We start from the raw sequence: 100,418 nt of genomic DNA, 5'->3' as shown, positions 1-100,418 counted from the left end.
GATTTTCTGCACAAGCTATCCCGCAAGATAGTGAACGAAAACCAAGTTATTGCAGTAGAAAATCTCAATATCAAAGGCATGGTAAAGAATCATAATTTAGCTTCATCAATTAGTGATGTTGGTTGGGGTATGTTCTGTACCATGCTCAAGTACAAGTCCGAGAGCGAAGGAAAGCAATATGTCGAAATCGACAGATGGTTTCCTAGCTCTAAAACTTGTCATGTATGTCTAAATCGAGTTGAGAGTCTCACTCTTGATATTAGAACATGGACTTGTCAGCATTGCGGTACTCAGCATGACCGTGATGTAAATGCTTCAATCAATATTAGAAATGAAGCCTTGCGGACTTTGGCGTTAGGAACTAGCGCTTCTGCCTGGGGAGGGAATGTAAGTCGATCTGGTAAAACTTCGGTTTTGTTGGACGCTATTCCCGTTGAATCAGGAAGCCAGCGCTGTACTACTTAAGTGGTCAGCGTCTGGTAGTTCACCTTTACCCAAAGACGGATATAAGCCCCGAGATTCATCTTTGGAGTCAATTCTCTAATTTAAAATCTAAAATCTAAAATCGACTGACGGATACAAGCCCCCGACAGGAGTCGTGGAGAGCAAAAAAAATTAGATATTAGTTCAAGCCCCCAGATTCATCTGTGGAATCAATCTAAAATCTAAAATCTAAAATCTAAAATCGACTGACCGGACTCTGCAAGCTGTTGAGTTATTAACCATGCCCCCACATGAGTCAAGCGCCTTTCCCCATAATTTGCCCGATCCCAAGCTGCTGCGGGCAGTTGAGGTTGACGAAATGCTGACTAAGATTCAGCGTTCTCACGGTTTTTATTACAAAGTGATGAATATTGAGGTTTGGGCGCTGGTGGAAACCTTGGATGGTCTGTTTCCCGGCGCTTGGGGTCAGTTTATGACTAACCGCCAAGTTGCGGTAAAACAGTTTTTGGAGCGCGATCGTACTCCCAATTGGGCAGTTACTCCCAAGGATGCCGAGAAAGACGCAGAAACTATCGGCAGTGAAGAAGAATAGACCTCTTGCAAAAGTCCTTTTAATCCAATTTTGGAACGGGCAAGATGCCCGTTCCACAAGAAAAAAACTTTTTGTGGGATGGGCATCTTGCCCGTCCCAGCTATTGCAAGAGGTCTAATGAAAGAATAGGCAAGAGGGAAAAATTTTCCCACTCTCCCATTCTCCCTGGGACACTCTATCGAAACCAAGCAATTTATATGTCTAGCAGCTTACAGGTGAATTTTCGCGTCAACTCGGGGCAATCCCATGCTGTAGTTGACAGCGCGGCTGTTGAGGTTGTAGCTGATTTCGCCTTTTTGTAGGAGCGATCGCACCAAGTGTTCCAATTCCGAACCGATGCGGCGGAGGTTGTACTCGGTCAAATCTTCGCCCTCGTAAGCGTCTACGAGTTGGTCGAATTTGGCATATACCTGTTTGACTGATTCGTCGTTCCAGTTAAGTTCGCTATCTGGGTCAATGTCGATCGTCAAAAGGTCATTGCTGGGTACGAGTTCGTTATCTTCGAGGATGGCGGTGTATATGCGAATATGGCGGGTTGTGGACTTGAGCTGCATGAGTTCTTATGTGTAAAGATTTTTTGCTGAATTAATTGTAATGGGTCAAAGACCGTTGCAGGAGAGTAGGTCGGCTGTTGTGCGATCGATCGGGATATGTCACTCCCCCTCCGACTTCAAGGCAAAGACTTGGAATCGGTAGTTTTGAAACCTACTTAATTCAAGACTAAAAACGAAAGCTTTCGTAAAGTATAATAGTTCAGAATTGGCATAGGAGGACAAGGTGGAAGGCAAAAGATTTATTCACTCCCTGCAACTGCAAAACTTCCTATCCTATGGAAGTGAGGGGGAAAAAATTGAACTGCAACCCCTGAATGTATTGATCGGTACTAACGCATCCGGCAAATCTAACTTAATTGAAGCGATGGGAGTGTTGAAGGCAACACCTACCGACTTACTTGCTCCGATTCGTCAAGGAGGTGGCATCAGCGAGTTTCTGTGGAAAGGTGAAAAAGGTATTCCCACAGCAAAAATTGAGGCTATTTTAGATTACCCAGAACGCACGATGCCACTGCGCTATCAGATTAGTTTTACCGCAGTCGGTCAGAGACTTGAAGTAGTGGACGAAGCTATAGAAGATATGGAATCGGGCAATAGCTCTGAAAGCGGGCCATTTTTGTACTACCATTATAGCGATCGGGGTCGCCCTGTTATCAATGTTATAGAGGACAACGAGCAGCAAACAAGAAAGCTGCGGAATCTGCGGCGAGAAGATATCCTTCCAGATCAATCTATCTTATCTCAAAGAAAAGATCCAGAACTATATCCCGAACTATCATATCTGGGAAATAAATTTGCAGACATTGGTTTATATCGTAACTGGCAGACAGGGAGAGATTCAGTACCTAGAAAGGCTCAGCAAACTGACTTGCCAGAACATCCCCTCCTCGAAGATGGCGGCAACTTAGGACTGGTTTTAAACAACTTACAGTATCAATTAGGAAGCAGGCAGATTATTGAAAAATTACAACTGTTCTACGATGCAGCCGAAGAACTGAGTATCAAGATTTATGGCGGTACTGTCCAGATATTCATCCGCGAAACAGGATTAATTCAGCCAATTCCCGCAACTCGTTTATCAGACGGTACGCTGCGTTATTTATTCTTAATAGCTTTACTCCTAGATCCAACTCCCCCGCCACTTATTTGTATTGAAGAACCGGAGATTGGCTTGCATCCCGACATTTTGCCTGGGATTGCTGAAATGCTGATCGAAGCCTCACAGCGCACACAACTGATTGTGACAACTCATTCCGATGCTTTAGTGTCGGCTCTGAGTCCTGAGTCAGTGTTAATATGCGATCGAGATGATAGAGGAAGTCACCTGAACCGTCTCGATCCCGAACGACTGAAAAAATGGCTTGAGAATTACACTTTGGGAGACCTTTGGCGGAGGGGAGACATCGGGGGCAACCGATGGTAAAGGAGATTCGCATTTACATCGAAGGTGGTGGCGATGGCAAGAATACAAAGTCATTGCTCCGACAAGGATTTAGCAGTTTTTTCAAAGAACTTGTGCAGGTTGCCCGCAGCAATCAAATCAAGTGGAATATGATTGTTTGTGGTTCTCGGAATAATGCTTTCAGGGATTTTAAGAATGCTTTGGCAGATTACCCAAAAGCGTTTGTCATCCTTCTGGTTGACTCAGAAGCACCTGTTGTAAAGCAGTCGCCTTGGGAGCATTTGAAGTGGAGGGATAATTGGGATTCGCCTGCTGGGGTTGATGAGACTCATTGCTATCTCATGGTGCAAACGATGGAAGCTTGGTTCATGGCGGATATTGATACTTTAAAAAGATTTTACGGGCAGGGATTTAAAGAAAATGCGATTCCTAGAAAGAGCAATGTAGAGACGATTGAAAAGGATTTGTTAGAACGAAGTCTGAAAGCAGCTAGCTGCGACACAAAATCGAAAGGCGAATATCAAAAGATACAGCACGCTTCCAAGCTGTTAGAAAAGTTGGATGTTGGCAAGGTTCGCAAGGCTTCTTCAGAGTGCGATCGACTTTTTACAACTCTCACCGCACTCATGGAGGATTGAACCGATGAAAGTAGCGAAAGTCGCGAAGAAAGAGAGGAGGAAGGGGGGACTGGGGCGATCGTCAATTTCTCGGAATCCCGAAATCTTTTAGTTGTTGGGCCGTCCAATTTTTGTAATATTCAGTTTTCTCTAAAGCATCGGAAGCTGGCTTCAGCTTAGAATTTACTTGAACCGTGAAGCCCGGATACGGCATCCTCCTAGTATAAAGCCCGTCAATATTAAAATCTTCTTCAGGATGGACGTGAAAAGCCAGCAAGCCCAAGTCTGATATCTGACGATTCAGTTTGTCTATCAATTCTTTAGTTTCGGGCGCAGTAATTGCTGTTTTTTCGGGATTAATTACTACCATTATTTCAAATTCCGAATTGTAAAATTCATAAATTGATTTCATGATGGCAGAATCGCGATCGAACTCAGTCGGCGCTGAAAACGGCTCGATTTTGAATAAAATTTGATTGACCAAGCGTGCCTTTTTAATGAAGGGACAAATCGGTAAATCGCTGAAAACTGGATGCGGTAACTCGACAAACTCCGTCATCCATCTGAGGGTAGATTCTATAATTTCTTTGTCCGATTCATTCATGGAAAATCTATATATTTGAGCTTTCACACTCATCATACTTTATTTGTATGGAGGGCGATGCACACCATTGGTGTCAATTTAACGCTATTTCCCTTAGTCCGGCAGGGGTTTAAACCCCTGCCTCATAGCAAAAGTCCTCTGAAGAGGACTGAAGAACTCATTAGTCCTCTTCAGAGGACTTAAGCTATTAGCCAGGGAATTAATTCCCTGGCGGACTTTCGGTTAAATTGACACAAATACATTGTCCATCTTGCTGTTTAATAGACCTCTTGCAAAAATCCTTTTAATCAAATTCTGGAACGGGCAAGATGCCCATTCCACAAGAAAAAAAATTTTGTGGGATGGGCATCTTGCCCGTCCTAGTTATTTTTGCAAGAGGTCTAATATTTGCGATCGAATTTATTCGTGAGTTGTCCCGTCTGGCATAATTGCACCTGCGAGTTTTGCCTTTTCCAGATTTACCACCCCACTTAGATTCGCTCCCTTTAGGTTGGCTTTTTCTAGGTTTGTACCCGCCAAATTTGCCCCGCGCAAGTCTGCCGAAGTTAAGTCTGCTCCCCTAAAATTTCCACCACTAAGGTTAGCCCCACAGAAATTTACTTCAATTAATATTGCTCCGCTTAGATTACATTGAAGAGTTCCACCAACCAGACTAACTTTTGTCAGATTAGCACCGCGAAAATTTGTACTATGATCTGTACGTGCATTTTTCAGATTCGCTCCACTCAAGTCTGCCACAGTTAAGTTAGCATACAGTAAATTTGCCTGCATCAGGTTGGCTCCTATCAGGTTGGCCGCCGTGAAGTTGGCATTAGTCAGATTTGCTCCGCTTAAGTTGGTTTTATTTAAATTAGCTTGCAGGAGTTTTGCACTATGCAAATTGGCCTTAGTTAGATTTGCACCACTCAAGTTAGCTTCACTCAGGTCAACAGAACTCAAATCAAAACCAACTAGGTTTGCAGTTTGCAGTGAAGCATTAGGAGCAATTAAGTAAGCACCTGCTTTAACAGGGTCAAAGCCTCTGGGGAAGACAGTCTGTGCGTTGTAAATCGCTCCTTCAAGGTTTGCTCCTTCAAGGTTTGCCCTATCAAGGTTTGCACCGAATAGTTTTGTCTTATTTAAGTTGGTATTACTCAAATCAGCATTGATCAATCTCGATTGCCTCAAATTCAAGCCACTTAAGTTTGCTTTACTGAGGTTAGCTCTGCTGAAATTTACTCCCGAAGACAAATGAACACTGGTGAGATTTACCCCACTCAGATTAGCTTCAATTAGGTTCGCTTCCAAGAGATTTGCTGCACTTAAATTTGCATTGACAAATTTTGTTTTCCCTAAATTTGCTGAGCTTAGATTGGCTGTGTGAAGGTTTGCATGACATAAATTTGCCTCACTCAGGTTAGCACTAGATAAGTTTGTTTGAGAAAGTTCTGCACCGCTTAGATTAGCGCTACTAAGGTTGACCTTACCCAAGACTTTTCTGCTCAGATTGACTCGAGCTAAATTAACTCCGGTAAAATTTCGTTCTTTCTGATTATACCGTTCCAAAAAATCCTCAGCAGTGATAGCTGGTTCCAGATTTTCTAGTGCAGAATTATCTATTTTTGCCTCTTCCTCAGATTGCACAGTATCCGCATTTACAGGAGTAGCCACCGACTGTTCTACCGCTTCGCTAGATACTGGAATGGGTGTTTCCTCGATCGCCTCTTCCCGCAATAACCGATCGACCCGATCGCTAAACTGCCTCACAACCTCAGCATCATCAACCTTCTCACCAGCATTCGAGCTTTTATCAACCGCATTTTCAACATAATACTTATCTACAAAACTTTGCAGCCCGGCATTATATCCCTGTCCTACCGGCTGAAACCTCCATTCGCCATTCTTCTTATACAAACGTCCAAATTCTAAAGCCGTCTCTTGGGAAAAAATCTGATTTAAATTGTAGCGAACCAATTCGCTAAGAGTTTCTCGGTTGTAAAGCCTGATAAAAGCATTTGTAACTTGACTAAAACTTTTATTTTTTTCCTGTCCCTCGTGAATAGTCACAACAAACACAATTTCCTGAATCGCCGAATTGATTTTACTCAAATCCACATAAACCGTCTCATCATCTCCGTCAATTTGTCCATTCCTGCTGTCTCCCGAATGTCGCACCGCACCGTCCGGCGATGTCAGATTGTTGTAAAATACAAAATACTTTTCATCGGGAATGCGATCGTCTGCCGCTAACATAAAAACAGATGCGTCAATGTCGCAGTTTTGTGCTGTCTGGCTGACTTGCCACCCCAGGGCGATCGCAATTTTACTGAAATTAGGAGTTTCTTTAGAAAGATTGAACCTTTCACCCTTAGTTAATTCGATACTCATATGCGATAATTCCCTTACCTCAGAAATAGTCAAAACTCAAGCCAAGCGTCACAGGTGCGATCGACTTGTAGGGTGCGTCAGACGAAGTTCTTGAGAGACGATCGAGGATTTTGGTTCTGACGCACCTTACTAATAGTGCCAGCCGCATAAGTCCTAATTGTATTAATTATCTCATCTATGTTAACCCGATCGCAAATTGGATTTTATCTCGAAGACATCGAAACCCCAATTGGCAGAACCGTCAATTTAACTCTTACCGGACTCATTCTCCTATCTTCAACCAGCTTCATCGCCGAAACTTACCCGATTTCGGAAACTGTTAGAATTTATTTGCAAACTCTCGATACCGTTCTTTTAATCGTTTTTGCAGTTGAGTATTTATTGCGGCTGTGGTGTGCCGAAAATCGAGTTAAATTTATTTTTAGTTTTTTTTCAATAATTGATTTGCTGGCAATATTACCATTTTTGCTGGGATTTGTCAACGTTAGTTTCATCAGAATTTTTCGCTGGTTTAGAATTCTCCGACTCATCCGCTTTCTGGAATTGAAAATTTCTATTTTCCGCATCAGCAGCGAAGATGGGGTGATTTTTGCTCGGATATTGTTTACTTTGCTGGCAATAATCTTTGTTTATTCTGGTTTGATTTATCAAGTCGAACATCCGGCAAATTCCGAAAGTTTTGGAACTTTTTTGGATGCTGTTTATTTCTCGGTTGTCACGATGACGACTGTGGGATTTGGCGATGTTACTCCGATTTCGGAATCCGGCCGTTTTCTGACTATTTTGATGATTTTGACGGGAATTGCTCTGATTCCTTGGCAATTGGGGGATTTGATTAAACACTTAGTTAAAAGTGCTAATCAAGTAGAAGCTGTTTGTAAAGGTTGCGGTTGGTCTGTACACGATGCTAATGCTAGATTTTGTAAAATGTGCGGCACTCAGTTAGATAATGCTTGACTGTTGACTGTTGACTGTTGACTGTTACAGCAGTTTTCAGTTGATTGCAGTACAGATAACCGGTAGGGAGACGGCATTGCCGTGTCCTGTACTTCATAAATCAGCAATACACTGTAACTTCTTCCCTCTTCCCTCTTCCCTCTTCCTTCTTCCCTCTTCCTTCTTCCCTCTTCCTTCTTCCTTCTTCCTTCTTTCTTCTTCCTTCTTCCTTCTTCCTTCTTTAAGCTAAGGGTAACAAAATTTCAAATTCAGTGCCGCTGCCTAATTCCGATCGCATTCTGAATGCACCGCCGTGTTTGCCCGTCACAATTTGATAGCTAACTGCTAAACTGGTTTCTTTGAGGGCGCGTTTTTCAGTAGAGAATGATTCTATGATTTTTTTGTACTTGGTAGATGACATTCCTGGCCCGTTATCTGCTATGCGAATCGAAACCCAGCGAACGTGAAGTTTGTCCAAATCGGGTGCAGGTTCGGGACAGCAGACTTGAGTTGTGATTTCAATTTGAGGCTGGCGATCGGCGTCTCTGAGTCCTCCACCTTTGAACTCTTTTGCCAATTCTTGACCGACTGCTTCGTTAATTAATGTATGAATAGCATTGGTCAATATATTCATAAATACTTGGTTTAGCTGTCCTGCATAGCACGGCACTGGTGGCAGATAGCCGTAGTTTTTCACTACTTCGATTTCCCTGGTCAAACGACTTTTGAGCAGCAAAAGTATGCTGTCTATGTTGGCGTGCAAGTCGGTGGGTTTGGGATAAATATCGTCGATGTGGCAGAAGTTTTGCAAACTGCTTGCCAACTTGCTCAAACGTTCGGCTCCCGATTTGATGCTGGCAACAGTTCGGAGAAAATCGTTTTGCAAAAAGTCATAGTCGATCTCTTCCTTGAGCCGTGCTATTTCCGGCGGGGGATCGGTACAGTATGCGTCGTAAATGGAGAGCAATTCCATCAAGTTTTTGCTGTAGTCGCTGACGTAAGTTAAATTCCCCCAAATAAAGCCTACCGGATCTAAAATTTCGTGGGCTACTCCGTTGACTAAACGCCCTAAACTAGCCATTTTTTCGCTTTGAATCATTTGAGTTTGGGCTCTTTCGTAGCGGACTTGAGTTTCTATGCCGCGAATTTGCCAGTAGGCGATGTTTAGTGCGTTAGGGTCTAAGAGGCGGTAAGATTGGGAGTCTATTTGGACGACGATTGGTTCTGACTGCAATTCGGGCGATCGGCGCAGAGCTTGTGGAGCTGCTGTCAAAATGGTTGTACTCTCTGCGAGCAATAATATTTCGACGCGAGCGTAACTGTAGAGAACTTTCAGCGGCAGGTGCAAAAATAGCTCGGGGCCTTGGGGTTTCAGCAAATATTCCAGGAGTTGCCTGCGGGATATCATGCCAGCAAACTCTCCTGCTTCCAGCAAGACGACTCCCGGCACTAGGGGATGCTGTTCAAACATTTCGGCAACTGCCACAGCCAAGCAGCTCGATTTAACCTGAAAGTCATACAGGGGCAAATCCCAGAGGGTAGACTCTAGGGAAAGGTCTTGATGGCTGCCTTCGGAGAGTGAAGGGCCTCGTAGTTTGGAACTGAATTTATTTGCCACTGGAGCTTTTAGTTGCCGAAACGCTTGACAAGTGAAATGAGAACTTACTACTAAGCTAGCCTATGATTTCACCGCAGAAGCGAACCTGGATATTTTTTTTTGACTCGATCATGTTTTGCGAACTACTGGCAGGAGAATTTCAAATTCGGTATTCTTGCCTGGTTGCGATCGCAATGAAAGTTGGCCGCCGTGTTTTTCTGTGACGATTTGATGGCAGATAGCCAGCCCCATACCGGTGCCTTTGCCGGCAGGTTTAGTGGTAAAAAAGGTGTCAAATATCTGCGACTGATTTTCTGGGGGAATGCCGGGCCCGTTATCGGCAATCCAAATTGCTACCCGCTGGCCGTGTTCGGTTTCTATGACTTTAGTGGTAATTTCGATTTGGGGCCACCAGTCGTCCAGGCACTCGGTCTGTATTTCTCGATCGGCTGCGTACTCTGTCAGGGCGTCTAGAGCGTTAACTAACAAATTCAAAAACACCTGACTCAACTGACCGGAATAGCCGCTAACTAGCGGCAGTTTGCCGTAATTTTTTACCACTTCTATGCCATTTTTAAAGCGGTTTTTCAGAATTAACAGCGTCATATCCACGCATTCGTGAATGTCTGTCTCCACTGCCTTTGTCTCGTCCATGTGAGAGAAGTGATGCAGCCCGTTAACTATTTTTAGCAATTGCGAGGCTCCCAACTCCATCCCTTCTAAGGTGACTGGCAAATCTTCTTGTAAAAAATCAAATTCTATTTCTTCTTTGAGCGCATCAATTCGGGGACACGGTTCCGAATATTCTTCTTCATAAGCCGACATTAGCAGAAGCAAGTGTTCAAAATAGGACAGCAGAAAAGTCAAATTTCCCCAAATACAGTTCAGCGGATTTCTAATTTCGTGGGCTACTTCGGCTACAATCCTCCCCAAACTCGCCATTTTTTCTGTTTGGATGAGTTTGGCTTGGGTTTGTTTGTGGAGCAACTTATTTGTTATTTGGTGAATTCTGGCTTGAGCGACCATTAATTGGTGTACGTCTAACAGCTTGTAGGTCTGGGGTGCTACTTCCACTACCACGGGTTCGTAAACTAATTCGGCTGACCTGTAAAGCGATTCCTGGGCGGCTTCTACTATTAATTTACTGCCGGGAAGCACCAGCGGATCGTGCTTGGAAAACCTGTACAATACCTCTATCGGTCGCTTGAAAAACATTTCTATCCCGTAGCGACGGTTAACTTTTTCAAAAAATTGACGCCTGGATATTATGCCGACAAAATTACCCCGATCGCTCAAAATGACGCCGGGAAGCATGGAATGTCCTTCAAAAGCCTGGGCTACTTCTTTTGCCTGTTGAGTTAATTCAATTTGGCAGTTGTAGAGCGGCAGGTCTAGGAGCGTTGATTCTAAGGATAGATTCCAAGTACAACTCTCAGGTATATGCAACACAGATAACTCCGAGCTAGTCTCACGCACAGCAAACATAGATGAAACCCCTGTTAGATGTTGTATTAATAGACAACTTAAGTTGCTATTAATTGGTAACGGGTAATTGGTAGCGGGTAGTTGCTAATTTGTCAAATTACAACAGCACCCGATGGGAAAACCCGATCGCACTAGCATTGTCTGCTAAAGATTTTGTTTCTAAATCAATGTTAAACGCTCGAAGCTTTTGTGGAACTTACGGAGCACGCGCTGTAAACTTTTTACCATCATATACCCTGCGATCGCGTGTTTTCAGAAAATTTTTAACATTTCTCAGGAATTTTTGTTATTTATTATACCATTTTTTTTGGTGGTAGTAGGGAATTGGAGAACAGCTCGCGGGCTATCAGTGAATATACGGGAATCGTTCGAGGGTTCGAGGGCCCGGATTGGCGATCGTGGAAGTGACTTGAGGCCCCAACGCTCAAGACTGGAGCAGAGGCAAAAATCTACAGATTGTACAGCAGAAGGAAGTTCCGCAACGGATTCGCTTTCTGAGGATGTAACGGATGGAAGGTTTTAGTTATCTAGGACAGAAGGAATAAGCAATCGAACGCAAGGGTTTGTGCAATTAAGAACCTCCTAAACGTCGGGCGCGGTTGCTAGAGCACTAAAAAGAAATGCAACTTTAGGCAACTTCCCAACCTCGATGGTGGTCAGTTTTTTTGCAATCTGCAATCTCAAATCTGCAATCTCAAACCTCAAAGGTATTACGGTTCCACCTCCGGCCAGAGGCGTTCTAGCTGATACCGCCAAGCGGCGAGAGTCTGTTCGCGAGACTCTCGCCCGAGTTCCATTTCGCCCATCAATCCCTCTGCGTAGAAACGGTCTAAAGTCTGAAGGGTTGTTTCCACCGACTGGCCTTGCATCTTGGCAGCTTTGATGATTTGACGGATGCGGCTTTCTATCACACTCCCGAAAAAGTCGGACAAACCTCGCTCTTGCAAAGCAAGCAGTCTGGCGACGGCGGCCGAGAAATCTGCGGTGGCGAGTGTGGCGCAACTGTGCTGAAATACTCCCCACAAAACGTTTTGATGTATGGCGTAGCGAGTTTCGAGGGTAGTGTCAAAGTTAGCTTCTAGCAGTTTATCAGAAAACGGTTGAGCTTCCTGCGCATCGGCGATCGGCAGCAAAATCCGCAGCCAACTCCCGTCGTCTGAAAGGAGGACTAAGAGGCGAAATTTGGGGGTTTGTACTTGCCAAGAAGTAGGGGCGGGCGTCTCAACACTTTCGCCGAATAAGTCTTTAAGGGTATTGCTAATTTCTTCGGGAGTCATGGGAATTTTAGATTTGAGGTTTGAGGTTTGAGATTTGACATTGCAGAAAAAGCGAGTTGCTTTCAAAGTTTTTGATCTGTACCAGTATTGCTCAATCTAAAATCTAAAATCCACCATCTTAGGACTTATATTTGTGGATTTAAACTAGGACTTACGCTCCGAAACCCAGTTTCTACGACAATAAGAGGTTGGCCACCGAAAAATCTACGAATAAACCGGGTTTCTGAGGATTAGTGCGTCCGGGACTGTAAAATTTGGGTCGCACCGCGCACATTTCAATGCAGGGTGCGCACGGAGCACCTTACCTTATTGATATTTACCAATATCGGTCAATCTCAAATCTCAAATCTCAAATCTCAAATCTCAAATCTCAAATCTCAAATCTCAAATCTCAAATTGATTTAGGGGAGCCAGCGGGGGTGATAGCCGGCAAAGGGAAGTTCTTCTGGCTGTACTTTTGCCGGAGATCCGTCTGCGGGTATTTCTAATAAGGGTAGCACCCAGAGGCGGCTGGTGGCGATCGACTGTCCGCTGTCATTGCGGGGACTGTCTACTGTTGAGGGTGTTGTTGTTGTGACTGATTGGTCGAAAATTAATGCCAGCCCGTCGGGAGATAAACTGATTTGGGTATCTAATTGGTTGGGCAAAATCAGCAGCGGTTTGATGGTTCCTACCAAACGGATTCCCTCTTTTTTGAGGTCGATGGCGGCGATGAAAGGCTGTTCTTTGTAGCTTTCTGTTTTGAGGCGTTGGGCTAACAAACAGTAGAGACGCTGAACTTGGTTGTCTTGGTTTTTGCGGGGGTCGAAATAAACGGCGATAATGCTGCCGGGAATCCGCAATATTTCTTGTTCTGCACCTTGGTTGTCTAAGATGAAAAGCGATCGAGTAAAGTCGCTGTTGTATTTAACGTAGGCGGCGGCGGAGTTGTCGCGGGCCATGCCCAATACTTGTTCGTATTTTGGCAAAAATTCTACTGGGTCTGCTTCCGGTTTGAGGGGGACGATCGCTAATCCTTGTTTTTGAGATATTACCATCGATTTGCTGTCGGGGCGAATCATAAAATCTCCGCCTTGTTCATTTTCCAAGGGTCTGGGCGCCTGTTTTTCTTCCAAAATCCAAGGACTGAAATCGCCGGGATTGCGGCGGTTGACGCGCTGGACAATTATGATTTTTCCGTCGGCTGAGAGGTCGAATTTGAGGTTTTGGTAATCTTTGGAATCTAAGAGTTTGTCGATTCTACCTGCTGGCTGCGGAGGTCTGGTTTCCGATCCCGATTGGGGGTTGAGGCCGGTGGTGACTGTGAATAGTTCTTGATTTAGGGTGCCGCGAGTACGGGCGATGGATCGATCTGTGGCGGAGAATAAAATGCGATCGCTGTCGGGATACGGTTTAAAATCGGTGACAACTAAATCTTTGGGAGTGAGGGGTATGGGTTTTGAGTCGCTGCTGCTGAGATTGACTAGCATTAATCTGCTTTCTGTTTCGCCTTGAACGCCGATGTAAGCAAAAGCTCGATCGCGGCTGCGAAAGGAACTGCTAAACGGTTGAATTGGCGTTCCTTTATTTTGGCTGTTTTCTCCGAAATACTTGTCGGTTGCTCCGGCGAGTTTTACTGTGTAGGTAACGCCGTAGGGTGCTGGATCTTGGAGAGTGTAAGCCATGCGCCTTCCAGCCCAACTAAATTTACCGGGGAGGGGGGGTTCTAGCTTTAAGTTTTCCTCGACGGTGGAGTGGTTCATCGGCCGAAAGAAGGTGAGGATAAAGCCGGTATCTTCGGCGCCGATTTGTTTGTTTTCCCAGGTAAATTCTCGCACTCTGGGTGCTGTGCGATCGCCGCTCAGCAGCAGCAGTCCGATTAAGACGCTCAGCAGTAGCATGAGGAAGATCGCCGTGCGGTCGATCGGCTGTTTGAATGGCAGAATAGCGAAGCCTGAAGGATTAATTTTTTTGTTAAAAATACTCACAAATTTTTCTCTCCTATTTCTGCTTACAATTTACTGCCAAATTTTCCCTATTAAATTTTACAGTTTTGGGCCCCTTCCTAACACTCACAAAGCCATTTTTTTTACCAAAGTAAATGGCTACAACGAGTTATTTTCCGTAACAAACCTAGTTTTTGAAAGTTGTGGTGCCTCCAGGAATGAATGAAACTTAAGATATTAAGTAGGTGGGACACGGGGCACTTTCAATAGGTTTGTTTACTGAAACAGTTGATTGATGGGGATTAAATCAATCGGTGATATTTTATCGATCGGCAGACCCAAACCAAAAGCGACTCTACACCAAATTAGAGTGACCAGCACCCCTACAAACAGTGCTGTTAATTGCATATCCTGCCAAAAACAAGTTAGCCCTTCTCGCCACAAACCGTAGTTAGTTACTGCATAGGTAGGAAGGTCGCCGAGAGCTACAGCAATCACCGCACCTAAATTACCTTTTAAGTGATATCCCAGCGGTATACTTATACATAGATTCACAAAAGTCAGCAGATTGCCCATAGCTGCGTACTGAGACTTTCCTACGGCTAACAGACAAGAAGCCATCATATTGTGGAGAGTGGTGTGCCAGATACCTAAAGCCAAGATTGGCATCATCCAAGATGCCGCCACATACTCTTTCCTGTACAGTGCTAAAATTAACTGATCTCCGAAGCTCACAAAAATTGCTAAACCTACGGCTAACGGTATTAGAATTAGTTTGCGGTTCTTAAGTATCTTCGCGCGCAACTCCGGCCGCGGCAAGTCTGCCAGCAGAGAAATCGAGGGGAAAATTACCCTGCCGCTAATGGCGATGATGACTTGGCGCGGCATATCGCCCAGGGTAAAAGCGATGCCGTAAATGCCCAACATGGTTAAAGTAAATATTTTACCGAGGATGAGTCGATCGGCTTGAGAACACAGAAAAAATAAAATCGTAGACAAAAATATCCATTTGCCATAAGAAAATATTTCTTTAGCTGCTTCTTTATCCCAAGCAAAGCGGTTTGACTTGGCGGGAATCAAAAAATGGCTCCATACTAACTCCACTACCGCTCCAGTAAAACCGCCTGCGATGATGGCCGAGATGCTGCGATCGAAGCAAGCCCACACAATCATCACTGTAGTAGAAATTATCTGTGTGCCCAACTCAAAAAGCACTACTTCCTTAACGCTCATTTTGCGTTCTAGGGTGGATACGGAAGTCGATTTAAACCCTCCTATTAGGGTATTTATACTTATGGCTGGAATCAACCACATCAGACGGGGTTCTTCATAAAATTGAGCAACTGGCCAGGTTATTAGAATTAAACACAACCAAACAAACAAGCTGCGAATAACTTGCATTGTCCAAGCGGTGTTGAGAAATTGAGGATCGTCCCCGCGCTTGTTTTGAATGATACTTGGGCCCAGACCTATGTCTGTGAATAAGTTAATGCCTATGATGAAAACGTAGGCTAGACCCATTAGACCAAATAATTCAGGTAAAAGCAGGCGCGTCAGGATTAGGTTGCTACCAAATCGGATAATTTGACTGCTTCCATAACTGGCGATCGTCCAGATAGCACCTTTGATCGCTAATTTTTTTTCGGATGACATATACTGAGAATTTATTTCCTAATTACGAGTGTAGTTGCTGAATTTGGTATTGGCAACTCCTACGGGATGCTGCTGCCACTTTTATAGCTGACTGTACATTATCTTTATTTGTATACGGAGAACGGGTCTTCAGTGTCCATGTCGCCATAAATGTAAAATTTAATCTCATACTTACTCCATACCTAATAATCATAAGGGTTTTTTGGTTCGGGAATTGGTTGGAGGGAGGATGCTTGAATGATTAGTTTGCGCTTGCCTTGCAGTTCTTCTACGATCGTTTCTCCTTCTATTTCTAGCCAACTGTCTGGGGCAAAGGCGGTGCGGCTTTGACCGATCGGTAATTTTACCGGCAACCCGATCGGATAGGCGTCCGCCGCGCAGCAGGTAATGATAAAACGCCCGATCCACATATATTGTTCTGCTACGTTGGGGGGGTGAATTACAAATCCTTGAACTTTGATTTTTTGACCTCTGTATGTATCCGGTTCGGGATTGAAATTTAACAGCCGCACCCATTCGACGAGCGATCGCTTTTCGGGTTTTGTAGTATTGCGAAATTCTTGGGGTTGCAGTCTGGTGATTGGCAGGGATTCGGTGAGGCCTCGTTCTAATGCTGTCTGGCTGGTAAAAGTGCGCGGCGTTGTTATTAAACCTATTAATGCGACGCTCAACATTAAGGTGCTGCCGATACTGGGGGGAAACAAAGTAACGTGTTCAACTTCTGTGATTCTGAGAGATTTATTTGCTGCTGATGTCCGCGATTGCTTTGTGGTGCGATCGAGTTTTAAGAGATCCCAAATTTTCAACCCGCCAATAACCATTAAGCCGATTCCTCCCGCTACAGTCAAGCCAAAGTAATTGGGGTGAATGAGAATGCTTAATTTGCCGGTGCTCCAATATTTGAGGAGCAATATTCCCCACGCTAAGATAGCTAGGGCGTCCAGCCAAGGGCTAATTTTTTTAAGATTCATTTTTTAAGAGTTATTGGTCATCGGTCATCGGTCATCGGTCATCGGTCATCGGTCATCGGTCATGGGAATCTCTAGTTATTTTTCCGTCTCGGCTAATCGATCAACCTAGATACAAGTTGACAGCTAGAGTCATTAAAAAGGTTAACTGAGCTGCCAAAATCATTAAGTAAATTACGGCTCGACCTTTGAAAATAGATAACATCAAACCGATGCCTTTGAGGTCAATCATCGGGCCGAAAACGAGAAATGCTAACAGCGAACCGCTGGTAAATGTGGAAGCAAAAGACAGGGCAAAAAAGGCATCTACTGTAGAACAAATCGATACGACTGCGCCTAAGAGCAGCATGGCTAAAATCGAGGAAACCGGGCCTTGGCCGAGGTTGAGAATTAGGTCGCGGGGTACGCCAACTTGAATGATGGCTGCGATCGCACTTCCGATTACCAACACTCCTCCCAATTCGCGCAACTCCTGTACCATAGTATCTAAAAGCAGGCGAAGACGCTCTTTAGAAACAGGGTGAAACATCGAGGAACGTTTCGAGGTTTTTTCGGTTTTGCCTGTTGGTAATGGCTTCCAGTCGTCTTTTAGCAAAGATTCGATCGGCACCGCCCCCCCCGGCTGACCGAGCATAAATGTTCCCGACTGCAACAGCAGCGGAGTGTTGGGTTGGACGATCTCTTTTTCGGAAAACTCTGGTTTTGGTAGGGGAATCGCGCGGGCTACAGAAGGGTGTAGCAGAGGCCGCAAGTCTGTTTGGGCGCTGAACACCCAGCCGATAATTGTGGCTGTTACAAGAGAAAATACTACCCGCAAAACCACAATTTCTGGCTGATCGCGAAATGCCGTCCAAGTCGCCCAAATTACCACGGGGTTGATGGTGGGGGCCGCGAGCAAAAAGCCGATCGCGGCTGGTGCGGGCACTCCCTGCATCAGTAACCTGCGGGCTACGGGCACGTTACCGCACTCGCACACGGGAAACAAAAAGCCGATCGAACTGCCCATCAAAGCCGCCAGCAGCGGGTTTCGCGGGATGCGGGATACGAGTTTGCGTTCGTCTACAAAGCCCAGCAGCAAACCTGAGAATAAAACTCCCAGCAGCAGAAAAGGTATTGCCTCTACTAACAAGCTGAGAAAAAGGGTAAAAGCATTGTTTAACTGATTTGTCAGGGCGGGTTGCATCGATCACCTACTGGTAGATTGCTATTTAGTTACACGTCTTTGGTAGAACTCCCTGTAGATCATACCAAAGCATAGCACTAAGTTAAGAGCCAGTTAATTTTTTTTAGCTTTGTTTTGCTGAATTTTGCAGACATTCTAATTTAATCAATGCCGATCTATTGAATTATTTGAGCTGGTTAAAATTGTTTGAGTTTGACTGAAATTTTATTCATATCCCCCTCGTACAGCCAATCAATAATTGACTCTGCCAACCGTCGCAAATTTGATGGATTTTTCGGTTAAGAATAATTGATTGTAGAACAAACCCAAGGCAGATTTTGCCGATTGCGGGCGAGGCTAACTGTTTTATATAACGATCGCTATAAAATTGGTTTGTAGCGATGACTTTAGTTTTTACCAGAAAGAATTAATTTAAAGCCCCAACCCTTGTAGGGAGATATTAAAAGAAGACGATTCATTACTCCAATCCTCGGACTTCCAGGTAGAGGTCGCCCCGCAGTCAACTGTCAACTGTCAACTGTCAACTGTCAACTGTCAACTGAATACAAACCTATAGGGGACGCACTGGCAGGTGTGTCGCTGGCTGAGCGTTACGGGAGGTTGCGAGTACCGGATCGGGGAGATGGGATGAAATCGCCTCAAATGCCCTAGCTTGCGAGGCGTCCCGCCATCGCGATTGCAAGCTAAAACTCCGGGACGCGACCCCGCGAATTTCTGCTTTTAACTTGTCTGCTGACGGGCAGCATCGCGTCGGCGATCGGGCAATTACGATTTTCTATTATCAATTAATTATATTTGTCAGCATTATAATTTATTAACAAAAGGTTAAGACAAGAACTTAAGATTAATGAATAGTTAAATAGTCGAAACCAGCGTTAATATCGCTCAAGTCAGTATAAAATAAAGTCAGGTATAATTACCAGGGCGCATTTATCTCGGTGAGCCTCAATCTTTCCTAATACTTTAAGTGGTAAAATTTTTCTTGCTACAGTCAGTTTTTTGTGTAATTTAAAAGGCAGTTTGCCAGGGGGATGCTGGTCAAAGCACTCAGCAACTCACCTGCTGACCTTTGGTAGCTGAATGTCTGCTGGCAAATAGAACCCCAAAAAAGCGTACTGATGAATTTATGTTGAATACCTCCTGCGCCGAAAGACCAGTCCAACCCATCTCCGAGGCTGACCGAGGAGAACTTTGTTTAGACTCTACTCTCCAAGAATTGTCGCTTTACGATTTTCAGGTAGAAGCTACGGATTTGGGAATGCGAATTTCACAGATGTTAGAAGCTAATCCCCTGTTACCGGGAGTCATTGTGACCCATCGAGGTGAATTTGCCGGTATGATTTCCCGGCGGAGATTTTTAGAATTTATCAGCCGTCCTTTTGGGCGAGAATTATTTTTAAAGCGACCTGTGAGGGCTTTGTACCGCTTTGCCGAAACTGAAAGTTTAATTTTTCCCAGCAATACTTTAGTCGTCGATGCAGCGAGGAAGTCGCTGCTGCGATCGAGAGAACTGCTTTACGAGCCGATCGTAGTTCAAGTGTCACCTAACACTTATAGTTTGGTAGACGTGCACGAACTGTTAGTAGCCCAATCCAACATTCACGAACTAGCGACAAAACTGCTGAGGCAGCAAACTCAATCTCAACTAATTCAAACCGAAAAACTAGCCAGTTTGGGGCAGATGGTAGCTGGAGTCGCTCACGAAATTAGAAATCCCGTCACCTGCATCAGCGGAAATATCGGCTTTTTGTCCAACTACTCGAAAGACATCATGGAGTTGCTGTCTGCTTACGAAGAGATTGTCGGTGACAGCGAAAAAATTAACGGACTCAAAAAAAACATAGAGTTTGATTTTTTGCAAGAAGATTGGGTAGAAATTCTCAAAAGTATGAAAGTTTCGTCAGAGAGGCTGATCGCACTCGTCACCAGCCTGCACACCTTCTCTCACATGGACGAAACCCAGTTGAAAGAAGCTAACATCCACGAATGTATTGACAGTACGCTGCTGATTATGAAAAACCGTCTGAAGTACGGATTTAATGTAGTTAAAAACTATGGGAATTTGCCTTTGGTAAAGTGTTATTCTGGTCAGTTGAGCCAGGTATTTATGAATATAATCAGCAATGCGATCGACGCTTTGGAAGAGGTAAAAGGAGAAAAAAGTTTTGTACCTGCGATTACTATTGAAACTGAGGTAATAGACGGTTCTGACGGAGACTGCGTGAATTCGGAATTAATTCAAAATTATGTTTTGGGCGATCGACAAAATGCAAAAATGCTATCATCCGCCAGCCAAAACGGCGACTTCTGCCCAGAAGCAGCAGAAAAAAATCAAAATAACGCTTGGATAGCCATCAGAATTGCCGATAACGGGCCGGGAATTCCGCCAGAAATTCAACGGCGGATTTTTGAGACATTTTTCACCACTAAACCCGCCGGGAAAGGTACTGGTTTGGGGTTGGCAATTACCCATCAAATTGTGACGCAAAAGCATAAAGGCAAGTTAAATTTGCATTCTACACCCGGTACTGGTACGGAATTTGAAATTTTGTTGCCCTTGATTTGAAGCAATAAGTCATATCAAATCAGTTAGCATCGGAATTATTCCTATCTCTCTTCTCTTGATCTGCGTGAATCAGCGTCAATCCATTGTCATCTGCGGTTAATAAATTCTCTTTTTTTAACCGCAGATACAGGCAGATAAACACAGATTAACGCAGATGAATTAGAGCTATTCCGGTTGCAGCATGGTGATTATTGACTGTTGACTGTTGACTACTGACTAAGGACTAATGACTACTGACTCTTTTTAAGCTCTTAGCTGAACTGGCATTACCAAGAATGTAGCATTGACTCCGCCCAAAGGCTGGAAAATTACCGGGGCTAAAGCACCGTTTAATTGCAGTTGAATTTCGGGAGATTGAGCCGTTTTTAAGATATCAACTAAGTATTTCACGTTGAAAGCAATATCTATGCTGTCTCCTGAAATCTGTGCCGGCATTGACTCTTTGCCGGAGCCGACATCTTTAGCATCTACCGACAAAGTGATTTCCTGATTCTCCTCATCGATGCTGCATTTGAGAATATTATTTTTTTGGTCGGCAAAAACTGCAATTCTTTCTACTGCTGCTAAGAGCGATCGCCTTTCCAGTGTAATTTGCCGCTCAAAGGAGGGCGGAATCAACTGCCGGTATGCGGGATATTGCCCTTCCAAGGTGCGAGTTGTCAGCCGCTGGTCTGCCCATTCAAACACTACTTGACCGTGCTCGAAATGCAGCGTAACAGGTTCAGTCCACTGCCGCATTACCAGCATTCTTTCTACTTCCCGCAATGCTTTAGCGGGGACTGTCACCTCAAATTCTTCTTCGGTTTCTTCGCCTTCGGCTTTTTCATTTGGAGTTTGAACTACTGCCAATCTGTGACCGTCTGTAGCTGCAAATTCCAGGCAATCTGGCAATACTTTTAAATGCACGCCTGCAAGTACCTGTTTTGCCTCGTCGGGGCTTGTCGCAAATAAAGTTCCTTTGAGTCCTTCTATCAATGCTTCCGGCGGCAATTTGAGGATTGTTCCGGCTTCGATTGCGGGCAATTCTGGGAATTCTTCCGGGCCCATGCCTCTGACTTGGTAGCTGCCAGAACTGCAAGTGAGATATGCTACGGTATCCCCCGCTTCGTCTTCTAAAGTAATCTCTCCGTCTGGGAGTCTGGAAACAATATCGTTGAGTAATTTAGCGGGTATGGTAAAACTGCCGCCGCCAGTCACTTCTGCTGCGAAGCTGGTACGAATTCCCAAACTGAGATCGAAAGCTGTCAAGCTAACCCGCTGATTTTCCTCATCCGCTACTAAGAGCACGTTGGCGAGTACCGGATGTGTCGGGCGGGAGGGAACGGCCCGACTTACCAACGAGAGGTTGGCGTTGAGGTCACTTTGGGTGCAAACCAATTTCATGGGTGGAAGGTTAATTAACCGGATTTGAAACAGAAACAAATCGTATCACAGAAAGCTGATGACAGTTGGCAGTTGGCAGTTGTCAGTTGGCAGTTGGCTGTTGACAGTTGGCTGTTGGCAGTTGTCAGTTGGCAGTTGACGGTTGGCAGTTGGCTGTTGGCAGTTGGCAGTTGGCTGTTGGCAGTTGTCAGTTGGCAGTTGTCAGTTGAGAGTTTACCGAAGCAACAAGGAAGAGTTGACAGTTGGCGGAAGAGTTTTTTTTAATTGAATTATTTTTGTGCGCTCGACCTGTGGAAACTGTGGAAAAATAAAATAATTTCTTGCTGTACTTGAGTTTTAGCTCATAAATGCCTGTGGAAAACTTGTGGAAAAGCGGGAATTAGCCGATCGCCCATTTTGGTGCAAAAACTGTTTCGGGCGATCGAGTAAAGTTTTCTACACGATCGGGGCAAATTTTCCACAGGTTTTTCCACAGGGGATGTCAAACTAACGGCGGGCGCTTAAGTTTTGCGGCTGACAACGTTAATTCGATCGCTCAACTGACGCAAAGTTTGGGCCAAATTCGGGTCAGTGTTCCGCAACTGAGCAATTTTGTCACAACTGTAAAGCACTGTCGTGTGGTCTTTTCCGCCGAACACTTCGCCAACTTTCGGCAAACTCAAACCAGTATGCTGCCGAATTAAATACATCCCTATTTGACGTGCCAGACTAATTTCTCGCCTGCGGGAAATACCTTTCAAATCTTCAACAGAAACATCAAACGCCTCTGCCACAACTGCAATTACTGCATCGGGAGTCGCCTCTACGCTTTCAGTTTGCGGGTTCAAAACCGGGGCGATATTCTCCACGGTCATCGGCAAACCGGTAATTGAAAGATATGCTACGGCCCGAATCAAAGCTCCTTCCAATTCCCGAACGTTGGAAGTATAACTAGAAGCAATGTATTCAATCACATCTCGCGGCAGCCGCATATTTTCATACTCGGCTTTTTTCTGCAAAATTGCCATCCGAGTTTCCAAGTCTGGCAATTGAATATCGGCAATTAATCCCATCGAAAATCTGGAACACAAACGCTCTTGCAGGCGGGGGATTTGCTGCGGCGGGCGATCGGAAGCTAAAACTACTTGGTTTCCCGATTCGTGCAAAGTATTAAAAGTGTGGAAAAATTCTTCTTGAGTGTATTCTTTGCCTTCAATAAATTGGATATCATCTATTAATAAAACATCGGCTGCGCGATAATGATCGCGGAAAGTTTGCATACTGTCTTTGCGAATGGCGGCGATTAAATCGTTAGTGAATTTCTCAGTAGAAACGTAAAAAATCTTGGCGTTGGGGTCAATTTCCAAGCGGTAATGACCGATCGCCTGCATCAAATGAGTTTTGCCCAAACCGACGCCGCCGCACAAAAATAGGGGATTGAATTCTCGGCCCGGAGACTCGGCTACCGCGAGGGAAGCCGCGTGAGCCATGCGGTTATTGGAACCGACGACAAAGCGGGAAAATAGGTATTTTGGGTTTAAATTGGCGGGTTTGGGGGGGTGAAGCGGGTGGCTTTCGACATCGGCGATGGGGTACGGCCAAATCATGGCGGAGTCGCTGCTGCCGCCTGTTTCGTTTCCCCCGGCAATTGTCAAGTAAATGTCTACGGGATAGCCGAGAATTTCTTCGACTGCATCGGCAAGGATTTCTCTGTAATATTTTTGCAACCAATTGCGAGCAAAGGGGTTGGGGGCGCTGACGATCAAACAGTTATTTTCGAGTTGTTCGGCGCGGGCAGTTTTGATCCACGTCTCAAAACTAGGTCTGCTAAGTTGTACCTGGAGACGTTCAAGTATCTGATTCCACAGACTTTCGAGGGGAATGTCCACTGATCACCTCTGCCGATCGGCATTCAACTAAAACAGCAGGAGTCCCGCACTCTACCTGTACAAGGAGTGAGTGACGGGAGGAATGCGCGTGAGTAAAGAGATCCGCCCCCGAACAAAACTGACAATCTTTAGATATCGGAAAGTGAGGGGGCGGTCGATGAACGAACAAATATTGCTCTGCCACTCACCATCGTCGCTTTCACGAGATACAATAATATCAGAGTACGCGCGTGACAATGCCTCAAGTAATCACCGCCAAGTTGAAACTAAACCTGACCACCGAGCAAAAAGCCTTGGTGTCTCAGGCTGCCTTAGCTTACCGGGATGCCTTGAACTATACTTCACAAGTCGCTTTTGAAGCGGGTAAAACCAGTAATGGCGCTAAATTGCAGAAAGCTGTCTACAACGAATTGCGAGTTCGATTTGGGCTGGGAGCGCAAATGGCTTGCAATGTACCCAGACAAGTATCTGCTACCTATAAGATCCTTTGGTCTAAAGTGAAGCAATCTAACGATGCTATTGCCAAAGGCTACACAAAGAGGCGGTATAAAGGGCTGGATAAACCCCCTAAATATATCTCTCGAACCTGTACCCTAAACTATCAGCGCGACTACTCTTTTAAGACCAAGCAGCAAGTGAGCATTATCACGCTGCAAGGTAGAATAGTAGTGCCGTATGATGGCTATAGCAAGCATCTAGATTTAATTGCTAATGGTGCTAAAATTGGAGCTGCTAAAATTGTCTATCAGCGTTCTTCTAAAGTCTACTACTTAATGGCAAGCATTGAAGTAGAAGTACCTGAGAGCGAGCCAATAAAAATAACCAGAGTTTCTGGCGTTGATGTGGGTATGCGCTACTTGGCGGTGGAAACAGACTTACAAAACAAGTCTAAATTCTACTCAGGGAAAGAAGCTAGACATAAAGCTAACCGCTATCATAAAGCTAGACAGACTCTTCAGCGTAAAGGCACTGGTTCGGCAAAGCGAAGATTAATCGCTTTATCTGGAAGAGAAAGACGGTTTATCGCTGATGTGAACCACCAAATCAGCAAGAAAATTGCCAAGCCTAACAGCATGATTGGACTAGAGAACTTGACCGGAATACGAAATAGAACTAAATCTAAGTCCGGGAAAAAGGCTAGTAAAAAACAGCGCAGAGCTAACAGAAACAAGGCTAAATGGTCCTTTGCCGAATTGCACGGTTATATCGACTACAAGGCTAATATAAACGGCTCTGTGGCGACTAAAGTTCCAGCGCATTATACATCGAAGAGTTGTCCTAAATGCGGACACATCTCAGATGCTAATAGACCTAACAAAGCACTGTTATTTCACTGTGAATGCTGCGGTCATACGTTACACGCTGATTTGGTTGGTGCGCGAAATATTACGATGAGAACGCTGCTGGTTCGGCAAGACTGGATTAGCACGGGGAGCTTGTCAGCATCCCCTAATGTGTCGAACGTTGAAACCAAAGCTGAAATCCTATCTAGGTTCTCGGAATTGCGGTGGAGTTCAGATACAAGCCCCCATCATAGCGGTACTCCGCTTGATGGCGGGTAGTTGACGATATTAATTCTACAGTCTAGAGAATTCAGTCCTCAGATGCTAAAGTTTAAGGGAGTCTGCCGTAGCACGGGCGAGGGCGGGACGCCATCGCCCAAAAATTTTGCGGCTCAGCAGCCCAAACCAGGTATCGGGAAGCTGCTCGGCAAATATTTAGATTTGGCAGGAAAGCCTTAAAACGTCGCCATGAAGAGTTCTACTGGCAAATTTTGGAAGCAACCGGCAATTTACATATTGCTGCTGGTAACGGGAGCCGGGGCCGCCATGTTGGGCGATCGTCTGACGGTTTCTCAATTTCGTGCAAATTCTGGCGATTCTGGGCAAAGGGCACTGGAACCGAAATTGCAACTGCCTCCTAATACAAAGGATCGAGTTAGCAAAGTCTTGCCGCCTGCTTCTTTGTCGGGCGACGCGGCTAATGTGAATTTTATTGTGGCTGCGGTGGCAAAAGTTGGCCCGGCAGTGGTTCGGATCGATGCTTCGCGCCGGGTGAAACTGCGAAATGGAGGGCTGTCGCCGGAAGATTTTTTTGGCATAGAACCGAATTCGGGCGGCCGGGGCGGAGTCGAACGGGGCACTGGTTCGGGTTTTGTCATCGGTGCCGACGGCGTGATTCTCACTAACGCTCACGTTGTAGAGGGAGCCGATACGGTAAGTGTAACTCTCAAGGACGGCCGCAGCTTTCAGGGGCGGGTGTTGGGGGCGGATAAGGTGACGGATGTTGCTGTGGTGAAGATTGAGGCGAACGCTCTGCCTGTGGTGGCGATCGGCAATTCGGATAAGCTGTTGTCTGGGGAATGGGCGATCGCGATCGGCAATCCTTTGGGTTTGGACAATTCGGTAACAGCGGGGATTATTAGCGCTACGGGGCGATCGAGTACCGATGTGGGCGTACCCGACAAGCGGATCGGTTTTATTCAAACAGACGCTGCGATTAATCCGGGGAATTCCGGCGGCCCGCTGCTGAATGCTTCGGGCCAAGTTATTGGCATGAATACGGCGATTATTCAAGGTGCTCAAGGATTGGGGTTTGCGATTCCGATTCAGGCGGCCCAACAGGTGGCGAAGGAACTGATTTCGACAGGGAAAGTCGAACACGCTTATTTAGGCATTGAAATGGCGACGCTGAATCCAGAGGTTAAGGAGCAAATTAACAGCAACGCTAACAGCAGCCTGCGAGTTACAGTCGATCGGGGTGTGGCTATTGTGAGCGTTGTTCCTAATTCTCCCGCTGCGGCGGCAGGTTTGCGCGCTGGAGATGTGATTCAAAAGATTAATAATCAGCCGATTATTCAGTCGGAAGCTGTTCAGGATTTCGTGCAAAATGCTAAGGTTGGCGGTCTGTTGCAAATGGAAATTAACCGCAACGGGCAAATAGTTAATTTGAGTGTAAAACCGGGGAGTTTGCCGGTTCAAAAAGTTGGATAAGAAGGAAAGCACGACACGGATTTTGACACGGATACACGGATTAATTATTGAGTGAGTAAGTTGGATTTTGTTCCTCAACCCAACCGACAAAACTGTAACAACAAATAACCAATAACAGATAATCAATAACTATGGCCGAACTCTTACAAATTTCTCAATTAGGAAATCCTGTACTGCGCCGCCCGTCGCAAGTTGTCGAGAATATTAAGGACGATCGCATTCAACAGTTGATTGACAGCTTAATCTTTACAGTACAGCACGCAAACGGAGTGGGGATTGCCGCCCCTCAAGTGGCTCAGTCCGATCGCCTGTTCATCGTCGCATCCCGCCCCAACCTGCGGTATCCCCAAGCACCCAACATGGAACCCACAGCGATGATTAATCCCCGGATTGTGGCTGCATCAACAGAGACAGTCAAAGACTGGGAAGGCTGTTTGAGCATTCCGGGGATTCGGGGATTGGTGCCGAGAAGTAGGGCGATCGAGATAGAATACACCAGTAGAGACGGCAAACTCCACCGACAAGAACTAACAGACTTTGTGGCCCGGATTTTTCAACACGAACACGACCATTTAGATGGAATCGTGTTTTTAGACAGAGTGGAAAGCACCCACGAACTAATGACAGAGGACGAGTACCAGCAGCAATTTGTCAAGCTACTCTGATAATTGATATAATTGCGATCGGTAACTAAAAGTGATGTTGTGAATAGGAGGGCGAATGTCTATCAACTTGGAAAAAGGCGGGAGAATCAATCTCTCTAAAGAAGCACCGGGGCTGAAAAATGCTGGGATCGGTTTAGGATGGGATATCAACGCTACAGACACCGGCGGGGCGTTTGACTTAGATGCTTCCGTGTTTATGTTGGGGGCAAATGCAAAAATCCCCAGCGAAAAATACTTTGTTTTCTACAACAACAAGGAGTCGCCAGACACTTCTGTAATACATCTGGGAGATAGCAGAACTGGAGAAGGAGTTGGCGATGATGAAACCGTTACAGTCGATCTAACGAAAGTCGATCCGGCGGTGCAAGAAATTGTCTTTGTGGTAACAATCGACCAAGCAGAATCGAGAAGGCAAAACTTCGGTCAAGTGCGGAATGCTTTTATCAGGATTTACGATACCACTACTAACACCGAAGTCATGAAGTACGATTTGGATGAGGATTTTTCGAGGGAGACTGCGATCGAATTTGGCCGACTTTACAAGAAAGACGGCGAGTGGAGGTTCCAAGCCGTAGGAGAAGGCTACAATTCAGGCTTGCAGAGCTTTGTAGACAAGTATGCCGGATAAAAGGTCGAGATAAAAGATCGGACGGCGGTTGAAACCGCGTCTACAAAAACGAAGTCCGCCTCCGCGGACTGAAGAAAATAAGGTAATTTTAACCGCCCGTTCTTCAACCCGCGGAGGCGGGTTTTGTTTATATAGGCGCGGTTTCAACCGCCGTCTTATCTGAACCATATTGCACGATAAACTTTACAAAATCACAAAACAATGGCTATCAACTTGACAAAAGGACAATCAATTGTTCTCAGCAAAAGCGAATACGACTTATCCCGACTGACAATGGCTTTGGGCTGGGATGTTGCACAAGCGAAAAAAGGTCTTTTCGGCCGAAGCAGCGGTGCAAATTTTGACTTAGATTCCTACGCTTTGCTGCTGGGAGATAATGGCAAATTAAAGAACTACAAAGAGGATGTAATTTATTACTCTCATTTGGAGTCAAACGACAAAACAGTTGTTCACTCAGGCGACAATCTCACCGGGGCTGGAGACGGAGACGACGAACAAATATTGGTGAAATTGAACTCTTTGCCAGCACAATATCACAAAATAATTTTGGGAGTTAATATTTACAATGGGAAAGAGAGAAAACAGCATTTTGGCTTGGTAGAAAATGCTTTTGTGAGGGCTGTAGATGCCGCCGGGAAAGAAATAGCTCGCTATCGCTTGTCAAATGACCCATCGTATGAAGGAAAATTAAATATGTTGATGGGAGAAGTTTATCGAGAAGGCGGCGAGTGGAAGTTTAAGGCTTTGGGAAATCCTTTGGCTGAAGATATGAACGGTGTTGTCGGTTCGTTTATGCGGTGATATGAAGGATGTTTTTAAACCGCAGATAAACGCGGATAAACGCAGATGAAATTACATCTGCGTTTATCTGTGTTAATCCGCAGACATCCGCGGTTTAAAGAACTACTCCTATCAATCTTTAACCGGCCGCATTGTCGGGAACATGACGGCATCGCGGATGCTTTGAGTATTAGTTAAAAGCATCACCAATCTATCGACACCGATGCCCATTCCCGCACAGTTAGGCATTCCTAAAGATAGCGCTTGAATAAAGTCTTCATCCATTGGATGCGCTTCGTCGTCGCCGGCATTTTTCTGCGCCAACTGTTCCTCAAACCGCTTTCTTTGCTCTTTCGGATCGTTCAATTCTGAGAAGCCGTTCGAGTATTCTGTACCGTTGATAAATAGCTCGAAACGTTCTACAAATCCCGGCTTGCTGCGATGTCCTTTTGCTAAGGGGCTGACTTCGACGGGATAGTCGATGATGAATGTAGGTTGAATTAGTTTGGGAACAACTAATTTGTCAAAAACTGCATACAGCACATAGCCTAGACTCTGTTGTTCTAACTTAGACAAGTGCAATTCTAGTTTGCTTGCAGCGGCGATCGCACTTTCCAAGTCCAAACTGTCAAAATCCAGCCCAAACTCGTCTCTGACAGCTTCTACCATCGTTTTCACTTGCCAGTGTTTGCCGCTAAAACCGGGATATTTTTCGCTGTAGTCGTACTTGCGTTCTAAACTAATCGTTTCTCCCTGATTTTCTATTTCTTGGACATCCCCAAATACAGCCGCCGCTGCGAAACACATCACATCTTCGACAACTCCTAAAATGTCGAAAACATCTGCATAAGCTTGGTAAACTTCTAAAGAGGTAAACTCGGGATTGTGAGTGCTATCAATGCCCTCATTCCTAAAGGCTTTTCCTAGTTCAAAAACTCGCTCGAAACCGCCGCAAATTGCTCTTTTTAAGAATAATTCTGGAGCAACTCGCAAATACAAATCTACCTCCAAAGCATTGTGGTGGGTGATGAAGGGCTTAGCAGCAGCACCGCCGTAAATAGCTTGCAGCGTCGGGGTTTCGATTTCGTAAAAATTGGCTTGCCAGAGATAGGAACGGATGCTTTGGACGATGCGGCTGCGAAGCATAAAACGGTTTAGCGCATCTTGGTTGCTTGCCAAATCCATTTCGCGGTGGCGGCGGCAAACTTCGGGGTCGTTTATTCCGTAATAAGCATCGGGAAATTGAATGGTAGCTTTTGATAATAGCTTTAATTCCCTCACTAAAATAGAAAGTTCTCCCCTGGGGGTGCGGCAGCCGATACCTTCGACGCCGACAAAATCGCCGACATCGAGCAATTTTTTAATTTGTTCAAAGCTCAAACCGATTTCGCCTGTGACGATTGCTTTCTCGATTTTGAGTTGAATCTTGTCTGTGGCGTCTTTTAAATCGATGAAACCAATTTTGCCGCTGTCTCGCTTGGAAATAATGCGGCCGGCTAATCGCAGGGGAATTTCTTCGGGGTCGCTTTCTCCGTTTGCGAGTTCTTTTCCCGCCTGACTAAATAATTCGCGAACTTGTTTGGCTGTGTGCGATCGCGCGTAGGATTGGCTGGGATACGGTTCTATGCCTTGCGATCGCAGTTCGTCTACTTTTTGACTGCGGACTTCGGCTTCACTGAGAGTCATTAGTTATTGCCTGATTAAAATTACAAATATCTGACATCTTGCACTATTCTGGCGATCGTGCGATCGGGCGTTGCTGTGAGCAACCCCCCACAAGAAAATTCACTCTTCGCTTCACAGGCATCTTGCCTGTTCGTGACAAAGCTGCAAGATGTCAGAAACACCAAACTCTATCATAACTTGGCGGCTTTGAGAGGCAATTTGCCAAATAATACCATATATCAAAAAGCTTGATGCTACAAAAATGTTGGGTTTGTTTACGCTAGCCCTTGAAAAGAACAGGTGCGTCGCTATAAGATTGTCGCTCTTTCTTGAGGATTGTCAATGGCGACGCACCCTACAGCTAAAATCTGTCAACTGTCAACTGTCAACTGTCAACTGTCAAAGCGACCGAAACATTAAAAAATTAAGTTGTCTGTCGATCGCAACTGGTGAGATGATATGTAGTGCAGCCTCACGGCAGTTCCACAGAAACTGAACAGCAGAAACGCGAGCGATCGAACTCCGCTCATCGCACCTCTGTCAGAATCGACCACACACTCTCTCTCTTACATATAAAAACCAGAATTATGGCTGTTGCAACCCAATCACTCGAAGAACTCTGCATCAACTCTATCCGCTTTCTCGCCATCGATGCGGTAGAAAAAGCAAAATCAGGACACCCGGGACTGCCGATGGGCGCTGCCCCTATGGCCTTCGTGCTGTGGGATCGGTTCATGCGGTTCAACCCAAAAAACCCCAAGTGGTTCAACCGCGATCGTTTCGTCCTCTCCGCCGGCCACGGCTGTATGCTACAGTACGCCCTCCTGTACTTGACCGGCTACGATAGCGTCACCCTCGACGACATCAAGCAATTTCGCCAGTGGGAATCCAGAACCCCCGGACACCCCGAAAACTTCATGACTGAAGGCGTAGAAGTTACCACCGGCCCCCTGGGACAAGGAATTGCTAATGCCGTCGGTTTGGCAATGGCAGAAGCTCACCTCGCCGCTAAGTTTAACAAGCCCGACCACACCATTGTTGACCACTACACCTATGTCATCATGGGTGACGGCTGCCACATGGAAGGCGTTTCTGGCGAAGCTTGTTCTTTGGCCGGACACCTCGGACTCGGCAAATTAATTGCCCTGTACGATGACAATCACATTTCCATTGAAGGCGACACTAACTTGGCCTTTACTGAAGATGTTGGCAAGCGTTTTGAAGCTTACAACTGGCACGTCATTACAGTAGACAATACCGATCTCGACCACGATACTAGCCTGGCAGCAGTTGATAAAGCTATTGCAGAAGCGAAAAAAGTCACGGACAAACCGTCCATGATTAAAGTCCGCACAATTATTGGTTACGGTTCTCCCAACAAGCGCAATTCTTACAGTGCTCACGGTGCTGCTTTGGGTAGCGATGAAGTGAAAGCAACTCGCGATTTCTTGAAGTGGGAACACGCACCGTTTGAGATTCCTGATGATGCTTTGTCACACTTCCGCAAAGCAGTCGATCGCGGTGCTCAAGCTGAGCAAGAATGGCACAAAGCTTTTGATGCTTATAAAGCAGCATATCCGGCCGAAGCGGCAGAATACGAACGCACCGTTGCCGGCAAACTTCCTGAAGGTTGGGATAAAGTTTTGCCGACATACAAGCCGGAAGATAAGGCAGATTCGACTCGGAATCATTCTGGAAAATGTTTGAATGCTTTGGCAGGTGTGCTACCTGAATTGATCGGCGGTTCCGCTGACTTGGCATCTTCTAACATGACTTTGCTCAAGGGTGAAAAAGACTTCCAAAAAGGTCAATACGAAGGACGCAACCTGCGGTTTGGCGTGCGGGAACACGGCATGGGTGCGATCGCCAACGGTATGGTTTTGCACGGCGGTTTAATTCCTTACTGCGCAACGTTCTTGGTATTTGCTGACTATATGCGGGGCGCAATTCGCCTGTCTGCACTCTCGGAAGCTGGTGTCATTTATGTAATGACTCACGACTCCGTAGCTTTGGGCGAAGATGGCCCGACTCACCAACCCGTAGAAACCATCGCTTCTCTGCGCGTAATTCCCGATTTGTTGGTAATGCGCCCTGCGGATGGAAACGAAACATCCGGTTCTTACAAGGTGGCAATTGAAAGCCGCACGCGCCCAACTTTAATGGCTTTGTCGCGTCAAAACTTGCCTAATTTGGCCGGAAGCTCGATCGAAGGAACAGCCAAAGGCGCTTACATTTTGTCCGACGACGGCGACACTCCAGACATCATTTTAATCGGCACCGGCGGCGAAACTTACCTCTGCGTTGATGCCGCTGAAAAATTGCGCGCCGCAGGCAATAAAGTGCGGGTAGTTTCGATGCCTTGCTGGGAATTGTTCGACTTACAAGATGCAGCTTACCGCGAATCGGTACTGCCGAAATCGGTTACTAAGCGTTTGGCTGTTGAAGCGGCTGCTAGCTTCGGCTGGGGACGCTATTTGGGATCTGAAGGCGATAGCATCAGTATCGACAGATTCGGCGCTTCTGCACCGGGCCCCGTTGCTTTAGAAAAGTTTGGCTACACCGTTGATAATGTGGTAGCTAAGGCTCAGGCGCTGTTGGGCTAATAGCAGCAGCATAATTTTGTTTGGGGCGGGCTTCTGGCTCGCCCCATTTTTTATATAAGTAGATCGACTTAGCAATACCAATTTTAAAAAAGAATGCAACAGTATTCTTGTCCCCCCCCCTTTGCAAGAGGGGGCTAGGGGGTCGAAGAGTGTTGCACGATTTTAGAGAAATGGTATAAAACGTAAAACGCTCGCTGTTAGCTCCCCAACTTCTTTAAGAAGTCCGGGAGCGGAGTGTTCTGTCTATTTTAAAAATTTGAGATAAGTTAAGTTATGGGTTAGATATTAGATATTGCACTGCGGGTCAGAAACTCGGTTTCTCTAAGCTGTTACGCATTTAAACCACCGGGCGGGGCCTGTAGGGTGCGTCAGCTAGAACACCTATGCTTACAAGGGAAACGAGAAAGGGCTGACGCACCCTACAATACTATTTTAAATGCGTAACAGCTTAAGCTTCCACACGAATAGTTCAAAATTTCATCTTAAGAAACCGGGTTTCTCTAAGCTTCCACACGAATAGTGCAAGATTTCAGTTAGATCCGGTTTTATTCTCTTAATGACCTGTAAATCGCACCTTATGCTCTGGAATTTTTTAAATAACCTGTTATTCACCGGGAACTATATTCCTCACGGCCACTGTTACCTTTGGCAGCGAGAGCTTGTCGGACTCCACATAGCCTCAGACTCCCTGATTGCCCTCGCCTACTACTCAATACCCCTATCGCTGATTTATTTTGTCTCTCAACGAAAAGACTTGCCCTTTCGCAACATCTTTTGGCTGTTCGGAACCTTTATTTTCTCCTGCGGGACTACTCATGTCATGGAAGTTTGGACGCTTTGGCATCCTGTTTATTGGCTTTCTGGCAGTTTGAAACTTATTACCGCAGCGATTTCTGCTTACACCGCTTTCGCCTTAATTCCTTTAATTCCCGAAGCATTAGCTTTCCCCAGTCCCGCTCAATTAAGGACGATCAATCAAAAATTGCAAAAAGAAATCGCCGACCGACAAAAAATTGCGACAACTTTGTTAGAATTGACTGAACTGCAAAATGCGATTTTTAACAGCGCTAACTACACAATTATTTCCACCGATACCGATGGTAAAATTAAAACATTTAATCGGGCAGCCCAGCAACTTTTAGGCTATTCCGCAGAAGAAGTTGTGGGGAAAGTTATGCCAGCAATAATTCACGATCCTCTGGAGGTAAAGCAGAGAGCTGAAGTTCTTTCTCAACAATTGGGAGTAAAAATAGAGCCGGGACTTGAGGTTTTTGTTGCCTTAGCGCGGCAGGGAATAGTTGATGAGAATGAATGGACTTATATTCGCAAAGACGGTTCGCGGTTTCCGGTGATGCTGTCGATGACTGCCTTATATGACAGCGAGGGAAATATTAACGGTTATGCGGGCATTGGTCAGGATATTAGCGATCGCAAACAAGCTGAAAAAGAGCTGCGCGACCTCACCGCAGCCCTGCAAAATGCGGTGGAAGGCATTTCACGGCTAGATATTGAGGGACGCTACGTGAATGTTAACCGATCTTACGCTAATAAATGCGGTTACAAACCGGAAGAAATGCTCGGCAGGGAATGGTCGGTGACCGTACATCCTGACGATGTTGAGATGTTGAGATTAGCTTATTGGGAAATGCTAACTTCCGGCAAAGTAGAAGTTGACGCTAGAGGTGTGCGGAAAAATGGCTCGTTTTTTTACAAGCAAGTAACAATGGTAAAAGCTTGCGACGAACAAGGGACATTTAACGGACACCACTGTTTTATGAAAGATATCACCGAGCGCAAACTAACGGAAAGAGCGTTGCAGGAAAGTGAATTCAAGTACAGACAAATAGTTGAATTAGCAGAAGAAGGTATTTGGGTAATTGACACCAAGGCACGCACGACTTACGTGAACCACGCAATGGCGCGAATGCTCGGCTATACTGAATTAGAAATGTTCGGGGCATCGATGTTTGATTTCATGGACGAAGAAGCCAAACACTCAGCCAACGATCTTATGGCTCGCCGCCAGCAGGGCATTGCTGAAAAACACGATTTTAAACTCAAAAGTAAGGATGGTAAAGATGTTTGGACTTATATGTCTGCCAGTCCCGTCATGGATCGAACAGGTGATATGGTCTCCTGTTGTACCTTGGTTTACAATATTACAGATCGCAAAGAAGCAGAACAGCAAATGCTGCAACTTACTACTGATTTGAAGCGTTCCAATCAGGAATTAGAACAATTTGCTTATGTAGCTTCCCACGATTTACAAGAACCTCTCAGAGCCGTTACCAGTTACACTCAATTGCTGGCCCAGCGCTATCAAGGCCATTTGGATGCTAAAGCAGATAAATATATTAATCATATTGTTGAGGGTGCTGCCAGAATGCAACAGTTGGTTAACGATTTGTTGGCTTATTCGCGATTGGGAACTAGGGGGCAAGAATTTGAGATAGCTGACTGCAATGCTGTTGTCGAGCAAAGTTTGGAAAATTTGCAAATTGCGATCGCCGAAACCAAAGCTACCATCACTTACGAAGCCCTACCAACCGTGATGGCAGATGAATTTCAACTTATACAATTATTCCAAAACTTGATCGGCAATGCCGTCAAATTTTGCCGCCAAGAACTCCCATTAATTCATATTTCTGCTGCCAGGAACGAGAGCGAATGGCGGTTTAGCGTTCGCGACAATGGCATTGGCATCGATCCAGAGTATGCCGATCGCATTTTCATCATTTTTCAACGCCTGCACGGACGCCGCAAATATTCTGGCACAGGCATAGGTTTGGCAATTTGCAAGCGAATTGTGGAACGCCACAGCGGACGGATCTGGGTTGAGTCTCAGGAGGGAGAAGGAGCGACTTTTTACTTTACTATTCCTCTAATTAACATCTCAAGGATATAGCTGCCAATTTTTCTCTATAATAATTAAAAGGATGTGGCAGTTATGAACAATAAAAACACAGTTAACCCCATAGAAATTTTGTTGATAGAGGATTCTCCCAGCGACGCTGACTTGGCAATAGAGGCCCTCAGTCAGGGTAAAATTTTAAATAACTTGCATTTCGTGGAGGATGGAGTCGAAGCAATCAAGTTTTTGCGCAAAGAAAAACCCTATGTCAGTGTACCCCGTCCCAACTTAATTTTACTTGACCTAAATTTGCCCAAAAAAAGCGGTGTAGAAGTGTTGGCAGAAATTAAGACTGACTCAAATTTAAAAATAATTCCCGTAGTAATTCTCAGCAGTTCAGCAGCCCCAGAGGATATTTTCAATTCCTACTCGCTGCACGCCAACTGTTACATTACTAAGCCAGTAGACTTCGTACAATTTACGAAAGTAGTTAGGTTAATTGAAGAATTCTGGCTAGCGGCTGTCCAACTTCCTGTAGCTTAAGGGAAGGGGAAAGCAAAAAAGGTTTAGCAAAAGATTTGAAGAGTGAAAATGTTAAAATAAAAAATGTCAAAGCTATGTGGATTAAGATTCTGTTAGTGGAAGACAATCCGGCTGATGCTGATTTGCTGGCAGAGCTGCTAGAAGTATCTGCGGGCATAGAATGGGAACTGGTATCAGTTGAGTTCCTGCACGAAGCGATCGCACATCTGAGCAAACAGCCCTTTGATGTAGTTTTGCTCGACCTTTCTTTGCCGGATAGCCACGGTTTGGAAACCCTAACTCGCCTGCGAGAAGTTGCCCCAGATACGGCAATGGTTGTAATGACGGGCTTGGATGATGAGGATCTCGCATTTGAATCAGTTCGCTTGGGAGCTCAAGATTACATTGTTAAAGGTCACATTACTACTCAATTATTAGTGCGGACGATCCGTTACGCGATCGAACGCTCTCAAACATTTCAAATGCTGCGGGAAAGCGAGCGGCGTTTTCGGGCGATTTTTGACTCCTCGTTTCAGCTCACCAAACTGCTGACTCCCGAAGGAATCGTGCTGGAAGTGAACGAGACAGCGCTGGAATTTACCGGAATGCGATCGCAAAATATTATCGGCCACCCGATTTGGCAACAGCCGATTTGGCAACAGTCACCAAATGCTAAAGCACAATTAAAAGAAGGGATCGCCAAAGCTGCTACGGGCGAATTTTTTCGCAGCGAAATGGACTTGTTAGGAACAAACGGCCAAATTGTGACGGTCGATCTCTCACTGAAACCGGTCAAAAATGACACAGGACAAGTTTTGCTGCTGATTGCTGAAGCCCGCGACATTAGCGATCGCAAGCGAGCGGAAGCCGAAATTCTCAAAGCACTCGCACGAGAAAAGGAACTTTCAGAACTGCGAGCTAAATTTGTCACTATGGTTTCCCACGAATTTCGCACCCCATTGACAACCATCCAATTTTCCGCTGGATTGCTGCAAGATTACAGTTCTCAATGGTCAGAAGATAAAAAATCTCTTCATTTTGTGCGGATTCAATTAGCAATTAAACGCATGACAGAGTTATTAGAAGATATCCTCGTAATTGGGAAAATCGAAGCAAATACACTACAGTTTCAACCGATTTCCTTAAACCTAGAAAAATTCTGCCGTCAACTCGTAGAAGAACAGCAACTCAACGACAGCAACCAACACCCGATCGCCTTTAAACATGAAGGCGGCAACTGCGACGCTCAAATGGATGAAAAACTGCTGCGGCAAATGTTGGGAAACATCCTCTCCAATGCCCTCAAATATTCCCCCGCTGGCAGTACAGTTTCTTTGCACCTCAACTGTCAAAACAAAGAAGCTGTTTTCCAAGTTCAAGACCGGGGCATCGGAATTCCCCAAGCCGATATAGAGCGGATAATAGAAACTTTTTACCGAGCTACAAATGTCGGCACTATTTCTGGAACAGGTCTAGGTCTAGCAATTGTGAAAAGGGCTGTGGAACTTCACGGTGGCAAGCTCGCTATCGACAGTCAAGAAGGAAACGGCACCATTTTCACCATTACCTTACCTTTAATTTGCCCCAGCCAATAACAACTGAATTATCAACTATAAACCTCCGCCGATTAATGCTAAATTAAGTGCATAAAAAAAACAATTTGTCAAGTGTATGAACCAGAATTTTTCCCAGAAACTACTAACTAAAAGGAGCAATCACCGTGACCAAGATTTTGGTAATTGAAGATGAAGAATCGATTAGAGAAAATATTTTAGAGTTGCTGGAAGCCGAGAATTTTCAAGGAATTGGAGCGATTAACGGCCAAGTCGGCATCAAATTGGCGATCGCGCAAATCCCGGATTTAATTTTGTGCGACATGATGATGCCGGAAGTGGACGGTCACGGCGTCCTCAAAGCTTTGCGCTCCGAACCCCTAACTGCCACAATTCCATTTATTTTCCTCACAGCAAAAGCCGATAAAAATGATGTTCGCACGGGCATGGAACTGGGAGCAGACGATTACATTACTAAGCCTTGTACGCCGCAAGAACTGCTAAAAGCAATTGCTATTCGACTTGAAAAACAGAAAACAATTAGCAGGCAATCGCAAAAAATGCTAGACGAATTGCGCACCAATATTAGTATGTCGTTCCCCCACGAATTGCGGACTCCTTTGAATGCAATTCTGGGTTTTTCCGAGCTAATTTTGTCAGAATATCAGGTTTTAGAGGAATCAGACATCTTAGAGATGATCGGTCACATTAATACTTCCGGTCATCGCTTGTACCGGCTGATTCAGAACTTTTTGCTGTATGCAGAACTGGAGATAGCAGCCACAAATCCCGAACTGCTAAAGGAGATGCGCAACAGCGAATTTAGCGGCGTCAAATCTTTGCTGGCTGAAAAAGCGCGTCAGCAAGCGAAACAGGCGAATAGAACAGACGATTTACACTTAAATTTGCAAGATTCTTCGGTGGCTATGGATTCTATGAGACTCACAAAAATTGTTGAGGAACTGCTGGACAATGCCTTCAAATTTTCTTTAGAAGGAACGCCTGTTTTCTTAAGCAGTTTGGTGGAAAATCAGACTTTTATTCTGTCTGTCAAAGACCGAGGCCGCGGCATGACTGCCGATCGGATTGCACAGCTACAAGCTTACAGACAGTTCGATCGCCAACTTTACCAACAAGCAGGTTTGGGATTGGGGCTGGCGATCGTTCAACGCCTTGCAGAATTGCACGGAGGAGAATTTAAAATCGAAAGTTGGCCGCAGCAAGAAACAATTGTTTGCGTTTCCCTGCCTGTCTAAACAATAATTATGCAGGAGCGATCGCCCGTTTCAGACACCGCTGCATATAAATTTGAGCTACCTTATCACTAGGGTTGATTTGCAGGCACGCCGAAAATAATCTTGTAGCCTCCACAAACCTGTCACTATTGTACAATACCAAAGCTTGCTCAAAGATTGTCTTTGTCTCTAACTTTTTCTGCCGTAACTCTGGCGGATCGGCTGCAAAGACTTCATAAACTGTTACCATTCGCGATTTGCCTTTAACTGTGACGCGATCGATCAACCTAAAATCATAAATATCGTTCAACTGTATAAAAGTATTGTGAGTAATTAACATCGACACTCCATACTCTTTCGTCAAATTTTCCACGCGGGAAGCTAAATTTACCGCATCGCTAATCACCGTGCTGTCCATCCGACTTTGACCGCCAACCGTGCCTAACATCAAAGAACCCGTATTGATTCCAATGCCAATTTGCAGCGGCGGGCGATCGGGTCGATTGCGACTAATATTATACTCGTTAAGCTGTTCTAGCATAGCAATCCCCGCTTTCACAGCATCGTCCGCACTGCCATTAAACAGCGCCATAATCGCATCGCCAATGTATTTATCAATAAAACCAAAATTGTCACTAATTGCCGGTTCCATCCGCGACAAATAAGCATTAAGAAATTGAAAATTTTCTTCGGGATTCATCGTTTCAGAAAGAGAAGTGAAATCGCGGATATCTGAAAATAGCACCGACATTTCTTTCTGTACCTGATCGCCTAATTTTACTTCCAGAATACTTTCATATCCCAGAAAGTGGAGAAATTCGTGCGGCACAAACCGCCCGTAAGCATCTGTTAATTTTTCTTCCGCTGCTAAAGCTTTTTGTAACTCGTCTGTGAATTGGCGGCGCTCTGTTTCTACCTCTTGACGTTCTGTGATATCTTGAAAAGCTGCGATCGCGTAAACTATGTTTTTCCGTTCGTCGTAGATTGGAGTCGCCCAAACCTCGATCGGCACAATCCGATCCGACCCATGAATTTCTAGATCGTCCATACGCACAAATTCTCCCCGCAACGCCCGAACAATCGGTTGGCGATCGCTCGGATACAATTGATTAGTTCCAGCGTCGTAAAAATGATAAGTTTCAGGAAAATTGTCAGTACCCCCATCAGAAATTAAACCTTGGGCTAATATCCTTTCGCCCCAAGAATTCATGTAAAAAGGTTTACCCTTACCATCCACAACAAATATTCCCACCGGCATCGCTTCCAGGAATTGAGTCAATCGGCTTTCGCTTTCTGACAGGGCCTCATTTAACTTTTCTTCGGCTGTCAAAGCTTTTTCTAAATCATTAGTAAACCTGATTCGTTCCACTTCCACCTGTCTTTGCAAACTAATATCCTTAGCAAAACCCTGATAGTAAAGCACTTCACCGTTAACATCATAAACTGTGCGCGCATACTCAGAAATCCAGATAATGCTGCCATCTCGACAGTAAACCTGAGACTCAAACTCACACAGAGTACCGTGCTGTTTCATCAGCGCCACAAACTCTTGACGGCGGTTCGGTTCCACGTACAATTGATGCTGAATATCATTAATACTTTCTATCAATTCAGACGCGGAATCGTAGCCGTATATTTCCGCAAGAGCCGGATTCCCACTGATAAAATGTCCGTCCGGCGTCGTCTGAAAAATACCTTCAAGAGCATTTTCAAATATCCCGCGATACTTCTCTTCAGCTTGAATTAGTGCAGCTTCAGCTTCCTTGCGTTCAGTTATATCAGTAAAAGCAATAATCGCATAGGAAATGTCGCCTGTAGAATCATAAATTGGAGTAGCCCAACTCTCCACCGGAATAATCTTACTGCCCGTCCGAATTTCTACACCCTCAGTCCGCACGTTTTCGCCCCTGAGCGCCCGCATAATTGGCAATTCTTCCACAGGGCATCTCTCATTACTTCCGGCTTTATAGAATTGATAAATTGCTGCTTTCTGCTCCGAATTAATATGCGGCACAGTGCCTTTGCCAAATACCTCCCGCGCATTCTGATTAGCGTAAAAAGATTGCCCGTTTGCATCAAGTACACACACGCCCAATGGCATAGCTTCTAGATATTGCGTCAAGCGACTTTCGTTTTCATGGAGTTTGGCAATCAGCATCGCCTGCTTGCGGTTTAATTTTACCAACTCCTGATTCATTTCCTGAAGTTCTCTTTGTTTTTCAGCTAATTGTTTATCTTGAAAATATTTGTAGATTGCCTCAGTAACAGTTAATTTTAAGTCATCAGGTTGCCAAGGTTTAGGTATGTATCGGTACAATTTAGCATAGTTAATAGCATTGGCTACGGCCTCCAAATCAGCCTGCCCCGTCAGCATAATCTTGAGAGTATTTGGCGAGATGGCATGAACGCTTCTTAACAGCTCGTCTCCTTTCATATTAGGCATGATATGATCGGAAATAACCAAAGGAACTTCATACTGATCTCCTAAAAGTTCCGACAACAACTCTAAAGCTTCTTCGCCACTTTCCGCTGTTTCAATTAAATATTTATCTTCAAAAGCTTTTAGCAGGTCGATTTCCAGACTGTCGAGTATACTCGGCTCATCATCGACACAAATAATTACTGGTTTTTTCATAAAATTGCTAGACCAGACTTGATGGCTTCAATTAATTCTTGATTCTCCCAAGGTTTTTGTATGAAAGCATGAAGATTTGCTTTAGTTTTTGTTCGTTCGATTGCTTCTTGGTCTGCTTGTCCCGTCAGCATCACAGTCACAATTTGCGGATATTTTTGATGAATTTTAATCAGCAACTCATCTCCTTTCATTCCGGGCATCAACCAATCAGAGACAATCACTAGAATGTTAACATCAGCTTCACATAGCTCTTCAATAATCTCCAGTGCTTCGGCAGCACTTTCAGCAAATTCGCAAAGATATTTACCCTTAAATGCGTGTTGCAGTTCAATTTCCAGACTTTCCAACACCGCTACTTCATCGTCAACACACAAAATTGCTGGTTTAGACATCGCTAGTTTCCTTCTTTAATCTGGCAGGGTGAACGCCGATGGGCAACCACACCGTTTTCCAAATTCTACATTCCGCGCGAGTAGACTGCAAATTTTTAGCCCCAGACTTCAGTCTGGGGCGATGAAACCTACTCAGTTAAATTAATCGGCAAAGACACTGTAAATGCAGTTTTACCGGGGTTCGACTCCACATCAATTTTACCCTGATGTTTTGCAATTATTTTTTTGACAATATCCAATCCCAAGCCGCTACCTTCTCCCGCAGGTTTGGTAGTAAAAAACGGCTCAAAAATTTTAGGCAAAATCTCCGGTGGAATTCCCTTACCGCTGTCAGTGATTTTTACGATGATGCTGGTATCTTGCTGTAGGGCGTCAATTGTTAAAGTTCCTTGATTGTCCATCGCTTGTAAGGCATTGTGAATTAAATTTGTCCAAATTTGATTTAGTTCGTCGGGATAACACAGTACCGCAGGCAATTGAGCTTGATAGTTTCTGACGATTTCCACACCCTGCTTGATCAGGTTCTGATAAAGAGTTAATACAGTCTCAATCCCATCAGTAATATTCACCTGTATTTTTTTCCCATTTACATCGTAACGCGCATAACTTTTAAGGGCAAAAACGACTTTTGCAGCGCGTTCTGTAGCGGTAGCGATGGTTCGGGCGCTTCTGTGAATGCTGGCAAAATCGTAGGCGGTTTTTATAATATTTTCGCTGTCCGGGTCTTTGAGCAACGGCAATAATTCTTGCAGGTTTCCTTGCAATCCGATATTGACTAAAATGCTAGCAAGGCTGTCAGCATTGTCAATTCCTTCCGACTCTAGTTGCTGCTTGAGGTCTTTTTTAAATCCCCGTTTTTCTCGCGTAGATAAAGAGTAAGTTTGTTGGCTGGAACTGTACATCAAACTCAAGAAATCTTGCTGGCGTTCGGCTGATAGTTCTTTAAAAAAAACTGGCAAACTTTCGAGATTGTTATCCAAAAAGTTGGTAATGTTGCCAATAGACGATCGAATTGCTCCCAGTGGCGTATTAATTTCGTGAGCAATGCCCGCAATCAGTTGCCCTAATGCGGCCATTTTTTCCGATTGAACTAATTGATTCTGAGTAGCTTGCAGTTGGTCTAAAGTGACTGTCAGTTCATTGTTTTTCTGTTGGAGCTTTTTTTGCAACTGGCACATTGCTAAATGGGTTTCTACCCTAACTAGAACCTCTTCCACCTGAAAGGGCTTGGTAATATAATCAACCCCGCCCACAGCAAAGGCTTTGACTTTATCTAGTACGTCATTAATCGCGCTAATAAAAATTACCGGAATGTCGCGAGTGCGTTCATCAGCTTTGATTTTTTCGCAAACTTCATACCCGTTCATTTCGGGCATCATAATATCCAGCAAAATTAAATCGGGAGGCATACCTTTTGCCGCCGACAGCGCTAACTCCCCGCTAGGTACGGGGCGGACTTTATAGCCCTTGCCATTCAAAATTCCGGCTAGCAGCCGCAAATTAGCTGGGGTGTCGTCAACTACTAAAATATTACCGCGATCGGTGCTAGGAAGGTCGTTATTCATGTGAGCTTGTTTGAGAAATTAACTTTAAAATTTTGTCGTACTCGAAATTTTCTATACAAGTTGCGATCGCACTGGCTGTTACTGCATCATCTAATCGAATTTGCTCGATCGAGCTATCAATTAAATCCATATCTGCATTCAGTATCGCCAGCTTTAAATCAGCTACCAGTGAATCAGGCAATTTTACGAAATCAGTCGCACTCATTTCGCCCCGATCGCGCTCTTTGATGGCCGATAAATTAGCTTGACCGGGATCTTCATAAATATAGCGCACTCCGATATGTTTGTGCATAGCATCAAAAATATCGGCTTCCCGGAAAGGTTTGCGCATAAAAGCATCGCATCCCGCCGACAAAATAACTGCCCGTTCTTCCTCCAAAACGCTCGCAGTCAGCGCAATAATAGCAGTAGCTTGACCTTTAATAGTGCCTTTAATGTATTGCGTCGCTTCGTAGCCGTCCATCACGGGCATTCTCATGTCCATCCAAATTAAATGCGGTTCCCAACTGTCCCAAATCTCAATAGCTTCTTGACCGTTAGTAGCTTCTTTGAGTTCAAAACCCAGAGGATGGAGGATTTTAATCAACAGTTGGCGATTCAGCGGTTTATCGTCTACTATCAAAATTCGATATGGGTGTTGATTGGGTTCCAGAGCAATCACATTGCGGGTTGGTTTTTGGCTTTCAATATCAGCCGCATCGACCGCAATAACTTGAATATCAAACTTAAAATTAGTTCCTTTGCCAACAGCAGAACAGACGCTGATTTCGCCGCCCATTAATTCCACAAATTTGCGGCTGATTGGCAATCCCAAGCCTGTACCTTCTTGCGAATCTTTGCCGGTCTGGGTTTGCACGAAAGCTTCAAAAAGATTGTCTAATTCATCGGTAGCAATACCGGGTCCAGTATCTTCGACTTCAAAATGAAGGAAGAAGGAAGAGACAGAAGGTGAACCGTCATGTTTGGTTGCATAACTCGCGTTTTCTGAGTGACTTAATTCGGATTGTTTAAGATTATTACTTGCTGAATTTTCTGTATTCTTTGATTCTTCTGACAGCTCATTCTTTTCGCCTTCTGCCTGCTGATTTCCGCCTGAATAATGCTTGCTTACTCTGACCGAAACACCGCCCTCATTGGTGAATTTAAGAGCGTTATTGAGCAGATTGATCGAGATTTGCCGCAACTTTAACTCGTCAGTTTCTACGTATTGCGGCACGTCTGGACTGTGGTAAAAAACTAACTGCAAGTGCTTGTCATGTGCTTTGAGTTGAAACATATCTTCCAAGTCGTTGAGCAGGCGATAGAGGTCAAACTTTTTGGGATTGAGGGTGGTGCGCCCCGATTCAATTTTAGATAAATCGAGGACGTTATTAATCAGGGTGAGCAGGTGTTCTCCGCTGCTGCTAATTATGCTAATATTTTCTTGATGTTCTGGGGATAGGGTTTGGCTGCGAGTCATCAATTGGGAAAAGCCGAGAATTGCATTGAGAGGCGATCGCAATTCGTGGCTCATGTTAGCAAGAAAAGTGCTTTTAGCTTGATTCGCTACTTCCGCTTTGTCTTTAGCTACAGCCAATTCGGCAGTCCGTTCTTGCACTCGGTGTTCTAAAGTTTCAAAAGATTGTTGCAGTTGTTGAGCCATGCTGTTAAATGCTTTGGTTAATTCCCCCAATTCGTCGGATCGTTCGCTTTCTATTGTTGTGTCCCATTCACCTTTAGCAATATTTTTTGCTGCTATATTTAAGCGCAAAATAGGATTTGTTACCCACCGAGAAGTTTGAATGCCAATGGAGACAGCTACTACTAAAGCTGCGAAACACAGCCAAATTGTCGTGCGGGTATTGGCATCGATTTCTTCGGTAAAATCCGCTTCGGGAACAACTACTACAATCAGCCAGTCTAAGCCTTTGCCGTCTTGGAATGGCAGGACTTTTAAGAATTGTCGCTTGCCATTTATTTTAAAGTTTAATAACTCAGAATTTTTAATTTGATTTAATTTCTGAAAGTGTGAACTCAAAAATTTAGCTGTAGCTTGAGTCAAAGGGTTGTGGCTTTCTGCCACTTTAAACAATTGTTTTTCCTTGCCACGAATGCGAAATGGTTTTTCTGCCGTGGAAGTTGCTAACAAATTACCTTGGCGATCGATAATAAAGGCTTGTCCCGATTTTCCAATTTTTAGACTATTGAGAAATCTCCCTATATAGTCGAGACGCAAAGCAGCAATTAATACTCCTTCTAGCTGATTTTTATCGCTGTATACAGGTTGGATAGCGCTGATAATTAATGTCGGTTCTAGGAAGGAAACGTAAGCCGGACTCCAAGTGGGCTTGCCTGCTTTTACGGCAGCTTTGTAGGAAGAATGTTGCCTATTGTCAATATTCTTGATAACTGTTGCTATGGTAGTGCGATCGCCCGTATCATTAGTATTGTAGGAATAAAAATTTGCTCCAGTAGATTTCTCGATCGCATTCATCGTTCGGGAACCGTTAGACAGTTGTTCTCCGGATCGATAATCTCCGTTCTCGTTGCCAACGGCCGTAAAATTGATATAGGGATATAATTGTACTTGCCGCCAAAGATATTTTTCCCAAGCTGATAAATTTTCCATCTTTAACAAGCCGAGCTTGACAGCATCCAACTTGCTTTGATTGATTTTATGGGGAGTTGTTAGGTAAACTTGCAGGTTTTGCTCGACACGCAAACTCACCTCGCTCATTAACTGACTGGCAAGGTTATTAACTGCTTTTTGTCCGTTTCTAAAAGACAGATATCCTACGAGTCCCACGGCTCCCACTATTTGCAGTACAAATGGAACTATGAGAACAGTTCGCAGCGGTAATTTGTCTAAAATTTTAGAAACCATAGGATTTAGAGTTTTTGTGAACTTAAGCTATAATAGTTCTTTCAGAGATCGTCTTGTACCATTGAAGAATTGAAGAATTGAAGAATTGGGAATTACTGATGACTCTCGGGGTTTGGAGGTTGTCTACAGTTGTATTCTTTTTTTATAATAGGACTAAGGCAAAAAAATGGTTTTATCCGCTATCTATAGGGGTAAGGTGCGCCTCGGCTCACCCTACATTTAGATGTTTTGCGTAAGTCCTATTTTAAACTGGTCTTGTCTTAACAGCAGCGCCATCTACTGCCGATTAGCTAGAGGGCATTGAGGCGGGCTATTTTAGCCGTGGTAAATGCTCAATCCCGATCGAATGTGAACCTAATGTTTGTTAGATTAAAGTCTATAATTTTACCCATTGTCGTATTATTTTGACAATTTAGGTAAAATTTGTAGTCTCGGGCTTCGAGAATTGCGCGCAGGGCGATTAGAACCCCCACGTGCCAAGGGGTTTTGAGACTGCCGATCGAATTTGCGATCGTCCTTGCCATTTTCCGCAAGACGTGCTATACTGATTAAAGTTGAGGGCACGTAGCTCAGTGGATAGAGCATCAGGTTCCGGTCCTGAGGGTCGGGGGTTCAAATCCCTCCGTGCTCATTTAAGTTAAGGATTTGATCGATCGTTCGCGACGATCGTTTTTTATGCCTGTTTTGGCGATCGAACTCAGAACAAAGCTATGTAGGGTACGCGGTGCGCACCCTACATAGCTTTCTACACAACAGACGGCTGACTCTCAAATATCGTCATCGTTTTGACCTTGCACGCCCTGGAGAATCCGCGATAACTCACTCTTCTCATTAACTGTAATCCGAGTCGGAGAACCGCTGATAATCCGTTCGTAACCGCGGAACGAATCTTTAATTTGCGGCCCTCTTTCAGTAATCGTGTATTCCCGAATACCTTTGTCATGCCACGAACCGCGCATCTTAAACACATTAATTGCCCGTGACATTTCCCCTCGAATCTCTACATATTGAAGCATGATAATCGTGTCAGTAATCGTAGAAATATGGGAGTCCGTAATCGAATGAGAACCCATAAACTGGTCGCTTGTATTCGTGAAAAAGCCGGTTATTTCTTCCTGCTTCGCAAAACCTGTCACTCCGATCACAAATTGCCTGAAAGCATTATTGCTGACACCCCTAGCTAACGCCGACAGCGAGTCTATTGCAATTCGAGAAGGTTTGAACTCAGCAATTTCTGATTTAATAGTCTGCAAGTGGTCTTCCAAACCGGCAGATTCCGGGTAAGTACACAGCAGCTTCAGCATTCCTTTCTGTTCCATTTCCTCAAAATCAATGCCCCAAGAATAAGCATTGCGGAACAACTGAGCCCGCGACTCTTCATAGGCAAACAGCAGCGCCCGATTGCCGTTCATACAAGCATTCTGCAAGAACTTGCTCACCAACAGCGTTTTGCCGGTTCCCGTTGCACCCGTAGCCAAAATAATCGAGTCTTTGAAGAAACCGCCGCCGCACATCTCGTCGAGAGTTTTATCGCCCGAAGAAACCCGCACGTTGGAAGACTTTTGAGTTAATCGCATCGCCCCCAAGGGGAAAATATTAATTCCGTCATTAGTCATAGTAAAAGGGTATTCGCCCTTCATGTGAGTTGTACCCCGCAACTTCAAAATTTCCATTGTGCGGCGGCGGCGTTCCCCTTCCAAAACGTTGCGAACAATCACCACATTATCCGACACAAACTCTTCCACTCCAAACCGAGCCACCGGGCCGTATTCTTCCACCCGTTCTGTAGTCATAACTGTAGTTGCTCCGACTTGTTTGAGGCGCGCAACTAAGCGAAAAATTTCTCGGCGCACCACCGATGCAGCATCGTACTGCTGAAATACGGCCGTCACCGAATCTATAGAAACGCGCTTGGCTTTGTACTTGCGAATTGCGTACTGAATCCGCTCGATTAAGGCAGATAAATCAAAATTTCCCACGATATCCTGACCTTCTGGATCGGGGGAAGCGTCCAAAATAAATAGCTTGCCTTCATCGATCAACTGTGCCAAATCCCAACCGAAACTGCAAGCATTTTTAATAATATCTGTTGGAGATTCTTCAAAAGTTACGAGCACTCCAGGTTCGTCAAAATGGGTGATTCCGTTATAGATAAATTGTACGGCAAATAAAGTTTTTCCCGTTCCTGACGTGCCGCTGACTAGGGTAGTTCTGCCGATCGGCATTCCGCCGTGACTGATGTCATCGAAACCCTCAATCATCGTGCGAATTTTTTGAACTCCTGCGGTTACCAATCCTTCTCGTTTAACCGTTTGACTAATTTCATTCATATCGATTTTTGTCAACTCTCAGTATTCTTTAGTTGTCACTCATTAACCGCCGATCTTGACTCTTTGTACCCAGCTTTTAGTTTTGGCTCTTGCTCAATAACTAATGACTGCTGACTAATGAGTGTCACCTGATTATCTTATGAATTCAGGTCTTCTTCGCGAAGTTCTTCATAGAGCAAATCTAATCCTATCAGAACTTTCTCGCGATCGGACAAATCGCCAATAATTTTTCGCACCGGCGGTGGCAGGATTTTCGCCAGCGTCGGGGTTGCCAAAATTTTGTCCTCTTCTGCTAGCTGAGGATTTTTGAGAACGTCTATGACTTTCAGCGCGTAGACTCCTTGAAATTCTTGTTCTAGGATGTCTTTTAGGGTTTTCAAAGCTCGCACTGAGTTGGGAGTATTCCCCGCAACGTACAGCTTCAGAACGTAGGTTTTCTTGAGAGGACTCATGAACTTTTTTAAATGTTGAGTATTAGTTGCCAGATGTTAGTTGTAGTTGTTATTTGTCTTGAATCCGCTGTTCTTTCTTATTTTATAAGAATTTCAGCGCTCGCTCGGCCGTCCAGCCTTCTCCTTTCTTTTTTGTTAAATTCTACCTTCTACCTTATTCTTTCTTAAATTCGGCTGTGGATCATTCTACATTCTAACCTGAGATGCCTCTTTGGGAATCGATCGCCGGTACATCTCGCACATATGAGCGATCGCGTCAATCAGAGTCAAGCGGTAATCGAGCAATATTTCCTCGTTGCGCCCTTCTAATTGTAGCTGTTTAGCAAACTCGTCCATCAATTCCATGTGAATTTCTACAATTTGAGTCACTGGAACATCAGCAAAAAAAGCCAAATTTACAAATTCATCTATTTGATTGTTGACGGCAGCATCTTGAGAAAAATAATTCAAAACGATGTCGCGATAACTTGACTTGAGTTGCTCCAAAAACTTTTTTTTCTCGGATTCCGACAGATTTTTCAAAAAAATCTGGGAATTTCTTTTATAATACACACCTAAGTATCCTAGTCGCTCCCGTAATTTTTCCGCAAGCCGCCGCTGCTGTCGGCTGAGCAAACTTTGAGCAGTCAATTGGGCCGTCGCATCGACTGTTGCGGATTGGTAATTGACAGGAACCGGAGTTGAAAGTTTCAGAAATTGTGCGATCGCCCGATCGATACCTGCACCTATTTCGCTCGCTTGAGCGATTGGCAGTTGCACCTCAGCAGGGTGGTAAAAAAAAGCACAACTTTGCTCTTGACTCTTGTCGGCGGTACTGGCGGCAGCCTCAAAACCATCTGAATATGGTGCTTCGGGCCTTCCATCCTCCCCCGGCTGGGGCGAAAAAATCACTGCTGGCAAAAAGATCGATCGTTCTTGCAGCTTGCTCAGAAGCTCGCGCAGATCCCCATCTACCTCAAAAACAAAACAATCGACGTGGTAATTGTGCTTAAAGAACCCCAAAAACTCCACTGCCGACTTAATATGCGTTAAAGCATAGCGTTCGCCCCTCAAAAGCTCGATCGCAGAGGCTGCGATTTTCTCAGATCGGACATAAATACCGATCGACAGTTGAGGAAGCAAAGCTGTAGGTGAAACGCCGGCATTGCCCGAAAGTGCTGGATCGCTCAGAGTTGATATCTCCTTTACAAAACACTTAACATTTTAACAATCATCGCAACATTGACTGTAAGCAATCTTAACAGCAAAATGGGTAACAACTTTGTCACAGAGGGATAATTAAAGTCTACTCTTTAATTTTTGTGTCAAGCACCCAAAGCCCGATTTCTGCAATTAAGCTTAAGCCTTAAAATAAGCGATAGTCACTTCAACTCGGGTGCTGGCATCGAACTCACAGGTCTCGGTGGCGATCCCCGGTCTGATAGCGAACTGATATAAAACAAATAAGATACAGAAATCCGCAGCTACGTTGAGTATCAAAAATATTACTGCTATTGATAGCAGACTCTCAGGTTTGTCATGCCACTCACCAGCCCCAGTCTCAAGAATTTTATCGAGCCAGTGCCACTGTGCCAATCCACGGCGGCGCTAGAATCTCTGCGGTCAATTTTTCGCTCCTGTAACTGCGATCGAGTCGCAGTAGTCAACGAACAGCTACAGCCCCTGGGATTAGTTTACCTCCGCAGCCTTTGGGCTCCCACGGCCGATCGCACAAACGACTGGCAACAACCTTTGTCAGAAAGCCCGATCGCGATCGAACCAGTCAGGACATTACCTGCGGCTCTGAGCGTCAGCGAATTCTGGCAGTACCTGCAAACAGAGGCACTGAACAACCCAGCCCTGACAAACCGCCAAACCGCCGACGGCTCCTCAAACAGCCCGATCGCCCTGACAGATGCCAGCGGTAAATTTTTAGGAATACTAGACAGCCTGAGCTTGCTGCAATTCGCCGCACTCAACAGCAGCTCGATCGGCAGCCTCACAGAAGAGCCAACAGCAGTCAAAGAAATCGAATTAATGCCCGTTTCCGCAGCCATCGCCACCGCCCTAGACGCTCAAGTGCGCTTTCTAGAAGCAGGATTGAAACCCTCGGAAAGCCTGAACTCCCTAGTCCAACTCCTCGAAAAACTGCCCCTGCCCCTGAGATTGCAAACCCCCACCGCACAAATAGTCAGCCAAAACGCAGCGTGGCGGATTTTGCTGGGAGCAGGCCCCGAACCAGTTCCAGAACCAGCAGCAAATTTGGGCAAACACTCGCCCCACAAACCCAGCCATGTAACAGCCGAATACAAGAACGTGCAGGGAGAGGCTATCACCCAAGAGTGCATGAGCCTAGTAGGAGCAAGTAGGGGCGATCGCGATTCAACCGCACCCACCAGTTGCCCGTTGCCCCTGTACGCCGCCGCCTCCCCCTCAACCTTAACCGCTCCAGCTTGGTGCCCCACCGCAGGCAAACCAGATACCTACATTTGCGACTGCCCCGTACAAAAAGGCCAACAACGGATTTGGCAATTTGTCAAACAACCGCTCTCAGAGCAGCTAATTTTAGTAATGGGACAAGATGTCACCGAAGAACATTTAGTCGCGAAAGAACTAGCAGCAAAAAACGCAGACTTAATCCACCTAAACCGACTCAAAGACGAATTTTTATCCTGCATCAGCCACGAACTAAAAACCCCGCTCACGGCAGTCCTCGGTTTGTCCAGCCTCCTCAAAGATAAATTGATCGGAGAACTTAACGATCGCCAAACGCGCTACGCCAAACTAATCCATAAAAGCGGGCGGCATTTGATGACAATAGTTAACGACATTTTAGACTTGACCCGAATGGAAACCGGGCAGCTAGAACTAATTCCCGAATCGGTAGAAATAGCAGCCACCTGCAAAAGATCCTTTGAACAAGCCCAACAACTGCAACAGCAAGAAGAAAAATCCTCTCCTGGGCCGAGCACTCCGGGCGCCGTAGCAAACGCAGAACCCTCCGCCCAAATCGAATTTACACTCGAAATAGAACCAGGGTTGAGCTACTTAATTGCCGACGAACTGCGGCTGCGGCAAATGCTCGTCAACCTCCTTTCCAACGCTTTAAAATTCACCGAACTAGGCGGCAAAATTGGATTAAAAGTAAATGTTTGGGAAGGCTGGATCGCATTCACAGTTTGGGACACCGGCATTGGCATCCCCGCCGACAAACAGCACCTGATTTTTCAGAAATTCCAACAGCTAGAAAGCCCCCTCACCAGACGCTTTCAAGGAACCGGACTGGGACTGGTACTGACTCAACGCCTAGCTCGGCTTCACGGCGGAGACGTTTCGTTTATTTCCTCAGAAAATCAAGGCTCTCAATTTACCCTGCTGCTGCCCCCAAATCCTCCGGGAAACAGCTCTGAAGAATCCCCAGGAGGCACCCAGGCCGAGGAAGAATTATTAAAACCAAAATATCAGACTCCGATCGCCAATTCTCGCTCTCGTTTAGTATTAATAGTCGAAGCAGTTCCCAAATATATCGAAGATTTAACCAACGTCCTCTCGGGTTTGGGCTACCAAGTAATAGTCGCCCGTTCCGGCACCGAAGCGCTGGAAAAAGCCCGCAGGTTCAGTCCCGAAGCGATTTTCCTCAACCCGCTGCTGCCGCTGCTGTCCGGTTGGGACGTGCTGACGCTGCTCAAGAGCGATCCGGATACCCGATCGATTCCGGCGATCGTCACATCCACCAGAGGCGAAAAAGAACGGGCTTCTGTCAACAGAGCCGAAGGCTTTTTAAGCTTGCCGGTGGAAGAACCCGCTTTGCGGCGGCTGCTGGCAGACTCGATAGGTCACAGTAAAGCCAGTACCCCCAAAGTAAGGAGTTCTTTAACTGTGTTGTGGCTCAGCCCGCAAATTAGTTCCTCTCAAGGTTCCGCTTTACTGCTCAACCCCAACTACTGCCGGGTTTTAGAAGCAGACGACCTCGGCCAAGCAGAACTCGTTGCTAGAATTTGGCGGCCCGACGCGATCGTCTTGGACGGTACAAGTCAACTGCAAAACCCCTTAGCTTTTATCGAACAGTTAAGTCGGTCTCGAAATTTGGGTTCTCTCCCCTTGGTGACTTTAGATCCCGCAACTACGCAACTGGCAAATCAAGTCAAAGGATTGTCGGTATTTCCCTGTTTGGCAGCCGGCAGTCCCGACGGTACTGGGTTGGTGGCAAGTGCGTTGTGGCAAGTGATTCAAGTAGCTGCTGGCATGAGTTGGAAGCCCAGCATTTTATTGGCCGACATTTCAACTTTACCGGACTTGCACCGCACTGCTGGGGGGAACCCGACGGGAGAATTGGAAAATCGCGATCGATCGACGGAGGCCGAGATTCCCATTCCCAATGCCAAGTTTTCTACTCCCAACCTTCAAGCTTTGATTCAGTACATCCAAACCGCAGGATTTCGAGGGTCGATCGCTCCCTCCTGGACAGAAGTTTTGCAGCAGTTGCAATATCAAAGCGTTGACTTAGTTTTGCTGTGCTTGCGAGATGCCCCCTCTGAATCAACCGCTATGTTGCAAGCGCTATCCAACCTGCGGCAAATGGCAGTAAAACTGCCAATTTTAGTCTGGGATTATCGGTCTGCTGTAAATTCGGAATCCGAGGCGATCGACTTTTTGCTGCAAGAAGTATCTGCCAAAATTTTACCTTCTTCCTTATCGGCAGCACAATTGTTAGAGAAAATTCAACAGACTTTATTAACTCATTCAAGTTCCTAAAAATGAAGAAGTTACCAGGTTTGTAGTGAGGAATTAAATCGTTTCTCGACCCGTTAAAACAAACTATTATTTATGAGAAAAAACAGAATCTGGGAACTCTTTAACTGTCAACCGCGAAGCGTTATTTGTTAACTCAGTCAAGTTTATAATAACTCATAATTTTGCCTGTTTGTAGTGAGGCAATCATTCGTCTCTAAAACAGTGAAGAAAAACGGCTATCCTGAATGTAAACATAATTTGAGAAGTATTAGACCTCTTGCAAAAATAACTAGGACGGGCAAGATGCCCATCCCACAAAATTGTTTTTCTTGTGGAACGGGCATCTTGCCCGTTCCAGAATTTGATTAAAAGGATTTTTGCAAGAGGTCTATTTAAATGAAAACCGCGAAGCGTTGCGAGTCAAGAAGCAATATCAAAACTCAAAAATATGAGTTATTATAGGCGATCGAGAAACCCTTATATTTTTTTCTGGGGCTGTACAGTGCCTAATCGCATTCCTTTACTATCTCTAGTGCTCGCACTCGGTTTGTGGACAATGCCCGAGCCAGTTGTCGCACAGGCACTCTTGCCTTACACCCTGCAAATCGACTCGGCCCAACTCGAACAAACTGCCTTGAGCCTTGCAGAAGAAGCCGTCCAGCTAGCCAGACTCCAGCAGTACGAACTCGCCGTACCCAGAGCCGAACTCGCCACACAGCTAGCCCCCAAGAATGCTCAAACTTGGACTTTGTTAGGCAGCTTGTACCTTCAAGTCGAGCAGTTCGATAAAGGGATTGTAGCTTTGGGACAAGCTCAATCTCTGGCGCCAGAAAATTCCTCAATTAAATTTGCCTTGGGAGAAGCTCACTTTCGGCAGGCTCGCTACGACAAAGCAGTCGAATATTTGCAAGCAGGGTTGAAGTTAAAACCAGACACTCCAGGTGCATTATTTGATTTAGGCAATGCTTTTTATAAGCTCAAGCGGTTCGATCGGGCGATCGCCCAATACGAAAAAGCCTTTGCTTTAGAAAAAAACCTGTGGCCCGCTATCAACAATATCGGATTAGTCAAATACGAAATGGGAGATGTCGATGGCGCTATCAAACGCTGGGAACAGGCGATCGCGATCGACAACAAAGCAGCAGAAGCAATGCTAGCTCTAGCAGTAGCATTTTACACCAAAGGTGACAAAGAAAAAGGCTTAGCGATGGGAGAAGCAGCTCTGAAACTCGACAAACGCTATGCTACCGTAGAATATCTCAAAGAAAACCTCTGGGGCGATCGTCTGATTGCAGATACCCAAAAGTTGCTAGCAACTCCTGAAATGAAAGCAGCACTGGCTAAAATTCAAGACGCGCCACCCCCTCCCCAGACATCGCCCTAATTATTATCAGCCCAATTCAACTATGACACCCACCGATCGCCTCGCCCCTCTAAGTTGGACAGAATTAGAGGCACTCACAGACTTTGAAGTCGATCGCACCAACGGCCCCACCAACGCTCAATCCCGGTTGCGCCTATTCGGTAAAACCGAATCCGATGTGCGAGTCACCCTGTACCGCGATAACCATGCTTGGTGTCCCTACTGCCAAAAAATCTGGCTGTGGCTGGAAGAAAAAGAAATCCCCTACCGTATTGACAAAGTTACAATGTTCTGCTATGGGGAAAAGGAAAGCTGGTACAAGCGCAAAGTGCCATCGGGAATGCTACCGGCGATCGAACTAGACGGCCGCATCATCACCGAAAGCGATGACATCTTAATCGCCCTCGAACGAGTCTACGGCCCCTTGGGTTTGGGCATGGAAAACCCCGCAGTAATACCCCTGCAGCGGTTAGAGCGACTGCTATTTAGAGCCTGGTGCTCTTGGCTGTGCTACCCAGCAAGTTCAGCCAAAGTAGAACAGCACAACCGCGACCAATTTATCAGCGTCGTCGCCCAGGTAGAAAAGGCTCTGGCTAGCACTCCGGGGCCTTATTTCCTCGATGAATTTGGCACTGCGGATGTCATCTTTACGCCCTACGTCGAACGGATGAATGCCAGTCTTTACTACTACAAAGGCTACTCGATGCGCGAAGAAAACCCGCGCTTTGCTGACTGGTTTGCGGCGATGGAAACCCGCCCTACCTATCGCGGCACTCAGAGCGATTTTCACACCCACGTCCACGATTTACCACCTCAGATGGGCGGGTGTTATGAAAACGGCGAACCTCAGATGCTAGTCAATAAAGCCCGCGTGGATAATGGGCCTTGGGCTGGACTGCCGGATGTGATGTACCCAGAACCGGAAACATCCCGCGCTGAAGCACTTCACCGCGTCATTAAGCACCAGCGCAACATCGTTCGAGTCAATCCTGCTGATGACAACTTATTTGATGAGGCTTTGCGTTGTGCTTTAACTTTGATGATGACTGGCGAAGTTTGTACGCCGCCGGCTGGTTCTGATGGGGCTTTGCGGTATTTGCGCGATCGGGTGAATGTGCCGCGGGATATGTCGATCTACGCGGCCAAGCGGCTGAGGGAAGCGTTGGAGGAAACGGCGGCTTTGGTGGGTGATGGCCAAGGTTCTCCGATTCTGCTGAAGCATCGGCGAGATCAAGATCCGGCTAATTTTGTGTAGGATTCTGGGCATATCGGAATCAGACGGAATGGGCGTTGCTGCTGCTCTACTTCATCAGCTTGCTATCTGCTTGATCGAGGTGCTACCATTGGTAGTATTAAAAGTGGCATAAATAATATGAAAGTATCTATCTCTTTGCCAGATGAGCTAGTGCGTTACATTGACGATCGTGTAGAAAATCGCAGTCGGCTAGTTGAGCTTTTATTGCAAGCATGGCGTAAACAACAAGAACAGCAGGCAATGGTAGAAGCCTGTTTATTGCTCGATGAACTGAGTGATGAATTAACCGATGAGGATGAAGCATGGCAGCAAGCAGCGATTACCGACTGGGAAGCATCTGGCTCGTGAATTTCGATCCCTCAGTCGGTACAGAAATCCGCAAGACTCGACCAGCCGTAATTATTTCAGGAACTGCTTTTAATCAACGCAGTAAAGTCACAGTTCTGCCCATCACTTCTGCTGTTCCAAACGAGCATTTACGACCCATTGTTTTGCCAGTAATTCCTTCGACTCTCAATGGTCTGAATACCGACAGTTTTATCGTGTGCGTCGATCCGATGACGTTTGATAAACGCAGACTTGTGCGCTGTCTTGGGCAATTGGAGTTGCAACAAATACTAGAAATTCAACGGATTTTGGCTCGATATTTAGAACTAGAAGAGTAGGGCAATGCAAAAGCTGGGGCGTGACAAATATAGAATCAAGTGGCGCAGGATTTCTGGGTTGTTGAAAATTTTTCCTATATTGCCCCCTTTGGCATGGGTATAACCGGCATCTAAAACGGGAATTTTGAGTTTTTCTTCGGTGGCAATTGTGGCGGCCATGAGTTAATTTATCCTCATATTTGAAGTTTTAGAGTAGGAATTGTTGAAAAGGTTGGTAAGGTATGGAGGGACTATCTAAGCGTTAATTGTTCGTCATATTGCTTATACCAATATTCAACGATATGTAAAGATGCTGTTATTAGCATATCCCAATTATTATCCTCCATATTAATAGACTGAGTTGCTGGTCTAAAATGAACTATAGAATTCCGAATTTTATAAACAAAATCTCCACAATTACCTTCTTCTGTACCATCAAGCAATCTTTTAATTTCTCGCAATAACTTACGAGCTTCTTCCGGGGACTCGTCAATTAGTTTATTAACCGCATCTTTTTCTTTAGGTTTCCAACCCATGTACTTTTCAACATCAGCCGAAAACTTTAAGAGCGAATCTTCGATCTTCAATTCCTTGTGAAAAATTTCTAAATAGGATAGGGGAAACAGCATTTCTATACATCTATAAATATCGAGAAATGAATATTTCCAAGAAACAGAAACTAAACTAAATAATAAATTTTCATAAGGTATTTTTTTTGAGCCTTCAAAAAAAATATTTTCAAATTTATCAAATGTTTTACTAGAAAATTTCAAGGCAATTAATTGGCTATTTTTTAAAGCATAGAAGCCTGATATCCTTATTAAATCTATATCATTTTTTTCGATAAAAGGAGAATTTTCTGGAATTCGATAGACAGAAAATGGTTCAAAAACATTGCTTATTAAAGAATAATCTTCATATTTAATTATTGATTTTATAGGGTCATCATATAAAATATACTCGGCAATATCATAAGGATTTGCTTCATCGCTAAGAGGAATTTTAAGTTCAAATAGTAATGCTGTAACTATGCCCGCATTCAGTTCTACAAATTCAATAACTTCATCACTATCAATAGTTTGTTTACTCTGCCAACCGACGGCAACAAAGTATTTATGGCTATTAAATTCAAATGAGGCTGTTTGGAAATTGGGTAAAATTAACTGCTTGTTTATAATTTTGAGTTCTTGCAACCATTTTTTATCTTTAGTATTTGTCTTAATACATCGTTTATTACTAGAAACAGGCACAGCAACTTCACTTGTTTGGACAAATTCAGCTAATAGCTCAAATATATATTTGTTAGCGTCTATCATGCTTCTAGACATAAGTTTTTCAGTAAGCTCTCCAACACGGAGTCATATTGTCAACTTTAAAGTTTTCCTCGATTAAGATTTTAAAAGCTTGCAGAAAGAATTCTCTTTCATTAGACTTAGCTGGTTTTTTACCAATCAATTCATTTAAAGTTGGAAAATCTAGAAAATCTTTTATTTCGTTACTCTTTAGACTAGATATACGTTCTAACATTTTATCGGCATCATTTTTAATTTGATTCCATTTTTCATTCTGTTTTTCTGGGCTATAATTCGAGCCAGGTCTACCCAGTACAGACAAACCTATTGCTGTTACAAAACCAACACAAGCTGGTTGACTTTTTCTGAATAAATTACCGTCTTTAAAATATTCTTTTGAATTTTTATCTTTATATGTGGCTATAGCTCGATCAAATTTACCCAAATAATTTATTACTTCATAAAATATATTTGTGAAATTTGAATTGGCTGCTGATTCTATAAAGTCTTGTCGCATAAATTCATCTGCTAGCCTCTCCTGTAAGTCAATTTTTTCTTTTCTTGCCCCAAAAACCAAAAATAATTCTATAATGTTATCAGCCTGAAATTGTCCAGGTGATGAACTTCGCTTTGCGTCATTCATTTCCCAAATCTTGACGCAAGTAGATTGTTCATTTAATTCTTTAATAATTGACCTAAAAACGGTTTCAATCTGTCTCCTTATATTCCAAGGAACTTGACCAGTATTTAAAACTAACATCCGGTAGGTAAGACTATTTACTTGAGAGGCAATCCAATATTCTATACGAATTTTGTTGTTACTAATATCTGTCTTCTTTTGTGCTTCATGTAGAGCTGTAGTTCTTTGCATTCCGTCGATAATAGAAATGCTATCACTATCAATTCCTTCCATCAATTCTAAAAAGGAATCTCTGTTTTTTAATGTCTCCAGTTGGTCAAAAGTATCTTTCGGCACGATTACTCCTAAGACTATTGGTGGAATTAGTGCGCCTGCTTCTATATCTTGAACCATTCTCTCCCTAATCCGAATAGCTGTTGTTGTTTTTAATGTATCTCTTTGTCCTTCTAAGCCTCCTCTATTTTTAAATGTCCTACTTACCATGTTGAGATAATCTTCAACACTTAGCTGTACCATAAAAGAGTAGCAATTTACCTTTTCATCTTTTAAAATATCGATATCTCTTGTCATAAGAATTTCTTTTTTTATTTAAATACTTTTTATAAATTAGCCCCAGACAGCCTTAGATTTAATGCTATCTAACATTAGAGTAAAGCTTTTAGGCACCCTGCTCCTGCAAATATAATATTACCCCATAATCTACCAGAATTCGGCAGAGGCAAAAATGCTTAAGGGATGTAGCCCTTGTCCTGCCGTTTGGATTGCTTCTGGTATGATGGCGCTGACTGTATTCCCTGCCGGTGATGGAAAATTTTCCATTGGGCCATCAATTAGAGTGGGGCAAAGGATCGATGGTAGACTCAAACTTTAGATTTCAAACCCCCCACACCGACTGTTGGGTAATATAAACCGATCGCGCCATCCTACTCTCCAAGCCAAAATAGGTAACAAACCGTTTGAGATTGCCCGCAGCCATCCGGTACAGGTAATCCGCCACCTCAGCCCCCACCCGGACATTCACGCGATCGCTCTGCAAGTTCAGCACTGCCATCTGATCACAAGATAAATTGTTTGTCAACACTTCTGGTAAAGGGCGAGCAAAAGAGGAGGTTTCACCGATCGCACTACTCGATCGATTCATGAAAAAAGTTAGTCTTCAGATTTTATATTACTCCCAGTAATTTTCCCAATCATCCTTAAAAGCTTGCTGCAATCTCTGCATATACGCATCAGTCTTAATCTTCACCATCCACAGATTATTAGCATTTCGGCCTCCCTTGCACACAACACCTTCATCCACACCGTATTTCCCCTTGCGAAGATCGTCCATAAACTTGCCCGTCAGTTTGCCGCGATAAATCACTCGCGCAATATTTAATTTACCAAAATCCTGAATAAACCGATCGGGAACAACCATACCGCGATCGGTTTTAACATCAAAAAGCACCAATTGTTTGCGATGTCCTTTTTATGAATTCCCGCAAACGAGTTAGCACCAAAAAACTCTGTAAACACAGTAATTTAAGCGCTGTGATGCTATTAGTTATATCGAAATTTTGAAGAGGTAAAAAGTTAAGTTTTTAAGCTTAACTTTTTACTGACTGATATCTAAGCAACCTCTACGAACACACCGCTGCGAGCAAACTCCTCTTCTTCAGGACTAAAGACTGGAGCTCGATCAACAAGGTCAGGGTCAAAGTAATATGTCTCTTGTAGGAATTGTCCCGTGACGATCGCCTCCTCCAACTCCTTGATATAATCTTGGGCAACTAAGCAGGCCTCCTTGATGCCTTCCTCATCCCGCTTATCCAACAGCTTTTGCAATGTTGCTCTCACCCCTGTCAGTCGTGCCGCAGGCTTGAGCATACCGTAGAGGCGGTACATCCGATCGGTGGCAATGCTAATGTGTTTGAGGGCGTTGGCTCGTGCTAGCTCAGAGTCAATGCTCGGCCAATAACGAGTGGTATAAAATGCTTTCTCATCCTTGTGATACCACTCCTCCGATCGCGCAATTGATGAGGAGACAGTATTGTGCAGCTTCCAGAAGAATAAGCGCAGGGAATCGCCATCTACTACGGTGGAAAGCTTCGCCTCCATTGATACCTCAAAGTTATTCAGACGCGGGTCGCGCCCAAGCACGAGGTACTCCACAGGGTACATTTCCACCTCTTTATTCTGCACGACGTAGGCGTTGAGGTGGTGGCGGCAGTAAGGGCAGGGATACATAGTGGCAAACAGCTTGAAGAAATCCTTGAAGATGGCCACCAGAGTTTTTTGCTGTTTGGGGGTCTTCGTAGAGACGATTTCAGCCGTAGTGTGGAAGAAACGCCACACCGCAGGGCCAATATAGTAAGGGAAACTGACGCGCATTTGTGAATTCTTTATTTCACTGCGGCCCATATATATATCGATGAACGAGACATATTGCGAGAGTGCGCCAGACTCGCGCCCAAACTCCATGCGTTCGCGCCGTTTCTGTACCCCATTTAGGTAGTTGTGCGTCAAGCGCCATGCTTGTTGAAGCATCAGCTTCTGTTTTGGAGCGCATTTGGGAAAGCTTTCTGCAACATCCGTCCCATAGCGCCCAAATTCCCCTGACGTTTTAGTGGCTTCGTACCACTGGTTTAAAGCCGCTTCGTCAGGGACTGTGTTCAAGGAGATATCTGCTGCGGTACAGACGCTGAAGGCAGCCAGCAACTTCGGCATAAAGTCTTCATACCAATAGGCGACTGGCATCATCGCACCATCGATTTCCTCTGAAGCATCCGAGACGATGACGCGGTTCCACTTCTTCAGGTAGTCTTTGGGATCTCCCTCGGATTGGGCTGGTGGCGGTGCCATTTCCTCACTCAGTTCCATTTTCCGCAGTCGGTTGAGTTCGTTGATGGCAAGCACGCCCTCGGCGATGTCGCGCAAGTTGAGACTTTTCTTCTTGATGGTGATTGCAAACTCCACTCCCGCCGCAAACTTTTCCTTGGCGGAGGCAGACTTACCCCGCGCCTCCAACATGGCTTTTTGTTCGGCCAGCATTTCTGGAGTTTTTTCTATGGTTTTCCAGTTTTTGATGCGATTTTGTAGCCGGGCATATTCCTCTTCGATCGATTTAACTACTGCATCCAGTAGAGGGTTGCACGCCGACTCTACTACACCCAATCCTTTATAAAGCCCGATCGCACATCTGACAAATTGCACAAAATCAACGATTCTGTATGGCAAGTTTCTCACGCGCAGGTGAGTCTCGTGGTTGGCGGAAAAACTCTCGCGGAAGCTGCGGTAGGCTGCTCCCTGGATCAGACGAAACAAACCAATCTGCATCTGCAAGCGGGAGGTACCGCGCTTCTTCTCAGCTTGTGGGTGTTGCGCGAGTAGTTCTTTTAGGCGTGCTATTTCTGGATTGCTATCAGTGGGTGCTTCTTCTAGATTAGGTTCAATAGTGGCAGAAGCTGCCTCGTTGATAGCAGTTGCTGTACTTGCGATCGCAGCGGCTGTACTGTCTGAAATCTCGGTTGTCTGTGTACTGACAACCGGAACCGGCGAGTCTTGATATCCGGTTGCGATCTCTGACTCATCGGGTACAAGTTTGCAGAATTCCTTAAAGTCAATTGAGGCATCGCCGTCATGGTCTACCTCTTTGAGGATCTCATCGAGCTCTTGCTCTGTCAGCCCAAACTGACTCATCACACCCTGCATCTCGTTTTTAGTGATTTGACCGCTGCCATCCTCATCAAATACACTAAATGCCATTTTGAGACGACTCTGGCGATCGCCCTGCTGGGACACCATCAGCATTTTGAATTCCTCAAAATCGATACTGCCCGACAAGTCTACGTCCACTTCCTTGATCATGTCGCGCAGCTCGGTTTCGTTAGGACTCTGGCCTAGCGATCGCATCACTTGACCCAGTTCTTCTGATGAAATAGCACCGCTCCCGTCCGCGTCAAATACTTGGAACGCTTCCCATAACTTTGCCACATCTTCTTCAGTCATGGCTTTTTTTTCAAGCTCCACAGAGGTCATCACTAAATTTTCCCTGATTTTTTTATTGGTTGTCTATTGATTACGACCAATATACTTAATTCCTGATGACTTACGCAACGGTATTGTCAAATCGAAGGAAGTTGCCGATATTTCCCACTTTGGCTTGTGACCAAGAATTTCTTGATGGTACCCGCCACGTGATTTATCCGTGGAATCAATCCAAAATCTAAAATCTAAAATCCTCAAGCCCCCAAATTTATCCGTGGGGTCGCCTCCAAAATCTAAAATCTAAAATCTAAAATCGAATGACTGTCGATCTATCAGTTTGATATTACTCCCAGTAATTTTCCCAATCATCCTTAAAAGCTTGCTGCAATCTCTGCATATACGCATCAGTCTTAATCTTCACCATCCACAGATTATTAGCATTTCGGCCTCCCTTGCACACAACACCTTCATCCACACCGTATTTCCCCTTGCGAAGATCGTCCATAAACTTGCCCGTCAGTTTGCCGCGATAAATCACTCGCGCAATATTTAATTTACCAAAATCCTGAATAAACCGATCGGGAACAACCATACCGACCTCGGTTTTCACATCAAAAAGCACCAATTGTTTGCGATCGTCCTTTTGGTGCATTCCCGCAAACGAGCTAGCACCAAAAAACTCTGTAAACACAGTATTTTCAGCGCAGTGATACTGTTCGTTCTCTCGAAATATAGACTCTAACGGACTAGCAAAATCTCTCTTAAATATTTCCGGTGCTTCTTCTAAACCTGGATGTGCAGCATTAAATTCTGCAATTCCCATCTCATCCAAATCAAATCTACTGCGGCGCGTACCAAAAGCATACCAACCGAGTTCAAATTCCCAAACCCAATGCAAATTAGTGCCATCGTACTTCTCAAAAGCTATACATTGTTCGTTAGGGCAATTTTTACTATCGGGAATTTTGGGATAGGCAAGTTGCACTCGTGTCATATAGAGGAAGAAAGTTCGGCAACGGATTCTGTAACGGATGTAACGGATGTAACGGATGTAGCGGATTTCAGTTCGAGGGAAGAGGGAATAAGGAAGAAGGAAAGGGTTTCTAACAGTTTCCCCCCTTCCCCTTTTAGTTAAAAATCCCTCAGTTGAGCAGTTTGAACCGCAAGTTCTTTAATCTGGGCACCGCGGCGCACCTTCAGTTCCAGAATTTGACCGATTTTGCTGTTTTCCACCAAATTTTGCAACTGTTCGGGCTCAGTCACTCCCTCACCGTCAATTTGAACGATGACATCCCCCTTGCGAACCCCTGCTGTCTCAGCAGGCGTATTTGGCACAACTCGCATCACTAACACTCCCTTAACTTCCGGCACAATCAAAGGAGCATTGGGGTCAGAATTATTCTCTCTGGCCATTTCAGGAGTCAAAGCAATCATCTGAATCCCCAAAAACGGATGGCTGACTTGTTCTCCTTTGGCTAACTGCGCGTAGATGGCCTTGGCTTTGTCGATCGGAATCGCAAACCCAATACCCATTGCGTCGGCTCGAATCGCCGTGTTGATGCCAATCACTTCTCCTCTGCTGTTTAACAGCGGGCCGCCGGAATTGCCGGGATTGATGGCCGCGTCGGTTTGAATGAAATCGAGCCGCTTGTCGGGAATGCCGACGGCTGCTGAAGAGCGTTTCAGGGTGCTGATAATTCCCAAGGTGACGGTGTTGTCAAATCCCAGGGGGTTGCCCACGGCGATCGCCCAATCTCCCACTTTCACCGCGTCGGAATCTCCTAGGGTTGCCACGGGCAAGTTAACACCCTTGGTATTAATTTTGACAACAGCCAAATCTGTTACTTCGTCAGTACCTTGCACTTCTCCTGGAAATGTCCTGCCGTCGTTTAAGGTGACAGTCACTCGATCGGCTTTGTCAACTACGTGAGCGTTGGTTAAAACAATCCCGCTTTTGTCAATGATGAAGCCGGAACCTTGACCGCGCAAGCGTTCTTGTCTGGGGGTCATGCTGCGCAAATCTTCTCCCAAAAATCTGCGGAAGAATGGGTCTTCCATTAAGGGGTCGAGGTTGCGGCTGACAGTGCGCTCGGTATCAATGCGAACAACTGCCGGCCCGACTCGATCGACTGCCGCCGTCACAAAACTGCCCGTATCCGCCGGAAGTTCCGGACTCCGCAGCGCTAAGAGTTGCGGATTCGCGGGAGTGGCTGGGGAAGTCTGAGACTGTAAGTTGGGCGGATTTGTGCCATCAGCGGCGGCAGCGGGTGCAGGATTGATTGCTAACGCACTCAGGGCGATCGTCATTCCTAAAATTAGGGCGAACCAGCGATCGCGGGTGCGGGGTGCGGGGCGAAAAAACTTAAATAGTCCCATAGCGTCAATTTTTGTTAGTCTGGGTTAGTCTGGTAAAGGTGTGCGATCGTGCGGACTCAATAATTTTCCCCTATGAAGATCCTAAATATATTTTGACCCTTACAATACATGAGTCAGGAGCCAGCACCAACTCAACATATTCTCAATTCTAACTTTTTCTAACTTTTAAAATTTCCCTCGTAACCCCAATGATTCTATCTGATACTTCTACTGACAAATCCTTGCCCTCAAATTCCCACCACCATCACGACGATAAATCAGCCCACCCTCACCATCACGATGAAGAATCGATGCGGCGGCTGGTAAATCGCTTGTCTCGGATTGAGGGACACGTCCGCGGCATCAAAACTATGGTGCAGGAAAACCGTCCCTGTCCCGAAGTTCTCGTGCAAGTTGCTGCGGTTCGAGGAGCGCTCGATCGCGTGGCGAGAATCATTCTTGACGAACATTTAACTGAGTGTATTGCCAGAGCAGCTAAAGAAGGCAATATCGATACGGAAATCGAAGAGTTGAAAGCGGCTTTGGATCGGTTTTTGCCTTAGCCGCTGCCAATTTTTACAGAACAAAACCTGCAAGTTATGACTTATCTCGCATTTTTTAAGCATCTTTCACAGACGCGGGAAAAGCGTCAAATCTTCTCCCCCTCGTCCCCATTCCCGCAACACATAATTTATAGGCTCCGCAGCTTATGAGAGCGAGTTTGGTTAAAAAAGAATTAGTTAGGTTTGTAGTACGACGGAAGTCCTCAAAAGCTTCAAAGGCTGACTGCAAACAATTAGACGATCGGCGATCGATCGGACGCGGTATGAAAAGTCTAAACTTTCGTCAACTTGGCTTTTAGCTGGTATCTGACTGTTGCGTAAACGGCTTTATAGGAAGCCTCAATGCTGTGTTCCTGTTGCAACCACTCTTGAATTTCTCCATAGCTTTTAAAGCCTTTCAGGGGGTCGCTCAGGCGCATTGCCAAACTAGCGCGGGCCAGAGGAGGAATCGCCGGCTTGCGGCCGCCGCTGTGCTTTGTTTCCAGGAGTCCTTCGAGTCCGTCAGAGCGGTACTTTCTCAGCCACCGCTGCACTGTAATTCGGTTTACCCCGATCGTCATTGCCAATTCTTTAACTGTCTTAACGTGACAAATTTTGAACAGATAAAGTGCTTGAATTTTTTGAAAGCCGCTTGCCGTTTTTTGTTCGGTTAACAGGCTTTTTAGTTCGTCAATTGTCTCTGTGATGCTAAGTTTACATACTCCAGCCATACCAATTACCTCACGATTTGCGCTCTACAATAGCTTTGTTTGACAAGGGAGCAAAATTCGCTCCTATCCTAACTGCTCGCCTTTTGTTTGCCCTACAGCAATACAAAAGCGCTCTAAATTAAACTTTTTGTGTCCTGCACACACTCAGACGCTCAAAAGCCTTTTTTTACTGTGAGCAAGGGTTGCCACAAAGTATTTTGGTAAAAAAATCGGTTTCTGGGTCAGTTTTGTATTTGATGGAACAAACGTCATTGCTAATACTGATATCGGTTAACCGCTCGACTGCAATATTAGCTGCAATAGTTGGCTTTTAAGGAATACCATTTATTCTTTTTTGCTAAACAACATATATCATGGTTTTCCTGGTATTTATTGGTAGTTTTTGCGAAGGGATTAGCGATTTTCAGTCATTAGTTGCTAGCAGACCGGCTTGGTCTGTACACCAGCGATCGCACTTTTATACATACATACCCCTATTCCCAGAAGTGCATTTCTGGCTTTCGATGTGCGAGAAATCCTGAGACATCAGCACTCTCACCGGCCGGAGCGGGTCGCCCCGAGTGTCGCGCCGAGTGATGTTGCAACCGACTTTCGGATCTAAAAGCTAGTATCTGTAAAACTACTTGCTCGATCGCTAATTGAGTAAAACACACGGACAGTGGCATTGTCAATTTTCCAGCCTTACAGTAACACTATCTGCTATTTTTTCCCGCCCGTCGTGATCTAAACGGCGGTTTCTATGTGATACTACTAACATCCATTAGTGATCGTTGTCACACTAATACTCAGTAAACTCAACTATCCACAAAAAGTTATGGGTGCGATCGCACTTTCCACCCAGAATCCTTTGATTTAGCGAGGAAGTGCGAGCCATATTGTTGTTCAACATTTTAAATGTTAATTATAAAAAAAAATGCAGCTTTGTCCTTCACCCTCCCCAAACAATCTAATTTATTCTCAAACCTTGCAGATTGAGAGAAGTCTCGCGCTGGGTGTGAATCTTTCAGAATTTAAAATCTAAAATGGCAGAACATCCGGTGCAACCAGCTTACTGAGAGTATTCTTCATTTAAAAGGTGTAGAGAAGCCATAATGAACGTTGACGAACTGCTCAAGCTATACGCAATAGGAGAAAGAAATTTTAGCGGGCTCTACCTGCACGAGGTGTACCTCTACGAAGCAGAATTGATTGGAGCCAATCTGTATGAAGCCGACCTGATTGGAGCCAATCTCAGCAAAGCGAAACTCAACAGAGTCAACTTTGGCAAAGCCAATTTGTGCAAGATTAATTTGAGCAAAGCAGACTTAGGTGGAGCCGACCTCACAGAAGCACTTTTAGCTGAAGCTAACCTGAATCGAGCTGAGTTGATGGGAGCGAACCTCAGCAAAGCAGACTTGAGCGGAGCTTCCCTGATCCAAGCAACTTTAATTGGAGCCAACATATCTCGGGCAACACTCAGCCGTGCAGACTTGCACGGAGTAAATCTTTACGGAGTAAACTTGCGCAGGGCGGTGCTCACAGAATGCGATTTAATTGGGGCTAACCTGAGCAAAGTAGACCTCAGCGGAGCCGACTTAATGGGAGCGAGCCTGATTAGGGCAGATTTGACGGAAGCGATTTTAAGCGCGTCAGACTTAAGCGGCGCAAACCTGTTGGGAGCAAACCTTACAAAAGTCAACCTGAGCGGAGTTTATCTTAAGGGTACGACGATGCCCGACGGCACGATTCACGACTAATTTATTCGTTAATTTTTATGGTTGCCGAGAACCGCTGCTAAAGGGTAATGATTATTTCATTACCCTAATTTATTGGCAGCGAAATCTTTATTTGACACTCAGTTAAGGCGCAGAACTTCAATTTAGGGTGCTGATGCCACACAAAACTCCTACATAGGGCCAGTCCAAAGATTTGTTGGGTGAACTTGTGTTATGTTGATTTTCAATTGCTTCGATAAAAGCTATTTTAGATTTAATATTTTGGATTTGGGACGGTTAAGATGAAACTCAGAATCCTCGCTGCTGTAACGCTGCTGAGCGCGATCGCCCCGATCGCTCCTGCACCCGCCGAGAACATCCAACACACGCAACAATTACTAGCCACCCGACAGTGCCCCAACTGCGACCTCAGCAGTGCAGGTCTGGTTTTAGCGAATTTAACAGGAGCCAATCTCAAAGGTGCTGACTTGAGGCTGGCTAACCTCAGCAGAGCCAACCTGACGGGGGCTGACCTCAGCGGAGCCAACCTCAGCGGCACCAGTCTTTTTGGCGTCAACCTGACGGGGGCCAACCTCAGCGGAGCCAACCTCAGCGGTGCTGACTTGAGAAGTGCCTATCTGGGCGACGCGAATTTAACTGACGCCAATCTAACTAACGCGCAACTGCTCGGAGTTAGAGGAATGCCAACTAATATCGGCACCGCTGAAGACTTCTACCGGTTGGGAGTGCAGGAAGCTCAAGCGGGAAACTACAGAAACGCCATTGATTATTACAATCAAGCGCTGAATCTGAAATCGGATTTAGCAGCCGTTTATTTTGCGCGCAGTATGTCTCGCGCTGACTTGGGAGACTTCGCCGGTGCCGCTCAAGACGCTGCAAGAGCAAACCAACTCTTTGCCGCTCAAGGAAATCCCCAAGGTCAGGATTTGTCAAAGCAGTTAGCCGAAGCAATTGTGGCGCGCCAAAAGCCTACAGAAGCCCGCACTGCCAGCCGCGGCGACTTTATGAGTCTTCTAGGCTCGATCGGTTCTGTGCTGGTGAAGCTAATCTTGCCTTAAGACTTGTGAACGGCCTGCTCCAACGACTTTTCGTGTTTCGCCAACCCAAGCGATGCAGACCGTTTCATCAACCCATCTGGCTTTACTAAACCTCTAATCTCTGTAAGGCAGGTATACTTAGCCTAGTCTCGATATATGTGTCTAGGCTAGTTTCACTATTTAAGGACGGAATATGAATAGATTTGAAAATATATCAGTAAGGGGTTTTCGGCGTCTTCAAAATATTGAGCTTGAGATGAGAAATCTCATCGTTATGATTGGTGCAAACGGAGCAGGAAAAACTTCTTTTTTAGATGTTCTTTCAATACTAGCCGCTTCAGCAAGTGGAAATTTACAGAATTTATTGCAACTTAAAGGCGGCTTGAATGAAATTTTGACAAGAGGTAAAGTACAAGAACTTGAAATTGAAATTTCAATGCAAGTGCCAAAGGAACAACCTTTGAAGTACAGCTTAACATTGTCGCCCAAAGGTTTATCTTATGAAGTTAGAGACGAATATTTAACACAGCATAGAGATCCAAGCAAAACGGAACCATTCAAGTATATTGAATCACAAGGTTTGGATATTAAATATTCTCCAGAAGAAAGAAGAGGATTTGTGAGACCGAGTTGGGATCACAATCCTCTTGAAACATCCCTTTCTCAAGTTCCTAAAATGTATCGCGAACCAGAGAACCTGAGAAAGAGCCTTGCTTCTTGCACATATTATGGAGCACTCGATGTTTCAGAGAAAAGTCCCATTCGTCTACCTCAAGCAATGCGCCCTGCAAAGTTGCCTGGAGCAAGCGGTGAAAACCTCGTTTCCTGTCTTTATGACCTTCGGGAAACCGATCGAGACAGTTTTGAAATGCTGGAAAATATCATTTCTGCTGCCTTTCCAGATTTCGAGCGATTAAACTTTCCTCCGGTTGCCGCAGGAACTATGTCTATGACTTGGACAGATAGAAATTTTCCTCAGCCTTTCTATGTCCATGAGCTATCAGAGGGAACGCTGCGCTTCCTCTGGTTGGTTGCGCTGCTGCAAAGTCAAACTTTAACAACTATTACGTTGCTAGATGAACCAGAAGTTAGCCTACACCCTGAACTCTTAAGACACTTAGTTTATCTAATGAGAGAAGCTTCAAAACACACTCAACTGATAGTTGCAACACACTCTGATAGACTCATCAGATTTCTTAAGCCACATGAGGTTTTGGTCTGTGACTTGGAAGAAGGTGAGGCAAAAATGAGGTGGGGTGAGACTTTTAATCTGGATAAATGGTTAGAAGATTATAGTCTTGACCAGCTTTGGGCAATGAATATAATGGGTGGCCGCCCATGAAAATTGCTATTTTAGTTGAAGGAGCTACTGAAAGGGCATTTAAAAAGAAGCTTTGTGAGTTTCTGCAAAGTCATTTAGGGCAAAAAATGCCCAGACTACACTTTATAACACAAGATGGTCCAATTCCCAAGGAAAGAAAACTCAAGAAATTAGTTGAAACTCTCCTCGATAATAATGGCTATCATGCTGTAATTGCACTTACAGACGTTTATACCGGAAAGCCGGACTTTAAAGATGCCAATGATGCTAAAGAGAAAATGAGGATATGGGTAGATAACAACCCAAACTTCTATCCTCACACAGCATCACATGATTTTGAAGCATGGCTTCTTCCCTACTGGACCACTATCCAGAAGCTAGCGAAACACAACCTTTCTGCTCCTAGCGGTAGCGGTTCGCCTGAAACAGTGAATCATCAAAAGCCACCTTCCTATTGGATTAAGGAAATTTTTAGAACAGGAAAACGCGGAAAAGACTATAACAAAGTGATTGATGGAATGGCTATTTTGAAAAACAACGATTTGATGATTGCGATTAATGCTTGTCCAGAGCTAAAAGCTTTTGTGTATCGAATTATCTCTCTCTGCGAGGAAGATAAAATAATTTCTTGACGTAAAACGCGATCGCTGTTAAATACCCGGATTCTCAAAGAAGTCGGGTATCTGGGTGTGTTGTTTTTTTAGGTTGTTCTACTTAATTCAGCGGAATCTCGATCCAGAACTCTGTACCGTGACCGGGTACAGAAACACATTTCAGTACCCCTTGGTGTTTCTCAACTACAATTTGATAACTGATAGACAGTCCTAAACCCGTGCCCCGACCGACGGGTTTAGTAGTAAAAAACGGATTAAATATGTGAGAGATTAACTCTTTGGGGATGCCGTGACCGTTGTCGGCAATGCAAATTCCTACCGTTTTTTCATCGATTAATTCAGTGCGAATCCGAATGCAAGGGGATGGGAAATCAGGAATCAAACACTCGGTGGTTGCCTTTATATCTCCTGACTCGATAGGCAGTATTTGGGAGCTTAAATGTGTCGCGGCTGCACTTGCCCCGTTAAAAGGAATATTCATAACTCGCTCTTTTTTTCCCATTTCTAGGGCGTCAAGGGCATTGCCGATCAGATTCATAAATACCTGATTGAGCGAGCTGGCATAGCATTCTACTAAGGGCAAATTGCCGTATTCTTTCATGATTTCTACGGTGTTGCGATCGGATTTGGCTTTGATCCGGTGCTGCAAAATCAACAGGGTACTGTCGATGCCCTCGTGAATGTCAACGGCTTTTTTCTCGGCTCGATCGCTCCTGGAAAAATTGCGCAAAGATACAACTAATTGGCGGATGCGATCGACTCCGACTGTCATGGAACCCAAAATTTTCGGCAAATCTTCGGCAAGAAATTCGATGTCGATCGCTTCGGAGCACTCGCTAATTTCTGGCTTGGGATTGGGGTAGTGCTGGCGGTAGAGTTCCACCAAGCAGAGCAAATCTTTGGTGTATTCGCTGGCGTGGGACAGATTGCCGTAGATAAAGTTAACGGGGTTATTGATTTCGTGGGCGACTCCGGCCAGCAGTTGTCCGAGACTGGACATTTTTTCGGTTTGAATCAGTTGGGCTTGGGTATTGTGCAATTCTGTGAGGGTTTTAGCTAGCTGTTCGGCTTTTAATCGATCGGCAGTTGCTGCATTGAGACTTTCTTGATACAGTTCTGCTTGGTGAATGGCGATCGCAGCTTGATCCGCTAAATGTTGCACCAATTCCTGTTCTGCTGTTTGCCAAACTCTGGGCCCCGAACACTCATGGGCAATCAGCAACCCCCACAATTGGGAATCTTTGCCTCTCATGGGCACAATTAAACTTCCTCTCACCTGCAACTCTTCCAAAAATTCGCGGTGACAGGCTGTTAAATCCTCAGTATAAATATCATTAATTGCTCGCATCCGTCCGGCTCGATAAAAGCAGTCTGAGCCTTCGGGAAAGCATTCTTTTGGAGATGTGATACCTACAATTGACCGCCACTGACCGCAAACCGCTTCGACAACTACCTCGCCCTGTTTGTCTGCTGCAAATTGGTAGATTACCGTGCGATCGGTATCCAACAAAACTCTCACTTCCCGCACAATAGTTTGCAGTATGGTTTTTAAATCCAAGGTGCTGCGAATTTGGTCTCTAACTCGCGTCAATACTTGGGCAAAGTCCAAGGATTTTTGCAATTGGGCGGTGCGTTCTTGAACTTGGCGCTCCAAGTTGGCATTCAAAGCCTGCACTTCTTTATAAAGAACGTACTGCCCAATTGCCGCACAAAATTGGCTGCCTATAGCTAAAGCTTGCTCGATCTCCTCCCCTTCCCACTCTGGCGACTGACCTTTTTTGATTTCTCGCCAGAGTTCAAAGGATTGTCTGGGAAGGATTTGTGCAGCGCTGCTGTCAAAGCGCCCCGCCCACATTTTTTCGGTATCAATTTCATTGCGAAAAACGGTCAAACAGCCGACTACTTGTTGTTGGTAGTGGAGGGGAATTACCAGCAATCCCCGAATTTTAGTAGCTTGAAAAGCGGGAACTAAAACTCTAAATAGAGGTTCTTTGTATAAGTCTGTAATTATCCAAACTGGGAATGGGGAATTAGGAATTGAGAAATTGGGAAACTCTTCTTTATTTTTAAATCCTTTGGTTAGCCATTGCTGCCACAGGGGATGAGCTTCGATCGCCCTGACTTTTTCCCAGTCGGGAAGAGTCGGTTGCTCGCCTGCTTTGAACAGTTCAAAGGTAGGATCGCCCGGAGCAGTCCGATCGCCCGCGGCAATGGGAAATGCTCGATCGATCTTGGGAACCGATAACTTTTCACCCTTAATGTTCGGGGGGTTGAGATAGAGTCTGCCGCCGCTGCCGCCCAAAGCGGTGACGGTGGCTTCTAAACCCTGTTGCAGTTGAATGTTGGCGTGACCGTACAACAGGGCTGCTATGCGGCTCACGGTAGCTTCCCGAGCGGCTTGAGAGCGGGTCTGCTGGAGGAGGAGTGCATGGGCGATGGCGCTCGACAATTGATCTGTTACGAGCTGAACTACTTCTAAATCTGCTGGTGAAATATTGAGGGGGACACAGTGGTGAGACACTAAAAGTCCCCACAGTTCGATGTGAACTTTTTGATTGTTTCCTGGCTCGTATCGAGTCAGGCGCGTCGGGGCATCGCAGATATCTGTTTGGCTGTTTTGCGACGCGCTCCTGCGGTGCAAAATCGGCACGACTAAGGAAGATTGCACTCCCATTGCCATCAGGTAAGCTGTGTGGCAAGGATCGAGCGATCGGTAGTGCATCTGTTGATTTACTAAAGGTTGACCTGTGTCCGCAGCATCGAGGGGACTCAGGACGATCGTCCCGGAGTTAACATCTACTATTGTGCGCTGACGCATACTGATATACATCTCCCTGGCGGGGGGGGGAATGTCGTCTGCTGGAAAGTGCAGGCCTTTCAAGGAAGGGAGACGGTTGTTATTAATTGATTCGGCAACAACTTCTCCGCTGCTGTCGGCACTGAACCTGTAAATCATGATGCGGTCTGTTTTCAAAAAAGACCGCACTTCGGCTACCGTACTGGTTAAAATATCTTCTAATTCTAGAGATTGGCGGATGCGTTCAGTTATCCCCCGTACCAAAACTTCTCTGTCTAGTTTATGATGTAATTCTTGCGTATTTTCTGTGAATTGCATAAATCTCCTTTTGAAATAATACAATGATAATAAAAAGTTTTAATGTGCTGTCGGAGCGATCGGACTCAAGTGCATCAGCCTGAGTTTTTGATTCAACCGATCTGTACAATTAATCTGCTGCACGCTGGTTAGAGACTGCGGTGTATCGCCTCGGGCGCGCTGAGGAAGGAAAATCTGCGATCGCGCCGGTTTAGTCCTTGCCTTCAACAGGCATAGCGACTCAACCCAATCATAATTATTATTTTAATCCTCTTATAAATTTCTCGCAATCTTAAACTCTCACTCTCAGAATTATTTATTTTTAGGATAAGTTGACATTTGTTGGGATAACTTCATATAATGAGCATTAACAAAATAATTTTAGTTTTATTAGCTCCTCTGGCGCTGAAAAATTTCGCTGCGCACGCTCATCAAAATTTTACCCAAATGATTTTGGCCGGTTCGATCGCACCCGCAGCCCCAGTAGTAATCCGTTGGCGAATCCTCCACAATCACTCGATCCGCTGTGGCGAGGAGAATAGCTTGAATGTCTGTATGAACGAGAAACTTAGTTAAAACTGCTTCGCGCATAATGGGAATTTTCACCGTTTCCCAGTCAGCGCGCATCCGGTGGTTCGGATCGCGACCTAATTTGGCGGCTTCTTGAGGAGTTGCTACGGCTCGAATCGCCGCCACTAATCTTTCATCAGCGCTACCGACAAATTTTTGGGCTTGATAGTAATGTTCCACAGTCAACCAATCTTGACCGTGCAGGTAAATGTCGTGCAGTGAAAAATTAGAAAAGCAGCCGTAAGGCTTTTCTACTTTATAAAAATAAATTATCATATTTATTTTAGATTGTACAGGATTTACGCATAAGCTATGTATGTAAGGCGTGCATTGTGTACCTTACCGGTAGTATAAATAGGGTGTAATATCAAATCGCGTTACATCGGAATTATGAGCGCGATCGCGTCATCCACAGCGAACGGAGTGTAAGCTTTTGGGCATCTAAATTGTATTTTTGGGCTGGCTGCTAGAGTTCGCTCCACAGTAATTTGAGCAAACTTGACTTTAAAATTTAGATGCGCTTAGACTTAGTGCGAGCGAGGACACTTGCGCTACACTCCAAAAAATATTATTCGGATGCAAACCGAAATGATATAGTTCCGATTTTAATTAACGATTAAGAATTGAAAATAAGAAATTGGGATTTAAGATGATTTCTTCTTCCTTCGTTTTAAAACGGCATCAGCTTTGGAAGAGCGCGGTTAGCGATATGGGCATAACGCAGTTCACCGCACAAAATTTTGCTCGTCAACTTAGTAGTCATCGGCAATTTGACGCCCGCTCTGACTCGCAGCTTTTGTAAACTGATAGAATGCCCGAGCAAAACAACTGACCCAAACCATATCAGTTCCCCCTGAAGTGGCGATCGACCGACAATAATGCAATCAAATATGTTAGTAACTTGTCAGTTGTCAGTTGTCATGAGTTATTAGTTATTAGTTATTACGAGCAAGTCACAAATAACTAATAACTAATAACTAACTAGAGACTATTATACAGTCGTGATATCTTTCTCTTTCGCTGCCAGAACTTCTTCTATTTTGGCAACGTACTTGTCCGTCAGCTTTTGAATTTTATCTTGCAAGTCGCGGGATTCATCTTTAGAGATATCGCTGCTTTTTTCCTGCTTGCGAATCGAGTCAACGGCATCGCGGCGGATATTGCGAATTGCAACTTTACCTTCTTCGGCAAACTTCGCGGCCATTTTGACAAATTCTTGGCGTCTGTCGCTCGTCAGCGGCGGAATGTTCAAGCGAATAACTGAACCGTCGTTGTTGGGAACGAGTCCTACATCGGACAGGGAAATTGCTTTTTCGATCGAGCTTAGTGCTGTGCGATCGAACGGTTGAATGTTGATCGTAGTCGCATCCGGCGTGCCGATGTTGGCAAGGGATTTGATCGGAGTTGGAGCTCCGTAATAATCTACCATGACTCGATCGAGGAGAGAGGCGTTGGCCCGTCCCGTCCGAATAGTATTAAAAGACCGTTGAGTAGCCTCAACTGCCTTTTGCATATGATCTTCTGCGTCAGCTAACTTCACAAAAACCTCCGACAAGAGTTCCAATAGATTCTCCCATTACAGCTCGGTAGATGTTGCCCGACACCGAGAGGTCAAATACCATAATAGGAATATTATTTTCTTTGCAAAGGGCGATCGCGGTACTGTCCATCACCCGCAAGTCTTGATTTAAGACGTGGGCATAGGTGAGGGTTTGATACCTGCGCGCGTTGGGGTTGACGTGGGGGTCGGAATCGTACACCCCATCTACCTTAGTAGCTTTAAAAATCACCTCTGCATCAATTTCAGCCGCCCGCAAAGCGGCTGTAGTATCCGTAGTAAAAAAAGGATTGCCAGAACCGGCACCAAAAATCACTACTCGTTTTTTTTCGAGGTGGCGAATTGCCCGCCGCCGGATGTAGGGTTCAGCTACTTCTTGCATGGCGATCGCCGATTGCACCCTCGTTGGCACTCCTGCTTGTTCCAGGGCATCCTGCAAAGTGATGGCATTCATCACCGTAGCAATCATGCCCACATAATCAGCCGTTGCCCGATCCATCCCTGCCGAAGCAGCTTTCACCCCGCGAAAAATGTTGCCACCACCGACAACAATCGCGATTTGAATGCCTTGGGACACGACTTTGGCCACTTCCTGGGCGATCGACTGAACGACTACCGGATCGATGCCGTAGCCCAAGCTGCCCATCAGCGCTTCACCGCTGAGCTTCAGCAAAACTCGCTGATATACCATCCCCATGCCGCCACTATTTTTTTACTCTTTTTGCCTCCACCATAAGATAGCAGCACGGGTGCATTTTGAACATCAATTGCCCAGAACAAACATCCCGCTTGTGCTGCCAGAGAATTTGTTTGTTGCGGGGGCTGCTAGGTGAACAGGCAAGATGCCTGTTCCACAACTGGATTGATTTTTTCTCAGTCAATGCTAGGTGAACAGGCAAGATGCCTGTTCCACAAGCCGATTGATTTTTTGTGGGGAGTAGGGGTTGGGCACGCGAACCCGCCCCTAAAAGAATCAATCCTTGGGGACGAAATTAAGAGCAGCAGAATTCATGCAGTAACGCTGACCGGTCGGTTTGGGCCCATCGTTGAATACGTGGCCGAGATGAGCGTCGCAAACAGCGCACAGTACCTCGGTGCGGCGCATGAACAAGGTGTTATCCGACTCGCACTTGACATTTTCTTCGCTAACAGGAGCGTAGAAACTCGGCCAACCGGTACCGGAATCGAACTTTGTTTCTGATTTAAATAGCTCAGTCCCGCAGCAAATACACTTATAACTTCCGGGCTTTTTGTTGTCGTGATACTCGCCGCTAAAAGCTCTTTCCGTTCCCTTCTTTCGGGCGACTTTGAACTGTTCGGGCGTGAGTTGCTGTTGCCATTCGGCGTCGGTTTTCTTAACTTTTTCTGTCATGGTTTAATGTTGGGTTCAGATGGGTTTAACAAATAATTTGGTTAACCTTGTTTGGAGTTTATGACTAAGACCAAAGAAACCCGGTTTCTCCGCAAATAACGCTGGAAAATGAGACATCTAAAAAGAAACCGGGTTTCCGAAACAAGCCTGCTTAAGTCATAGAGTGGTTAACTCATGCTTCCATTAATATTAACCTAATTGGCTCGATATGAACATACCAGGGAAAAGGATTGTCCTTAATAGCCCTCCACTTTTCCTTGAAGACTTCGGCTTGCAAGTGATAATCTTGGAAATCATTGGGAGGCGAGTGCAATTTGAGATATAATGTCACCCGGTGCGGAGTTTCCACAGTTGAGGCGATCCAACAAGCAAAAGTATTTTCACGATCGCACCCGCTAACAAAACTGATTTGATGAGCCCGAATTCCCACAGAAACTAGAGATTTGGGAATTGGTTCGACGACAGTCAGAGTACAGCCCCAGTCGATCGCCTCCACTAGAGTTACGGAGATCGGCTTAGCGGCTGAGAAATTCTTGCAGCCAGTCAACTGGGCGACAGTGAAATTGCCAGGGCGATCGAAAATGTTCTCTTTGGTATCAAAGGCGATCGGCCTTCCCTCGGCCAATACCAACAGATTTTTGCACACCCGGTAAACTTCCTCTAAATTGTGGCTGACAAACAAAGTAATTCCCCGATAATTAGCCAGAGTCTGCATTAACTCCCGTTCCAGTTGACTCCGCAAATGAGTATCCAAAGCAGAAAACGGTTCGTCTAACAGCAGCAAATCGGGATTCGGGGCGATCGCCCTCGCCAAAGCCACCCGCTGCTGTTGGCCCCCCGAAAGTTCGTGCGGGTAGCGGTTTTCCAGTCCCGACATTTGCACCGAAATTAGCTGTTCTTTTACCCGAAATTTTTGCTCGCTTTCAGATAAATGCTGCAAGCCAAACGCAATATTTTGAGCAACACTCAGGTGAGGAAATAAAGCATAGTTTTGAAACAAAAAACCGATGCGGCGGTCTTTAGAAGCTACATTAATGCCCTGTGCTGAGTCAAATAAAACCTTACCGTTGACGGCAATTTTACCGCTGCTGGGAGTTTCCAAACCGGCGATGCAGCGCAGAGTCATGCTTTTGCCCGAACCCGACGCGCCCAAAATTCCCAGGACTTCCGGGCCGATATCGAAGCCGACATCCAAGGCAAAGCCGGAGAGAGGTTTAAAAATCTTTAAACAAAGTCCGCTTTCCAGTTGTTTAGTTGTGGACTTTGTAGTAGAATAAGAGGCACCTTTTGAAAAATTAGATTCCAGTTTTTGGCTCAAATTCGGTTTGGGCGATATCCTTTTTAAATCATTCCAAAAATTAACACCAGTGAGCATCGTCAAAGAAAGACTCAGAATAATCAAAACCCAAATAGCAGCTTGCCTCATATCCCCTGCTTCCACAGCAAAATAAATTGCCATCGGGATAGTTTGAGTTTGTCCGGGAATATTCCCCGCTAACATCAACGTCGCGCCGAATTCACCCAAAGCGCGAGCAAATGCCAGAATAGTTCCTGCTAAAATTCCCGGCCATGCTAGCGGCAGCATAATTCGCCAAAAAACTTGCCACTCCGAGGCTCCCAAAGTGCGAGCCGCGTTGAGAAGATTGGCATCAATTTGCTCAAAAGCTCCCAAAGCAGTTTTGTACATCAGGGGAAATGATACAACTGTGGCAGTAATGGCGGCGGCTTGCCAAGTGAAAATTATAGTTAACTCGAATTGTAGCAAAAATTGCCCGATCGCCCCATTTCTCCCAAACAGCAACAGCAGCAAAAATCCCACTACCGTCGGCGGCAAAACTAAGGGAGAAATGAAAATCCCTTCAATCAAAGCTTTACCTCTGATGCGAGTTGAAAGCATCCACCGGGCGGCGGCTATTCCCAGGAAAAAGGTAATAAAAGTCGCAATAGCCGAGGATTTTAGAGATATCCAGAGCGGAGAAATATCAAATTCCATCTATAAATACATCCGCGTTAATCAGCGCTTATCTGCTATCATCAGCGGTAAAAAATCCCTAATTAGTTAGTTATCGAACTATGCCAAATCCGTATTTCTGAAATACTATTTTAGCGCGATCGCCCGCCAAAAAGTCAACAAACGCTTTCGCAGCAGCCAGATTGCGGCTGTTTCTGATAACTGCCAGCGGATAAACAATGGGCGAGTGCAAATTTTCGGCAGCCGTTAGCCGCACAGTTACTTTGTCCGAAGCTTTGGCATCAGTCGTGTAAACTATACCAGCATCAACGTTACCGCTTTCGACGAATGTCAGCACTTGGCGGACGTTATTTCCCAGCACTAATTTTGGCTGTATTTGCCGCCACAATCCAAGCTTAGTTAGCATTTCTTGAGCATATTGTCCCACAGGTACGCTTTTCGGTTCGCCGATCGCAATTTTCTTGATTTTTGCATCCGTCAACTGTTTAAAATCGCTCAAGGCAACACCGTTTTTGGGAGTAATCAAAACCAGGCGATTTGTCAGCAAATTGCGCCGCGTCTCGTTAATTAACAGGTTAGATAGCTGCAAATTGTTCATTTGTTTTGTAGCGGCGCTGAAAAATACATCTACCGGGGCTCCCTGCTGAATCTGCTGTTCTAGAGCACCGGAAGCACCAAAATTATAAGTAATAGTAACATTGGGATTGCTGCTTTGATAAACAGTCTTGATTTCCCCTAAAGCTTGCGACAGACTGATAGCAGCCGATACAGTTAAAGACGTTCGCTGCTGCGCTGTTGTTGTGGAAACGCTTTGAAACAAGTTCCAACTAATCAGCAGTGTCAGCGCTACAGCGGCTGCGACGATAGAGTTGAAAATACGTTTTCTTTCCACAGGGCTATCTTCTAATTTGCCATAAGGCAATCTACACTATTTGTAGTAGTAAGGTGCGCCGCGCACACCTTACAAGTAGATGCTGTTTGTCCAGGATTATCATCTTCTATTGACATCCACCCCGACTATCAGGTACGGGGATTCCCAAACCTCACGATTTGAATTTCTGCTTCTTCGCAACTGCCTCCACCCTAAAAGAGATTTGGTCTTATGTTCGCTCCACAGACTAACCCCGCAAGTCCTGCGGTTTTTACGTGTCGAATACCAAACGGAATTCTTCGTATTTTTGATTCTAGGGATGTTTACCATTGCCCTATCCTCTTTTCCCGGTCTACCGATTTTGCTTCGCCGTCAGCACCAAGCTGAACTTCGCTCGTATAGGCTGTTTGATCCATCGTCTCGGGTGGGTCGTTGACCAATTATATTGTAACACAAAGCCGTCCTAAAAGGACGGGGTTTCTACCCAATTTTTTGATGACTGATGACTGCTGACTAATGACTACGATCGCCATTTGACGGAACAGCCGATCGCCTCTGTAGTTGAAGGCTCAACGGGTTGACTGTTGAGCAATTGGTCGATCGCACTCCGCAGATAAGAAACCTGCACCGCCGCCGGATCGTCAGCGTTGTCGTCAATTAAACCTTTATAGCGCAGTTTGCCGTCTTGGTCTAACAAAAAAACCTCCGGCGTTTTAGAAGCCCCAAAACTTTCAGCCACATCTTGAGCAACATCTCGGATGTACGGGAAGTTGAGTTGATTGTTGGCGGCAAAAATTTTCATGTTCTCAAAACTGTCGTCGGGATACTGGTTTGCATCATTAGCATTAATCCCGATTAAAGTAACATCTCGATCTTGAAACTCTGCTTGAAGTTCTTTCATACGATTGAGATACAACTGCACGTAAGGGCAATGATTGCACATAAATATCACCGCGATCGCCCGAAATTTTTCTAAATATCGAGCTAAATGGTGAACTTCTTCGTCCACTCCCGGCAGTTCAAAATCGGGAGCGTAGCCGTTAATGGGAGTACCCGTTGTATCGATTAGTAAACTCATGTTTTCAGGAGGTGAAGAGGAGTATTTGCCAGCATGAAAGATGAAACTGTCAGCACGAATAAAATTGGCTGTTGTTTGCCTTTAGCTTAATTCTAGCCTTACCAACAGCCTATTGTGATTCGTACTTCCCGATTTATTCCTCGTCTGGCTTTAGCCAACCTTGAGCCAGAGCTTGATATCCAATAAGTTTGTATGCTAATTTGGCGGCCGTAAATTCTGAGACTACAGAATCTACAATAGGTGCTAATTCCATAATGTCACACCCGATTACTTCGTAGGACTCGAAGATGCGGCGCAAAAATGCGGTGAGGGAATACCAATTTAACCCGCCCGGTTCGGGTGTGCCCACCCCTGGCATTAATGTTGGATCGATGCCGTCTAAGTCGATCGTCAAAAATACTCGCTTAGTTGTTATGCTGGCAATTGCCCGATCGGCCCAATCCGGTTGAGTAGCGATTTCGCGAGCTCGAATCACGTTTAGCTGTTTTGCTTTAATCAAGTCTGCTTCTTCTTTGCAGATAGCGCGAATCCCGATTTGCAGTGTCGGCAAGCCCATATCTACAATACGCCGCATCACGCAGGCGTGGTTGTGGATGGAACCTTCGTATTCGTGCCGCAAGTCGCCGTGGGCGTCAATTTGCACGACTGTGAAAGGTTCGTTTGGGTATGCTTGGCGATAACCTTCGACAACGCCCGCAGTGATGCTGTGTTCGCCTCCGAGGGAGATGACAAATTTATTTTCGGTAACTAGCTGGTGGACTGCGGCTTGGGTGACTCGCAGCATTTCTGAGGATGAAACCGGTTGCCTGTTGCGAGTGTCGGCGATCGGCTCTTTTGTATAAATTCCGACATCGTAGCAAACTTCGGAATCTAGTTCTTCGTCGTAGCACTCGAGTTGATGAGAAGCTTCTAGAAGTTTCGCCGGCCCGTTTTCGCACCCCCGGCGGTAAGTGGTGGTTGCCTCGTAGGGAATTGGTAAGATAACTACTTTGGCAGTGTCGTAGTCTGGTACAATTTCTGACCCCAGAAACGGTACGACAGCAGTGGAAACGATCGGTGGCATAAGGGAAATTTTAATAAGGCAAAGAAGTCAGCATCTTTAATCCTGACATAATATCGGCTCTAACTGCAAAGTAGTCATTAGTCAGCAGTCAGCAGCTAACAATGCCCCATGCCCTATGCCCCATGCCCCATGCCCAATCTAAAATCTAAAATCTAAAATCGCATGACATCTTCTACTCCCACTTCGTCAACACTTATTTCGCCCCAAACTTGGCTGTGGAAAGGCTTTCCGATTTGCTACCAAACTGCGGGTTCGCAGGGGCCTGCGGTGGTGTTTGTCCACGGTTTTGGCGCGTCTTGGGGCCACTGGCGCAAGAATTTGCCGGCGCTGGCTGCTGATTGCCGGTGTTACGCGATCGACCTCATCGGTTTTGGCGGTTCTGCTAAACCAGCGCCCAAACTTGAGATTGACTATACTTTTGAAACTTGGGGACAGCTAATTGCTGATTTTTGTCGGGAAGTTGCGGGCGGGCCGGCTTTTTTGGTGGGAAATTCGATCGGCTGCGTGGCAATTATGCAAGCGGCTGTTGATTTTCCCGATATTGCTTCTGGCGTAATTTTACTCAATTGTTCCCTGCGCTTGCTGCACGATCGCAAACGCGCCGAATTGCCTTGGTATCGCAGTTTTGGAGCGCCAATTGCACAAAAAGTTTTAAATGTCAAGTGGATAAGTCAATTATTTTTTAAACAATTAGCAACGCCAAAAACAGTAAAAAAAGTGCTTTTACAAGCATATCGCCGTCCTGAAGCTGTCAGCGACGAACTCGTAAATATGCTGCTGAAACCTGCCCAAGATAGCGGCGCAGTCGAAGTATTTGTGGCTTTTATCAGTTATTCTCAAGGCCCGCTACCGGAGGATTTGTTGCCGCGTTTGAGCTGTCCGGCTTTGATTTTGTGGGGTACGGATGACCCTTGGGAGCCGATCGCATTGGGCCGAGAATTGGCAAAGTTTCCGGCTGTGGAAAAGTTTATTCCTTTGGAGGGAGTGGGCCATTGTCCCCAAGATGAAGCGCCGGAATTGGTCAATCCTATTTTACTCGATTGGATTAAAGGGCGATCGGCGTTTGCAGAAAATTAGTGCTTTTGCTCCTTTCATCTGCGTTAATCTGCGTCAATCCCTTGTCATCTGCGGTTAACAAATTCTCTTTTTTTTACCGCAGATGATGGCAGATTAACACAGATTAACGCAGATGAATTAGATTGTTGGCTGTTGACTGGATTTGAGACCCGACGATGCTACCGGAATTGATATTACACGAATATGAAACTATCAGGAGTAAAGCTGCCTTGAATTACAGCAATTTGGTCAGATGTACCAGCCAAATTGATGGAGTTACCCACAATATTGTAGTTGGAAAGGCTGCCACGTAGCTGAATGCGATCGATTCCTTGTTGGAAATCCTGAATCAGTGCAACTCCTGTTCCCTGATAGTATGTGTTGGTGGCATCACCTAGCACAAAAACATCTCTCCCCCGACCCCCAATCAGCACGTCGGTTTCATTGCTTCCCGGTGCAGCACTTGATGGATTTACTCCTATCAGGGTATCATTGCCGCGCAAACCTGAGAGTGTATCGTTACCATCTCCTCCTACTAAAGAATTGTTTTCGATGTTTCCCGTAAGCACATCTACATTCGGAGTACCTGTGACGTTAACGAAATTCTCTACCGTAAAATTCAGAGTGCCGATACCGGGTAAATTGTTAACCGCCAAACTATTCTGCGACAAATCCACATTAATAGAAGCTGTGCCGCTACCTGTAGAAGCATCGATGGTATTACTCTGTCCTAAAGGAGCAATTATTTGTTCTATATTTTGCAGGGTATCTGTACCTGCTGCGCCTTTATCTACAATACCTTTCGCCTCAAGGCTAATGCTGCTGGTAAGGGAAAGATAGCTCATTGTATCCGTGCCTAATCCTCCAATTATGGTATCTGTGCCGCTACTACCGAGGATGAAGTTATCTAAACTATCTCCGGTAATATTGTCGTTTCCTGCTGTGGTACTAATACTGTTAGCTGGCGGAGGGGGTGGAGTTTGATTTTGGGGAGGTAGAGCAGAACTGGCAAGTTGTCCGGGCTGGTTTTGAGGAGGAACATTGCCCGGTGCTTGCTGGTTTTGGGGAGGAATATTGCCCGGTGCACCTTGGTTTTGAGGAGGATTTCCTTGTGCGTTGTTTGAATTATAAAATAGTGGTGGCATGATGTGATTCCCTCGATTATTTTTCTAGGTTTGAAGTAACTTTCAGGCTAAAGGAATGAATTCTCGATCGGCCTTTGAGTTAGTCTCTACAATCATTAAGGTGGTTGAAAATGACATTTATCCCTGTGCTGTTATTACAGTTTTGTAATGTAGAGAAATTAGGGTTTTTCCGAATTTGGGGGTAGGTTACGATCGCCCGGCGGGCGCGGTGGAATGCCCAAAGTTTTAATCAACTCTGCTTCTGTGACTCCCAACTTTTTCGCTGCACCGGGAATATCTAAACGAGGAGGGGGCGGTGGGCTGGGCGGGCGATTATTTTCAGTTGGTGGTTCCGGCGGTTTGGCGGGTAGCCCCAATGCTTCGATTAACTCCGCTTCGGTGACTCCTAATTGTTTGGCCGCAGCGGCAAAATCTATACGGGGCGGATGTCTGCGCTCTTGACTGGGTTCGGGCTGGCTCTGGGCTATTACAGTATTTGAACTGAGATGTTGCACCTCTGTCAGCAACAGGCAAGATGCCTGTTCCACAAAGAGTAAATTTTCTTGTGGAACGGGCATCTTGCCGGTTCTTGAGGGCAACAGGCAAGATGCCTGTTCCACAAAGAGTAAATTTTCTTGTGGAACGGGCATCTTGCCCGTTCTTGAAAATGGTGCAACATATGAGTTAGAACTAGCTGTAGTCCGATCGGGAAAAGTCAAGCTGCTAAATCCCAGCAGCAAGGCTGTAGCAGGTAATGCTAGCAGTGAAGCAATTTTCATCAGAGTTACGATCGCGAATCCAAAAATGTTTATAGCTACATCAAACTCCCCAAACATGACCGGGAACACTGCGGATAGATTACAGTTTTGTAATTTAGTTCAATCAATGATGACGGTATAATCACCACCGAAAAAGAAACTATGCCCAATGCCCAATGCCCAATGCCCAATGCCCAATGCCCAACTCGATCTAAATCTATGAATGTTCTATACGTTGAAGATGAAGAAAAAATCGCCAATTTTGTTTGTATCGGCTTGAAAGAACAAGGTTTTGTGGTGGATTATTGCGATAATGGCAATGATGGCTGCGATCGGGCGATGGATAATGAGTACGATGCGATCGTCCTCGATATTGTATTGCCGGGAAAAGATGGATTATCTATCCTCAAACATCTGCGAAAGGCTGGACGCAACGTACCTGTGATTTTATTAACTGCTCGCAATGAACTAGACGATCGCATTGAAGGATTGCATCTCGGTGCTGATGACTATTTGGCTAAACCGTTTTTTGTTGAGGAGTTAGTGGCTCGGATTTATGCTGTGATGCGGCGGGCTTCGGGCGGCGGGCAAAATATTCTGAGCGTTGGCCCAGTTAAGCTCGATCGCATTTTGCGAGAAGTTACTTGCGATCGCCATGCGGTAGAACTTACAACCCGCGAGTTTAATCTGTTGGAATATCTGATGCGATCGCCGGGTAGGGTACTCACCCGCACACAAATCCTCGAACATATCTGGGGTTATGATTTTAATCCGAATACGAATGTGGTAGATGTATGTATTCAACGCATTCGCAAGAAAATTGAACCGATCGGCGGTACAGGATGGGTTGAGAGCGTGCGGGGCGTTGGCTATCGGTTTCGCAAACCTGATTCCCCATCGTGAAACTGCAATCTTTTCGCTTTCGGATTACTCTATTATCTGCTGTTCTGGCAAGTGTTGCTCTGATTGGCTTTAGTATTGTTTCGTGGTGGTTGATTTACGATGCTAAGGTCAAACGTCTTGATGCTGAAATCAAGAATCAGTTAATCCAATCTACCCGCCCGCAATCGACGCAATGGGATGTTTATAGTGATTCTTTGCCCTCAGTTTTGGGCATGAATGATGGGGAAACTACCGCGGCTTTGCTGGTGACTGATAGAGATGGTAATTTGCTCTACCGATCGAGCAAGTGGCAAGATGGACTTGATGCTAATTCATTATGGCGATCGCTGCCCCAACCGCCTCCCGATCCTGCCAGAATACCTTTTCAATTAGAACCTCCCCCTCCACCAGATTCACTCTATCCACCACCTCCCAATCCACCAGATTCACTCTATCCACCACCTCCCCATCGGCTCGATTCATTTTCACCAATAGAAAGAAGACCCCCGCGCGATCGACCTCCTCAATTCGATCGACCCAATTTTCCTCGAGTTTTCAAAGCTAAACTAGCAACCCAGCGTACTAGGAAAGCCGTTTGGCGTGTGGGCGCGATTCATTCTCCTCAGACTCAAATAGCGATCGCTGTTAACTTACAAGCGATCGATCGGGAAATGGCATCGATTGGCAATATCTTTCTAATTTCTATTCCCGTAATGCTGTTATTCGTAGCAGGTGGAGCGTGGTTGATATCGCGGAGTATTCTGTATCCCATTGGGCGACTCACGATCGCAATTCGCAATGTCACCGTACAAGGACTCGATCGGCGCGTCCCTGACGGAGCAACGGATATAGAGTTTGTAGAATTAATTTTTGTGTTCAATCAGATGTTAGAACGTCTGGAGCGAAGTTTTAAACAAGCTTCTCGTTTTAGTGGAGATGCCGCCCACGAATTAAAGACTCCCCTGGCAATTTTGCAAGGTCAACTCGAACGGGCTTTGCATCAAGTTGAATCTGGTTCCCAGGTGCAGCAAACCCTGAGTAATTTATTGGATGAAGTGCGCCGTTTGAGTGAAATAACCCGTAAACTTCTCTTACTCTCTCACGCCGATGCCGGACGTATGGGTTTACATTTGGTTGAGGTGAATATGTCGGCTTTGCTATCGGAAATTGCCGAAGATATGGAACTGCTAGCACCGCATTTAGATGTGCAAATGGCAATTGCTCCTAATTTATATATTAAGGGAGATCGCGATTTGGTGGTGCAGGTTTTGCAAAATCTGGTTGGTAATGCGATTAAATATAATTTACCGAAGGGTTGGCTCAGGTTACAGGCTAACTGTCAGGGAAAAAGAGTAATTGTCAAAATTGTCAATAGCTCTCAAGATATTTCTTTGAGGGAGCGCGATCGTATTTTTGAGCGCTTCCATCGCGGCGACTCCAGACAGATCCAAAAAATCGAAGGATCGGGATTGGGGCTAAGTTTAGCAAGGGAAATTGCACGGGCCCACGGTGGCGATATCAAACTAGATGCTGCCATACTCGGTCAAACAGGGTTTATACTGAGTTTACCTGTGGGCGATCGAGATTAATGGAACTTGAAAATTTTTAAGCCGCAACAAAGCTCAAACTTGCGATTTTAGCCAGTTTACTGGCACGATAGACCACCTCAATTCGAGTAACTGACCGATTGCGTTTGGAACAAATCAAAACAATTGGGGACGCTTATATGGTAGCTGAATGAAGGAAGAGGCAATTTAGCTAAGCGATCGGGTTAACTTAGAATTGAGAATTTTTAGGAGTTGAAGTGGGAGCTATATTTCCGCGATCGCGCCATAGCAACAAGGGAATGCTTAACGTTCCTAAAATCATCACAACTCCCGTCAGTATCCAAACGAGCACGCGATTTGGGCGATAATCACCTCGCTCAATTTGCCAGAAAACTCGATTGTAACGCCATGCTGCTAAGGCAATCACCGCAATGCCAAAAACGACCAGACTTAGCCCTAAAGTTTCTGAGTTGAAGAAGGGAGGGGAGGAAACTTGTTGCTGAGTCACTGTAGCTTGAAATTGGCGCAGAAATAAACTGAACCGAGCGATCGCAAACCCAAAACCAATTAAAGCCAGTGAAGTTCGCAACCATGCCAGAAAGGTGCGTTCATTTGCCTGATGTTCCCGCTGTCGGTCTATTTTATCACCCTTGTTCATCAACCCTGCCTTTATAAAATATCTTAAGCTTTCCCTTGTTGATTATTGTTTGACTTGTGATTGGGGAGGGAAGTATCGGTATGGCGATCGTGATTCATCATTACCAAAAAATATAGTATCAGTAAATCGGCAAAAAAGCGATCGCCTCCATCTCATACCAACAGAAAATAATAGGACACAGCAATGCTGTGTCCCTACAAATACCCCAGTTATAATCCAGTTTAAAAAGACTTAGCCGCCCCGCCGGACTGAGCCTTTTTCTCCAACCAATCCTTGCCCAATCTGATTGTCACATCCGACTGCAAAGAACCGGTACTCTCAACCAGCACATCCCCAAAACCCAAAGACTGGCGAATGGCTCGAGCACTTTTAATATTGCCGTCTTGAGCTACAATCGTCGTTACGTCCAGCGGTTCGGGCCAATCCTTATAAACCTGAACATTCCGATAACCGGCTTGAGTCAGACTATTGACAAAATCTTCAACAGCCGATGGATCTCCGGTACTATCTTGAATCGCCACCTTCAGAAAAGTCGCATCAGCATTCTCAATTGTCCAACTATTCTGACCGAAGTCAAAATGTTCTGACACCATAGTTTCGATGGCATATTGGTCTGGCAACCAAAAACTAGCCTTGTAGTCCTTGGGATCGCTGAACTGGCCGGGAACCATCAACATTTGCACGTTAGCGCGATCGGTTTGAGTAGCAAAACCAGCCAAAGCCACTAATTCTTCTATACTCAAATTCGTGTCAATGTGAGACTGAATCACCGATAAAATCTTCGGCAAGCGAGACAGCAAACCTACATTAACTTCCTGTTCCACAAAAGCCCGCATCAACAATTGTTGCCGCTGCACTCGACCGATATCGCCCAAATCGTCGTGCCGGTAAAGCAAATATTGCACGATTTGTTCGCCGTTGAGCTTCTGCTTGCCAGCCTTTAAATTTATATATAAATGCTGGCTTTCATCGGTATACTTCATGTCTTTAGGGACATTAATAGTAATCCCACCAAGTGCATCTACCAAACTTTTGATGCCTTGAATATTGACTGTGACATAGCGGTCAATTCCCACGCCGCCCAAGAGTCCGCTAACTGACTTCGCTGACGAAGCCGGGCCGCCGTAGTAATTAGCTTCGTTGATTTTCACTTCACCCCTACCTTCAACATAGGTGCGGGTGTCTCGCGGAATGGAAAGCACGCTTAACTTTTTATTTTGAGGGTCAAACCTCACCAACAGCATGGTATCGGTTAACCCCTTGAAAGAGTTTTGCCAGACCTCGTATCCCAGCTCTTTATCGGGATGGCCGTCGAGGTCTGAACTCAGAACTTTAAGTCCTAAAACTAAAATATTCACTGGGCGAGTCAGCTCCGGCATTTTCATGCTGAGCTTTGCCATGTCGCCTTGAGAAAACACCGCCGCTTCTTCAGGGCTCAACTTCTGTTGCTGAAGCGGCGTTGTGGAAAGGGAGACGGCTAGCAGCGCTCCGGCTGTGGCTGAGAGCATGGCTACTCCAGCCAAACCAAAACCAAAACCCAGCCAGCGACCTCGATGGGGCTGGGAAGCTTTTTTGGTTGCAGGTTGAGCAGTTGATTGTTGGATAGGGTCTTGATTAGGAATTTTTTGAGCTGGCACTGGCTTCCTCACACACAACAAAAATAAAAAAAGATCGTGGCAATATGTAGTATCAAGCTGAAGACGCAATCAATCAATACGGTAAGGGTTCAAAAGAACCCTAAATTATGATAAATGTTTGCCAACCACTTGCTCGGCTACGCGGCTAATTCCGGGCAACCATAGCGGTTGACGCTTCCAGAGGCGAACCATCAGTCCCAGAGCAACGATGAAATAGCTGGTTGTCAGCAGGCTACTCATTAATAACATGGGAAGTGTCGGAGATTCCGCAGAAATCGCTCCAGCTTCTAAAAGAATATGTCCTAAAAGCCAGCTAAATGCAAGGGCAATTGCCAAGCGGCTGATGGCTTTGCGTTCGGGAGTGCCCTGACGGCGGTAAAGAGTCCACAGGGCGGGGAAAAAGCCGATGACTGGGATCATTAATACAAACAGACTTGCACGATCGAGTTCAGGATTTTCTAAGGGATCTGTATTTTTCATCATTCGCTACTCAAAATTTGCAGAAGGTCAGATTTTGCACAAAAGTTATTTGTTAGAGGGAAAATTAATATCCTAAACCAAAATTCCTTTCTTCAGGGCTGGTGCGATCGCCAAACTTGTCTGTCAGAGGCAAAATTTTTCGGCGATCCAGATTCCGCGATCGCCCGCGAGCAACTTTTATACCCGGAGAGCCGTATTTTGATAAACTGGATACAGCACCGCAGACAGGAGAACAGACTTAGCCATGACCAAATCTCAAAAACCGATCGTTATTTCTCCATCCATATTATCAGCCGATTTTAGCCGTCTCGGAGAAGAGATTCAGGCAGTCGATCGAGCTGGGGCTGACTGGATTCACGTAGATGTGATGGACGGTCGCTTTGTTCCTAATATTACTATCGGGCCGATGATTGTCGAAGCAATTCGTCCCGTTACTACCAAGATAATCGATGTCCACCTGATGATTGTGGAGCCGGAGAAGTACGTCGAGGACTTTGCTAAGGCTGGTGCTGACATTATTTCGGTTCACGCCGAACATAATGCTTCGCCTCATTTGCACCGCACCCTCGGTCAAATTCGGGAATTGGGCAAGCAGGCTGGTGTGGTTCTCAATCCTTCGACGCCGCTGGAGTTGATTGAGTACGTGCTGGAACTTTGCGATTTGGTGCTGATTATGAGCGTGAATCCGGGCTTTGGCGGTCAAAGTTTTATCCCGGCGGTGCTGCCGAAAATTCGCCAGTTGCGAAAAATGTGCGACGACAAGGGCCTCGATCCTTGGATTGAGGTAGATGGCGGTTTGAAGACGAACAATACTTGGCAGGTTCTGGAAGCGGGCGCAAATGCGATCGTCGCGGGTTCTGCCGTGTTTAAGGCGAAGGATTACGCAAGCGCGATCGAGGGTATCCGCCACAGCAAGCGCCCGACTCCAGAGTTAGCTGCGGTTTAATCAAAAATTCGATCGTGTCCGGTGAATTACCAATAATAAAAGTGGTTTGCAGTCAGGACGAAGAGTTTTTATTTAAAAATGGAAGAGCAAATTCTTCCATTTTTTTTGCGATCGCTCTGACTGCAAACCACACTGCAATCTCCGATCGGAGTGCGGGTTGATATCACTTGGTTGAACGAGTTAGACCCCACATTCCGCAGATGTGATTCATCTTACTGGTATTTTTGAGAAATTCCAGCCATCCAACTTTTTTAGTCTAATTTTTTAAACTTTAGTTTCTACTTTTTATGAAAATTAGTAGAAAATATCTCAAATTAAATCCCGGCTTTTTCCCTGACAATAACTTGCTCAATTTATCAGAAAATACACTCCAATAAATCCATAGGTTTTTCGACCAAGATAATAATTATCTTGGCTAAGGATGTATTTTTATCAACAAGTATCTCAATTTGAATACGTCAAATCCTCCCGATTAAATAATCAGATAATATTGACGACAGACTGTCCCTAAACAAGAGAGGATTTTTCGATGTTCTACCGTTAAATTGCTCACTTGCTTTTGTCCATTGACCCCGATCAAATGTACTGCCTGAAATACCTGAAATATCCAGCGCATAGTCGGTTTATTTGTTAATTTTTTTACCTGATTCTTGACCGAAATTCCTGATGATTCTAATTCTTGTCTTAGCTTTCTTTGTGCTAGGGTATAGACCAACAAACACAGTCCCATTATCATGGCAATTGCTTCTACTCTCTGAGGATTTTTTACGAAGACACTTGAAGTAAAAAACAACGGATCTTTCAGGAATCTAAATCCTCTTTCTGTAGATTGTTGCGCTTTGTATTCTTTGAGTACGTCGTCATTACTCAATTCATTTTTATCAATAACATTTGTTGCTAAAATAAATCTGCCTGCCCTAGTCTTTTCAGCTTCAATTACTTCTAATTTAGTCTCTAATTCACCTGTTACTCGATAATTGATTTGAGTGGGCATTGCCAATTTACTGGGTCTACCTAATTGCTCATATTCGGCTGTTTTTTGATATTGAATATTGTTAATTTTATGATATTTGAATGAATTTGATAATTTTTCTATTGCCATTTTAGCATCGGGTTCACAAGCAAAAGTTTGTTTGGATAGCTTGCCCAGAGCGGCTGATGCTTTTTCTTTTTGTTTTTCTACTTGCTTATTTACTTGTTTAATACTTGATTTTTTCCTCGCTTCACTTTCTACGATTAACCATCTTTGCTTTATTCCTCCATAATCACTTTCTTTCTCGACCATTTTATATCCTGATATTTCGCTCTTTGTCCATTGGTCGTCTTCGATATTTAAGATTTTTTCCTGAGCTGATTTTATACTTAAAGGAACTCTAGTTATCCATTTCATTTCTCTCATCGCGATGATATTATCTTTGGTATATAAGGCACTATCTGCTACATTTATACCTTCAAATGTCCAGGATTTTTTGAATTCTTTTAATCTTTCTACAAACACACTTTTGTCATCGATATTTCCCGAGTCTATTTTGAGATATAATGGTATGTCTCCATCTCCTGTGCAAATCATGTCAACAATAAATTGCTTCAGATCTGGTCGATGATCCCTCGAATATCCATGTTTGAGTTCTATGGCTTTCATCTCTGATTCAGGCTCGGATTCTGAATTTTTCACTTCTGGTTCAATCTTGACTGAATCGACTTCTTTTTCTGACGGCTTTGCGTATTCCCCATGTACATACATTGAAGTTCCGTCCAAATGTATGCTATTCATTTTTACTTGAAATTTTTCGGCGGCTTTTATGGCGATTGCTGTAAATAGTTGTGTTGTGCCTACTGCATAATATTTGTCTAATCCTCTGGCTAATCGGTCATCATTTAAATGTGATGGTAGTACTCCTTCTCCAATCAGATGTTCTGTTGCTTTCCCGACAAAAAACTGCTCAAATAAGTATAACGGGGCGCTCAAAAACCCTAATCCATTCAAAATCATGGCTTTCATTACTTGTCCAGGAGTTAGGCTCTCTTTTTCTTTGATGCCCACTTGTTGATTCACTATTTCTACCAGTTCCATTTCATCGATAATTCCGGCTATTATTCCTAAATGGTCTATATTGAGGACTTTAATTTCGTCTTGGGGCTGATTCATGATTTTTTACACCTTGGTTGCTGACTCTATTATCTAATTTTAGCAAAACTTGAAATTTTTGCTAGGTATTTATTTCAGGGTTTCATGCCTCCAAATTTAAAATTATTAAATTTGTCTGAATATCTGCGGAATGTGGGTTACATAATTCGGTTCCGGGTTCACGACAGAACAGGTTTAACCTGTAGTTATAGCTGTAGCGAACTGTAACTTGTTCAAACTTTCTTCAGGCACAAAATCCATTTGATAGCTGAGTGCCGCAGGAATCCCGAGCACGCAGCAAGGAAAATTATTGCCTAGTTCCCTAACCAGCGGGTGGTTGCCAGAATTGCAGCCCAAAAACAGTAAATTTGCTGATTCTAATTCAACCACATTTCTCAGTTCTGTAGCAACCCGCCCGATACGCAAATGAGCTTTGAATAAACCGCGCCATTCCTCAGCCAAACAGCGCGCTTCCCACAGCAACTTATCTGCTACCTCGTACTCATTATTTTGACCAAAAATTGCTTGGAAATACAGCGGATCGATCCAACTTTTTTCCTGGGATACTGATGGGATTTCGGTTGGAGGTAAAGCGAGCGCAGGCGCTGCACAATTAAGGGCGAATGTTTCCTCTAAATCCGACACTTTCTGGGCTGCCAAGGCATTTTTTACAGCCAATTTGCAAGTATCTTCGCCGTAACTTTTGGGCGCTTCCTCGATAACGTAGACGACTTGAACTGTGACTTCTTCAGTTGTTACTAAACGAGTTTGATGCGCCATCCAAAGGGTAATATCCAGAGCTATTTGACTTTGGGGAGAACTGTTGTAACCGACAATAAAATTGATTGTTTTTGACTCTTTTGGAGATTTTGATTTCTTAGAAATTGGTAATTTTGGCTCCGGCAGCAACACCATTTCTTCGGCTAAGTTTTGGTATCCCAATGCACTTTCAAAACGCGCTAACATTGTTTTGAGATTCACAGGCTTGACCTCTCTTAAGTGTATTGTTATGTCGATCCGTCGGGTGTTATTCGTCTTGGGTAAAGTAGCGATCGAGAAAATTCAAAGCATAGTTGCGGAGTTCGTAATACTCCTTCGATTCCCGCAACTCCTGGCGATCGCGCGGGTGCGCAAACGGCACTGACAAAATCTCTCCTATTGTCGCCGCCGGGCCGTTTGTCATCAGCACAATGCGATCGGACATATAGATAGCTTCATCCACATCGTGAGTAATCATCATTGCAGCTTGTCTGTGATTTTCCCAGATATCCAGCACCTGTTTCTGCAACTTGCCGCGAGTCAGAGCATCCAGCGCTCCAAACGGTTCGTCCATTAATAACATTTTCGGTCGAATCGCCAAAGCTCGCGCAATCCCAACTCGCTGTTTCATGCCTCCTGAAATTTCGTCTGGATATTTGTCGGCTGCTGCTGTTAAGTTTACCATTGCTAGGTGTTCGTTGACAAGACTAATCTTCTCGGAACGGCTAAGACTTCGCAAAACTTCATCAACTGCCAGCCGAATATTTTCCCGCACCGTCAGCCAAGGCAGCAATCCGTAGTGTTGAAATACCATCATGCGATCGGCTCCCGGTTTGCGGATTTCTTTTCCTTCCAGTGTCACCATTCCCGCACTTTGTTTTTCCAAACCTGCGACTATTTTTAGCAGCGTTGATTTGCCGCAACCAGAGTGACCGATTACGGAAATATATTCGTTTTCTCCAATACTTAAATTGATATTTTCCAGAACGCTAAATTCGCTGCCGTCAGCATTTTTATACGACTTGAACAAATTCTCTATTTCCAGAAAGAGACGATCGCTCTTGACGGAACTTTTGGTACTGGTAGAAGTAGAAGTGTATTGACTCATGGTATTCTCCTCAAAAGTAGTAAAGTGCTAATTGAATTTTCGGGCTATCCCCTAAATCCTAAAATTGGCCAGTCGGTTTCAACCGACTGTCTTCTATTAGCCAGGGAATTCATTCCCTGGCGGGACATTAGGAAAAGCGCAACATCTCAAACATTAAGACTGAAAAAAAGACTGAGGGCGGTTGGCTCGAATTTCAAAACTATTCAAATAACCCACCGGATCGCTCGGATCGAATGCCTTTTTATCAATGAAAGCTTCCGCAGGTTCCACTTTGTAATCTTCCTGGGGACAACCGATCGCCATTTCGGCAACAATCTGGCGGTAAAGGTCGGTTTTCCAAGCTTTTTTAGCTAATTCCTCAGCATTTTTTGGCACTTCTTTAATCTGTCCCCAGCGAGCGGCTTGAGTCATCAACCAAATACTCTGAGACTGCCACATAAATGTTGAATGATTTCCCGGTATTTGAGGCAAATTCTTAGGAATGTCATAGAAAATAGTTGCATCTTCCGATTGTACGGTGCGGTCTTTTCCGTCAAACCCTCCATAGTTGTAGTCGCCAACTATTGCCGGTCGCGTAAATTTGTCGATCGCCCCTTGTTTCGGTTTCGCCCCCGTAAACGATCGCTCAGTCAGCAGCGCCGATATTTCACTGCGATTTTCCGGGTTGCTGCAATACTGACAAGCTTCAACCATTGCCTTAACCAGCGAGTAATAAGTCTTCGGATTTTCGTCAATGAATGATTCCATTACTCCCAAAAGGCGATCGGGATGTCCCAGCCAAACTTCCTTGCCTTGCACGAAGGTAAAACCCACTCCCAAATTGCCTTGAATTGCCCGCGTATTCCAAGGTTCGGCCACCATGTAAGCCTGCATAGCGCCAATCCTGATATTAGTTACCATCTGCGGCGGCGGCACAATAATTACCCGAAATTCTTTCAACGGATCGACACCGGCAGCCGCGGATATGTAGCGGACAAAGTATTCGTAAATCGCAGAACTCAGAACCACTGCCCAAACCCTGTTTTCCGCTGGCTGACTGTCAAAAAAGGCTCGAAATTGTTTGCCAAATTCTTCCAAATTGCCGTTGTATTCGTGCCACGGGCGCAAACCGGAATCCCACATAGCTTTGTTCATCGTCATGGCGTTGCCGTGGCGGTGAATTGTCATTGCCGCGCACAGGGGTGCGTGCCGCGCTCCTTCGGCGCCAATTCGGGCGTTTGTGACGGCGCCGGATACGACTGGGGAGGCGTCGAGGCGGCCGAAGATTATGCCGTCGCGGGAGGTTGCCCAGCTTGCTTCGCGGTTGAGTTTGACGTTTAAACCGTATTTGCGGAAAAAGCCTTTTTTCCAGGCGATCGCAAATGGTGCACAATCGTTAACCGGCACGTATCCTACGGTTAAATTTGGTTTTTCTAAGGTTCCGGAATCGACGACCGGCTTTACGGCTGAGGCTTCTTCTGTGAGTCCTTTTGCCGATCGATCCGCGCTAATTGCACAACCAGATAAAGCCATTCCCGCCGCCGCCGCCGCTCCCATTCCTTGCAAAAACTCTCGGCGGTTCCATTCATTGGAAAACTTGTCACTCATACCATTTTAGATTTTAGATTGGCAATGACTAATAGACGAGCAATTGCATAAATCTTCGATCGATAGAGCAACCGCAGATTTAAGGCAGATAAACACAGATAAACGCAGATAATGTCAAGAGATGAGGATGACGGATGACTGATGACTGATGACTAATGACTCTGGATCGATCTATGCGTTACCAATTCCTGAACTTTGTCAACAGCAGCGTCGAGCAACAATCCAGTTATGCCAATTACAAACACCGCTAAAAATACCGAGCTCAGATTCAAACGGCTCCACTCATCCCACACAAAAAAGCCAATTCCCACACCGCCTGTCAGCATTTCCACCGCCACAATCACCAGCCAAGCAATCCCCAAACTAATCCGCAAACCTGTAAAAATGTATGGCAAACTCGCAGGCCAAATTATCTTGGTAATCCGCCTCCAGCGCGGCATTTCCAACACTCGCGCCACATCCAGATAATCCTGGGAAACGCTAGAAACTCCCAAAGCTGTGTTGATAATTGTCGGCCACAAAGACGTGATGAATATGACAAAAATTGCCGACGGCTCTGCTAAATTAAAAATCGATAGAGCTATGGGCAGCCAAGCTAGCGGCGACACCGGTTTGAAGATTTGAATCAGCGGATTGAGCGCCATCATTGCCGGTTTCGACATCCCGATCAGAAATCCCACGGGAATCGCAACTGCAGCACCCAGGAAAAATCCCACCAACACTCGGCGCAAACTCGCTAGCAGCAGCCAGCCAATGCCTAAATCTCCTGGCCCGCGCTGATAAAATGGATGGAATATGTAATCTAAATTAGCTATTAACGCCTGATACGGAGTGGGAATCAAATCGCTGTTGAAGCTGGCAACAATCCACCACAAGCCAATAATTCCCAAAAAACCCGCAGCAGGTAACAAAACAGCATCTCGGATGACAACGGGTTTTACACGCTTCCACGTTGCAACTCCTGCAAGTGCGATCGCAGATAAATTAAGCTGTATGAACATTTCAATCTCCTTCAGAGTCAGGGCAGGTACAATAATCTTGAACAATACCAACCTGAGACACTGACGAAGCCAAACTATCTTTTTCAGAAATTTGGCTTTTCAGTCTCTTCTCAATGCCTGCGAAGTTAGCTGACGGGCTAGGACTGAGAGATGTCCTTCTCCTTAGATTTCAAAATTCAAAATTACACTCAAATTTGGCAATTTATAACTTTGCTTTTTAATTCTGTAGAGATTCGCCCCGAAAATTGGTTCCTCCGCTCCAGCCACACGCTTGGTCTGATAGCGCGACGCTTGATTAGGCTTGACTTTTTAAGCCAATTTTACTTAAGCTAGCACGAGTGTTCAATTTTGTCAATAGGTCTTTAGAAGTAGCTATTGGTACTCGGCGAAGCTCAAAAGTTGAGAGAAAATTCAAAAAGTTAATTATTAAACTAACCTAGAGAGATAAAATGCGATCGCTGATTTGATTTATATATTAAGGGCCATGATAGATTTTAGCCAAGCTCTACAAGATAAAATTGACATAATAGTCCAAAACTGGATCGAAGCTGTTCGCGCCGACGAGCAAATCGAAACCGCCAAGCAACTCACCTACACTTCCGTGCGCGACAGCCTTCCCATTGTACTGGAAGCGATCGTAACTATGCTGTCCCAATCAGAAGAAAGCGACATTCGGACACTCATAGAAAAAAGTTTAGACCACGGGACTGTCAGAGCAAAACAAGGCTACGATGCCCAAGAAATTGCACGGGAATACCGCTTGCTGCGGCAGGTAATTTTCGATGCTTTAGAGCCAGAATTGCTAAAAGGCTCAGCCGCTGAAGTCAGCCGAGCTTACCGCTTAATTGACAGTGCCCTCGACGAAGTAATTGCTGACTGTTTCAAAACCTATACCCAGGCCAGATTCCAAGAACTACATGAGTTGCAAAACCAATTGCAACTTACAAATCAAGAGCTGACTCGCTTAGTTCGCGCCAGTCAAGATAATCTATCTCACTTAGCTCACGAATTGAAAACTCCACTCACTTCTATTATTGGTTACTCAGAATTGTTTTTGCGCCAAAGAAACAATTCTCAACTTAAAGATTCTGCTCCCAATTTGGCACATATTGATAAAGTCCTCAACAATGGCAGACGCTTACTTAGATTAATTAACGATACTCTCGAAATCTCGCGGTACGAGGCGGGACGCATAAAATTGCAGCTAACTGCGACAAATGTGCGATCGGCGATCGGCACTGTTGTCGAAATAATCGAGCCTTTGGCTAACGCCAAAAATTTAGATATCGCCGTTGAGTGCGATCCGGTTCTCGATCAAGTTATGACAGATTACTTGCGCTTGCAGCAAATTGTCACCAACTTGGTCAGCAACGCCATTCGCTACACCCAAGCTGGTACTATTACTATAAAAACCGAATTATTGTCAGACAAACATTGGAGTATCTGCATCACGGATACAGGAATTGGCATTGCTTCAGAAGACTGCGATCGGATTTTTATGCCATTTTTTCGGGCCGACAACTCCCTGGGTTCTTTGATGCCTGACAGTACCGGCTTAGGCCTAGCAATTGTCGCTCGATTAGTCAACCTCTTGCAAGGTAAAATCGAATTAGTTTCTGAAGTAGGAGTTGGCTCTTCCTTTACTGTAATTTTTCCCTTAGAATTGGATGGATTTTAGATGACTGTTGACTGTTGACTGTTAACTAATGCCCAATGCCCAATGCCCAATCCCCAATGCCCAATGCCCAATCCCCAATGCCCAATGCCCAATGCCCAATGCCCAATGCCCAATGCCCAATGCCCAATGCCCAATGCCCAATGCCCAATG

82 protein-coding genes, 1 tRNA gene and 1 riboswitch are annotated in these 100,418 nt (G+C 45.1%); of the genes, 33 read left to right on the top strand and 50 right to left on the bottom strand.

Translation table 11 applies throughout. The features are described from left to right. Together QUB70_RS04415 and QUB70_RS04410 are read left to right on the top strand one after the other, a co-directional pair. Positions 1 to 465, top strand: a 465-nt coding sequence (locus QUB70_RS04415; RefSeq protein ID WP_332978569.1) for an RNA-guided endonuclease InsQ/TnpB family protein, incomplete at its 5' end; no start/stop codon positions are given. Positions 466 to 724: 259 nt separating this feature from the next. Next, positions 725 to 1,036: a hypothetical protein gene (locus QUB70_RS04410; protein ID WP_332978568.1), complete on the top strand. Its 312-nt coding sequence runs from the start codon at positions 725 to 727 to the stop codon at positions 1,034 to 1,036. Between the two features lie 209 nt (positions 1,037 to 1,245). On the opposite strand, the gene QUB70_RS04405 is transcribed toward QUB70_RS04410, so the two are convergent. Further along, positions 1,246 to 1,590, bottom strand: coding sequence for an NAD(P)H-quinone oxidoreductase subunit M (locus QUB70_RS04405; protein WP_332978567.1), 345 nt, complete (start codon positions 1,588 to 1,590; stop codon positions 1,246 to 1,248). 223 nt (positions 1,591 to 1,813) lie between these two features. On the opposite strand from QUB70_RS04405, the gene QUB70_RS04400 reads away from it, so the two are divergent. Both QUB70_RS04400 and QUB70_RS04395 read left to right on the top strand, forming a co-directional pair. Next, positions 1,814 to 3,013 carry an AAA family ATPase gene (locus QUB70_RS04400; RefSeq protein WP_332978566.1) on the top strand — a complete coding sequence of 400 codons (1,200 nt, stop codon included), beginning with the start codon at positions 1,814 to 1,816 and terminating at the stop codon, positions 3,011 to 3,013. Beyond that, on the top strand, positions 3,007 to 3,630 hold the full coding sequence (locus QUB70_RS04395; protein ID WP_332978565.1) for a DUF4276 family protein: 624 nt from the start codon (positions 3,007 to 3,009) through the stop codon (positions 3,628 to 3,630). The genes QUB70_RS04400 and QUB70_RS04395 overlap by 7 nt, the downstream gene beginning before the upstream one ends. 61 nt (positions 3,631 to 3,691) lie before the next feature. Here the strand turns inward: QUB70_RS04395 and QUB70_RS04390 are convergent, their stop codons facing one another. Together QUB70_RS04390 and QUB70_RS04385 are read right to left on the bottom strand one after the other, a co-directional pair. Further along, positions 3,692 to 4,249: a hypothetical protein gene (locus tag QUB70_RS04390; protein ID WP_332978564.1), complete on the bottom strand. Its 558-nt coding sequence runs from the start codon at positions 4,247 to 4,249 to the stop codon at positions 3,692 to 3,694. 363 nt (positions 4,250 to 4,612) lie between these two features. Continuing rightward, positions 4,613 to 6,580 carry a pentapeptide repeat-containing protein gene (locus tag QUB70_RS04385; RefSeq protein ID WP_332978563.1) on the bottom strand — a complete coding sequence of 656 codons (1,968 nt, stop codon included), beginning with the start codon at positions 6,578 to 6,580 and terminating at the stop codon, positions 4,613 to 4,615. 177 nt (positions 6,581 to 6,757) lie between these two features. Here QUB70_RS04385 and QUB70_RS04380 point away from each other — a divergent pair, with 177 nt between their 5' ends. Continuing rightward, positions 6,758 to 7,537: an ion transporter gene (locus tag QUB70_RS04380; protein WP_332978562.1), complete on the top strand. Its 780-nt coding sequence runs from the start codon at positions 6,758 to 6,760 to the stop codon at positions 7,535 to 7,537. A 220-nt stretch (positions 7,538 to 7,757) separates the two neighbouring features. On the opposite strand, the gene QUB70_RS04375 is transcribed toward QUB70_RS04380, so the two are convergent. From QUB70_RS04375 to QUB70_RS04345, 7 genes are all read right to left on the bottom strand, one after another. Beyond that, complete coding sequence (locus QUB70_RS04375; protein ID WP_332978561.1) at positions 7,758 to 9,134, bottom strand: sensor histidine kinase; 1,377 nt, start codon at positions 9,132 to 9,134, stop codon at positions 7,758 to 7,760. 108 nt (positions 9,135 to 9,242) lie between these two features. Then, entirely contained in the window at positions 9,243 to 10,598 is a 1,356-nt protein-coding gene (locus QUB70_RS04370) for an ATP-binding protein (RefSeq protein WP_332978560.1), read from the bottom strand. 710 nt (positions 10,599 to 11,308) lie between these two features. After that, positions 11,309 to 11,941, bottom strand: a complete 633-nt coding sequence (locus QUB70_RS04365) for a hypothetical protein (protein ID WP_332978559.1) — start codon at positions 11,939 to 11,941, stop codon at positions 11,309 to 11,311. A gap of 335 nt (positions 11,942 to 12,276) precedes the next feature. Next, on the bottom strand, positions 12,277 to 13,842 hold the full coding sequence (locus QUB70_RS04360; protein WP_332978557.1) for a hypothetical protein: 1,566 nt from the start codon (positions 13,840 to 13,842) through the stop codon (positions 12,277 to 12,279). A gap of 234 nt (positions 13,843 to 14,076) precedes the next feature. After that, complete coding sequence (locus QUB70_RS04355) at positions 14,077 to 15,453, bottom strand: oligosaccharide flippase family protein (RefSeq protein ID WP_332978555.1); 1,377 nt, start codon at positions 15,451 to 15,453, stop codon at positions 14,077 to 14,079. Between the two features lie 182 nt (positions 15,454 to 15,635). Next, positions 15,636 to 16,424, bottom strand: coding sequence for a TIGR03943 family putative permease subunit (locus QUB70_RS04350; protein ID WP_332978554.1), 789 nt, complete (start codon positions 16,422 to 16,424; stop codon positions 15,636 to 15,638). 100 nt (positions 16,425 to 16,524) lie between these two features. Further along, positions 16,525 to 17,604 (bottom strand): permease, encoded by a 1,080-nt coding sequence (locus tag QUB70_RS04345; RefSeq protein ID WP_332978553.1) that lies wholly within the window; start codon positions 17,602 to 17,604, stop codon positions 16,525 to 16,527. 1,126 nt (positions 17,605 to 18,730) lie between these two features. On the opposite strand from QUB70_RS04345, the gene QUB70_RS04340 reads away from it, so the two are divergent. Beyond that, a complete protein-coding gene (locus QUB70_RS04340; RefSeq protein WP_332978552.1) occupies positions 18,731 to 20,170 on the top strand; it encodes a sensor histidine kinase in 1,440 nt (479 codons plus the stop codon). A 243-nt stretch (positions 20,171 to 20,413) separates the two neighbouring features. On the opposite strand, the gene dnaN is transcribed toward QUB70_RS04340, so the two are convergent. Further along, positions 20,414 to 21,553, bottom strand: coding sequence for a DNA polymerase III subunit beta (gene dnaN, locus QUB70_RS04335; RefSeq protein WP_332978551.1), 1,140 nt, complete (start codon positions 21,551 to 21,553; stop codon positions 20,414 to 20,416). Positions 21,554 to 21,577: 24 nt separating this feature from the next. Here dnaN and QUB70_RS04330 point away from each other — a divergent pair, with 24 nt between their 5' ends. Further along, on the top strand, positions 21,578 to 21,817 hold the full coding sequence (locus QUB70_RS04330) for a hypothetical protein (RefSeq protein WP_332978550.1): 240 nt from the start codon (positions 21,578 to 21,580) through the stop codon (positions 21,815 to 21,817). Between the two features lie 236 nt (positions 21,818 to 22,053). Here QUB70_RS04330 and dnaA read toward each other — a convergent pair whose 3' ends face one another. Then, positions 22,054 to 23,421, bottom strand: coding sequence for a chromosomal replication initiator protein DnaA (gene dnaA / locus QUB70_RS04325; RefSeq protein ID WP_332978549.1), 1,368 nt, complete (start codon positions 23,419 to 23,421; stop codon positions 22,054 to 22,056). Positions 23,422 to 23,657: 236 nt separating this feature from the next. Between dnaA and QUB70_RS04320 the strand changes: the two genes are divergently transcribed. The 5 genes from QUB70_RS04320 (at position 23,658) to QUB70_RS04300 (ending at position 28,508) form a co-directional block, all read left to right on the top strand. Next, on the top strand, positions 23,658 to 24,983 hold the full coding sequence (locus QUB70_RS04320; RefSeq protein ID WP_332978548.1) for an RNA-guided endonuclease InsQ/TnpB family protein: 1,326 nt from the start codon (positions 23,658 to 23,660) through the stop codon (positions 24,981 to 24,983). Positions 24,984 to 25,172: 189 nt separating this feature from the next. Then, complete coding sequence (locus QUB70_RS04315; RefSeq protein WP_332978547.1) at positions 25,173 to 26,414, top strand: HhoA/HhoB/HtrA family serine endopeptidase; 1,242 nt, start codon at positions 25,173 to 25,175, stop codon at positions 26,412 to 26,414. Positions 26,415 to 26,545: 131 nt separating this feature from the next. After that, on the top strand, positions 26,546 to 27,079 hold the full coding sequence (def, locus tag QUB70_RS04310) for a peptide deformylase (protein ID WP_332978546.1): 534 nt from the start codon (positions 26,546 to 26,548) through the stop codon (positions 27,077 to 27,079). Positions 27,080 to 27,134: 55 nt separating this feature from the next. Then, positions 27,135 to 27,707, top strand: a complete 573-nt coding sequence (locus QUB70_RS04305; protein WP_332978545.1) for a TerD family protein — start codon at positions 27,135 to 27,137, stop codon at positions 27,705 to 27,707. A gap of 201 nt (positions 27,708 to 27,908) precedes the next feature. After that, positions 27,909 to 28,508 carry a TerD family protein gene (locus tag QUB70_RS04300; RefSeq protein WP_332978544.1) on the top strand — a complete coding sequence of 200 codons (600 nt, stop codon included), beginning with the start codon at positions 27,909 to 27,911 and terminating at the stop codon, positions 28,506 to 28,508. A gap of 111 nt (positions 28,509 to 28,619) precedes the next feature. Here the strand turns inward: QUB70_RS04300 and lysS are convergent, their stop codons facing one another. Both lysS and QUB70_RS04290 read right to left on the bottom strand, forming a co-directional pair. Next, the gene (gene lysS / locus QUB70_RS04295; RefSeq protein WP_332978543.1) at positions 28,620 to 30,173 is read right to left on the bottom strand and encodes a lysine--tRNA ligase; all 1,554 of its coding nucleotides are present in this window, start codon (positions 30,171 to 30,173) and stop codon (positions 28,620 to 28,622) included. A 395-nt stretch (positions 30,174 to 30,568) separates the two neighbouring features. Next, on the bottom strand, positions 30,569 to 30,706 hold the full coding sequence (locus QUB70_RS04290; RefSeq protein ID WP_332978542.1) for a hypothetical protein: 138 nt from the start codon (positions 30,704 to 30,706) through the stop codon (positions 30,569 to 30,571). Between the two features lie 33 nt (positions 30,707 to 30,739). On the opposite strand from QUB70_RS04290, the gene tkt reads away from it, so the two are divergent. From tkt to QUB70_RS04265, 5 genes are all read left to right on the top strand, one after another. Beyond that, the gene (gene tkt, locus QUB70_RS04285) at positions 30,740 to 32,755 is read left to right on the top strand and encodes a transketolase (protein WP_332978541.1); all 2,016 of its coding nucleotides are present in this window, start codon (positions 30,740 to 30,742) and stop codon (positions 32,753 to 32,755) included. A 577-nt stretch (positions 32,756 to 33,332) separates the two neighbouring features. After that, positions 33,333 to 35,660, top strand: coding sequence for a PAS domain S-box protein (locus QUB70_RS04280; protein ID WP_332978539.1), 2,328 nt, complete (start codon positions 33,333 to 33,335; stop codon positions 35,658 to 35,660). Between the two features lie 42 nt (positions 35,661 to 35,702). Further along, a complete protein-coding gene (locus QUB70_RS04275) occupies positions 35,703 to 36,149 on the top strand; it encodes a response regulator (RefSeq protein ID WP_332978538.1) in 447 nt (148 codons plus the stop codon). 74 nt (positions 36,150 to 36,223) lie between these two features. Then, positions 36,224 to 37,723, top strand: a complete 1,500-nt coding sequence (locus tag QUB70_RS04270; protein WP_332978537.1) for a sensor histidine kinase — start codon at positions 36,224 to 36,226, stop codon at positions 37,721 to 37,723. 125 nt (positions 37,724 to 37,848) lie between these two features. After that, positions 37,849 to 38,937: a hybrid sensor histidine kinase/response regulator gene (locus QUB70_RS04265; protein ID WP_332978536.1), complete on the top strand. Its 1,089-nt coding sequence runs from the start codon at positions 37,849 to 37,851 to the stop codon at positions 38,935 to 38,937. Positions 38,938 to 38,944: 7 nt separating this feature from the next. On the opposite strand, the gene QUB70_RS04260 is transcribed toward QUB70_RS04265, so the two are convergent. The 4 genes from QUB70_RS04260 to QUB70_RS04245 form a co-directional block, all read right to left on the bottom strand. Beyond that, the gene (locus QUB70_RS04260) at positions 38,945 to 41,551 is read right to left on the bottom strand and encodes a PAS domain S-box protein (RefSeq protein ID WP_332978535.1); all 2,607 of its coding nucleotides are present in this window, start codon (positions 41,549 to 41,551) and stop codon (positions 38,945 to 38,947) included. Then, the gene (locus QUB70_RS04255; RefSeq protein ID WP_332978534.1) at positions 41,548 to 41,943 is read right to left on the bottom strand and encodes a response regulator; all 396 of its coding nucleotides are present in this window, start codon (positions 41,941 to 41,943) and stop codon (positions 41,548 to 41,550) included. Before QUB70_RS04255 ends, QUB70_RS04260 begins: the two co-directional genes overlap by 4 nt. Before the next feature lie 128 nt (positions 41,944 to 42,071). Next, positions 42,072 to 43,508 (bottom strand): hybrid sensor histidine kinase/response regulator, encoded by a 1,437-nt coding sequence (locus QUB70_RS04250; RefSeq protein WP_332978533.1) that lies wholly within the window; start codon positions 43,506 to 43,508, stop codon positions 42,072 to 42,074. Next, positions 43,501 to 46,371 carry a hybrid sensor histidine kinase/response regulator gene (locus tag QUB70_RS04245; RefSeq protein ID WP_332978531.1) on the bottom strand — a complete coding sequence of 957 codons (2,871 nt, stop codon included), beginning with the start codon at positions 46,369 to 46,371 and terminating at the stop codon, positions 43,501 to 43,503. Before QUB70_RS04245 ends, QUB70_RS04250 begins: the two co-directional genes overlap by 8 nt. Positions 46,372 to 46,929: 558 nt before the next feature. Between QUB70_RS04245 and QUB70_RS04240 the strand changes: the two genes are divergently transcribed. Beyond that, positions 46,930 to 47,002: transfer RNA gene (locus QUB70_RS04240), tRNA-Arg, on the top strand. A 136-nt stretch (positions 47,003 to 47,138) separates the two neighbouring features. Here QUB70_RS04240 and kaiC read toward each other — a convergent pair. From kaiC to QUB70_RS04225, 3 genes are all read right to left on the bottom strand, one after another. Beyond that, entirely contained in the window at positions 47,139 to 48,701 is a 1,563-nt protein-coding gene (kaiC, locus tag QUB70_RS04235) for a circadian clock protein KaiC (protein ID WP_332978530.1), read from the bottom strand. A 137-nt stretch (positions 48,702 to 48,838) separates the two neighbouring features. Continuing rightward, complete coding sequence (gene kaiB, locus QUB70_RS04230; protein ID WP_006632119.1) at positions 48,839 to 49,153, bottom strand: circadian clock protein KaiB; 315 nt, start codon at positions 49,151 to 49,153, stop codon at positions 48,839 to 48,841. A 186-nt stretch (positions 49,154 to 49,339) separates the two neighbouring features. Then, positions 49,340 to 50,275, bottom strand: a complete 936-nt coding sequence (locus QUB70_RS04225) for a circadian clock protein KaiA (protein WP_332978529.1) — start codon at positions 50,273 to 50,275, stop codon at positions 49,340 to 49,342. A 396-nt stretch (positions 50,276 to 50,671) separates the two neighbouring features. On the opposite strand from QUB70_RS04225, the gene QUB70_RS04220 reads away from it, so the two are divergent. From QUB70_RS04220 to QUB70_RS04200, 5 genes are all read left to right on the top strand, one after another. After that, the gene (locus tag QUB70_RS04220) at positions 50,672 to 53,887 is read left to right on the top strand and encodes an ATP-binding response regulator (protein WP_332978528.1); all 3,216 of its coding nucleotides are present in this window, start codon (positions 50,672 to 50,674) and stop codon (positions 53,885 to 53,887) included. Positions 53,888 to 54,368: 481 nt separating this feature from the next. Then, on the top strand, positions 54,369 to 55,250 hold the full coding sequence (locus QUB70_RS04215; RefSeq protein ID WP_442927707.1) for a tetratricopeptide repeat protein: 882 nt from the start codon (positions 54,369 to 54,371) through the stop codon (positions 55,248 to 55,250). Positions 55,251 to 55,272: 22 nt separating this feature from the next. After that, a complete protein-coding gene (locus QUB70_RS04210) occupies positions 55,273 to 56,484 on the top strand; it encodes a glutathione S-transferase family protein (RefSeq protein WP_332978526.1) in 1,212 nt (403 codons plus the stop codon). Positions 56,485 to 56,601: 117 nt separating this feature from the next. Next, a complete protein-coding gene (locus QUB70_RS04205; RefSeq protein WP_332978524.1) occupies positions 56,602 to 56,832 on the top strand; it encodes a hypothetical protein in 231 nt (76 codons plus the stop codon). After that, positions 56,787 to 57,149: a type II toxin-antitoxin system PemK/MazF family toxin gene (locus QUB70_RS04200; RefSeq protein WP_332978523.1), complete on the top strand. Its 363-nt coding sequence runs from the start codon at positions 56,787 to 56,789 to the stop codon at positions 57,147 to 57,149. The genes QUB70_RS04205 and QUB70_RS04200 overlap by 46 nt, the downstream gene beginning before the upstream one ends. Here the strand turns inward: QUB70_RS04200 and QUB70_RS04195 are convergent. The 8 genes from QUB70_RS04195 to QUB70_RS04160 all read right to left on the bottom strand — a co-directional run bounded on the left by QUB70_RS04195 (position 57,138) and on the right by QUB70_RS04160 (position 65,402). Then, positions 57,138 to 57,308: a hypothetical protein gene (locus QUB70_RS04195; protein WP_332978522.1), complete on the bottom strand. Its 171-nt coding sequence runs from the start codon at positions 57,306 to 57,308 to the stop codon at positions 57,138 to 57,140. The two genes, QUB70_RS04200 and QUB70_RS04195, sit on opposite strands and share 12 nt — an antisense overlap. 71 nt (positions 57,309 to 57,379) lie before the next feature. After that, positions 57,380 to 58,456, bottom strand: a complete 1,077-nt coding sequence (locus tag QUB70_RS04190; protein WP_332978521.1) for a hypothetical protein — start codon at positions 58,454 to 58,456, stop codon at positions 57,380 to 57,382. Positions 58,457 to 58,463: 7 nt separating this feature from the next. After that, positions 58,464 to 59,630, bottom strand: a complete 1,167-nt coding sequence (locus tag QUB70_RS04185; RefSeq protein ID WP_332978520.1) for a hypothetical protein — start codon at positions 59,628 to 59,630, stop codon at positions 58,464 to 58,466. 304 nt (positions 59,631 to 59,934) lie between these two features. Further along, positions 59,935 to 60,201: a hypothetical protein gene (locus tag QUB70_RS04180; RefSeq protein ID WP_332978518.1), complete on the bottom strand. Its 267-nt coding sequence runs from the start codon at positions 60,199 to 60,201 to the stop codon at positions 59,935 to 59,937. A gap of 27 nt (positions 60,202 to 60,228) precedes the next feature. Beyond that, complete coding sequence (locus QUB70_RS04175; RefSeq protein WP_332978516.1) at positions 60,229 to 60,507, bottom strand: hypothetical protein; 279 nt, start codon at positions 60,505 to 60,507, stop codon at positions 60,229 to 60,231. 161 nt (positions 60,508 to 60,668) lie between these two features. Beyond that, on the bottom strand, positions 60,669 to 63,047 hold the full coding sequence (locus QUB70_RS04170) for an EF-hand domain-containing protein (protein ID WP_332978515.1): 2,379 nt from the start codon (positions 63,045 to 63,047) through the stop codon (positions 60,669 to 60,671). Positions 63,048 to 63,369: 322 nt separating this feature from the next. Next, positions 63,370 to 64,020, bottom strand: a complete 651-nt coding sequence (locus QUB70_RS04165; RefSeq protein ID WP_332978514.1) for an RNA ligase family protein — start codon at positions 64,018 to 64,020, stop codon at positions 63,370 to 63,372. Positions 64,021 to 64,157: 137 nt separating this feature from the next. Further along, positions 64,158 to 65,402: an HhoA/HhoB/HtrA family serine endopeptidase gene (locus tag QUB70_RS04160; protein WP_332978512.1), complete on the bottom strand. Its 1,245-nt coding sequence runs from the start codon at positions 65,400 to 65,402 to the stop codon at positions 64,158 to 64,160. Positions 65,403 to 65,590: 188 nt separating this feature from the next. Here QUB70_RS04160 and QUB70_RS04155 point away from each other — a divergent pair, with 188 nt between their 5' ends. After that, on the top strand, positions 65,591 to 65,944 hold the full coding sequence (locus tag QUB70_RS04155) for a metal-sensing transcriptional repressor (protein WP_242723064.1): 354 nt from the start codon (positions 65,591 to 65,593) through the stop codon (positions 65,942 to 65,944). 272 nt (positions 65,945 to 66,216) lie between these two features. Here QUB70_RS04155 and QUB70_RS04150 read toward each other — a convergent pair whose 3' ends face one another. Together QUB70_RS04150 and QUB70_RS04145 are read right to left on the bottom strand one after the other, a co-directional pair. Beyond that, a complete protein-coding gene (locus tag QUB70_RS04150) occupies positions 66,217 to 66,654 on the bottom strand; it encodes a helix-turn-helix domain-containing protein (RefSeq protein WP_332978511.1) in 438 nt (145 codons plus the stop codon). A 473-nt stretch (positions 66,655 to 67,127) separates the two neighbouring features. Further along, positions 67,128 to 67,319 (bottom strand): hypothetical protein, encoded by a 192-nt coding sequence (locus QUB70_RS04145; RefSeq protein ID WP_332978510.1) that lies wholly within the window; start codon positions 67,317 to 67,319, stop codon positions 67,128 to 67,130. A 426-nt stretch (positions 67,320 to 67,745) separates the two neighbouring features. Between QUB70_RS04145 and QUB70_RS04140 the strand changes: the two genes are divergently transcribed. The 4 genes from QUB70_RS04140 (at position 67,746) to QUB70_RS04125 (ending at position 71,359) form a co-directional block, all read left to right on the top strand. Next, on the top strand, positions 67,746 to 68,390 hold the full coding sequence (locus QUB70_RS04140; RefSeq protein WP_332978509.1) for a pentapeptide repeat-containing protein: 645 nt from the start codon (positions 67,746 to 67,748) through the stop codon (positions 68,388 to 68,390). A 260-nt stretch (positions 68,391 to 68,650) separates the two neighbouring features. Then, positions 68,651 to 69,427 carry a pentapeptide repeat-containing protein gene (locus tag QUB70_RS04135; protein ID WP_332978508.1) on the top strand — a complete coding sequence of 259 codons (777 nt, stop codon included), beginning with the start codon at positions 68,651 to 68,653 and terminating at the stop codon, positions 69,425 to 69,427. A gap of 172 nt (positions 69,428 to 69,599) precedes the next feature. Further along, positions 69,600 to 70,748 carry an AAA family ATPase gene (locus QUB70_RS04130; RefSeq protein WP_332978507.1) on the top strand — a complete coding sequence of 383 codons (1,149 nt, stop codon included), beginning with the start codon at positions 69,600 to 69,602 and terminating at the stop codon, positions 70,746 to 70,748. After that, complete coding sequence (locus QUB70_RS04125) at positions 70,745 to 71,359, top strand: DUF4276 family protein (protein WP_332978505.1); 615 nt, start codon at positions 70,745 to 70,747, stop codon at positions 71,357 to 71,359. Before QUB70_RS04130 ends, QUB70_RS04125 begins: the two co-directional genes overlap by 4 nt. Positions 71,360 to 71,441: 82 nt before the next feature. Here QUB70_RS04125 and QUB70_RS04120 read toward each other — a convergent pair whose 3' ends face one another. From QUB70_RS04120 to speB, 9 genes are all read right to left on the bottom strand, one after another. Then, complete coding sequence (locus QUB70_RS04120; protein ID WP_332978504.1) at positions 71,442 to 74,456, bottom strand: GAF domain-containing protein; 3,015 nt, start codon at positions 74,454 to 74,456, stop codon at positions 71,442 to 71,444. A gap of 369 nt (positions 74,457 to 74,825) precedes the next feature. Then, complete coding sequence (locus tag QUB70_RS04115; RefSeq protein ID WP_332978503.1) at positions 74,826 to 75,281, bottom strand: NADAR family protein; 456 nt, start codon at positions 75,279 to 75,281, stop codon at positions 74,826 to 74,828. A gap of 715 nt (positions 75,282 to 75,996) precedes the next feature. After that, entirely contained in the window at positions 75,997 to 76,545 is a 549-nt protein-coding gene (frr, locus tag QUB70_RS04110) for a ribosome recycling factor (RefSeq protein WP_332978502.1), read from the bottom strand. Continuing rightward, positions 76,532 to 77,260 (bottom strand): UMP kinase, encoded by a 729-nt coding sequence (gene pyrH, locus QUB70_RS04105; RefSeq protein WP_242723050.1) that lies wholly within the window; start codon positions 77,258 to 77,260, stop codon positions 76,532 to 76,534. The genes frr and pyrH overlap by 14 nt, the downstream gene beginning before the upstream one ends. A gap of 276 nt (positions 77,261 to 77,536) precedes the next feature. Then, entirely contained in the window at positions 77,537 to 77,935 is a 399-nt protein-coding gene (msrB, locus tag QUB70_RS04100) for a peptide-methionine (R)-S-oxide reductase MsrB (RefSeq protein WP_332978501.1), read from the bottom strand. 172 nt (positions 77,936 to 78,107) lie between these two features. Next, positions 78,108 to 79,928 (bottom strand): molybdate ABC transporter permease subunit, encoded by a 1,821-nt coding sequence (gene modB / locus QUB70_RS04095; RefSeq protein ID WP_332978500.1) that lies wholly within the window; start codon positions 79,926 to 79,928, stop codon positions 78,108 to 78,110. Positions 79,929 to 79,998: 70 nt separating this feature from the next. After that, a complete protein-coding gene (modA, locus tag QUB70_RS04090) occupies positions 79,999 to 80,799 on the bottom strand; it encodes a molybdate ABC transporter substrate-binding protein (RefSeq protein WP_332978499.1) in 801 nt (266 codons plus the stop codon). Positions 80,800 to 81,298: 499 nt separating this feature from the next. Next, a complete protein-coding gene (locus tag QUB70_RS04085) occupies positions 81,299 to 81,856 on the bottom strand; it encodes a thioredoxin family protein (RefSeq protein WP_332978498.1) in 558 nt (185 codons plus the stop codon). Positions 81,857 to 81,989: 133 nt separating this feature from the next. Beyond that, the gene (speB, locus tag QUB70_RS04080) at positions 81,990 to 82,919 is read right to left on the bottom strand and encodes an agmatinase (RefSeq protein WP_332978497.1); all 930 of its coding nucleotides are present in this window, start codon (positions 82,917 to 82,919) and stop codon (positions 81,990 to 81,992) included. Positions 82,920 to 83,081: 162 nt separating this feature from the next. Between speB and QUB70_RS04075 the strand changes: the two genes are divergently transcribed. After that, entirely contained in the window at positions 83,082 to 83,996 is a 915-nt protein-coding gene (locus QUB70_RS04075; RefSeq protein ID WP_332978496.1) for an alpha/beta fold hydrolase, read from the top strand. Between the two features lie 173 nt (positions 83,997 to 84,169). Here the strand turns inward: QUB70_RS04075 and QUB70_RS04070 are convergent, their stop codons facing one another. Next, the gene (locus QUB70_RS04070) at positions 84,170 to 85,120 is read right to left on the bottom strand and encodes a calcium-binding protein (RefSeq protein WP_332978495.1); all 951 of its coding nucleotides are present in this window, start codon (positions 85,118 to 85,120) and stop codon (positions 84,170 to 84,172) included. A gap of 158 nt (positions 85,121 to 85,278) precedes the next feature. Beyond that, a complete protein-coding gene (locus tag QUB70_RS04065; protein WP_332978494.1) occupies positions 85,279 to 85,878 on the bottom strand; it encodes a hypothetical protein in 600 nt (199 codons plus the stop codon). Positions 85,879 to 86,076: 198 nt separating this feature from the next. On the opposite strand from QUB70_RS04065, the gene QUB70_RS04060 reads away from it, so the two are divergent. Then, the gene (locus QUB70_RS04060) at positions 86,077 to 86,760 is read left to right on the top strand and encodes a response regulator transcription factor (RefSeq protein WP_332978493.1); all 684 of its coding nucleotides are present in this window, start codon (positions 86,077 to 86,079) and stop codon (positions 86,758 to 86,760) included. Beyond that, on the top strand, positions 86,757 to 88,328 hold the full coding sequence (locus tag QUB70_RS04055) for a sensor histidine kinase (RefSeq protein WP_332978491.1): 1,572 nt from the start codon (positions 86,757 to 86,759) through the stop codon (positions 88,326 to 88,328). The genes QUB70_RS04060 and QUB70_RS04055 overlap by 4 nt, the downstream gene beginning before the upstream one ends. A gap of 187 nt (positions 88,329 to 88,515) precedes the next feature. On the opposite strand, the gene QUB70_RS04050 is transcribed toward QUB70_RS04055, so the two are convergent. The 3 genes from QUB70_RS04050 to QUB70_RS04040 all read right to left on the bottom strand — a co-directional run bounded on the left by QUB70_RS04050 (position 88,516) and on the right by QUB70_RS04040 (position 91,061). Next, positions 88,516 to 88,944 carry a YidH family protein gene (locus QUB70_RS04050; protein ID WP_332978490.1) on the bottom strand — a complete coding sequence of 143 codons (429 nt, stop codon included), beginning with the start codon at positions 88,942 to 88,944 and terminating at the stop codon, positions 88,516 to 88,518. 221 nt (positions 88,945 to 89,165) lie between these two features. Beyond that, positions 89,166 to 90,581, bottom strand: a complete 1,416-nt coding sequence (locus QUB70_RS04045) for an LCP family protein (RefSeq protein ID WP_332978489.1) — start codon at positions 90,579 to 90,581, stop codon at positions 89,166 to 89,168. Positions 90,582 to 90,686: 105 nt separating this feature from the next. Then, entirely contained in the window at positions 90,687 to 91,061 is a 375-nt protein-coding gene (locus QUB70_RS04040) for a hypothetical protein (protein WP_332978570.1), read from the bottom strand. Positions 91,062 to 91,305: 244 nt separating this feature from the next. On the opposite strand from QUB70_RS04040, the gene rpe reads away from it, so the two are divergent. Continuing rightward, positions 91,306 to 92,007: a ribulose-phosphate 3-epimerase gene (gene rpe, locus QUB70_RS04035; RefSeq protein WP_265233680.1), complete on the top strand. Its 702-nt coding sequence runs from the start codon at positions 91,306 to 91,308 to the stop codon at positions 92,005 to 92,007. Positions 92,008 to 92,479: 472 nt separating this feature from the next. Here the strand turns inward: rpe and QUB70_RS04030 are convergent, their stop codons facing one another. From QUB70_RS04030 to ntrB, 5 genes are all read right to left on the bottom strand, one after another. Beyond that, positions 92,480 to 94,156 carry an IS1634 family transposase gene (locus QUB70_RS04030; protein WP_332978488.1) on the bottom strand — a complete coding sequence of 559 codons (1,677 nt, stop codon included), beginning with the start codon at positions 94,154 to 94,156 and terminating at the stop codon, positions 92,480 to 92,482. A 174-nt stretch (positions 94,157 to 94,330) separates the two neighbouring features. Continuing rightward, positions 94,331 to 95,116 carry a universal stress protein gene (locus tag QUB70_RS04025; protein WP_332978487.1) on the bottom strand — a complete coding sequence of 262 codons (786 nt, stop codon included), beginning with the start codon at positions 95,114 to 95,116 and terminating at the stop codon, positions 94,331 to 94,333. Between the two features lie 46 nt (positions 95,117 to 95,162). Then, positions 95,163 to 96,002 carry an ABC transporter ATP-binding protein gene (locus tag QUB70_RS04020; RefSeq protein WP_332978486.1) on the bottom strand — a complete coding sequence of 280 codons (840 nt, stop codon included), beginning with the start codon at positions 96,000 to 96,002 and terminating at the stop codon, positions 95,163 to 95,165. 153 nt (positions 96,003 to 96,155) lie between these two features. Beyond that, positions 96,156 to 97,589 carry an ABC transporter substrate-binding protein gene (locus QUB70_RS04015; protein WP_332978485.1) on the bottom strand — a complete coding sequence of 478 codons (1,434 nt, stop codon included), beginning with the start codon at positions 97,587 to 97,589 and terminating at the stop codon, positions 96,156 to 96,158. Between the two features lie 152 nt (positions 97,590 to 97,741). Further along, on the bottom strand, positions 97,742 to 98,590 hold the full coding sequence (gene ntrB / locus QUB70_RS04010) for a nitrate ABC transporter permease (protein WP_332978484.1): 849 nt from the start codon (positions 98,588 to 98,590) through the stop codon (positions 97,742 to 97,744). A 99-nt stretch (positions 98,591 to 98,689) separates the two neighbouring features. Then, positions 98,690 to 98,902: riboswitch (cyclic di-AMP (ydaO/yuaA leader) on the bottom strand. A 172-nt stretch (positions 98,903 to 99,074) separates the two neighbouring features. Here ntrB and QUB70_RS04005 point away from each other — a divergent pair. Next, positions 99,075 to 100,268 carry a sensor histidine kinase gene (locus QUB70_RS04005; protein WP_332978483.1) on the top strand — a complete coding sequence of 398 codons (1,194 nt, stop codon included), beginning with the start codon at positions 99,075 to 99,077 and terminating at the stop codon, positions 100,266 to 100,268. Positions 100,269 to 100,418 lie beyond the last annotated feature (150 nt).

It is taken from the genome of Microcoleus sp. A003_D6, from assembly GCF_036702825.1.
Lineage (GTDB): Bacteria > Cyanobacteriota > Cyanobacteriia > Cyanobacteriales > Microcoleaceae > Microcoleus.
This window is presented reverse-complemented; position numbering and strand designations above follow the sequence as displayed.

Bases quoted from the DNA above. Each gene is read 5' to 3' on its own strand.
- QUB70_RS04370 (WP_332978560.1), bottom strand. From the start codon at position 10,598: ATGTTTGCTGTGCGTGAGACTAGCTCGGAGTTATCTGTGTTGCATATA.
- QUB70_RS04060 (WP_332978493.1), top strand. From the start codon at position 86,077: ATGAATGTTCTATACGTTGAAGATGAAGAAAAAATCGCCAATTTTGTT.
- kaiB (WP_006632119.1), bottom strand. From the start codon at position 49,153: ATGAGTCCTCTCAAGAAAACCTACGTTCTGAAGCTGTACGTTGCGGGG.
- msrB (WP_332978501.1), bottom strand. From the start codon at position 77,935: ATGACAGAAAAAGTTAAGAAAACCGACGCCGAATGGCAACAGCAACTC.
- QUB70_RS04305 (WP_332978545.1), top strand. From the start codon at position 27,135: ATGTCTATCAACTTGGAAAAAGGCGGGAGAATCAATCTCTCTAAAGAA.
- QUB70_RS04030 (WP_332978488.1), bottom strand. From the start codon at position 94,156: ATGAATCAGCCCCAAGACGAAATTAAAGTCCTCAATATAGACCATTTA.
- QUB70_RS04270 (WP_332978537.1), top strand. From the start codon at position 36,224: ATGTGGATTAAGATTCTGTTAGTGGAAGACAATCCGGCTGATGCTGAT.
- QUB70_RS04245 (WP_332978531.1), bottom strand. From the start codon at position 46,371: ATGGTTTCTAAAATTTTAGACAAATTACCGCTGCGAACTGTTCTCATA.
- QUB70_RS04395 (WP_332978565.1), top strand. From the start codon at position 3,007: ATGGTAAAGGAGATTCGCATTTACATCGAAGGTGGTGGCGATGGCAAG.
- pyrH (WP_242723050.1), bottom strand. From the start codon at position 77,260: ATGGGGATGGTATATCAGCGAGTTTTGCTGAAGCTCAGCGGTGAAGCG.
- QUB70_RS04320 (WP_332978548.1), top strand. From the start codon at position 23,658: ATGCCTCAAGTAATCACCGCCAAGTTGAAACTAAACCTGACCACCGAG.
- QUB70_RS04300 (WP_332978544.1), top strand. From the start codon at position 27,909: ATGGCTATCAACTTGACAAAAGGACAATCAATTGTTCTCAGCAAAAGC.
- tkt (WP_332978541.1), top strand. From the start codon at position 30,740: ATGGCTGTTGCAACCCAATCACTCGAAGAACTCTGCATCAACTCTATC.
- QUB70_RS04350 (WP_332978554.1), bottom strand. From the start codon at position 16,424: ATGAATCTTAAAAAAATTAGCCCTTGGCTGGACGCCCTAGCTATCTTA.
- QUB70_RS04210 (WP_332978526.1), top strand. From the start codon at position 55,273: ATGACACCCACCGATCGCCTCGCCCCTCTAAGTTGGACAGAATTAGAG.
- QUB70_RS04260 (WP_332978535.1), bottom strand. From the start codon at position 41,551: ATGAAAAAACCAGTAATTATTTGTGTCGATGATGAGCCGAGTATACTC.
- QUB70_RS04050 (WP_332978490.1), bottom strand. From the start codon at position 88,944: ATGAACAAGGGTGATAAAATAGACCGACAGCGGGAACATCAGGCAAAT.
- QUB70_RS04020 (WP_332978486.1), bottom strand. From the start codon at position 96,002: ATGAGTCAATACACTTCTACTTCTACCAGTACCAAAAGTTCCGTCAAG.
- def (WP_332978546.1), top strand. From the start codon at position 26,546: ATGGCCGAACTCTTACAAATTTCTCAATTAGGAAATCCTGTACTGCGC.
- QUB70_RS04040 (WP_332978570.1), bottom strand. From the start codon at position 91,061: ATGAAAAATACAGATCCCTTAGAAAATCCTGAACTCGATCGTGCAAGT.
- QUB70_RS04385 (WP_332978563.1), bottom strand. From the start codon at position 6,580: ATGAGTATCGAATTAACTAAGGGTGAAAGGTTCAATCTTTCTAAAGAA.
- rpe (WP_265233680.1), top strand. From the start codon at position 91,306: ATGACCAAATCTCAAAAACCGATCGTTATTTCTCCATCCATATTATCA.
- QUB70_RS04250 (WP_332978533.1), bottom strand. From the start codon at position 43,508: ATGAATAACGACCTTCCTAGCACCGATCGCGGTAATATTTTAGTAGTT.
- QUB70_RS04280 (WP_332978539.1), top strand. From the start codon at position 33,333: ATGCTCTGGAATTTTTTAAATAACCTGTTATTCACCGGGAACTATATT.
- QUB70_RS04005 (WP_332978483.1), top strand. From the start codon at position 99,075: ATGATAGATTTTAGCCAAGCTCTACAAGATAAAATTGACATAATAGTC.
- QUB70_RS04380 (WP_332978562.1), top strand. From the start codon at position 6,758: ATGTTAACCCGATCGCAAATTGGATTTTATCTCGAAGACATCGAAACC.
- QUB70_RS04140 (WP_332978509.1), top strand. From the start codon at position 67,746: ATGAACGTTGACGAACTGCTCAAGCTATACGCAATAGGAGAAAGAAAT.
- QUB70_RS04145 (WP_332978510.1), bottom strand. From the start codon at position 67,319: ATGCCACTGTCCGTGTGTTTTACTCAATTAGCGATCGAGCAAGTAGTT.
- QUB70_RS04345 (WP_332978553.1), bottom strand. From the start codon at position 17,604: ATGCAACCCGCCCTGACAAATCAGTTAAACAATGCTTTTACCCTTTTT.
- QUB70_RS04190 (WP_332978521.1), bottom strand. From the start codon at position 58,456: ATGTCTAGAAGCATGATAGACGCTAACAAATATATATTTGAGCTATTA.
- QUB70_RS04165 (WP_332978514.1), bottom strand. From the start codon at position 64,020: ATGACACGAGTGCAACTTGCCTATCCCAAAATTCCCGATAGTAAAAAT.
- QUB70_RS04170 (WP_332978515.1), bottom strand. From the start codon at position 63,047: ATGACTGAAGAAGATGTGGCAAAGTTATGGGAAGCGTTCCAAGTATTT.
- QUB70_RS04065 (WP_332978494.1), bottom strand. From the start codon at position 85,878: ATGAAAATTGCTTCACTGCTAGCATTACCTGCTACAGCCTTGCTGCTG.
- modB (WP_332978500.1), bottom strand. From the start codon at position 79,928: ATGGAATTTGATATTTCTCCGCTCTGGATATCTCTAAAATCCTCGGCT.
- QUB70_RS04200 (WP_332978523.1), top strand. From the start codon at position 56,787: ATGGCAGCAAGCAGCGATTACCGACTGGGAAGCATCTGGCTCGTGAAT.
- QUB70_RS04155 (WP_242723064.1), top strand. From the start codon at position 65,591: ATGATTCTATCTGATACTTCTACTGACAAATCCTTGCCCTCAAATTCC.
- QUB70_RS04185 (WP_332978520.1), bottom strand. From the start codon at position 59,630: ATGACAAGAGATATCGATATTTTAAAAGATGAAAAGGTAAATTGCTAC.
- QUB70_RS04130 (WP_332978507.1), top strand. From the start codon at position 69,600: ATGAATAGATTTGAAAATATATCAGTAAGGGGTTTTCGGCGTCTTCAA.
- kaiC (WP_332978530.1), bottom strand. From the start codon at position 48,701: ATGAATGAAATTAGTCAAACGGTTAAACGAGAAGGATTGGTAACCGCA.
- QUB70_RS04390 (WP_332978564.1), bottom strand. From the start codon at position 4,249: ATGATGAGTGTGAAAGCTCAAATATATAGATTTTCCATGAATGAATCG.
- QUB70_RS04150 (WP_332978511.1), bottom strand. From the start codon at position 66,654: ATGGCTGGAGTATGTAAACTTAGCATCACAGAGACAATTGACGAACTA.
- QUB70_RS04275 (WP_332978538.1), top strand. From the start codon at position 35,703: ATGAACAATAAAAACACAGTTAACCCCATAGAAATTTTGTTGATAGAG.
- lysS (WP_332978543.1), bottom strand. From the start codon at position 30,173: ATGACTCTCAGTGAAGCCGAAGTCCGCAGTCAAAAAGTAGACGAACTG.
- QUB70_RS04070 (WP_332978495.1), bottom strand. From the start codon at position 85,120: ATGCCACCACTATTTTATAATTCAAACAACGCACAAGGAAATCCTCCT.
- QUB70_RS04410 (WP_332978568.1), top strand. From the start codon at position 725: ATGCCCCCACATGAGTCAAGCGCCTTTCCCCATAATTTGCCCGATCCC.
- QUB70_RS04085 (WP_332978498.1), bottom strand. From the start codon at position 81,856: ATGAGTTTACTAATCGATACAACGGGTACTCCCATTAACGGCTACGCT.
- speB (WP_332978497.1), bottom strand. From the start codon at position 82,919: ATGCCACCGATCGTTTCCACTGCTGTCGTACCGTTTCTGGGGTCAGAA.
- QUB70_RS04135 (WP_332978508.1), top strand. From the start codon at position 68,651: ATGAAACTCAGAATCCTCGCTGCTGTAACGCTGCTGAGCGCGATCGCC.
- ntrB (WP_332978484.1), bottom strand. From the start codon at position 98,590: ATGTTCATACAGCTTAATTTATCTGCGATCGCACTTGCAGGAGTTGCA.
- QUB70_RS04160 (WP_332978512.1), bottom strand. From the start codon at position 65,402: ATGGGACTATTTAAGTTTTTTCGCCCCGCACCCCGCACCCGCGATCGC.
- QUB70_RS04015 (WP_332978485.1), bottom strand. From the start codon at position 97,589: ATGAGTGACAAGTTTTCCAATGAATGGAACCGCCGAGAGTTTTTGCAA.
- QUB70_RS04355 (WP_332978555.1), bottom strand. From the start codon at position 15,453: ATGTCATCCGAAAAAAAATTAGCGATCAAAGGTGCTATCTGGACGATC.
- QUB70_RS04120 (WP_332978504.1), bottom strand. From the start codon at position 74,456: ATGCAATTCACAGAAAATACGCAAGAATTACATCATAAACTAGACAGA.
- QUB70_RS04255 (WP_332978534.1), bottom strand. From the start codon at position 41,943: ATGTCTAAACCAGCAATTTTGTGTGTTGACGATGAAGTAGCGGTGTTG.
- dnaN (WP_332978551.1), bottom strand. From the start codon at position 21,553: ATGAAATTGGTTTGCACCCAAAGTGACCTCAACGCCAACCTCTCGTTG.
- QUB70_RS04180 (WP_332978518.1), bottom strand. From the start codon at position 60,201: ATGAATCGATCGAGTAGTGCGATCGGTGAAACCTCCTCTTTTGCTCGC.
- QUB70_RS04125 (WP_332978505.1), top strand. From the start codon at position 70,745: ATGAAAATTGCTATTTTAGTTGAAGGAGCTACTGAAAGGGCATTTAAA.
- QUB70_RS04340 (WP_332978552.1), top strand. From the start codon at position 18,731: ATGTTGAATACCTCCTGCGCCGAAAGACCAGTCCAACCCATCTCCGAG.
- QUB70_RS04315 (WP_332978547.1), top strand. From the start codon at position 25,173: ATGAAGAGTTCTACTGGCAAATTTTGGAAGCAACCGGCAATTTACATA.
- QUB70_RS04115 (WP_332978503.1), bottom strand. From the start codon at position 75,281: ATGATAATTTATTTTTATAAAGTAGAAAAGCCTTACGGCTGCTTTTCT.
- QUB70_RS04220 (WP_332978528.1), top strand. From the start codon at position 50,672: ATGCCACTCACCAGCCCCAGTCTCAAGAATTTTATCGAGCCAGTGCCA.
- QUB70_RS04405 (WP_332978567.1), bottom strand. From the start codon at position 1,590: ATGCAGCTCAAGTCCACAACCCGCCATATTCGCATATACACCGCCATC.
- QUB70_RS04205 (WP_332978524.1), top strand. From the start codon at position 56,602: ATGAAAGTATCTATCTCTTTGCCAGATGAGCTAGTGCGTTACATTGAC.
- QUB70_RS04075 (WP_332978496.1), top strand. From the start codon at position 83,082: ATGACATCTTCTACTCCCACTTCGTCAACACTTATTTCGCCCCAAACT.
- QUB70_RS04195 (WP_332978522.1), bottom strand. From the start codon at position 57,308: ATGGCCGCCACAATTGCCACCGAAGAAAAACTCAAAATTCCCGTTTTA.